Source organism: Microbacterium sp. AK009 (genome assembly GCF_013410955.1).
Classification (GTDB): Bacteria; Actinomycetota; Actinomycetes; order Actinomycetales; family Microbacteriaceae; genus Microbacterium.
This window is the reverse complement of the sequence record NZ_JACCCG010000002.1, coordinates 397,102-509,679: the sequence shown is the minus strand read 5'-3', so window position 1 is coordinate 509,679 and position 112,578 is coordinate 397,102. Positions and strand designations below refer to the sequence as shown.

The window sequence follows — 112,578 nt, the reverse complement described above, 5'->3', positions numbered from 1 at the left end:
CCGTAGAGGTGCACAGGGCGCGGCGCCGCGCCCGGCTCGCCGAACGACCGCTTCCACACCAGTGAGACCGGCACCTCGGTGCCGTCGTCGGCGCGGGCCCAGACGCGCGCCTGTCCGTACTCCGCGGGATCATAGCCGCCGAGGATCGGCTGGCGCTTCCGCACGATCAGCTCGCCCGTCGCGATCTCGTAGTCCAACACCGTGCGGGGCGTGACGAACGAGCCGTACGACAGCCGCAGCATCGGCGGGGCCCACTCGGGGTTCCCGCCGGTGCCCACCGAGTACAGCGGCTCGTCGAACTCGATCTCCGACACCGCAGACGTGGCGTAGTCGAGCATGCCGAGTCGCGCGAGTCCCTCGCGGCGGTAGCCGATCACGCCCCAGTCGCGGAAGGTCGACAGACCGAGCAGGCGGATGCCGGGGCGATGCGGGATGACGCTGCGGCGAGGCCCCTGCGGGTCGGCCGCCGATACGCGCACGAGTTCGAAGTCGAGCGCGTCGTCGTTGTGGAGGATGTAGAGCTCGTCTTCACCGTCGACGACGGCGTGCGAGACGTCGTACTCCACGCCCTCGCGGCGCGGCCAGATGACCCGCGGCTCGGATCTCAGATCGGTGGCGTCGACGAGCCACTCCTCGGAGGTGATCGATGAGCCCAGGCTGATGACGAGGTAGCGCTCGCTGCGCGTGAACCCGGCGCCCACCCAGTACCGCTCGTCGGGCTCGTGGAAGAGCGTGGCGTCATCGGCGACCGGTGTGCCGATCTCGTGGAGCCAGACGGTGTCGGGGCGCCAGGCGTCATCGACCGTGGTGTAGACGATGAACCGGCCGTCGGGCGAGAAGCTCGCCCCCGCGAAGGTGCCGGGGATCTCGTCGGGGAGCTGACGGCCGGTCACGAGGTCTCGGACACGGATCGTGTACCGCTCGTCGCCGGCGACGTCGACGCCGAACAGCATGCGCGAACCGTCGGTGGAGACATCGAAGCTGCCCAGGGAGAAGAACTCCTGGCCCTCCGCCTCGACGTTGCCGTCGAGGAGGACCTGCTCGCCGGGTACCTCGGCATCCGGCGAGAGCGCCGGTGGGGTCCAGTCGTCCGCAGATGCGAGGGGAGCGCGGCACTGGATGCCGTACTGCTTCCCCGCGACGGTCCGGCCGTAGTACCACCACTCGCCGTCGCGGCTGGGGACGGAGAGGTCGGTCTCGAGGGTGCGGGACTTGATCTCCTCGAACACCCGCTCCTGAAGGCCCGCGAGGTGTGCGGTGCGCGCCGCGGTGTAGGCGTTCTCTGCCTCCAGGTGTGCGATCACCGCGGGATCGTCCTTCGCCCGGAGCCACTCGTAGGGGTCTTCCACGTCGTCACCGTGGTGGCTGCGAACGAGGGGCGAGCGTGCGGCAACGGGAGGCGGGGGGGGTACGGCGTCGCTGGTCACCGTTCCACGCTAGTCGACTCCTCCTGCCCTCAGCGGGGCTCGCTAGGAGCTCGCGTCGAGTGCGGTGACGCGCTTCTGCCGCGGTGGGGGAACCTCGTCCGGGATGCCGCGCGAGAGGAGCAGCGACGCCAGTGCCAGCAGGATGAGGAAGAACAGAGCGGTGCGCAGCGACGTGAGCTGTGACTGGACGTACACCGTCTGCAGCTCGGTCGCATCCTGGTCGCTGAGGCCCGCGTCGGTCGCGATCTGCGGCACGCCGGCGGCCGGCACGATCTGGACGCCGTCCGCCGTGCGCTCGTTGACGATCGCCTGTGTCTGGGGCGGCAGCGAGCTCTGCGCGACGCCGCTGGCGAAGGACGTGGCCAGGGTGCTGATGAGGATCGACCCGATCAGGGCGGTGCCGAGGGAGGAGCCGAGGTTCTGAAGAACGCCCTGCAGGCCACCGACCTCGCTCGTCTCCTGCTCCGTCACCGACGACATGTTCACATTGCCCAGCTGCGAGGCGAGGAGCCCGAGGCCCGCGCCCGCACAGAACATCCCGAGCCCGAATGCGGGGCTGGACAGCTCGGGGTCGACGGCGGTGAGCAGCACGAGGCAGCTCGCTGCCAGGGCCCACTGGCCGACGCGCACGATGCGCTTAGGCGACCAGCGCGTGGACAGGCGGGTGCCGAAGATCGAGAACAGGATCAGCGACACCGACAGGGGGAAGATCCGCACGCCCGTCTCGAGGGCATCGAAGCCGAGCGTCATCTGGAGATAGACCGGCACCATGAAGAACAGCCCCGCCGTGATCGCGTACTGACCGCCCAGGACGCTCAGGCCGCTGCGCAGCCGACGGATGGACAGCAGTTCTGCGTGCAGCAACGGGTCGCGTCCGCGGGCGACCAGGCGGCGCTGGCGCGCGAAGAAGAGGGTCAGGAGCATGCTGCCGCCGACGATGAGCCATGCGGTGAGGGAGATCCCCAGCGGTGCGATCTGCACGTCGCCGATCTCCGGGGAGTGCAACGGGATGATCCATCCCCAGACCTTGCTCTGCAGCATCCCGTACACGACAGCGACGAGGCCCGACGCCGACAGCAGTACGCTCAGCGCATCGATCCCGACGCGTTGGCGCGCCGCCTTCTCGCCGATGCGCCCGGCTAGGAGCACGACCACCACCATGATGACGACCTCGCCGGCGAAGACGTACCGCCAGCTGAGATAGGTGGTCAGGAAGCCGCCGATGAGGGGGCCGGCGGCGACGGCGGCGCCGGAGATGGCGCCGATGGCCGCGAACGCCGACACCCGATCGCTTCCGTCGTAGTTGTCGGCGATCAGCGCGGCGATCGCGGGGATGACGAGCACCGCCCCGAGGCCCTCGATGACCGACCAGCCGAGGAACAGCGTCAGCATGTTCGGGCTGAGGGCGGTCAGCAGCGAGCCCGCCGCGTACACGACCGACCCGATGACCAGGGCGCGGCGCCGGCCCCAGAGGTCGCCGAGCTTCGCGCCCAGCAGCATCGTGGCGGCCATCGTCAGCGTGTAGAACGTGATCGCCGTCTGCATCGCCGTCACGCTGCTGTCGAGGTCTGCCACCACGGTCGAGATCGAGACGTTCATGACGGTGCTGTCGAGCACCATGACGAACTGCGCCGCGCCCAGGATCAGCACGACAGACCACTTCTTCACCCGGTCACCTGCCTTCGCCCCGGGAGGCGGATCCGAGGCTCGCGGCATCATCCAACACCCTTCGGCCCCGTTTCGCATCACCCGATGTGCCGCGCGCCGGGCGCGCCGGACATCACCCGGGCCAGCGGCTCCCGAGTTGACCGGGACGGGGCCCGGTGAAAGGATTCTGTCTGGCCGGTTGCCGGTTCCTTAACTCCCGGTGAACTCTTCGTTCGCACACGCCGATCCCGTCGGCACCCTCCCTATGTCGACACTCCCGGAAAGCGAACGGTGGAGACCGCAGCCCTCATCATCGTGCTCGTCATCGTGCTGGCACTGTTCTTCGATTTCACGAATGGGTTCCACGACACGGCCAACGCCATGGCCACCCCCATCGCGACCGGTGCGCTCAAACCCAAGGTCGCCGTCCTGCTCGCGGCCGTACTGAACCTCGTCGGAGCATTCCTGTCCACCGAGGTCGCCAAGACGATCTCGGGGGGCATGATCCGCGAAGACGAGCTCTCGGCGGCGATCTTCCCCGCGATCATCTTCGCGGGCCTGATCGGCGCCATCTCGTGGAACATGCTCACCTGGCTCCTGGGCCTTCCCTCCAGCTCGTCGCATGCGCTGTTCGGCGGTCTGATCGGGGCCACGATCGTGGGAGCGGGCTTCGCGGCGATCGACCTCGGCGTCGTGATGTCGAAGGTCATCCTGCCCGCGCTGATCGCGCCGCTGACCGCGGGGGTGATCGCGTTCGCGACCACCAAGATCGCCTACGCCGTCACGCGGCGACACGACGGCAAGCCCGACGGCCGCGACGGGTTCCGGTGGGGACAGATCTTCACGTCGTCCCTCGTCGCCCTCGCGCACGGCACGAACGACGCGCAGAAGACGATGGGCGTCATCACGCTGGCGCTCATCACGGTGGGATGGCAGTCCAGCGCGAATCCCGACCCGCAGCTCTGGGTGATCGTCGCCTGCGCCGTGACCATCGCGCTCGGGACCTACATGGGCGGCTGGCGGATCATCCGGACCCTCGGCAAGGGGCTCACCGACGTCAAGCCCGCCCAAGGATTCGCCGCGGAGTCGTCGACGGCCTCCACCATCCTGGCCTCCAGCGCCCTCGGCTTCGCGCTGTCGACGACCCAGGTCGCGTCGGGTTCGGTGATCGGCTCGGGTCTCGGCCGCCGAGGCTCCATCGTGCGCTGGCGCACGGTGGGCCGCATCATGGTCGGCTGGCTCCTCACCCTCCCGGCCGCCGGCGCCGTGGGCGCCGTCGCGGCGTACGTGGTCGTCCTGCTGGGCACCTGGGGGATCCTGATCGACGCGGTCGCCGCCGGTGTCGTGGTGCTGGCGATCTATCTGCGTTCGCGTCGCAACGCGGTCAACGCGGCCAACGCGATGAGCGAGGTCGCCGACTCGGGTGCGGCGGTCAAAGTCCCGCGCAACCCGCCGCCCACGCGTCGTCAACGGCGCCGCCTCGAACAGGCCGAGCAGGCGTCGGAAGAGGTCCCGCGCGAGCGTACCGGCACCAAGGGAGAGCGGTCATGATCGCGATCGACTGGTTCGCCTTCGTCCAGGTCTTCCTCGCCGCCCTGATCGGGGCGGCGGCGGTCGTCCTCTTCTATGCCCTCGGGCTGCGACTCCTCGTCCGCAGCGGGCGCGCCCCCGTCGTGACTCCGGCGGAGTTCACCGACGCGATCACCGTGATCTCCGAGAAAGAGGCGCGCCGCGCGGCGAAGGCCGCAGCCAAGGCCGCCCGGAAGAGTCCGCTCACAGATCGTCAGAAGCAGGTGGCGTACATCGGTGCATATGGATGCTTCGCGGTCTGCGCGGCTGCGGTGATCGGCGGCATCCTGCTCATCGTGGTCAATCACTGACGCGCGTCGCCTGGGCGCGCACCCGCGGGGGTGGTGCTCGTTAGGCTCGAGCCATGGATGCCGCATCCCTTCGATTCGGTCAGTACCCGCCCCCGCTGAAGACGGTGCTGCATCTCAGTGACACGCATCTTCTCGCCGGCAACCCGCCCCTGGGTGGGCGCTACGACACCGAGGCCAACCTCGAGCGCACCCTCGAGGCTGTCGAGCGGCTGCAGGTGCGCCCCGACGCGCTGGTGTTCACCGGTGACCTGACCGATCTCGGCGAACCCGAGGCGTACCGGGCGCTGCGGGAGGCGGTGGAGCCGGTCGCCGACCGCCTGGGTGCGCCGCTCATCTGGGTCGCCGGCAACCACGACGAGCGCCCCGCCCTGCGCGCGGCGCTGCTCGACGCGGCGCCGACGGAGGACCCCGTAATCGCCGTGCACGACCTGGGAGGGCTCCGCCTGGTGGCACTGGACACGTCGGTGCCCGGCTGGCACCACGGTGATCTGGATCAGGGCCAGCTCGAGTGGCTCGCCGAGGTCCTCGCCGAACCGGCGGAGCTCGGCACCATCCTGGCCCTGCACCATCCGCCGCTGCCCTCGCACCTGCCGCTGTTCGACATCCTCGAGCTGCGGGAGCAGGACCGGCTCGCGCGGGCCATCGCGGGGACGGACGTGCGGCTCATCCTCGCCGGCCACCTGCACTACTCGACCTCCGGCTCCTTCGCCGGTGTCCCGGTCAGTGTCGCCGCAGCGACCTGTTACACGATGAATCTCGCCCAGCCCGCCGTCGAGGTCAACGGCATGGATGCCGGCCAGTCGTTCCATCTCGTGCACGTCTACGAGCACACGATCACCAGCGCGGTGGTGCCGGTCGTCGATGCGCCCCGGGGCGGGTACTTCGATGCGGAATGGGCCGCGCGGATGGCGGGGCTGAGCCCCGAAGACAGACTCGAGGCCTTCTCGCGCAAGCGGCGGTGACTCGACGGAAGCGACGCTGCGGACACTGCGCCCGCCGCACCTGTACACAGGGGCCACCGAAGAGGCGGCGACTCGTGACTAGGCTCGGGGGATCACCGACCGCCGCGACCCAAAAGGACTATCGATGGCTCCGGACGCAACGACGCGCACCCGCACCGAATCCGATTCGCTGGGATCCCTGGAGATCCCCGCCGACGCCTACTGGGGCATCCACACCGCCCGGGCGCTGGAGAACTTCCCCGTCAGCAAGCGCCCCATCTCGGTCTACCGAGACCTGGTGCGCGCGCTGGCGATGGTCAAGCAGGCCTCCGCACGGGCGAACCGCGATATCGGCGTGCTCGACCCGGTGAAGGCCGACCTCATCGATCGCGCCGCGCAGCTCGTCATCGACGGTGAGTACCACGACCAGTTCGTCGTCGGGGTGGTCCAGGGCGGTGCCGGCACCTCGACGAATATGAATGCCAACGAGGTCATCACCAACATCGCCCTCGAGCTCGCCGGGCGGCAGAAGGGCGACTACGCCTTCCTGTCGCCGATCGACGATGTCAACCGCAGCCAGTCCACGAACGACGTCTACCCGACGGCGGTCAAGGTGGGTCTGAGCCTGGATCTGAGGACGCTCCTGGACGAGCTCGACCTGCTGCGTCACTCCTTCCTGGCCAAGGCGCGGGAGTTCCACGACGTCCTCAAGGTCGGTCGCACGCAGCTGCAGGACGCCGTGCCGATGACGCTCGGGCAGGAGTTCCACGGCTTCGCGACCACTCTCGGCGAGGACTACAACCGGCTCACCGAGAACGCCTACCTCCTGTACGAGATCAACATGGGTGCCACGGCCATCGGCACGGGCATCACCGCCTCGCCCGGATACAGCACCGCGGTGCTCGCCCACCTGAGGTCGATCACGGGTCTGGACCTGGAACTTGCCACCGACCTGGTCGAGTCCACCAGCGACACCGGCGCGTTCATGTCGTTCTCCGCCTCGCTGAAGCGCAACGCGATCAAGCTGTCGAAGATCTGCAACGACCTGCGCCTCCTCTCCTCCGGACCGCAGGCGGGATTCGGTGAGATCAACCTCCCGCCCCGCCAGGCGGGCTCGAGCATCATGCCGGGGAAAGTGAACCCCGTCATCCCCGAGGTGGTCAACCAGGTCGCCTTCGCCGTGGCGGGAGCCGACCTCACCGTGACGATGGCGGTCGAAGGCGGTCAGCTGCAGCTGAACGCCTTCGAGCCGATCATCGCCCACTCGATCTTCCAGTCCATCACCTGGATGCGTCGCGGAATGCACACGCTGCGCGTCAACTGCATCGACGGCATCACCGCCAACCGCGAGCGACTGGGGGCCATGGTCGGCACGTCCGTCGGCGTCGTGACGGCGCTCACGCCGTACATCGGCTACGCCGCCGCCGCCGCGCTGGCGAAGACCGCCCTCCTGACCGGCCACAACATCGCCGACCTCGTCGTCGAGGCCGGGCTGATGTCGCGCGAGGAGGTCGCCAAGCAGCTCTCGCCTGCGCGGCTGTCGGGGCTGGAGGCGACCACCGCCGCGATCCCGCTCGTCCTGCCGGCCGAGAACCTCGTCTCGGAGTCGGCGGACTGACCCCTCCGCGGCGCGGCGCGTCAGGCTGGCGCTCCCGGGCACGGACCGATAGCGTTCGTTCGCAACCCTGAGCCGCTTTCCGTTCACCAAGGAGCCATCGTGACCGACCCGCAGAACCCGAGCGCCGTTCCGCCGAACGCTCCGGAGAACCCGCCCGCCTACAGCGCCGCACCCCCTCCCGCCTACAGCTCGGCGCCCCCGCCCGCTTACAACGCCCAGCCCGCTCCCGGCGCGCCTGTCCCCGGCAAGACGCTCGGCATCGTGGCGTTCGTGCTGTCGTTCTTCGCACAGCTGATCGCCCTGATCCTCGGCATCGTGGCGCTCGTCCAGAGCCGCAAGGCCGGGGTGAAGAACGGCTGGGCGCTGGCAGCCATCATCATCAGCGCTGTGCTGATGGTCATCGGCATCATCGTCATCATCCTCGTGGCGGTCGCCATCGGCGGCAGCCTCGCCGCCGCGTGTGCCGAGCTCGGCCCAGGGGTCCACCCTCTCGAGGGTGGCGGCACCATCACCTGCAGCTGATCGCGGAGGTCGAGCATCTCGAGATCGAAGCGCCGGTCCCCTGGGGGCCGGCGCTTCGGCGTTGATGCGGAGCCTGTGTCAGTCCAGGATCCGGCAGTGCGTGGTCAGCTCGCCGATCCCGTCGATTCCGACGGTGACCGTCGAGCGGTCGCGGAGGAACACCTGCGGGTCGCGGGAGTAGCCCGCACCGCCCGGGCTGCCGGTGGAGATCAGTGTGCCGGGAAGGAGGGTGGCCGACTGCGACAGGGCGGTGATGAGGGTGGCGACCGACCGCACCATCTGCCCGGTCGAGGCGTCCTGCAGGGTGCGACCGTCGAGCACCGTCCAGATGTGGAGGTCCTGCGGGTCAGGGACCTCATCGGCGGTGACGACGAAGGGACCGGTCGGGGTGAAGCCGTCGAACGACTTGCAGCGTGACCATTGGGCTTCGGAGAACTGGATGTCGCGGGCGGTGATGTCGTTGACGACGGTGTAGCCCCAGACGTGGTCGAGGGCATCGTCGACGGCGACATCCTTCGCGGGCCGCCCGATGATCACTCCGAGCTCCGCTTCGTAGTCGACCGATTCGCTCAGCGAGCGGGGCCACGAGGTCGTGGCGTCGTGACCGGTCAGCGAGTTCGGCCACAGCACGAAAACGGTCGGCGTCGCATCGGTCTTCAGCCCCAACTCGCCCGAGTGCGCGGCGTAGTTCAGGCCCACCGCGAGGATGGCCGGCGGGCCCAGGACGGCCGAGGCGAACCGGAAGGGCGAGAGAGGATGCCGCGGCGCATCGGCAGCGGCATCCGCGACCATTGCCAGCAGATCGTCCCCGCCCTCGACCAGCGCCTGCAGGGTGGCGGGCGCTCCGGGATAGAGCTCGTCGACGAAGACGGCCTCATCGTCGCCGGGGACGAGCACGAGGCGGGGCCGCGCGTGGTCCGACGAGGTCACGTGGGCGAAGCGCATCCTTCCACGGTATACGCAAAGCGACGCGCCCCCCGCGGTGCGGCGTGCGCCCGCATAGGCTGTTCGCCATGACGAACTCGGCCGGTCTCGGGGGCGGGCGCCCCACGCTCGTTCCCCCGGCATTCCCCACGGTCTTCGCTCAGCCGCAGGTCGCCCACGGAGCCTCCATCCCCCAGGCGCGGGTCTCACCCGAGCCGGTGCCGATTCCCACCGGCGGCGCGGCGCTGCCCCGCCGGGGGCGTACGGCGCCGCTGTGGATCGCCGGGCTGCTCGTGCTGATCCTCGTCGCGCTCGTCGGCTACTTCCTCAACGCCCTGGGGCCGGCAGCATCCATCATCGGCGGAATCGCGGCGCTGGTCCCCCTCGTCGGGGTTCTCTTCGCCATCCACCTGGTCGATCGGTGGGAGCCCGAACCACGCGGCCTGATGGTGCTCGCAGTGGCATGGGGCGCGATCGCGTCGGTCGGGATCGCGCTGGGCGTCGACCTGTTGCTCGGCTTCGTCTTCGGGTTCGGCTCCACACCGCTCGGCGACGTGCTGTCGACGGTCGTTCAGGCCCCTGTCGTGGAAGAGATCGCCAAGGGCCTCGGCGTCCTGTTGATCTTCCTCACCGCCCGCCGGGCCTTCGACGGCCCTGTCGACGGCATCGTCTACGGCGCGCTCGTCGGTGCCGGTTTCGCCTTCACCGAGAACATCCAGTACTTCGGCATCGGATTCATCGAAGGCGGGGTCGCCGACGTCTCGCAGATCTTCTTCCTCCGCGGCATCCTCTCCCCGTTCGCGCACGTGATGTTCACCAGTGTCATCGGCTTCGCCCTGGGGCTCGCCGCGCGGCGCAGCGGCCGGGTGCGCGACGCGATGGGACCCTTCCTCATGGGGCTCGCCGGAGCGATCCTCCTCCACGCGTTCTGGAACGGCTCGGCGGTGTTCGGTGACTTCTTCGGCCTCTACCTCACCCTCCAGGTGCCGCTGTTCATCCTGTTCATCCTGGGGATCCTGGGTCTCCGCCGGGAGGAGGCCCGCCTCACCCGGGAGCGGCTGACGGACTACGCCACGGCGGGGTGGTTCACTTCGCAGGAAGTCGACATGCTCGCCACCGGGTCGGGTCGTCGCGCGGCACTGGCATGGGCGGCGGGGCTCCGCGGCGACCGCACGGCGACGATGAAGGGCTTCATCCACGACGCCACCGCGCTCGCAGCCGCCCGGCAGCGTTCGATCACCGGCCGTGATCCGCGTGCCGCCGAGGATGAGCACGTCCTCCTGGCGCGGGTCGCCGCCGCCCGGGCCGCGCTGTTCGCCCCCTGACCCCCGGGGGAGGAGCACCCGGCCGGACAGAACTCAGCGCCCGGTGCCGCGGCGATGCCTGCGTGTCTACCGGGCGCTGAGTCGGCCTGACATCAGGATGCCGAGCCGCGCCTGCGGCTGTCAAGACCCCGTTCGCCGCGCCGGTCGCGTTGACCGGGATCGGCGCCTGGGCTTGGATGGACCCATGACGGATGACCGCACCAAGCCCGAGATCGACGCCCCCGCCGGCCCTGCTCCCCGCGAGCTGGAGATCCGCGACCTCATCGTGGGGGAGGGGGCGGAGGCCCGCCCGGGCGACCAGGTGACCGTCCACTACGTCGGTGTGGAGTTCGACTCCGGCGAGGAGTTCGACTCGTCGTGGAATCGCGGCGAGAGCATCCAGTTCCCGCTTCGCGGTCTCATCCAGGGATGGCAGGACGGCATCCCGGGCATGCGGGTCGGCGGGCGCCGCGAGCTGGTCATCCCCCCGCGCCTGGCCTACGGCGAGGGCGGCGGCCACTTCCTGGGCGGCAAGACGCTGATCTTCGTGATCGACCTCATCGCCGTCGGCTGAACGGACCCCGCGCGCGGTTCAGGCGCATGCGCCCCTGCGCGAGGAGGATGCCGGCGAAGACGACGAGCGCACCCACCGGCTCGTTCCAGCTCAGTCGCTCGCCCAGAATGAGGATGCCGAGGGCGACGCCGATGACGGGTGTGATGTAGGTCACCGTCGACGCGCGCGTCGGGCCCCAGGCCCGGACGACGTTCTGGTTCCAGATGTACGCCAGGCCCGTCCCCAGGGCGCCGAGGAGGATCAGGCTGAGCACGATCGCCGGGGTGAGCTGCACGGGAGCCCATGCGACCACCGGAGTCAGCAGGACCATGATCGCCGCGGCGATGCCGATGTTGAGGAACGAGAACGTCAGCGCCGACATCCCGGTGTGTGCGACGAAACGCCGCATGTAGGCCAGGCTGAACCCGTAGCACGCGGTGGCCCCGAGGATCGCCAGCTGCGCGACGACTCCCTGCGTGAGGTCCAGGCCCTGCCACGGGCCGATGATGACGACCACGCCCGCGATGCCCACGGCGATCCCGGTGACCTGCTCGCGGCTGAGCCGCTCGACCCGCAGGAGCAGCCCCGCCATGATCGCCGTCATGATGGGGGTCGTGGCGTTGTAGATGCTGGCCAGCCCCGACGTGACGTGCTGCTGCGCCCACGAGAACAGCAGGAATGGGATGACGCAGAACGTCACCGCCAGCACGGTCATGTGTCCCCAGACGCGGAGCGCGCGCGGCAGCCGCTCGCGCCGGACCGCGACGAGCACCCCGAGCGCGAGCGCGCCGAGCACCAGACGTGCCCACGCGACCTGCCCGGGGCCGACACCGTCGAGTGCGACCTTCATGAACAGGAAGCTCGAGCCCCACACGATCCCGGCGAGGGTGAACTGCAGCACGATCATCCCCGCCGGTCGCGAGGTCTTCGCAGGTTCGGTCACGAGCTCATCCGTGGTCATGCCGCGACCCTACGGCGACGGCGGGCGCCGGATCGGTCCGGTCCAGCGCATCGTCCGTTTTCCGCCGGTGGCCGACCGTCCGGCTACGCGTCGTCACACCAGGGGAGGACTGGTAGACTCGTCCAGTTGCCGTTCGATCGGCCGCGGATAAAGAGAGCTCACGCATCAGGCGTCGGGCACCGCGCAATGAGGAGAAAGGGGATCCCATCTATGGCACTCGAAGCAGACGTCAAGAAGGCGATCATCGAAGAGTACGCGACGCACCCCGGTGACACCGGATCCCCCGAGGTGCAGGTCGCGATGCTGACGCAGCGCATCAAGGACCTCACCGAGCACCTCAAGGAGCACAAGCACGACCACCACTCGCGTCGTGGGCTGTTCCTGCTCGTCGGTCAGCGCCGCCGTCTGCTCGGCTACCTCCAGGACATCGACATCGCGCGCTACCGCTCGCTGATCGAGCGCCTGGGACTGCGCCGCTAATCGCGACCAGCGTTCAATCGCGCAAAACGTTCTTGTGAGAGCCGCCCGAGGTGTCGGGCGGCTCTCTTTTTCGTGCGCTGCGGCTCGCCGCACGAAGCGTCATCGAGTCGTTCGCTCTCGGAAACGTCCCCGACATCCGCCCGAATAGGCTGTGAAGCACCGGACACCCCCTCCGGCACGGCTCCACCCTCATCGCTCCTGCGTCTCCCACGCCGTCCCGGATGCGCCTTCCCGGGCTGGGCGTGAGCCTGCCCTCCGACGTCGTGGCGTTGTCGTCGTGGTGCCGTCGGGCACTCTGGAAGGAACGCTTCGTTGACCACCCTCGCCTCACCCGCCGCATCCCGCTGGCGGCGCACCCTCGCCCTCGTCGTGGCGGGTGTGCTCGCCGCCTCTGGAGCCGTCATCGCGATCGCCTCACCCACCCCTGCCCGCGCCGCGACGGCCGGCGACAAGCCCAAGGTCGTCGTGGTGGCGACGGGGGGAACGATCGCAGGTCGTGCCGATGGGCGCGACACATACACCGATTACCGGGCCGGTACCTATCCGATGGTCGACCTCCTCGGCGTCATCCAGCCGGAGGTCTCGGCATTCGCCGATGTGGAGGTCGTGCAGTTCGGCAATTCCGGGTCCGGTGGCTACACCATCCCGCAGTACCGCGAGCTGAGCCTGACGGTGCAGAGCGCACTCGCCGACGCCGACGCGGTGGTCGTGACGACGGGGACGGACACGATGGAGGAGTTCGCGTACTGGCTCGATCTGACCGTGCAGAACAAGAAGCCCGTCGTGATCACCGGTGCGATGCGGCCGTGGGCCGCAGGGGCGACGGCGAGTGAGTCGATGGTCCTCGGGGCCGATGGCCCCGCCAACCTCCTGCAGGCGATCCGACTCGCGGCCAGCCAGGCCACATTCTGCTTCGGCACCGTCCTGATGCTCAACGACGAGATTCACGCCGCCCGGGACGTCACCAAGGGGAACTCCACGCGCAACGACACCTTCGTCACACGGATGTCGGGGGTGCTGGGGTGGATCGACGGCTCGTCCGTGATCGTCAACCGCGCCCCCGCCCGGGTGCTGGACTGCGCGAGTGAGGAGTGGTTCACGCCGTTCGACCTCGAGACCGTCGCGGCGGAGGACCTTCCCCGTGTCGAGATCTTCTACAACTACCAGCAGGCCGGGGGAGAGGCGATCAGCGCCTTCGCCGCCGCCGGTGTGAAGGGCATCGTCACCGCGGGAACGGGGGCGGGCGGCATCGCGTCGGCTGCAGGGCAGGCGCGCACCGCCGCCGTCAACAACCAGGGCGTGTGGTTCGTCAGCACCACGCGCACCGGCAGCGGCACCGTGGACAGCGGCTCGGGCAACATCATCCCCGGCGGCGACCTGCTGCCGCAGAAGGCACGTCTGCTCCTGCTGCTCAGTCGCACGTTCACCGAAGACGTCTCCGTCGCTCGCGAATGGTTCGCGACCCTCGGTGCGCCCTCGTTCGACTCCTCGGCCCTCGCTGCCTCGGTCGCTCCGACCCCGGGTGGTGCTGAGCCCGAGCCGACCGAGGAACCCTCACCGGAGCCGACCGCAGAACCCACGGGCGAGCCGACCGGGGAACCGTCGGAGGAGCCGAGTGGCGAGCCCACGGCGGAGCCGACGCCGGATGCCACCGAGACGCCTGCCGCGGGTGCCGTCGCCGGGGCCGGGGGCGGCGACGGCCTGGCCAGCACGGGCCTCGCGGGCATCGGCGGCCTGTCCCTCGCGGCGCTCCTGCTCATCGCGGTCGGTGCAATCACCTACCTGCGGCGTCGCCGCCGTGTGGCGGAGCACATGCTGACCCACTGACCCTTTCATCGAGAGTGCGACTGCGCGCCGAGGATGCGGGGTGACCCCGGGTTCTCGGCGCGCAGATGCACTCTCGCCGAGGTGGCCCCGGTCGCCCGCGGGCGACCGGGTGCGTCGAGCCCGGGTCAGGAGGAGGAGGCGCGGGCGGCCAGCAGGTCGGCGTGCCACCGCTCGGCGACGTCGGGATGCGCGCGCAGTCGCGACTTCAGCGCATTCTCGCCGAACAGCGAATGGATCGGGTTCGACGGGTCCTCGGTGACGCCTCGGGCCTCGGCGGCCAGCTCCGACGGCAGCTCGACGAGCGGCAGCGCAGCGTCGAGGGCAGGGTTGAAGAAGAAGGGCACCGAGATGCGATCGTCGGGGAAGCGCGGCGAGACCACCCGGTGATTGGTGGCGACGAGGTAACCCTGCGTGGCGTACTCCATCATCTCGCCGATGTTCACCACGAATGCGCCCGGCACAGCCGGGGCGTCCACCCATTCTCCCTCGCGCTCGACCTGCAGGCCGCCCTTTCCCGGCTCGACCCACAGCAGCGTCAGGACCCCCGAGTCCTTATGCGCGCCCACGCCCTGCTGCGGTTCGGGCGCGGTCGTGCCCGGGTAGCGCACGATCTTGATCAGGCTCGCCGGTTCGCCGAAGTGGCGTTCGAAGTGGTCGGCCTCGGCGCCGAGGGCCAGCGCCCACTGCCGGAGCAGGACCCGGGAGATGTCGGTGAGCTTGTCGTGCCACTCGGTGACGACCTCGCGGAGCTCCGGCTGCGCCGCCGGCCACAGGTTGGGTCCGGTCAGGCGGTGGAAGTCAGCCGCATCCGGATCTGTGACGGGTTCGCGCTCGGGACCGATGTCGATCTGCTCACGCCAGTCGACTTCTCCCTGCGTGCGCTCGCCGCCGATGCGGGTGTAGCCGCGGAAATGCGGGCTGTTGAGGTTCTCGATCGCCAGCTTGTCGGCCTCGGGGAGGTCGAAGAACGCCCGCGCCGCGGTGTGCAGGCAGTTCTCGAGTTCCGGGCTGACCCCTGTTCCGGTGAGGTAGAAGAAGCCGACGCGGTGCGTGGCCTCGCGGAGCTCGTCGCGGAAGGCGGCGGCTTCGTCAGGGCCGGCGTCGAGGCGGGAGAGGTCGAGGATCGGCAGTGACAGGTCGGTCATGGCGACAGGCTACGTCGAAGAGAGGGGCGCCTCGGGCCGTGTTACGGGGGCCTCGGGCCGTGTTACGCCGGTACCGCCACGTGTGACGCCGGCACCGCCGCGAGGGGCTCAGAGGGGCCCGCGGGCGTCGTGCGGTCCGGCGACGGGTCGCGCCCGCGGCGGCTCGGGCGGTCGGCGCGATCCGGTGGGGTCGGATCGTCGTCCTTCCGACGCGGCCAGCGAGGGATCGGCGAAGAGCCAGCCCGGACGCGGTTCGATGAGGGGCCGGAAGACGCGCCGCACGGGTTTCGTGGCAAGGCCCAGCGCGATGCCGATCGACAGCAGGCACACCACCGGCAGCCACAGCCACGTCGGTTCGAGGCCGCGGAGCACTCCCGACTCGCGGAACGGGTAGAGCACGAACGAGTGCAGCAGGTAGATGTACATCGTGTACTGGCCGAAGTGGGTCCACCACTTCTGTCCCCGCGGAACGAGGATGAAGAGGGCTGTGGAGAGGATGAGGGCGATCAGCATGAGGGCGATGCGGACGCCCCCCGCCCACCACGCCGTTCCGCCCAGGTCGGCGTAGGAGTCGTCGTAGAAGAACCAGGTCGCGAGGTTCATCTGCTTCCACTCGTCGACGAAGAACCATGCGGCCCACCCGGCGAGGGCGAAGGTCGCGACGGCGGCCGGGAAGCCCCACCACGGTCGACGGTCCAGCAGCTGCAGACGTTCGATGACCCGGCGCTCTCGGAGCCACCATCCGAGGGTGAAGAACGGCAGCAGTCCGAGGGTGCGCGACAGCGAGAAGGTCGAGTCGATGTTCGGCAGATAACCCGCGCCGATGGAGATCGCGACGGTCCACACCAGCGGCCATCTCAGCAGGGCGAGGTAGGGGAGCACGAGACGGAAGATGCCGAGTGCGAGGAGGAACCACAGCGTCCACGACGGGCGGGTGAGGTTCGGATCGGCCTGTCCCTCCACGATCCACTTCGTGAGTACCCAGAGGCCTTCGAAGATGACGTAGGGCACGACGATGTCGGTGAGGATCCGCGCCATCTGACGCTTGCCGGGAACGTCGGACTTGGAGAAGTACCCCGAGATGAGGGCGAACGCCGGCATGTGGAAGGCGTAGATGAGCAGGTACAGCGACAGGGCGATGTCGGAGTCGTAGGTGAGGCGCTGGATCGCGTGGCCGAGGACGACCAGGACGATGCAGACGAACCGGGCGTTGTCGAAGAACGGCGTGCGCCGCTTCGTGCGCATCGTGCCGGTCGTCGGGGTGGCTGCCGTCGGTGGCGTGCGGTTGCCGGACATGGGTCACCTCCCCGGGACGAGTTCAGACTAGCCGTCAGCGGCGCTCGCACGGCCCCGGGAACCCGCGCAACTTCCGCGCGGCGCGGTCGTCCCCCGCGCGGCGGGAATAGCCTGAGGCGGCGGGCGTTGGATCGGATGTATTCACTTGCATGAAATTCTACGAGGCGGATGAACCCGCGCGGCGAGAGAGCGGAGAAGAGACGTGAACACCCCCACCTGGCCCGGAATGCAGTTCGGCATCTTCACGGTGAGCGACATCACCGAAGATCCCATCACGGGCCGCACGCCCAGCGAGTCGGAGCGCATCCGGGCGAGCATCACGATCGCGCGCCACGCCGAAGAGGTCGGGCTGGATGTCTTCGCCCTGGGCGAGCACCACAATCCGCCGTTCTGGTCGTCGTCGCCGACGACGACGCTCGCCTTCATCGCCGCCCAGACCGAGCGCCTCATCCTCTCCACGGCGACCACGCTGATCACCACCAACGACCCGGTGAAGATCGCGGAGGACTATGCGATGCTGCAGCACCTCGCGCAGGGGCGGGTGGACCTGACCCTGGGACGCGGGAACACCGGTCCGGTCTACCCGTGGTTCGGCAAGGACATCCGTCAGGGCCTGCCCCTGGCGATCGAGAACTACGCCCTCCTTCACAAGCTCTGGCATGAGGACGTCGTGGACTGGGAGGGCCGGTTCCGGACGCCTCTGCAGGGCTTCACCTCGACCCCGCGGCCGCTGGACGGTGTGGCCCCGTTCGTCTGGCACGGTTCGATCCGCACCCCCGAGATCGCCGAGCAGGCGGCCTACTACGGCGATGGGTTCTTCGCCAACAACATCTTCTGGCCGAAAGAGCACTACCAGCGCCTCATCTCGCTGTACCGTCAGCGTTTCGCGCACTACGGCCACGGAGCGCCGGAGCAGGCGATCGTGGGTCTGGGTGGCCAGGTGTTCATGGCGAAGAACTCCCAGGACGCCGTGAAGGAGTTCCGCCCGTACTTCGACAATGCTCCGGTCTACGGTCACGGACCGAGCCTGGAGGATTTCAGCGAGATGACGCCGCTCACCGTCGGCTCGCCGCAGCAGATCATCGACCGCTACGCGGGCATGCGCGAGCACTACGGGGACTACCAGCGTCAGCTCTTCCTCATCGACCACGCAGGGCTGCCGCTGAAGACGGTGCTCGAGCAGCTCGACATCCTCGGCGGCGAGGTCGTTCCGGCGCTCCGGCGCGAGCTGGCCGCGGGTCGTCCCGCGGACGTCCCCGACGCGCCCACGCATGCCGCACGCGTCGCGGCGGCCTACGCCGGAGCGCCGGCGCCGCAGGCGGTTCCCCACGCGAACCGCGGCGACAACCTCGCCACGGGCCCGAATCCGTACCGCCGGCCCACCGCCGCCGGAGCGTCTTTCCGAAAGGGGGAGTGAGATGGCCACGCGACGCATCGCCGTGGTCTCGGCCGGCCTGTCCAGCCCCTCCTCAACCCGCCTCCTGGCCGATCGCCTCGGCGCCGCCGTCGTGCGCGAACTCGGTTCCCGGGGCGAGGAGGCGGTGACCGACGTGGTCGAGCTGCGTGACCACGCCCGCGCCATCACCGACAACCTCCTCACCGGCTTCGCTCCGCCGAGCCTCGAGACCGCGATCAACGCGGTGGTGTCGGCCGACGGGCTGATCGTGGTGACACCGATCTTCTCCGCGAGCTACTCGGGTCTGTTCAAGTCCTTCATCGACGTGCTCGACCCCGACGCGCTGACCGGGATGCCGGTCCTTCTCGGCGCCAACGCCGGCACCGCGCGCCACTCGCTCGCGATCGACTACGCCCTGCGTCCCCTCTTCGCCTACCTGCATGCCGCGCCGGTCTCCACCGGTGTGTTCGCGGCATCCAGCGACTGGGGCGGTGCGGGCGATCAGGCCTCGCCGCTCGCCGAGCGCATCGACCGGGCCGCCGGCGAGTTCGCCGCCGCGGTCGCCGGGCGGCCCGCGGCATCCGCTCCGGATCCCTTCGATCCGGCGAGCTTCCTCGGGGAGGGTCGCTCCTTCGAGCATCTGCTCGGCGGGCACTCGGGCGAGTGAGCCCTCGAGCCGAGGGCAGGATCTTCCGCAAGGAGCGCCCGGGGGCGCCCGAGGGGTTCTTCGCCGCGGAGGCGGCGGGTCTGTCGTGGCTCGCCGAGGCGGGCGGGGCGCGCGCCGCGCGCGTCGTGCAGGTGGAGGCCGAGGCCATCGAGCTCGAGCGTCTCGCGACCGTCGCCCCCGACGGCGCTGCGGCACGGGCCTTCGGCGCGGCCCTCGCTGTCACTCACGATGCCGGCGCACCCGCATTCGGAAGCCCGCCGCCGGGCGTCACCGCGCTCTTCATCGGGGCGCGATCCCAACCTGCGGCGGCGGAGGAGACGTGGGGGCCGTTCTACGCGCGGGACCGGGTGCTCCCCTTCCTCCCGCCCGCGCTGGACGCGGGATTCCTCACCTCCGAGGAGGCGGCCGTCGTCCGTGACGCGTGCGCGACGATCGCTGCCGGGGCGTTCGACGACGGGGAGGCGCCGGCGCGCCTGCACGGCGACCTCTGGCACGGGAACGTGCTGTGGACACCCGCGGGCGTCGTCCTCATCGATCCCGCAGCCCACGGCGGGCACCGCGAAACCGACCTGGCGATGCTCGATCTCTTCGGCTGCCCGTTCCTCGACGACATCGTCGCCGGTTATGAGGAGCGCCATCCACTCACCAGCGGGTGGCGGAGCCGCCTCCCGCTTCATCAGCTCCATCCGCTGGCCGTCCACGCCGCCGGGCACGGTCGCCACTACGGCAGGGCATTGGCGGATGCTGCCCGGCAGACGCTCGCGCTCGGGTGACGGCGTGGATCACTCGGCCGGGGGGAGGGTGCGACGGGCGAGCAGCCGATCGATGAGAAGACCGAGGAGCAGGGCGACCGCCACCGAGACCACGACCGCCACGACCGGCCCCCCGGGAACGACGGCCGCCACGATCGCTCCCACGAGAGACTGATACACCGCCCAGCCGAGCGCGGCCAGGCCCGCCACGAGCAGGTAGCGTGGCGCCGGCACCCGCGACGCCCCGGCGGTGAGGTTCACCGCCAGGCGCGCGAAGGGGACGAAGCGCGCGCTGAAGAGGACGACCGCCGTGCGTCGCCGCAGCCGATCGCCGACGAGCCCGAGGGCCGCGCGGACCCGCCGTCCGCGCATCCACCGCCACCGCTCCAGGCCGATCGTGCGCCCGATGAGGTAGCAGAGCGTGTCGCCGGCGAGGGCGGCGATCGTCGCCACGGCGACGACCGCGAGGAGCGGGGGAGCGCCGTGCGTGACGGCGAGGGCGCCCAGGGCGGTGACGGCGACCTCGCCGGGGACGACGACGAGGAAGGCGTCGCCCAGCACGAGCGCCGCCATCACCACGAGCGCCCAGGGGCTCTCCGAGACACCGGCCAGCAGATCGTCGATCACACCTCCGTGGGTACCAGCGGCCGGTGAACGGCGACCGAACGGGGGACGACCGGTGACGGGCGGCGGTGCGGACGGTGAATTCTCGGCGACGGGGTGCGCCGCGGCATCCGTTCGGGCACCGGCGCGCGCGATGGTGGATGCGTGAGAGTCGCGGTCATCGCCGAGTCCTTCCTTCCCCATATGAACGGGGTCACCGGATCCGTGCTGCAGATCCTCCGCCATCTGTCGGCGGCAGGGCACGAGACGCTCGTCATCGCCCCGAGCGCCGGGGACGCCTCCGATGAGACGGTCGTCGCGAGCCTGCGCGGTGCGGATGCGCGGCTGCTGCGCTCGGTGCCGCTGCCGTCCTACCCCGAGGTGCGCGTCGTCTTCGCCCGTGCTGCGCGTCTCGCGGGCATCCTGCGCACCTTCCGGCCCGACGTCGTCCACCTGGCGTCCCCCTTCGTGCTCGGCTGGCAGGGGGTGATCGCCGCCGAGGCGGTGGGGGCCCCGACCCTGGCGATCTACCAGACCGATGTGGTCGCCTACGCCGAGAAGTACGGGATGCCGCGGGCCACCGCCCTGGTCCGCTCCCACGTCACGCGGCTGCACCGGAGGGCTACCCTGACCCTCGCCCCCTCCACCGCCTCGATGACGCAGCTGGCCGAGCTGGGCGTGGACCGGGTGCGCCGATGGGGCCGTGGGGTGGACACCGACCTCTTCCACCCGTCGCGGCGGAGCGAAAGCTGGCGGGCGGAGGTCGCTCCGGGACGGACCATCGTCGGGTACGTCGGTCGCCTCGCTCCCGAGAAGCAGGTGGCCGACCTCCGCGTCCTCCACGACGTCCCGGGAACCACCGTGGTGATCGTCGGCGACGGGCCGTCGCGTGAGGCGCTGGAGAAGTCGCTGCCCGAAGCGGTCTTCACCGGACATCTGCGTGGCACCGAGCTCGCGCGGGCGCTGGCGAGCTTCGACGTGTTCGTCCACCCGGGGGAGAGTGAGACGTTCGGTCAGACGATCCAGGAGGCCCTCGCCAGTGGCGTCCCGGTCGTCGCCACGGGCACCGGCGGGCCGGTGGATCTCGTGCGTTCGAGCGTCGATGGCTGGCTCTATCGCCCCGGCGATCTCGACGACCTCCGCGCCCGCGTGGCGGACCTCGTCGGCGACGGCGCGAAGCGCGCGGCGTTCGCAGCCGCCGCCGGAGAGGCCGTCCGCACCCGCAGCTGGGAGGCGCTCTGCGCGCAGCTGCTGGAGCACTACGGCGAGGCGCGACGGCTCCGCCCGATCGATGCCGCGCAGGTCGTCCGCGGCCTCGGGCGCCCCGACGCCTCGCCGGCGCCGCTCGTGGCCACCCCGCGCTGGCGCCGCTTCGTCGCCCTCGGCGACTCTCTCACCGAGGGGCTGTGCGACGCCTCGCGCATGCCGTCGGGACAGTTCCGAGGGTGGGCGGATCGCCTGGCGGAGCTGCTGGCCCGCTCACAGGGTGCGGGCGCGACCGAGCCTCTGCATTACGCCAACCTCGCCGTTCGCAGCCGCCGCGTCCGCGACATCGCGGCGGTGCAGGTGCCTCAGGCGCTGGCGCTGAGACCCGACCTCGTCTCGATCCTCATCGGCGCGAACGATCTCGTCGGGACCCGCCGCGACCCCGCCGACCTCGCCGACGACGTCGCGGTCTCGGTGCGGCTCCTGCGGGATGCGGGAATCGACGTGCTGCTCGTGACACCGTTCCTCCCGCGCCGGCCGGGCGCGCGCGTGTTCTCGCGTCGGTTCGCCCGGTACGCCGGGGAGATGCGGCGGGTGGCAGGGGAGACGGGAGCGATGCTCCTGGACCTCGACGCGCACCCCGCGATCGGCGACGTCGCCTTCTGGGCGGTCGACAGGGTGCACCTGCGCTCGAGCGGGCACCGGTTCCTGGCCTATCGGGCCGCCGAGACGCTCGGGGTGCCCGACGCCGAAGCCCTCGGCAGACTCGATGCCGCGCTCCACGCCGACGACGACCCACCCGCCGTCGGGAGTTGGCTGCGTCGCGATGCGCTGCCGTGGATCTGGCGGCGCCTGCGGGGGAGGACCGCCGGCGACGGTCTCAGCGCCAAGCACGCCGATTACGTGCTCGTCGGGGGTGGCGGCACCGCTCCGGCGCGTCTGATCGACTCGCCCTAGTCAGCTGCGCCACCGGTACTCCGACTCGGGCCGTCCTCGCCCGTGGTAGCGGGGGATCCGGTCGACGCGTCCGGCGTCGACGAGGTGCTCGAGATACCGACGCGCCGACACTCGCGACAGACCCGTCTGCACGGCGGCCTCCACGGCCGAGAGCGGACCGCCGACACGCACGGCATGCGCGATCCGTTCGAGGCTTTCCGCCGACAGGCCCTTGGGAAGCACGGTCCCCGCCGGGGGACGGAGGGCCCCAAGGAGCGCGTCGATCTCCTCCTGGGTCGCCGGGCCCGCGGCATCCGATGCCCTGCGCCGGAAGTCGACGTACTGCCGGAGCCGGTCGGAGAACACCGCGAACGTGAACGGCTTCACGAGATACTGCGTCACGCCCAGGGCCACCATCTGCCGCACGATGTCGGCGTCGCGGACGCCGGTGACCGCGATCACATCGACCGCGTCGCCGCGCGCGCGGACATGCCGCAGGACGTCGACCCCGGTGCCGTCGGGCATCGTGACGTCCAGGAGCACCAGGTCGATCGCGCCCGGGGCCGCCTCGAGGATCGCGCTCACCGCCGATCTGGCGTCATGACACTCCCCGACGACGTCGAATCCGTCGATGCGCTCCAGGTGGCGACGATGCACCTCGATGGTGAGGGGGTCATCGTCCACCAGCAGCACGCCGATCATCGCGTCCGCCCCGGCAGGACGACCTCGAACGTGGTCGGGTGATCGGTGATCCGGATGCTGCCGCCCGCACCGTCGACGATGGCGCGCACCAGGGCGAGGCCCACCCCACGGCCCTCGGCGCCGGCGGGCTTCGTGGAGAAGCCGTGTGCGAAGATCCGCTCGCGATCGGCGGGATCGATCCCGGTGCCGCTGTCGGCGACGCGGATCCGCAACGCGCCGTCGGGAAGAGGGTCGAACTCCACGCGCACCCAGCGGGGCGTCGGCCCGGTGGCCGCGGCGTCGACGGCGTTGTCGATGAGGTTTCCCACCACCGAGACGGCGTCGATCGGGGTCAGGGTGCTCCGCGGTGCGTCGGGGGAGATCCGGGCGTCCCAGGCGACGGTGCGCTCGCGAGCCTGGGCGGCCTTGCCCAGCAGCAGGGCACCGACGGTGGGGTCGCCGTCCCGACGTGCGGCGACCTGGTCGACGAGCGACTGGCTCTGGCGCGAGGTCTCGGTGAGGATCTCCACCGCTTCCTCGGTGCGGCCGAGTTCGAGCAGCGACACGGCGGTGTGCATCCGGTTCCCGTGCTCGTGGGTCTGGGCCCGCAGCGCCTCGCCGAGGGTGCGCACCGACTCGTACGACGCCACCGCGTCGCGGATCGTCCCCGCGGGGAGGTCGCCGGCCATCCGGCGCAGCTGTCGCCGGGCCACGACGGCACCCACGAGACCGGCCGCCAGCAGCAGCAGCGCGATGCCGAGCACGAACGGCAGGCGGGAGAGGATCTCAGCCCAGATGCTGCCGAGCGTGACCCCCACGGCCACCCACCCCACCAGGCGCCCCTCGGAGATGATGGGCGAGATCGTCCGCACCGAGGGTCCGAGGGTGCCCACGAACTCCTCGGTCAGAGTCGCGGGCTCCGCAGGCATGGTGCCGAGGTAGGCACGACCGATCTCCCCCGGATCGGGGTGCGTGAGGCGGGTCCCCTCTGCTGTCATGATGACGACGAAATCGAGATCCGATTCCCGCATGATCCGCTCCGCGATCGGCTGGAGCACAGTGCTGGCCTCGGGCTCCCCGACAGCGGCCTCCACCTCGGGGAGGGCGGAGAGGGTCGTCGCCACGGTGCGGGTCACCTCCTCGGCCTCCGACCTCTCCGAGCCCTGCGCATCGAGCACCAGGACGCCGGCGAGGATCACGACGATCGCCACGACGGATGCCGCGACCGCCGCGAACACGCGCGACGCCGCGCTCGCCGGGGCTGGCCGTCGTGGCATGGCACTCCTCATCGATCGCCGCGTGCCTCCATCCTGCCGTCGATCGTGTCGCTCGCGCGGCGACCAATACGACCACAAATCGACCCCGGGCCTCGGTCGCGACGAGTCTGACCACTGACGCGGACGATCCGCGTCGATGTGGACAACGACCGTTCCCTGGAGGCGATGATGGCTCTCTCACCACGCACGACCACTTTCACTCTTCCCCGGTTCTCCGCCCGTCGGGGCAAGCAGGCCTGGGACAAGCACACGTGGCTGTACGTCTCCGTCATCGCCGCCGTCGTCCTGGGGGCGATCGTCGGGCTCGTCTGGCCCGAGTTCGGCATGGCTCTCAAGCCCCTGGGGGCGGCGTTCGTGTCGCTCATCAAGATGATGATCGCCCCCATCATCTTCTGCACCATCGTCGTGGGAGTCGGCTCGATCGCGAAGGCCGCGACGGTCGGCAAGATCGGCGGTTTGGCGCTGGCGTACTTCATGGTGATGTCCACCTTCGCGCTCGCGATCGGCCTGGTGGTCGGCAACCTCATCCACCCCGGTACAGGACTGGACATGGCAGGAGCCAGCTACGAGTCCACCGCCGAGGCGAAGACCACCGAGGAGTTCATCCTCGGCATCATCCCGACGACCTTCTTCTCGGCCTTCACCGGTGAGAACGTGCTCCAGGTGCTGTTCATCGCACTGCTGGTCGGTTTCGCCCTGCAGCAGATGGGCGAGAAGGCGGCGCCGATCATGAACGCGGTGAAGAGCCTCCAGGCGCTGGTGTTCCGCATTCTCGGCATGATCCTGTGGCTCGCTCCGCTCGGTGCGTTCGGCGCGATCGCCGCGGTGGTGGGAGCCACCGGGGTGGGGGCCATCATCGCCCTGGGCACGCTCATGATCGCCTTCTACATCACCTGCGCGATCTTCATCGTCGTCATCCTCGGAACGCTTCTGTGGGCGGTGACGCGGGTCAATCTGTTCAGCCTCATGAAGTACCTGGGCCGCGAGTACCTGCTGATCGTCGGCACGTCGTCCTCGGAGTCGGCGCTGCCGCGACTGATCGCCAAGATGGAGCACCTCGGGGTCTCCAAGCCCGTCGTCGGCATCACCGTGCCCACCGGCTACTCCTTCAACCTCGACGGCACCGCGATCTACCTGACGATGGCCTCGCTGTTCATCGCGACGGGGATGGGCGCGCCGATGTCGATCGGCGAGCAGATCGGGCTTCTGGTCTTCATGATCATCGCGTCCAAGGGCGCCGCCGGAGTGACCGGTGCGGGGCTCGCGACACTCGCCGCCGGGCTCCAGGCGTACCGTCCCGACCTCGTCAACGGCGTCGGTGTCATCGTGGGAATCGACCGGTTCATGTCCGAAGGCCGTGCGGTGACGAACTTCACGGGCAATGCCGTGGCCACCCTGCTGATCGGGGCGTGGACCAAGGAGTTCGACGCCTCCCGCGCGCGCCGCGTGCTCGCGGGCAAGGTGCCCTTCGACGAGGCCAGCCTCGCCGGTCACGACCACGACGGACTCTCCGACGCCCCCGACGCGGTCGGCGTGGCGGAGCTGGAGGACGCCGCCATCGATCGGGCAGCCGCCCGGGAGAACGAGCGACGCGCCCTCATCGGCCGCTGAACGCCCTGCACCAGGCGACGCCCCACCGCGCTCGGCGGTGGGGCGTCGCGCGTATCGGATGATCAGGGCTCGAGGTGACCGCTCTCGATCGCGGCGTCGCGCTCCTCGGCGACGAGATCGTCGGTGTCATCCTCGACGCGCTCGAATGGATCGATCGTGGGGGGCGGAAGCTCGAGTTCGGCGTCGTCGTCGACGGGGACGGGGCGCTCGTCGTCGGAGTGGATCTCGCGGAAGTCGCCGATGCCGTGGGTCTCCATGTCGGCATCGTAGGCACGACCGGTCAGATCACGCCAGGGGTGCGCGGCGCCCGACGCTGATAGGATCGGGAAGGTTGCCCCCGGGCATCCGCTCAATTCCATACGAGCACCGTGCTGCACAGCACACCGGAGCAGGCCGGCAGGAAGCTGGTCCCCTGAGGTGGAATCCCCGTCGCGGCGATGATGATCATCGCGCCGGGTGCTCTTCTTCTGGTGACCAGCGCTGGCGAGTATCGCGGCCACGCCGCGCGCTGAGATCTGCCTGTTCCTGCTCCTTCGCACATCCTCGCGCGCGATACGCGTGCGCGAGCATAAACAAAGAAGGAGAGACCTCTTGGAAGGTCCTGAAATCACCGCCGCTGAAGCCGTTCTCGACAACGGCCGCTTCGGCACCCGTACCGTCCGGTTCGAGACCGGCCGACTCGCGCAGCAGGCGCAGGGCGCCGTGGCCGCGTACCTCGATGAGGAGACGATGCTCCTCTCGGCCACCAGCGCCGGCAAACACCCCCGGGAAGGGTTCGACTTCTTCCCGCTGACCGTCGACGTCGAGGAGCGCTCCTACGCCGCGGGCAAGATCCCCGGCTCGTTCTTCCGCCGCGAAGGTCGCCCCTCCACCGAGGCGATCCTCGTGTGCCGCCTGATCGACCGGCCCCTGCGTCCCTCGTTCGTCGAGGGGCTGCGCAACGAGGTCCAGATCGTCGTCACCGTGCTCTCCATCGCGCCCGGCGAGTTCTACGACGCCCTCGCGATCAACGCCGCGTCGGCGTCGACGCAGATCTCGGGTCTGCCGTTCTCCGGCCCGATCGCCGGTGTGCGCCTCGCGCTCGTCCCCGGCCAGGGGGAGCACCCCGACCAGTGGGTGGCGTTCCCGAACACCAGCGTCCTGGAGCAGGCCGTCTTCGACCTCGTCGTCGCCGGTCGCGTGCTCGATGACGGCGACGTCGCGATCATGATGGTCGAGGCCGAGGCCACCGAGCACTCCTGGAACCTGATCCGGGGCGGCGCCACCAAGCCCAGCGAGGAGATCGTCGCGCAGGGTCTCGAGGCCGCCAAGCCCTTCATCAAGGAGCTCGTCGCTGCGCAGACGGCGCTGGCCAGCACCGCGGCCAAGGAGATCCAGTCCTACCCGGTGTTCCTGCCCTACTCGCAGGAGACCTACGACTTCGTCGCCGCCCGCGCGTACGACGAGCTCAAGGGCATCTACCAGGTCGCCGACAAGCAGGAGCGTCAGAGCGCCGACGATGCACTCAAGGAGCGTGTGCGGGGCGAGCTCATCGCGGCCGTCGAGGCGGGCGAGCTTCCGGCCGTCGCGACGATCGAGTTCTCGGCTGCCTACAAGTCGGTGACGAAGCTCATCGTCCGCAGCCGCATCCTCACCGACGGTGTGCGCATCGACGGTCGCGGCCTCGCCGACATCCGTCCGCTGGACGCCGAGGTGCAGGTCATCCCGCGTGTGCACGGCTCCGCGGTGTTCCAGCGCGGTGAGACCCAGATCCTGGGTGTCACGACGCTGAACATGCTGAAGATGGAGCAGCAGATCGACTCGCTGTCGCCCGTCACCCACAAGCGGTACATGCACCACTACAACTTCCCGCCCTACTCGACCGGCGAGACCGGTCGCGTCGGATCGCCCAAGCGCCGCGAGATCGGGCACGGCTTCCTCGCCGAGCGCGCACTCGTCCCGGTGCTGCCGGCCCGCGAGGAGTTCCCGTACGCCATCCGCCAGGTCTCCGAGGCGCTGAGCTCCAACGGCTCGACCTCCATGGGGTCGGTCTGCGCGTCCACCCTGTCGCTGCTCAACGCCGGTGTGCCGCTGCGCGCGCCCGTCGCGGGCATCGCCATGGGCCTCGTCTCCGACGTCGTCGACGGTCAGACCCGCTACGCGGCCTTGACCGACATCCTGGGCGCCGAAGACGCGCTGGGCGACATGGACTTCAAGGTCGCCGGCACCCGTGAGTTCGTCACCGCGATCCAGCTCGACACCAAGCTCGACGGCATTCCGTCGTCGGTGCTGTCGGCCGCGCTCCAGCAGGCGCGCGACGCCCGTCTGACGATCCTCGACGTGCTCAACCAGGCCATCGACGCGCCCGACGAGATGGCGCCCACCGCGCCTCGCGTCATCAGCGTGCAGATCCCCGTCGACAAGATCGGTGAGCTGATCGGCCCCAAGGGCAAGACGATCAACGCCATCCAGGACGAGACGGGCGCCGACATCTCCATCGAGGAGGACGGCACGGTCTACATCGGTGCCGTCGACGGTCCCTCGGCCGAGGCTGCGCGTGCCCAGGTGAATGCGATCGCCAACCCGACCAACCCCGAGATCGGCGACCAGTTCCTGGGCACCGTGGTGAAGATCGCGACCTTCGGTGCGTTCATCTCCCTGCTGCCGGGCAAGGACGGCCTGCTCCACGTCAGCGAGGTGCGCAAGCTCGCCGGTGGCAAGCGGGTCGAGAACGTCGAGGACGTGCTCGGTGTGGGCCAGAAGCTCCTGGTGCGCATCACCAAGGTCGACGACCGCGGGAAGCTCTCGCTCGAGCCGGTGCTGGAGGAGACCGAGGCGGCCGAGGCTGCGCCGGTCGCCGCCGACGCCTGAGCGACACCCTCGACGGATGCCCGTCCCTCCTCGTGAGGGGCGGGCATCCGCGTCCTGCGAGGTTTCGTGATGAAACCGTTATGGGAAGTTCACCGACAGGGCACCGCAATGGCAGGTGGCGTCGGAGGCACCCCCTACCCTCGAAGTACGCGTCGGGGGGCGCGTCACGCGACAGGATGTCGTGAGGGGGTGCGTATGTCGGACCGAGGCACCGAGCTTGTCTCGTCGTCGCGACGACAGCGCCGCAAAGACACGCCCGCATCCGCGCTGCACCCGTCCGCGCCGATCCCCGTGCAGGGTCCCGGAGTCGGCGCTGGAGTCCGCGTCCCGCTGGGCGACGCCGGCGCGCAGATCTTCCCCCTCATCCTGGGTGCCGCCGAATTCGGCTGGAACGTCGATCTCGAATCCAGTCACGCCATCCTCGACACCTATGCCGAGCTCGGTGGAAACGCCGTGCACACCGCCGACACCTACTCCAGCGGTCGCAGTGAACACATCGTCGGCCAGTGGGTGCATTCCCGGGGTCTGCGCGACGAGGTCGTGCTCATGGTGCGGGTCGGCGGGCACCCCGACAATCCCGGCCTCGGCCCCGTCGACCTCGTCCGCAGCGTCGAGGCCTCGCTCAGTCGGCTGCGCACCGACCGGGTGGACGTGCTCACGCTCGACGCCGCGGCCGACAGCGTGACCGCTCTGGAAGACACGCTGGCCACGGCCGAGTGGCTCGTCGAGGCCGGCAAGATCCGCGCTCTCGGCGGTGTGGGCTACACGGCGGCGCAGCTGGTCGAGGCTCGCATCCTCTCGTCCGCCGGCTACCCGCGCCTCACGGTGCTCGACGTCCCCTTCAACATCCTGCGCCGGCACGAGTTCGACGCCGACCTCCGCCTGGTCGCCAGCGCGCAGGGGATGTCGGTGACCGCGTCGCACGCACTCGAGCACGGCTTCCTCGCCGGTCGATACCGCAGTCGGTCCCGCGGCGGGCTGTCGGCTCGGGGTGCGCAGCTGGCGGCGAGCCTCAATCGGCGCGGTACGCGGGTGCTTCGCGCGCTCGACGAGGTGGGCGCCGACCACGGTCTCCCCGATGCCGCGGTCGCGGTCGCGTGGCTCCTCGCGCAGCGGCTGGTGACTGCGCCCATCGTCAACGCTTACGCGCCCGAGCACGTCGAGGAGCTGGTGCAGGGCGTCGGCGTCCACCTCAGTCGCGCCCAGCTCGCCGAGATCGCCCGCGCGGCGGAGTGATCGCGGGACGCGCGGCCGGGTTCGACCCGAGCGGGATCCGCTGACGTAGGCTGGGAGAGCGCCGTCCGGCGCCCAGCCCCGACGAAGTGAGCGAGCGTGACGCACTACCTCTACCTCGTGCGCCACGGCGAGCATCTGGACGCGGAGCACGGGCTCGTCGACGGGCCGCTCTCGCCCCGCGGGCGGCGCCAGGCCGCTCTCCTGGCCGACCGGCTCTCGGGTGTTCCGTTCGACGCGGTCTGGCATTCGCCGCTGGAGCGTGCCGCCCAGACGGCGCGCGCGGTCTCGGAGCGGATGCCGTCGCTGTCACCCGAACCGTCGGCGCTGCTGTTCGACTGCGTCCCGACGGGCCTGTGCGAGGACACTCCGGCGGTGTACGAGCCCTTCTTCGGGGGAGTGACCGAAGCGGAGGTCGACGCGGGGCGCGCCCAGATGGCCGACGCCGTGAGCGAGTTCCTCGCCCGCAAGAGCGGTGAGGTGCACGAGCTCCTCATCACCCACAACGCCGTCATCGCCTGGTTCGTCCGCGAGGTGCTCCAGACCCCCGAATGGCGCTGGATGACGCTCAATCAGGCGCACTGCGGACTGACGGTGCTGGCCCAGAAGCAGGGCAGACCGTGGACGGTGCTGTCCCACAACGACATGGCGCACCTGCCCTTCGAACTGCGCACCGGCCTTCCCGAGGTCTATCCGGTCTGACCGGGCACAGGTGGCGGGACCGATCGGTCGCCGGTGTGCCCGGGCGGTCGCCGGCGTGTCCGGTGCGGGCGGGGCGGGCGGTGTGACCGGTCGGTCGCCGGTGAGCCCGGTCGGTCGCCGGTGAGCCCGGTCGGTCGCCGGTATCTCCGGTCGTCGCCGGTGTCCCAGGAGCTGCGACCTCATTCCGCACCATCCCGCATCTTCTGCGACATCCCGCCGCGCGCGGCGCACAACATGCGGCTTCGGGCCGAAGGTGATCGCGCTTTGTGCGACATCCGAGCGAGCGAGCGGGCGAGTGGGCGCGCGGGCATCCGAGCGGGCGGGCGGGCATCCGAGCGGGCGGGCGAGCGGCCCCGGCAGGCGGGCGAGCGGGCGGGCGTCGGGCATCCGAGCGGGCGGGCGAGCGGCCCGGCAGGCGGGCGAGCGGCCCAGCAGGCGGGCGAGCAGGACGGCGAGCGGGCGGCCGCCGCGCGGGGCCTCAGCCGAGCGCTTTGCCGAGCCACACCGTCGCATTCGGGTTGTCGTTGTAGGCCTCGATCGGGGTGAACCCCGCAGCGGCGTAGAGACGCGCGGCCGGTGCGAGGGTGTGATGGGTGTCGAGGACGACTTCGGCCGCGCCCAAGACCGCTGCGCGGTGCTCGAGGTCGGCCAGCAGCATCCGCCCCCATCCCCGTCCGCGGGTGGCGGGCGCGAGGTACAGGTGCTTGACCTCGAAGCGGGGGCCGAGCGCGCCGGCGGCGATCTCGCGGACGCCGCCGCAGCCGATGGGAGTGCCGGCGTCGTCGGTGACCACCACGAACACGCCGCGGGGCGGCTCGAACACCTCCGGCGCCGGAAACACCGTGGTGTAGGTGTGACCGGGGAAGGTGTCGGCGCGGGTGCGGAAATAGTCGGTCAGGAGGGACCGTGCGGCGGGGTCGTCGACGGATGTCGCGGTGAGGTCGACCATCCTCCGAGCCTACGACCGGCGCGCCTAGGCTTGAGTCATGACAACGCGCGTGGCCATCGTGGGGCACACCGGCAAGCTCGGCTCGATCATCGAGGCGGTCGTCGGGGCCGAACCCGACGTCGAGATCGTCGGCCGCCTGACCTCCCGCTCCGATCTCGCAGAGCTCGCCGGTGCCGACCTGGTGGTCGACGCCTCGACCCCGGCGGTGTCGATCGACGTGGTGCGGGCTGCCATCGAGCGTGGGATGAACCTGCTCGTCGGGACGTCGGGATGGTCGGCGGAGCGCATCGCGCCCATCCGTCCGCTCGTCGACCAGGCGGGCACCGGCGCGGTGTTCATCCCGAACTTCTCGCTCGGGTCGGTCCTCGGCTCGGCCCTGGCGGCCGCCGCGTCGCCGTTCTTCCCCTCCATCGAGATCGTCGAGTCGCACCGCGAGACGAAGGTGGATTCGCCCAGCGGCACGGCCGTGCGCACCGCCGAGCTGATCGCGGCGGCACGCAGCGACGTGGGACCGGTGGAATCGCCGCATGTCGACCAGCGCGCCCGTGGGCAGCAGGTCGCGAGCGTCCCCATCCATTCCCTGCGCCGCCCGGGGGTGATCGCACGGCAGGAAGTCATCCTCTCCGGCCCGGGCGAGTCGGTGACCCTCATCCACGACACCGTCGACCCGGCCGCGGCCTACGCCCCCGGCATCCGCTTGGCTCTTCGGGCTGCTCGCGACGCGCGGGGCGTTCTCGTCGGGCTCGACAGCTTCGTCGACATCGGCATCCGAGTGCCGCGGCCGCACGCGGCGCACGACATCCAGGAGCGCGGCGTGCCGGGTCAGGTCGCGCGGGTCACCGGCGCATGACGACGAGGATCGGCGTCGCCGTGATGGCGGTGCTCCTGGCGCTCTACATCGCGCTGGTCGCCCAGCGCGCGTGGCTGCTGCTGGTGAGCGCTGACCCCGTGGCTGTCGCGCTCGGAGTGGGACTCGTCCTGCTGCCGGTGCTCGCGGCCTGGGCGCTCTGGCGAGAGCTCGCCTTCGGCATAGGCGCGGAGCGGTTGGCTCGGCGCCTGGAGGCAGAGGGAGGGCTCCCGGTCGAGTCCGTGACGGTCAGGCCCAGCGGACGACCCCTCCGGGAGGATGGCGAGGCGGTCTTCCCGGCCTATCGGGACGCCGCTGAGCAGAACCCCGCCGACTGGCAGGCGTGGTACCGGCTGGGGCTGGCGTACGACGCGGCGGGGGATCGGCGCCGCGCGCGTCAGGCGGTGCGTGAGGCGATCCGCCGCGAGCGCCAGGGGCGCGCGGGGGGCTGACTCGCCGGTCCATCCGTCGCCGCCGTGTGCGGCGGGGTCACTCCACGTCGGAAACGGCGGCGTCGATCGCCTCTTCCGCGGTCGGATGACGGAAAGCGAAGCCCGCCCGCTGAAGGACCTCGGGGACGATGTCCTGATCGTTGGTGAGAAGAGCCTCCGTGGCGTCCTTCCCGAGGAGCAGCGTGAGACCCCACTCCGGTGCACGGAGGACGAAGGGCCGCTGGAGACGCCGGGCGAGGGCGAATCCGATGTCGTTGGCCGTGGCGCGCGTGGGCCCGGCGAGGTTCACGGGGCCCTCGATGTCGGCGGTGAGGAGGAAGCGGATCGCCTCGATCTCGTCCGCCAGCGAGATCCAGGGCCACACCTGGGTGCCCCGTCCGATGGGACCGCTCAGCCCGAGCTTGGTCAGGGGGATGAGGGGCTTCAGGAAGGCTCCGCGGTCGACGATGGCGGTGGTGCGCAGCAGCACCAGGCGCGTGCGGTCGCCGGCCGACCGGGCCGCACCCTCCCACTCGCCGCAGATGTCCGCCAGGAAGCCCTCCCCGCGGCCGGTGGCCTCGGTGATGCGATCGCCGGGACGGCTGCCGTAATAGCCCGACGCCGATGCGGACAGGAATGCCGGTGCGCCGTCACCGAGCTCGCGCAGGGCACGGGCCAGCGCGCGGGTGGGGGTGACCCGAGACCACAGCAGCGTGCTGCGGTACGACGAGGTCCACGGGAAGCGCGCGATGCTCGCGCCGTTCAGTCCCACCACCGCGTCGGCGCCCTCGAGCACGCCGGGGTCCAGGGCCGCGGGGGAGGTGAGCCACTCGACCTCGTCAGGGCCCGCGGGCGCGCGTCGGACGAGGTGGGTCACGCGGACGCCTTCCGCGCGCAGTCGCTCGGTCAGGGCCCGGCCGATGAGGCCCGAGGCGCCGGAGATGACGACATGGCGCAGGGCGGCGGTGCTTTCCCCGCCGCCCGCACCGGCGTCAGCGGTCTCAGGCAAGCGTGGCCTCGAGGGTGATCTCGATCCCCGCGAGCGCCTGCGAGACGGGGCAGCCGACCTTGGCCTCCTGGGCGATGCGCTCGAAGTCCTCGGCCGACAGGCCCGGTACGACGGCGTTGACATTCAGGTGGCTGCCGGTGATGCCCGTGCCGGGCTTGAAGGTCACCGAAGCGGTCGTGTCGATCGACTCGGGCGGGGTGCCGTTCTCGCCCAGCGCGTGGGAGAGGGCCATGCTGAAGCACGACGAGTGCGCGGCGGCGATGAGCTCCTCGGGCGTCGTGGTCGACGTGGAGCCCTCGCTGCGGGCGCGCCAGTTGACGTCGAATGTGCCGGTGTTCGACGACACCAGGGTCACCGCCCCGGACCCGTCGGCGAGTCCGCCCTTCCAGGCGGTGCTGGCTTCGCTCGTGATGGTCATGGGAACCTCCTCGGTCGACGATCGGGACCCGTGGTCCCGCGGTCAGCCTAACGGCGGGGCGCAGGGTGAGCGACCGCTTGCGCGAGGTTTCTCGACGTGCGCGCGGACGGGCTCGGCCGCCCGGTCAGGCCGCGCGACGGTGCCCGATCACACCGCCGCGCTGCAGCAGCAGGTACAGCTGGCAGCCCAGGCACAGCCCGAAGGCGGCGTTGAGGAACGCGGCGACGAACGCCATGGCAACGGCGATCGGCAGGGCCCATGGCACGCCGGCCAGATGCAGCAGGACGCCCGCGCCCGTGACGAGGAGGCCGACACCCTGGGCGAACCGAGGCGGCCGCGGGTCTTCCCGCTCCCGTACGGGAGAGATGCGGGGAGCGACCAGTCGACGGAACACGACGCCCCACGGTGCGGTCGCGGGGGAGACGACCCCCCACAGGAACAGCAGCGAGATGACCGCCGTGAGGAGGAAGCCCGAGTCCGCGAACCGCGCGGGGGTGCCCACGGCGTCGGCGTTCACGAGGGCCAGGAGGAAGGCGACGGCCAGCAGCGCAGCGGTGATCCCTGCGGCGAACCGCGGGGCGCGGACGTCGATCCCGCGGGACTCGCCGGTCTCAGGCATCCGCCTTCTCCTCGGTGCGTGAGCGGCCCGCGGCATCCTCTGCCAGACGGACCAGCTCGAGATCCAGCACATCCCGGGTGGGGACACCGCCGATGCGGGACTGGATGGCCCCGTTCCGATCGAGGATCAGGGTGGTCGGGGTCTGCAGCACGTGGAAGTGCTGCGCGATGTCGGGGCGGTGTGTCAGGTCGACGTCCAGGTGCCGGACGCCGTCGTGACGATCGGCGATCTCGGCCAGCATCCGGTGCACGTGGGGACACCGAGCGCACATCTCGGTGCTGAACTGCAGCAGTGTCGCCTGTTCGCCCAGGCCGTCCGCGCCCAGGCGCGAAGGGTCGACGACCTCGTGGGCCACGTGGTGCCGAGGACGGCCCTCTCGCCAGCGCAGCAGCAGGCCGACACCGACGGTCAGTGCGAGCAGCGCCGTGAGGGTGAGCACCGCCGGAAGAAGATCCACAGCAGACCAGGCTAATCGACCTCGGGACGGTGGGCGTTTCCGCGCCGACATATGACGCGGCGATAGGGTTTCCCCGTGACCGAAGCCGAAGCCAGCCCTGAGATCGAGTTCCGCAGCGACGTGACGGTCGAGCTCGTCCGATCCAGCGCCTCCGACGCCGATGTGCTCTTCGCGGCGCGCGTGTCGACGCAGGGGGAGCAGACCCTGGAGGACGCCGCCGCCGGCACCGAAGCGACCGCGAGAGACCGGGGCCTCATCAACTACCTGATGCGCGATCGTCACGGGTCGCCCTTCGAGCACAACTCGATGACTTTCTACGTCCAGGCGCCGATCTTCGTCTTCCGCGAGTTCATGCGGCATCGCATCGCCTCCTACAACGAGGAATCGGGTCGCTACCGGGAGCTGCGTCCGGTGTTCTACGTCCCGGCCGAGGACCGCAACCTCGTGCAGGTCGGGAAGCCCGGCGCCTACGAGTTCCTCCCCGGCACGCCCGAGCAGCACGCGATCGTCGATGAGGGGGTCCGCCGGGTCGCGGTCGATGCGTTCGAGACCTATCAGCGGATGCTGGCGGCCGGCGTCGCACGGGAGGTCGCCCGTATCGTGCTTCCCCTGAACATCTACTCCTCGATGTACGTCACGATGAACGCCCGGTCGCTGATGAACTTCCTGTCGCTTCGGACTAAGGCCGAGGGGAGCCACTTCCCCTCCTTCCCGCAGCGTGAGATCGAGATGTGCGCCGAGAAGATGGAGGCCTTCTGGGCCGAGCTGATGCCGCTCACCCACGCGGCCTTCACCGCCGGTGGTCGGGTGGCCCCCTGAGATGGCGCGGACCCCTCTGATCACGGGTGCGAGCTCGGGGCTCGGCGCCGAGTACGCCCGGCAGCTCGCCGCCCGGGGGATGGATCTGGTCCTCGTGGCGCGCGATCCCGCGGCGCTGGAGCGTGTGGCGGATCAGGCCCGGGCCTCGGGCGCCGACGTCGAAGTATTCCCTGCGGATCTGCTCGTGGCCGCCGACCGGGAGCGTGTCGAGGTGCGGGCGGCCGATCCGCGGCATCCGATCGATCTCCTCGTCAACAACGCGGGCTTCGGGCTTCCCCTCGCCTTCGAGCGCAACGACGCCGACGACGAAGCGCGCCACCTCACCCTCCACGTCGAGGTGGCGATGCGACTGATGCGCGCCGTGCTTCCCGGAATGCTCGAGCGGGGGAGCGGCCGCATCGTCAACATCGCCTCGGTGGCGGGCTTCGTGCCGCGCGGCACCTACGGTGCGGCGAAGGGCTGGCTGATCAGCTTCAGCCGATGGGCGAATGTGGCCTACCGTGACCGCGGCGTCACCGTCACTGCCGTGTGCCCCGGATTCGTGCACACCAACTTCCACGAGCGGATGGGCATGCCACCGGGCAAGGAGGGCGTGCCCGCCGGGCTGTGGCTGCACGCGACCGACGTCGTCCGGGAATCGCTGCGCGACGTCGCGCGGGGACGGGCGGTCTCGATCCCGTCGCTGCGGTACAAGGCGCTCGTCGCGCTGTCGCGGGTGGTCCCCGACGGACTGGTCGCCGCGGCGGCGTCCCGCGGCCGCTGATCCGCGGCGCGTCTCACGGCGACGGGTATCGCGCCCGCGGCGCGACGGATGCAGGGCGCGGTGACGTCGCGACGTCTCACCGTGCACACGGGTCGCGTTCCACCCCACCGGCCTTGCATCCGTCACCGATCACCTCTCCTGCACATCAGGCGGCGCCCGATCCTTCTCCACGATTCGGGTTGACGGGCCCCGCGCCGGGGATGCGCCTCTCCACCCTGGGCTCATGAACGCACATGCCATCGCAGGGGTGATCCGTTCGCACGGAGGTGTCACACGCGGGCGGCAGCTTCAAGCATACGGTGCCACCCGGTCGTCGCTCGCACGTGCCGCTGACCGCGGAGTCATCACGCGCGTTCGGCCCGGGGTGTTCGCCGTGACCGACGCAGAGCCTCTCGTGCTCGCCGCGGCCGCCCACGGCGGAGAGCTGTGCTGCGCATCCGCGCTCCGCCATCTCGGAATCTGGGCGCTCGATGACCGCGTCCTCCTGCACGTCTGGCTGGGTCCGGGCGGTCGGCGACATCCCCACTCGTCGTGCCGCTGCATCGATCATCGCGATGCCGGCGGCTCGGCCTTCGGCGTCGTCTCGCTCGTGCAGGCGCTCGTCCAGGTCGCGCCCTGCCTGGGCGGCGAGGCCCTCTTCTGTGCTCTGGAGTCCGCGCTGCGGCAGGGGCTGCTCACGCGCGCGGATCGCGCAGAGGTGCGGTCGCGGGTGTCGGCCAGGTTCCGGTGGCTGGTCGACTTCGTGCGTGCCGACGCCGACAGCGGACTGGAGTCCCTGGTCCGTCTGCGGCTGCACCGCCTGGGGATCGCCGTGCGTTCGCAGGTCTTCGTGCATACGGTCGGTGTCGTCGATTTCTTCATCGACGACCGTGTGATCCTCGAGATCGACGGACGGCAGAACCACGAGGGACCGTCCCTCCGGCACAAGGACCTCGTTCGCGACGCTCAGGCGGCGGCCCTGGGCTACGAGACGCTGCGCTTCGACTACGCACTGGTGATCTACGACTGGCCGCGCGTGCAGCGGGCGATCCTCGCTCGCCTCGCCGGGTGAGCTGCGACGGTTGCATGGTCGACCCGCCCCGGCGAGCCCCTCAGGCCCCCTGGGTCGCCACGTGCACCACGCATCATGCGTCCGTCGCAGCTCCGACGGCCGCCGGCCGCTGATCGCGCGCATCCGCGGGCGATAGCCTGGGGGCATGACGCACACGGGCAATCCTTTCGGACAGGTGCTCGTCGCGCTGGTCACTCCGATGACCGCCGACGGCGAGGTCGACTGGCCGGCCGTGGAGAAGCACATCGACTCGTGCATCACCGCCGGCGCCGACGGCATCGTCGTCACCGGCACGACGGGGGAGACCAGCACCCTCACCGACGCCGAGAAGATCCGGCTGGTCGAAGTGGGGAAGGATGTCGCGGCGGGCCGCGCCCGCATCATCACCGGCGGCGGCTCCAACGAGACCGCTCACGCGATCGAGCTCTACAAGGCCAGCGAGCGCGCCGGCGCGGACGGCATCATGATCGTCACGCCCTACTACAACAAGCCCACGCAGGCGGGGATCCTCACGCACTTCCGTCTCGTCGCCGATGCCACCGACCTCCCCGTCATCCTCTACGACATCCCCGGCCGAACCGGTGTGCCGATCCGCTACGAGACGATCCTGCGACTGGCCAAGCACCCGAACATCCTGGCGATCAAGGACGCCAAGGGCGACTTCAGCGAGGTCAGCCGCGTGCTGAACCAGACCGACCTGATGTACTTCTCCGGCGATGACGCCAATGTGCTGCCGCACCTGTCGATCGGTGCCACCGGGCTCATCGGGGTCACCGCGAACATCGCCGCTCAGCCCTACCGGGTGATCGTCGACGCGGTGAACAGCGGTGACCTCGGCGCGGCGACGGCGGCGCACAAGAAGCTCGAGCCCCTCGTCCGTGCGGTGATGACCCACGTGCCGGGCACGGTCGCGGCGAAGTACATCCTCCACGGGCTCGGACGCATCGGAAGCCCCCGCGTCCGTCTGCCGCTCGTCGGCCCCGAAGAATGGGAGGCCGCGCGCATCGAAGACGAACTGGCGCTGGTCTCCGAGGTTCCCGGCGCCGACTTCTCCAACTTCCGACCCGACCGCAACGCCGCCGCCGGCGGCGCACTGCCGAAGGTGTCGGGTACCACGCGATAACCCCCCGCGGCTCTCGACGAGCCCGCGACCGCCGCGCTACGCGCGGCAGGAAGGCGAGAGATGCCCACCACCCCCTTCGATCCCCCCGCCCTGTCCGCAGGCACCCTCCGCGTCACGCCCCTGGGCGGTCTCGGCGAGGTCGGCAGGAACATGACCGTCTTCGAGTTCGACGGCAAGCTCCTCGTCGTCGACTGCGGCGTGCTCTTCCCCGAGGAGCACCAGCCGGGCGTCGACCTGATCCTCCCCGACTTCGAGCCGATCCGTCACCGCCTCGACGACATCGTCGGCGTCGTCCTCACCCACGGCCACGAGGACCACATCGGCGCCGTGCCCTACCTGCTGCGGCTGAAGAGCGACATCCCCCTGATCGGATCGTCGCTGACTCTCGCCCTCGTCGAGGCGAAGCTCAAAGAGCACCGCATCAAGCCTTACAGCCTCACGGTGGCCGAGGGACAGAAGGAGAAGGCCGGCCCCTTCGATCTCGAGTTCGTCGCGGTCAACCACTCGATCCCCGACGCGCTCGCCGTGGCCATCCGCACCCCGGCCGGAACGGTCCTCGCCACCGGCGACTTCAAGATGGACCAGCTGCCGCTGGACGGACGCCTCACCGACCTGCGCGCCTTCGCCCGCCTGGGCGAGGAGGGCGTGGACCTCTTCCTGGTCGACTCCACCAACGCGGATGTCCCGGGCTTCACGCCGCTGGAGCGCTCGATCGGTCCCGTGCTCGACCAGGTCATCGCCCGGGCGCCGCGCCGGGTGATCGTGGCGAGCTTCTCCAGTCACGTCCACCGCGTGCAGCAGGTCCTCGACGCCGCCGCGGCGCACGGTCGGCGGGTGGCCCTCCTCGGGCGCAGCATGCTGCGCAACATGACGATCGCGTCCGACCTCGGCTACCTCCACGTGCCCGAGGGAGTGCTGATCGATTACAAGAAGGCCCGTGACCTCCCCGACGACAAGATCGTCTACATGTCGACGGGTTCGCAGGGCGAGCCCATGGCGGTCCTCAGCCGGATGGCGAACCTCGACCACGAGATCGAGCCGGGGGAGGGCGACACCGTCATCCTCGCCTCGAGCCTCATCCCGGGCAATGAGAACGCCGTCTACCGCGTGATCGACGGGCTGACCAAGCTCGGTGCGAACGTGGTGCACAAGGGCAACGCCCAGGTGCACGTCTCCGGTCATGCCGCGGCGGGCGAACTGCTGTACTGCTACAACATCCTGAAGCCCCGCAACGTCCTGCCCGTGCACGGCGAGTACCGCCACCTGATGGCCAACGCCCGGCTCGCTCAGGACACCGGCATCGCGCCGGAACGGACCATCATCGGTGAGAACGGCACCGTCGTCGACCTCCGCGACGGCGTCGCCGACGTCGTCGGGCAGCTGGACCTCGGTTTCGTCTACGTCGACGGCTCGACCGTCGGCGAGATCACCGAGGCCGACCTCAAGGATCGCCGCATCCTCGGCGAAGAGGGATTCATCTCGGTCATCATCGTCGTCGACGCCGCGACCGGGAAGATCATCAGCGGGCCCGAGATCCACGCGCGCGGATTCGCTGAGGACGACAAGGTCTTCGAAGGGGTGAAGCCCAAGATCGCCGCGGCCCTGACCGAGGCGGCGCAGTCGGGTGTGCGCGACAGCCACGCGCTCTCCCAGGTCGTGCGGCGCACGATCGGACGCTGGGTCAACCAGTCGCTGCGTCGGCGGCCGATGATCGTGCCGCTGGTCATCGAGGCCTGATCGAGAGCGCGCCGCCGCGCCGACGTCCTACAATCACCGCATGCCCGCCGCCTACCGCCTCCGTCCGGCCGTGCAGGCCGACGGCGGGTTCCTGGCCGACATGGTCGTGGAGGCGGCGAACTGGCGGCAGGGAGGCGCGCGTCCTCGGCACGCGATCCTGGCCAGCGAGGAGTTCAGCAGGTACGTGGCCGGATGGATGCGTCCGGGCGACGAGGGCTTCGTGGCGCTCGCCGATCACGACGAGGCCGTCGGCGCCGCCTGGTATCGCGTGTTCCCGCGCAGCGATCCGGGTTTCGGCTACGTCGGCACCGGGGTGCCCGAGCTGATCATCGGTGTGAAGCCGATGTGGCGGGCGCAGGGCGTGGGACGGGAGCTGCTGCGCCAGCTCGCCGACCAGGCGCGCAGCAGGGGCTCGTCGAGACTCAGTCTGAGCGTCGAACGCGGCAACTACGCCGCGACGCTCTACCGCTCCGAGGGATTCGCCGTCACCCAGTCGGGCATGGGGCGCGACACGATGGTCAAGCGCCTGCGCTGAGCTGCGGCCGCCCCCGAACGTCCCCCTTCGGGGGGTCGCTCCGGGGGAAGGCGGGTGATGGCGCCTACGCTCGAACCATGGCCAGGAGTTCGAGCCCGACCAAGAGCGGTCGAGCGCCCGCGAAGGGCGCCCCGACGCGCGCCCGCAAAGCCGCGCCCGCACCCAAGGCCTACGTCGACGACGCCGAACGTGCCCCCGTGGTCGTGCGTGCCTGGCTGGGTCTCGCCCACGGCGTCGGCGGTCTCTTCCGCGCCTTCGGGCTGGAGTCGCTCGAGAAGGACCAGCGCCGCGACGGCTTCCCGTTCCTGCTGGTGCTGCTCGCGGTCGCCGGTGCGGTGGTGGAGTGGTTCTTCATCGGGTCCGATGTCGCCCGTACGATCAGCGCCTACACGGCCGGCGGACTGATCGGACGGGAAGCGTTCATCCTGCCGGTCTTCCTCATCCTGCTGGCCGGGTGGCTGTTCCGTCATCCCCCGTCCGTGCATGACAACGGGCGCATCGGGATCGGCTTCGCCCTGTTCGTCCTGACCGTCGCGGGGTTCTGTCACGTCCTGGGCGGCCGCCCCGAACCGCGGCAGGGGCTTCCCGCCCTCAGCGAGGCCGGCGGCGTGCTCGGCTGGATGGTGGGCGAGCCGCTCGCGCTGCTGTTGACCGACGTCGGGGGATGCATCGCCCTCGGCCTGCTGGTGATCCTGAGCATCCTCATCCTCACCAAGACTCCGCCGAACCGGATCGGACGACGGCTGGGAGAGCTCTACGCCTGGATGTTCGGCGCCGACCCTGCGCCGGAGCGCGCACCGGGGACACCCGGTGATGAGGCCGACGGCGACGGCGACGGCGACGACGAGCGCACCGACGCACTGCCGTGGTGGCGTCGCAACCGTACCGGCCGGGAAAAGGACGTCGAAAGCGACCTGTCCTCGGACGATCTGACCGCGCTCCTGACGCCCGGGGCGGCCGAAGGCGGTTTCGAGCAGGCGATCACACCCGTCGCGCCCCCCGCAGACGCCGTCACCGAGATCATCCCCGCTCGTCCGCCCCTCCCCGCCGCGCCCCGCAGCGGCGAGCCGACGGCTCTGCGCGACGATGCCGCTCCCGACGACGCCGAGAACGAGCTCCCCGGACTCTCCGGCCTCGGGACGGAGGGCGGGCTCACCTCGTCGGACGCCCCCTACCGCCTGCCCTCGGTCGCGGCGCTCGCCGCCGGGACGCCGCACCGTGAACGCTCGGCCGCCAATGACGCCGTCGTGGCGGCGATCACCGGTGTCCTCGATCAGTTCCAGGTCGACGCGCGGGTCACCGGCTTCTCGCGTGGACCGACGGTCACGCAGTACGAGATCTCGCTAGGCCCCGGGGTCAAGGTCGAGCGCATCACCGCCCTGACCAACAACATCGCCTACGCCGTGGCATCGAACGAGGTGCGCATCCTCGCCCCGATCCCGGGGAAGAGCGCGATCGGCGTGGAGATCCCCAACACCGACCGCGAGATCGTCACGCTCGGCGATGTCCTGCGCTCGGGAGCGGCCACCCAGTCGACCCATCCGATGACCATCGGCGTCGGCAAGGACGTCGGTGGCGGGTACGTCGTGGCGAACCTCGCGAAGATGCCCCATCTGCTCGTGGCCGGTTCCACCGGGTCGGGCAAGTCGAGCTTCGTGAACTCGATGATCACGAGCCTCCTCATGCGCGCGAAGCCCGCCGATGTCCGGATGGTCCTCATCGACCCGAAGCGCGTGGAGCTGACCTCCTACGCGGGCGTCCCGCATCTGATCACGCCCATCATCACCAACCCCAAGAAAGCGGCGGAGGCGCTGCAGTGGGTGGTGAAGGAGATGGACATGCGGTACGACGACCTGGCGTCGTTCGGTTTCCGTCACATCGATGACTTCAACCGCGCCGTCCGCGCCGGGGAGGTGCAGCTGCCGGCCGGCAGCGAGCGGGTGCTCAAGCCCTACCCCTACCTGCTCGTCGTCGTGGACGAGCTCGCGGACCTCATGATGGTCGCGCCCCGCGACGTCGAGGATTCGATCGTGCGCATCACCCAGCTGGCGCGCGCGAGCGGCATCCACCTGGTGCTGGCGACCCAGAGGCCGTCGGTGGACGTCGTGACGGGTCTGATCAAGGCCAACGTTCCTTCGCGGCTCGCCTTCGCGGTGACGAGCGTCACCGACTCCCGGGTCATCCTCGATCAGCCCGGCGCCGACCGGCTGATCGGTCAGGGCGATGGACTGTTCCTGCCGATGGGCACCTCGAAGGCGCTCCGTGTGCAGGGTGCCTGGGTGAGCGAATCCGAGATCGAGAAGGTCGTCAAGCACGTCACCCAGCAGGCGCGCCCGGAGTATCGGCCGGATGTCGCTGTGGCGGCGGAGAAGAAGGAGATCGACGCCGACATCGGCGACGACCTCGAGCTTCTCCTGGCCGCGGCGGAGCTCGTTGTCTCCACCCAGTTCGGCTCGACCTCGATGCTCCAGCGCAAGCTGCGCGTCGGCTTCGCCAAGGCCGGTCGGCTGATGGACCTGCTCGAGTCGCGGGAGATCGTGGGTCCGTCGGAGGGTTCGAAGGCCCGGGATGTCCTCGTCACCGCCGAGCAGCTGCCGGGCGTCCTCGCGAGGCTGCGCGGGGAGGATGTGCCTGAGGATGAGGTCGATCCTGTCGACGCCCAGTTCGCGGGCCTTCCCGTGGTCGACGCCGACGCCGGCGAAGACGCGTGGGATCTGACGGGGCGCGACTGATGGCCGTGCCGCGGCAGCTGCCGAACATCATCACCGTGGTGCGGATCCTCGTCGCACCCGTGTTCCTCGCGATGCTCCTCATCGACGACGGCGCGGACGGAGCGCTGCGGTGGTGGGCGGCGGCGCTGTTCATCGTCGCGATCGCCACGGACGGCGTCGACGGGTGGATCGCCCGACGCCACGACATCGTCACCGACCTCGGCAAGCTCCTCGACCCGATCGCGGACAAGGTGCTCACCGGGTTCGCCTTCATCGGCCTGTCGATCCTCGGCGAGCTGCCGTGGTGGATCACCATCGTCGTGCTGGTGCGCGAGATCGGGATCACGGTCTACCGGTTCATGGTCGTCAGCGATCACGTGCTCGCCGCAGCCTGGATGGGCAAGCTCAAGACCGTCGCGCAGTCGGTCGCCCTGTCGCTGGCCCTGCTGCCGCTGGCCGCGCTCGTCGGCGAGTGGATCTGGTGGGTGAACGGCGTGACGATGGCGATCGCCGTGATCCTCACCATCGCCAGCGGCATCGACTACGTCATCAGCGAGGTGCGCGGCGCGCGCCGCGCCCGGGGCGGCTCGTGACGAGCCGGGACCCCGACCTTCCGGACGGTCGATCCGGAGGGGAGGGGGATGCCGCGGCATCCGCTCTCCTGCATGCTCTCGCGCACCGCGGCTGGACCATCGCCGTCGCGGAGTCCCTCACCGGTGGACTGCTCGTCGCAGCCCTGGTCTCGGTACCGGGAGCGTCTTCTCTCGTGCGCGGGGGAGTGACCGCGTACGCCACGGATCTGAAGCATCACCTCCTCGGCGTCGACGACACCCTGCTCCACGCCCGCGGGGCGGTGGATCCCGAAGTGGCGCTCCAGATGGCGGGTGGCGTGCGGGACCGCCTCGGCGCGGACGTCGGCGTCTCCACGACCGGCGTCGCGGGGCCCGACCCGCAGGACGGCCAGCCGGTGGGTACCGTCTTCGTCGGAATCCGCACCCCCGACACCTCGGTCGTGGTGCCCCTCGATCTTCACGGGACGCGGGCGGAGATACGCGCGGAGACGGTCCGCCGGGCCCTCGACGAGGTGCGGGCACGGACGTGATCGACGGATCGGGAACATGTCGTGTTTCCGCTCGGTTACATTCGGTGATTCCCACCCATCACCCAGCGCACGGGATTAGTGTGACTGCATCGGTGTTGTACCGTTGTCCTCCCGGACAGCGGCGGAATCAACGGTAAGGAGGGGACCCACATGATCCTGGTACGTCACGAGATCGGCGAAGTCCTGCGTGACCTCCGCCAGCAGAAGGGGCGCACCCTCCGCCAGGTCGCCAGTCGTGCAAGCGTCGCCCTCGGATACCTGAGCGAGGTCGAGCGCGGGCAGAAGGAGGCGTCGAGCGAGATCCTCGCGTCGGTCGCCGAAGCGCTGGATGTCCCGATCTCCACCATCATGCGCGAAGTGGGTGATCGCATCGCCGTCCTCGAGGGCCTGCAGGCCTTCCCCGACGTCGTGCCCGACGACCTGGTCGCGTCCGTGGACGCCGAGCTCTCACTGCGCTGACGCGCGGGCACTCATGCGGCGCAGCGAGTTCCAGCGCGCGGTCGAAGCGGAGTTCGGACCTCGAGGTTCCTCGCTGACGGCCGACCTGGTGCTGTCGGAGCTCGGTGACCGCACGGCCGCCGAGGCCCTGGCAGCAGGAACGCCGCCGCGCGAGGTGTGGCGTGCTCTGTGCTCCGCGGCCGATGTGCCGCCCGAGCGCTGGTACGGCGTGGGACGGCTGGAGCCGCGGCGCGGCTGATCGACGCGGCGTGTCGTCGAAGATGCGTTCGAGATCGGCGTAGGCTCCTGCACAGCAGGGGTCGCACGGTGGTTATCCACGGAACGGTCCGGGCCGACGGCCGATGTCGGAGGCCCCTCGTACCGTGAAACGTGTCGAACGACCCCTCCGCCTTGCCGCAGCATCCGCGCCATCCGGTGCAGAGCGCGGCAGCCTACAGGCGACGGAACGCGAGCAGAAGGAGCACGCCATGCCATCACCCGCCGACCGCGAGAAAGCCCTCGAGACGGCTCTCGCCCAGATCGACCGGCAGTTCGGGAAGGGCTCGGTGATGCGCCTCGGCGGTGACGAGCGCGCTCCGGTCGAGGTCATCTCCACCGGCTCCATCGCGTTGGACGTCGCCCTCGGCGTCGGCGGCCTTCCCCGCGGCCGCATCATCGAGATCTACGGTCCGGAGTCCTCCGGTAAGACCACGCTCACCCTGCACGCGATCGCGAACGTGCAGCGCTCCGGCGGGATCGCCGCGTTCATCGACGCCGAGCACGCCCTCGACCCCGACTATGCCAAGAAGCTCGGAGTCGACATCGATTCGCTGCTGGTGTCCCAGCCCGACACCGGCGAGCAGGCGCTCGAGATCGCCGACATGCTCGTCCGGTCGGGAGCGATCGACCTCGTTGTGATCGACTCCGTCGCGGCACTCGTGCCCAAGGCGGAGATCGAGGGTGAGATGGGCGATTCCCACGTCGGTCTGCAAGCGCGACTCATGTCGCAGGCGCTTCGCAAGCTGACCGGTGGGCTCAACCAGACCAACACCACGATGATCTTCATCAACCAGCTGCGCGAGAAGATCGGTGTGTTCTTCGGATCGCCCGAGACCACCGCCGGTGGAAAGGCGCTGAAGTTCTACGCGTCGGTGCGCCTGGACATCCGTCGCATCGAGACGCTCAAGGACGGGACCGAGGCCGTCGGCAACCGCACGCGCGTCAAGGTGGTCAAGAACAAGATGGCGCCGCCGTTCAAGCAGGCCGAGTTCGACATCCTCTACGGCGTCGGCATCTCGCGAGAGGGAAGCCTCATCGACTTCGGTGTCGAGCACGGGATCGTGAAGAAGTCGGGCGCCTGGTACACCTACGACGGGGAGCAGCTCGGCCAGGGCAAGGAGAACGCCCGGAACTTCCTCCTCAAGAACGACGACGTCGCCGCCGACATCGAGACCAAGATCAAGGACAAGCTCGGCATCGGCCAGCCCCGCGGTGGCGCCGTCGCCGATGAGCTCGCGGCGCGTCGCCCGGCCTGATGGTCCGCTTCGTCGAGAGCGGGGGCGAGGGAGACCTCGCCCCCGTCATCCCGCTCTTCACCGGATCGACGCCTGACACCTCGCCTGCGGACCCGTCGAGCCGCTACACCTACACCTACACCGACACCGACACCGACACCGACACCGAGGACTCCGTCGACCCGGCGGCGGTGGAGCGGGCCCTCCTGCGGCGGCTCGGCGCCCGGGGGCTCTCGATCCGTGAGGCGGAGGCCTTCGTCGTCTCACGCGGGCTGAGTCGCGAGGCGGCCGCCGAGCTGGTCGCGACCTTCTGTGAGCGCGGCTACCTCGACGATGACCGCCTCGCCGAGCAGGTCGTGTGGAGCGGTGTGGCCCGCAAGAGCGAGGGCCGCCGGGCCATCGCCCGGCGTCTCGCGCAGCGCGGGGTCGACCGCGCTGTCGCCGATGCGGCGCTGGCGGAGCTGCCCGACGACGATGACGAGCGGGCTCTGGAATTCGCCCGGGGGAAGGCGCGGAGCCTCGTCCGGCTCGATCCCGACGTGGCTCTGCGACGGCTCGCGGGCCAGCTCGCCCGTCGTGGATTCGGGGGCTCCTCGGCGCTCACGGCGGCGCGGACGGCCCTCCAGGAGGCACGCGAGCGCGGGTGACGGCCGGCGAGGAGGGTGGCGGTCCGGGGGATTTCGGCTCGGATAATCCGGGCTCCTAGAATTGCAGGCACGATGTCTACTCCCTCCTCCGCGCCCACGCTGGTCGCCCCCTCGCCCGCTGCCGTGGCTCAGGACGGCAGCGCTCGCACCTACGAGGTGCGGACCTTCGGCTGCCAGATGAACGTGCACGACTCCGAACGCCTGTCGGGCTCGCTCGAGAGTGCGGGATACCTCCGCGCGCAGCCCGGCGAGGAAGCCGACGTGGTGGTGATCAACACGTGTGCCGTGCGCGACAACGCCGCAGGAAAGCTCTACGGCACGCTCGGGCACCTCAAGTCGCGGAAGGACATCCGCGAGGGGATGCAGATCGCCGTCGGCGGATGCTTGGCGCAGATGGACAAGCAGACGGTGCTCGACAAGGCTCCGTGGGTGGACGTCGTCTTCGGCACCCACAACATGGGCTCGCTCCCGCGCCTGCTCGAGCGTGCGCGCCACAACGAGGAGGCTGAGCTCGAGATCCTCGAGGCCCTCGAGGTGTTCCCGTCGACGCTTCCCACCAAGCGCGACCACATCCACAGCGGCTGGGTCTCGATCTCCGTCGGGTGCAACAACACCTGCACGTTCTGCATCGTCCCCCACCTGCGCGGCAAGGAGAAGGATCGCCGTCCCGGTGACATCCTGAGCGAGATCCGGATGCTGGTCGAGGACGGCGCGATCGAGGTCACCCTCCTCGGCCAGAACGTCAACAGCTACGGCGTCGAATTCGGTGACCGGCAGGCCTTCGGCAAGCTCCTGCGCGCCGCCGGCGGCGTCGACGGTCTCGAGCGGATCCGCTTCACCAGCCCGCATCCCGCAGCTTTCACCGACGATGTCATCGATGCGATGGCGGAGACCCCCGCGGTCATGCCGCAGCTGCACATGCCGCTGCAGTCGGGCAGCGACCGCATCCTCAAGGCGATGCGACGGTCCTACCGCAGCGAGCGGTTCCTCGGCATCCTCGACCGGGTGCGCGCCCGCATCCCGCACGCGGCCATCACCACCGACATCATCGTGGGCTTCCCCGGCGAGACCGACGAGGATTTCGAAGACACCCTCCGCGTCGTCGAGCAGTCGCGCTTCGCCAGTGCCTTCACCTTCCAGTACTCCATCCGCGAGGGCACCCCGGCGGCGACGATGCCGGACCAGGTGCCGAAGTCCGTGGTGCAGGAGCGGTACGAGCGTCTTATCGCCCTCCAGGAGCGGATCAGTCTCGACGAGAACCGACGGCAGCTCGGTCGCGAGGTCGAGGTGCTGGTCTCCAGCGGCGAGGGCAAGAAGGATGCGGCCACCCACCGCTTGACCGGACGCGCCGAGGACAACCGACTGGTCCACTTCGAGGTGCCGGCAGATTCTGCCCTCCCTCGTCCCGGTGACGTGGTGACGGCGACCATCACCCACGCGGCCCCCTTCCATCTGCTCGCCGACGCACCCGCCGGCGATCGGCTCCGCATCCGACGCACCCGTGCGGGCGACGCGTGGGACAGGGCTCAGGCGGAGTCGTGCGGGGTGCCGGCCCCGGGTGTCGACGCGGGAGCACCGCGACCCGTCTCGCTGGGTCTTCCCACCCTCCGCGTCGGCGAGTGAACACCACGCCCGACGCCTCCCCGTCCGACCGGGCGCCTGCCGAAGGACCCCGCCTCTGGGCTGTCATCGGTGCGACGGGCACCGGCAAGTCGGCGTTCGCGCTCGACCTCGTCGAGGCGCTGCGTGCCGCGGGTCGCGATGCGGAGATCGTCGGAGCGGACGCGATGCAGCTGTACCGCGGGATGGACATCGGAACCGCCAAGATCCCCGAGGGGGAGCGCCGCGGCATCCCCCATCACCTCCTCGACGTGCTCGAGGTCACCGACGACGCAGCCGTGGCCTGGTACCAGTCCGCCGCACGCGAGGTCATCCATTCCCTCCACGCGCGAGGCGCGGACGCGGTCCTCGTCGGCGGATCGGGCCTCTACGTCTCGGCGGTCCTGTTCGACTTCCGGTTCCCGGCGCGCGACGAGGCGCTGAGAGACGACCTCGAGGCCGAGCTCGACCGGCACGGACCCGCCGCGCTGCACGACCGGCTGCGCAGCGCAGACCCGGCAGCCGCCGCCCGGATCGACCCCCGCAACACGCGACGGGTCCTTCGAGCCCTCGAGGTGATCGCGCAGGGGGCCAGCACCCACGGCGGCACGCTCCCCGCGGCGCAGACGCTCTGGTACCCCCGCACCCGGCTCCTTGGCCTCGAGCGAGACCGTGGCGAACTGGTCGACATCCTCGATCGGCGGGTCGACCGGATGTGGGACGAGGGGCTGCTCGACGAGGTGAGGGCTCTCCGACGCGCGGGCCTCGAGCAGGGCACCACGGCGCCGCGGGCCATCGGCTACGCGCAGGCATTGGCCCAGGTGCGCGGCGAGCTCGATCGTGAGGCGGCGATCTCGCAGACGCAGGCGCTCACGCGTCGCTACGCCCGGCGCCAGGTGTCGTGGTTCCGCCGGTACGAGGACGTCTCGTGGATGGACGGCGCGACGGCGGGCGAGAGTCTGGCAGGCTCGATGGCATGAGCCTGCAGATCCGGTCCTTCGCTCCGGGCGACACCGACGCGGTCGTCCTCCTCTGGCAGTCCACCGGTCTCACCCGGCCCTGGAACAACCCGTACCAGGACATCAGCCGCAAACTCCGGGTCCAGCCTGAGCTCTTCCTCGTCGCGGCGGACGACGATCACATCATCGGCACGGTCATGGCCGGCTATGACGGTCATCGCGGCTGGCTGTACTACCTCGCGAGCGACCCGCACCGACGCGGAGAGGGCATCGCCCGAAGCCTGGTCGAGCGGGCCGAGGAGCTTCTCCTGGAGATGGGATGCCCCAAGCTGCAGCTGATGGTGAGGCCGGAGAACGGAGTCGCCCAGGGCTTCTACGAGGCCCTCGGCTTCGAGCACTTCGATACCTGGGCGACGGGCAAGCGTCTGATCGAGGACTGAGTCCCCGGGCGGAGTCTCCCGCGGCGGGCGCTTAGGCTGGGGTCATGCCTCACGCGGTGCCGTTCACGAAGGGCCACGGCACGGGAAACGACTTCGTCATCGTCGAAGACCCCGACGGCCGGCTCGAGCTCTCAGATGACCAGGTCGCGGTCCTGTGCGACCGCCGCTTCGGCATCGGCGCCGACGGCATCCTGCGCGTGGTCCGGAGCGCATCACTTGCCGAGGGCGCGGCGACCGCCGCTGCGGAGTGGTTCATGGACTATCGCAATGCCGACGGCTCTGCGGCGGAGATGTGCGGCAACGGCATCCGCGTTTTCGCGCGTTATCTCGAAGACGCCGGTCTCGCCCACTTCGACGGACCCGTGACCATCGGCACGCGAGCGGGAGCGAAGACGCTCACCCGCAGCGAGCTCGGCTACGAGGTCGATCTCGGTGAGTGGTCGGTGCAGCCCGAGGAGACCCTCGTGCGCGCGCGGGGACTGGACATCCCACGGCCAGGGCTCGGCATCGACGTCGGCAATCCGCACGTCGTGGTGGCGCTGCAGTCCGAGGGCGAGCTCGAGCGGCTCGATCTCGCCGCCCGCCCGATGCTCCACCCCGAACCGCCGGCCGGCGCGAACATCGAGTTCGTCGTCCCTGCCGACCCTCTCGTGCGCGAGGGGATGGGGATCATCCGGATGCGGGTGTTCGAGCGCGGAGTGGGAGAGACCCTCAGCTGCGGCACCGGGGTCGCCGCGACCGCTCTCGCCGTTCGGCACTGGGCCGGGCGGGGAGCACCTGATCGGTGGAGCGTCCAGGTGCCTGGCGGGACTCTCGCGGTGCGCATGGTGGAAGGGCGGGTCCTGCTGTCGGGCCCGGCCGCGCTGGTCTTCACCGGCGAGATCACCCTCGCCTGATCGCGACGGCCCTGATCGCGACGACTCAGGGGAGTGTGATCGCCCCGGTCGGCGGCGTGCCGTGGCGGCGCACCCGGATGACGCGGAATCCCCGCCCCGTGGCAGCCCGGTGCACAGAGAATCCCGGCTCGAGTGTCGCCGCCAGCCATCGCTGCAGCGAATCCGACCCGAGATTGCGCTGGACGACGAGCCACGCGTCGGACCGCTCATCCAGTCGGGGGATCCACCGCTCCAGCAGACCGTGGAGCTCGGACTTGCCGACCCGGATCGGAGGGTTGGAGCGGATGGTGCGAAAGGCGATGTCATCGGGAACATCATCGGGCGTCACGGCGTTGACATTATCGAGCCCGAGGGACTGGGCGTTTCGGCGTACCAGGTCCAGGGCCCGTTCGTTGACGTCGACCGCCCAGACGGTCGCATGCGGCGAGGTCATCGCGAGAGACAACGCGATCGGCCCCCACCCGCACCCGAGATCGAGCAGATTGCCGCCCGGCGGTGAGGGCGGCGTGTTGGCGAGCAGTACCGCGGTTCCGCCGTCCAGCCGGTCGGGGCTGAACACCCCTCCCGCGGTGGTGAGCTCCACCTCCCGGCCGGCGAGCACCACGCGTACGCGACGCAGATTCTCGGGGCTGGCGGGCGACGCGCTGAAATAGTGGTCGCTCCCCATGGCTCATGAGCGTAGCGGAGGTGGTCTCCGACGCGGGAGGCTAGAGTCGACGAATCCCTTTCCGCAGACGGATGTCCCGCCAGGCGCCTGCACCACATTCGCGGATCATCCGGAAGGACCCCATGACAGAACAGACCCCCACCGACGACGCCGTCGACCCGGTCGAGCGCGTGCTCGCGCGCGCGGAGCCGCGCACCGGCGTGCGGACCACCACCTTCCCCGACGCCGCATCGCGCACTTTGGCTCCCGCCCAGGCGCTCCAGGACGCCTCGACGGTCGTCTCCGACGATTCGGACGGCGACCAGTGGGATCGTGAGGAGCGGGCGGCGCTGCGTCGCGTACCCGGGCTCTCGACCGAGCTCGAAGACGTCACGGAGGTCGAGTACCGACAGCTGCGACTGGAGAACGTCGTGCTGGTGGGCGTTCACCCCCAGGGTGAGCAGGAGGAAGCGGAGAACTCGCTGCGCGAGCTGGCCGCCCTCGCCGAGACGGCGGGCGCCGTCGTCCTCGACGGTGTGCTGCAGCGTCGCCCGAACCCCGATCCGGCGACCTATGTCGGACGCGGCAAGGCCGAGGAACTCCGCGACATCGTCGCCGCCGCCGGTGCGGACACCGTCGTCGCCGACGCCGAGCTGGCCCCGAGTCAGCGGCGCGCGCTCGAAGACGTCGTGAAGGTGAAGGTGATCGACCGCACCGCCGTCATCCTCGACATCTTCAGTCAGCACGCCAAGAGTCGCGAGGGCAAGGCTCAGGTCGAGCTCGCCCAACTCGAGTACCTCCTCCCGCGACTGCGCGGGTGGGGTGAGTCGATGAGCCGTCAGGCGGGTGGCCAGGTGGGCGCCGCGGGTGCCGGCATGGGCTCACGCGGCCCGGGTGAGACGAAGATCGAACTCGACCGGCGCCGCATCCGTACGCGGATGGCGCACCTGCGACGTCAGATCCGTCAGTTCGCCCCTGCGCGCGATGCCAAGCGGGCCGAGCGCAAACGCAACACGATCCCCTCGGTGGCGATCGCGGGGTACACCAACGCCGGGAAGTCCAGTCTGCTCAACAGGCTGACCCGCGCGGGCGTGCTCGTCGAGAACGCCCTGTTCGCGACGTTGGATGCGACGGTGCGCCGCTCCGAGACATCCGACGGCCGGGTCTATACGATCTCCGACACCGTCGGCTTCGTCCGAAACCTCCCGCACCAGCTCGTGGAGGCCTTCCGCTCCACCCTCGAGGAGGTCGGAGGCGCTGATGTGATCGTGCATGTCGTCGATGGCGCGCACCCCGACCCGGGTGCGCAGCTGCAGACCGTGCGGGACGTGATCGGCGATGTCGGTGCGCGCGATACGCGCGAGATCGTGGTGTTCAACAAGGCCGATCTCATCGACGATGACACCCGGCTGGTGCTGCGGGGCCTCGCGCCCGACGCGCACTTCGTCTCCTCTCGCACAGGGGAGGGGATCGAAGAACTCCGCACCGCGATCGAAGAGGCACTGCCGCTGCCCGCGGTCGAGGTGCAGGCGGTCGTTCCGTACGACCGGGGCGACCTGGTCTCGTCCGTGCACGACTCCGGTCTCATTCTCACCGAGGAGCACCGTGCGGAGGGAACATACCTCCACGCGCACGTCGGTGAACGACTCGCAGCCGAACTCGCACCGTTCCGGATCTGACAGGCCGGGCGTTCGGGTCCCCGCGGTCAGGCGCCTGACTCGAGGTCGAGCGGTGCGACGTCGTGAGGGGTGAATCCGAAGGCGGCGCCCAGGAAGGCGAGCTCCGTGCGGACCATGTCGACGACGGTCTCGCTCCGCCGGAATCCATGTCCTTCGCCCGGGTAGAGGACGTAGGCGTGCGGCACGCCTCCGGCGCGCAGCGCGTCGCGGATGGCCTCCGACTGCGAGGGCGGGACGACCTCGTCATCGGCCCCCTGCAGCAGCAGCACGGGAGCCTGGATGCGGTCGGCGTGGGTCAGCGGTGACCGCTCGAGGTAGACCGCTTCGCTGTCGGGCAGCGGCCCGATCAGGCCGTCGAGGTAGCGCGCTTCGAAATCGTGGGTCTCGGCCGCGAGCAGCCGGGCATCGGCGACGCCGTAACGCGAGATGCCGGCGCTGAACGCATCGGAGGCGACGAGTGCCCCGAGCACCGTCCAGCCGCCCGCCGATCCGCCGGCGATCGCGATGCGGGCGGGGTCGGCGGTGCCGTCGGCGGCGAGGGCGCGGGCGACATCGACGACGTCATCGACATCGACGACGCCCCACTGTCCGCGCAGTCGTTCGCGGTAATCGCGGCCGAAACCGCTGGAGCCGCCGTAGTTGACCTCGACGACGCCGATTCCCCGCGAGGTCAGGAAGACCGTCTTCGGACTCACCACCCCGGCGGCGTGGGCGGTCGGACCGCCGTGAACGAGCACGACGTATGGCGGGAGGGTGTCGTGCGTCCCCTTCACCTGAGGGTGGGTCGGCGGGAAGTCGACCGCATGCACCACCCCGTGGCGACCGTCGACGGTGAACTGTCGAGGACGGGGCACCCAGGCCGAGACGTCCGCGTCGTTCCAGCGTCCGCCGGTGAGGAGGTGCACGCCCGGGCGGGACGGCTCGCGCAGATCGATCCGCCACAGTCCGGCGGGAGCGTCCTCGGGGCTCCCCGACACCAGGACGTCGGTGCCGGCGGCATCCTCCACGAGGAGGCTGCCGACCGCGGGGAGCGGGATGACGGTGACGACGCCGTCCGACGAGATGTGGACGAGCTCGTCCCGGCCGCGCGTGCGCACGGCCACGACCCCGTCGGCGAGGGAAGCGAACCACCGCGATCCGAGCACCCACAGCGGACCGCCGGTGTCGCGTTCATCGGGGGCGATCACCGTCGGTCGCGCGCCCGAGAGAGCGAGGCGGTGGAGGTTCCAGAACCCGCTCGCGTCGTCGGCGTACAGCAGGTCGCCGTCGGCGGTCCATTCGGGCTGGAGGGCGGCGGACGTGCCTCCGGCGACGCGACGCCCCGCAGGTTCTGCGTCGTCGACCCGTCGTACCCGTACCTCGGCCCGGTCCCAGGGCATGTGCGGGTGATCCCACGCGAGCCAGGCGAGGGTGGATCCGTCCGGGGAGAGGGTGGGCTGCGCGACGAAGTCGCTCCCCGCCGTCAACGAGGCCATACGGTCGATGTCGTCGGCGGCCGACCCGTCGAGAGGGATCTGGACGATGTCGTGGCTGACGGACGCGCCGTGCACCTCTCGGACGGCGAGCAGCCGTCCCTGGGACATACGGAGTCCCCCGAGCGCCTGCCCCGACACGGCCGGGGTCAGCGGGACGGGCGCCGATCCGGGAGTGAGGAGCCACACCCGCTGATCCGACTTCTCCACGAACACCAGTCCGCCCTCCGGCGTGGCGCTCCACGCTCCACCGCCGTACTCGTGAACGTGCGAGCGGGCGCTCCAGGGAGCGGGAAGCAGCGTGTCGATCCGTCCGTCCGCGCCGGATGCCCGGGGTGAGCGCCGGATGGCCGTCCGCCCCTGCTCTTCGGGGACCGTCTCGGCCCACCAGATCTCATCGCCGACGAAGAGGGCGCCGTCCAGCCGGGGCGAAGCAGCCGCTACCGCCTCCGACGTGATGCGGGAGGGCCATGTGCCGAACGGGAGCGTGCGGGCTGCGGTGGACGCGGAGTCGCGGGGGAGAGGCTCGACCATGACCTCCACGCTACGCGCCGGCGGGCGATCGGCCTCCATGCCCCGGGGAGGCGAAGAGGTCAGACTGCGCGGAGGACCGCCACGACCTTACCCAGAATGATCGCCTCGTCGCCCAGGATGGGCTCGAAGGCGGTGTTGCGGGGGAGCAGCCAGGTGTGGCCGTCACGCTGCCGGAAGGTCTTCACGGTTGCCTCGCCGTCGAGCATGGCCGCGACGATCTCACCGTTCTCGGCCGTTCCCTGCGCACGCACGACGACCCAGTCGCCGTCGCAGATGGCCGCGTCGATCATCGAATCGCCGGCGACCTTCAGCATGAACAGCTCGCCCTTGCCGACCAGCTGGCGGGGAAGGGGGAAGACCTCCTCGACATGCTGATCGGCCGTGATCGGGACGCCGGCGGCGATCCGTCCCACGAGGGGGACGAGTGCGGCGTCGCCGACGGCCGGGGCGCGATCGTCGGGGTTCTCCGCGGCGGTGCCCGGGAGGTCGATGAGCACCTCCATGGCCCGGGTCTTGCCCGGGTCGCGCCGCAGGTATCCGCTCAACTCCAGCTGGTTCAGCTGATGGGTGACGCTCGACAGCGACTTCAGGCCCACGGCGTCGCCGATCTCGCGCATGCTCGGCGGATAGCCGTGGCGGGCGATCGAGCGCTGGATGACCTCGAGGATGGCCATCTGCTTGTCGCTCAGGCTCTTGCGCCGCCGCGTCTGCGGCTTGGTGTTCGGCTCGCTCATGTCTGCTCCTGTCTCCCCGGAATCCTCCCGGGCCCCCGCGGCGCGATCGTCGCGTCTTCGAATGTCGGAGGTCGGTGGTGAGGTGTCCTCGTCGAAACCGTATCCGGTTCCGATGGGTGTCCACCGGACGTCGCTCGCGTGTCGCGTTCGATCGTTCGACGGATTCCGACCTCCTTGACAGCATTTCACATCGAAGATAGATTCGGAAGAGAGGTTCGCATCCGCCGGTCCCGGCCGACGGGCGGATGCGAACCCAGACCCGAAACGACACCGGCTCAGCCGGGAACGGGAGCACACGATGAGCGCGATCACGATTTCGACGGACACCATGTCCGGCGCGATGACGGGCACGATGGCCAGCGTCGGCGGCGGCGCGACGAGGCTGCGGCTGACCGCGCGCGGGCGTCGTGTTCTCGCCTTCCTCGCTGCGCTCCCCGCCGTCGTCGCGCTGAGCGTGGCGATGATCAGCGGCGGGTCGGCCCTCGCCACTCGCGCCGATGGTGCGACGGTGGGCTCCTTCGACACCGTCACGGTGCAGGCGGGTGACTCGCTCTGGGCGATCGCCGAGCGAGTGGCTCCGGCGGCCGACCCCCGAGACGTGGTGGCGGCCTTCAGTCGTCTGAACGGCCTCGATGCGGGTCTGGTGTCGGCCGGGCAGGAACTGGCGATCCCCGCGGAGTACGCCGACTGACCCGGGGGACCGACGCGCGAGGCGCCGTACGATGGGAAGGGTGAGTGCGACGCTCGATGACCTCCCGATCCGCGACGACCTCCGGGGGCAGATTCCCTACGGGGCCCCGCAGGCTCAGCTGCCGGTGGCGCTGAACGTCAACGAGAACACCCACCCCGTTCCCGCGGAAGTGGCCGACGACATCCTCGACGCCGTGGCGATCGCGCTGCGCGACGTGAACCGCTACCCCGATCGAGAGTTCACGGGCCTGAGAGAGCACCTGGCCGACTATCTCGGCCACGGTCTCGTCCGCGAGCAGATCTGGGCGGCCAACGGGTCGAACGAGGTCCTCCAGCATCTCCTGCAGGCGTTCGCCGGCCCGGGGCGCACCGCATTCGGGTTCGCCCCGACGTATTCGATGTATCCCCTCCTGACGCGGGGGACCGGTGCCGCCTGGCAGACGGGAAGCCGCGCGCACGACTTCACGGTGTCAGCCGAGTCCGCCGCCGCACAGGTGGCCGAGGCCGAACCCGATGTGGTCTTTCTGTGCGCACCGAACAATCCGACCGGAACACCCCTGCCGCTCGACGTCATCGACGCGGTCTACGACGCCGCCCGCGGTATCGTCATCGTCGACGAGGCCTACGTGGAATTCGCACCCCACGACGCCCCGTCCGCGGTGACACTCCTGCCCGACCGCCCGCGACTGGTCGTCTCGCGCACGATGAGCAAGGCCTTCGCCTTCGCCGGCGCGCGGGTGGGCTACCTCGCTGCCGATCCGGCCGTCATCGACGCTCTTCGCCTGGTGCGCTTGCCGTACCACCTGAGCGCGCTGACCCAGGCTGCGGCAACTGCCGCCCTGCAGCACGCCCCCACGATGCTGCGGATGGTGGATGAGATCGTCGCGCAGCGCGACCGGATCTCGGCGACGGTGTCCGCTCTCGGCTTCGAACCCTACGAGTCCTGGACCAACTTCGTCCTCTTCGGGGGCGTGGCAGACCCCGCGGCGACGTGGCAGGCGCTCTACGACCGGGGCGTGCTCATCCGCGACGTCGGCATCCCGAACCACCTGCGTGTGACGGCCGGCACCGACCAGGAGACGACCGCCTTCTTGGACGCCCTGGCGTCGATAGACTCGGGCGCATGACCCGTCCTGCGCGTACCGCGTCGCTTCGTCGCGCGACGAGCGAGTCCACCGTCGAGGTGGAGCTCGATCTCGACGGCACCGGTCGGAGCAGCATCCAGACCACGGTTCCGTTCTTCGACCACATGCTGACGGCCTTCGCGAAGCACTCCCTGACCGACCTCACCGTCCGCGCCCACGGCGACACCGACATCGACGCGCACCACACGGTGGAGGACACCGCGATCGTCCTCGGCCAGGCCATCCGACAGGCGCTCGGCGACAAGGCGGGGATCTCCCGGTACGGCGACGCGATGGTGCCGTTGGACGAGGCGCTCGCGCGCGCGGTCGTCGACATCAGCGGGCGGCCGTACCTCGTGCACGGGGGCGAGCCGGCGGGATTCGAGCTCCACCTGATCGGCGGCCACTTCACCGGCTCGCTGGTCCGGCACACCTTCGAAGCCCTCGCCGTCCACGGTGGACTCACCCTCCACGTCGAGGTGCTGAGCGGACGTGATCCCCACCACATCGCCGAGGCGGAGTACAAGGCGTTCGCCCGCGCGTTCCGGGCTGCCAAGGCGTGGGACGCCCTGGTCGAGGGCATTCCCAGCACCAAGGGAGCCCTGTGAGCGACCGTCCGCTCGTCGCCGTCCTCGATTACGGGTCGGGCAACGTCCACAGCGCCGTCAAGGCGCTCGTCGAAGCCGGCGCCGACGCCCGTCTGACCGCCGACCCCGGACTGGTGCGCGATGCCGATGGCCTCGTGGTGCCGGGTGTCGGAGCGTACCGGGCCGTGATGGAAGCGCTCCGCGCGCGGCGAGGCGATGAGCTCATCGAGCGTCGACTGGCCGGCGGGCTTCCCGTCCTCGGCATCTGCGTGGGCATGCAGGTCCTCTTCGAATGGGGGCGCGAGCGCGGCGTCGACACGGCCGGGCTCGGCGAGTGGCCGGGCGAGGTGACGCAGCTCGAGGCGCCGGTGCTCCCGCACATCGGGTGGAACACCGTCACACCCGATCCGCAGAGTCGGCTGTTCGCCGGGCTCGCCGACGAGCGCTTCTACTTCGTGCACTCGTTCGCGGCCAAGAGCTGGGAGCTCGAGGTTCACGACCCCTTCCCCCAGCCGGCGCTGACCTGGACGACCTACGGGGAGCCGTTCCTGGCCGCCGTCGAGAACGGGCCGCTCTCGGCCACGCAGTTCCACCCGGAGAAGTCGGGGGCGGCCGGCATCCGGCTGCTGGCCAATTGGATCACGGGCCTTCGCAGGGCTACCCTCTGAAACCGTGCCTTCGCGCGGTGACCCTCCGCGCCCCACGACCCGTCAGGGAGCCATGAACGATTTCGCGTCCACGCCCGCTTTGACCCTCCTCCCCGCCGTCGATGTGGCGGGGGGCAAAGCGGTACGACTGACACAGGGTGAGGCCGGCAGCGAGACGAACTACGGCGACCCCGTCGATGCGGCGCTGGACTGGGCGCGCCAGGGAGCCCAGTGGATCCACCTCGTCGACCTCGACGCCGCCTTCGGGCGAGGAAGCAACGCCGGGGTCCTGCGCAAGGTCATCAAGCAGGTCCGCGGCGTCCAGGTCGAGGTCTCCGGTGGCATCCGTGATGACGCCTCGCTCGACGCCGCGCTCGAATCCGGTGCCGCCCGGGTGAACCTCGGCACGGCAGCGCTGGAGAACCCCGAGTGGGCGGCGGATGTGATCGGGCGCTACGGCGAGCTCGTCGCCGTCGGCCTCGACGTCCGCGGCACAACCCTGGCCGCGCGCGGCTGGACGCGCGACGGCGGCGACCTGTGGACGGTGCTGACGCGCCTCGAGAGCGCGGGCTGCAGCCGCTACGTCGTCACCGACGTCACCAAGGACGGAACCCTCCGCGGCCCGAACCTCGAGCTCCTGCGCGAGATGACGGCGCGCACCCCGAAGCCGGTCGTGGCGTCGGGCGGCGTGTCGAGCCTCGATGACATCGCCGCCCTCCGCGAGCTGGTTCCCCTCGGCGTGGAAGGTGCGATCGTCGGCAAGGCGCTGTATGCCGGGGCCTTCACCCTGCGTGAGGCGCTGGATGTCGCCGGACACTGACCCGCCCCACGATCACGCCGCTGCCGCCGACTCGGCCGGGGTGCCCTGGGAGGGGCGCGCCTTCCAGCCCAACCCACATGCCGGCGACGACGGCCGTGCCGACCCGCGGCTTCTCGCAGCCCTCGAGGCGTTCGGGCGGGGCGAGGGTGACGAGCGCGCGGTGGTGGACGCCTACCGGTCCGCGCGGCTCCTCATCCCGCTCATCGCCGAGAAGGGCGACGAGGGCGTGGGTGCGCACGGCCTGGCTGTGGACAAGACGCAGGAGCTGTCCATCGTGTCGGTGGCGGCCCCCGACGGTCGACGCGTCCTCCCCGTCTTCACCTCCGTCGAGGCCATGACGCGATGGGACGCCGCCGCCCGCCCGGTTCCGGCTGACGGGGTGCGGACCGCTCTCGCCGTCGCCGCCGAGGACACCGAGCTCATCGTGATCGACCCGGGTTCACCGACGGAGTTCGTGCTGCGCCGGCCGGCCGTGTGGGCGATCGCGCAGGGTCAGGGCTGGGAACCGAGCTACACCTCGCCCGAGGTGTACGCGGGCCTCCGCGAGAGCGTGGCGAGCGAACTGGCGGTCATCGATTTCTCGCTCGCGCCGGGGGACCCCACGGCGCGTTTGCGGGGCCCGGAGCTCGTCGTCGAGCTCGAGCTGGTCCAGGGTCTGGACCGGGGGGAGCTCGACGCCGTCCTGGCGCGACTCGCCAAACGGTGGGCAGCCGATGATCGCGTCGCCGTGCTCGTCGACTCCCTGACGATCAAGCTGCGTCGCAGCGCCTGATCTCCGGCCGGCCGGATCAGGTCACCGGACCCGTCCACTTCTCGCCGGGTCCCTTGCCGATGGGATCGGGAATGACGGACGCCTCGCGGAACGCCAGCTGCAGTGAGCGCAGGCCGTCGCGCAGCGACCGGGCGTGCATGTCGCTGATCTCGGGGGCCCCGGCGGTGATGAGTCCCGCAAGGGCATTGATGAGCTTGCGCGCCTCGTCGAGGTCGACCTGCCGGGCGGGGTCGTCGGCGAGGCCCACCTTCACGGCCGCCGCGCTCATCAGGTGCACCGCCGTCGTGGTGATCACCTCCACCGCGGGAACGTCGGCGATGTCTCGCGTGGCCGCCGACGCCGCGGCATCCTGCTCCTCCCACTGCGCGGGTCGGGAATCGCCCGCGGGCACGGAATCGTCTCGGGTATCCATGTCGATGCTGGCTGCTCGCACTCTCTGGTAGACTTCAGCGGGCTCGGAGCGTTCTGCTCCGTTCCGAAAGAGGATCACATCCCACCCGCGCTTGCCGCTCCAGGCTACCGGGTCAAGCACTCCGCCTCGGCCGCGCTGCGGTCGGGGTCGCCGGAAACGGACCGGGTGCGGAAAGCCGGCGTTCGCGCGCCGTCGCTGGTGGGTGGTTCTTCGATCGCCCCGCGTCGCACCGTGTCGCGGGATGCCAACCGCCACCGAAGAGGAGTTCCGCATCAGCGATCCCCGCACCAATGAGCGCATCCGCGTTCCCGAGGTCCGACTCGTCGGCCCCAACGGCGAACAGGTCGGCGTCGTCCGTATCGAGGTTGCACAGCGTCTGGCTCAGGAGGCCGATCTCGATCTGGTCGAGGTCGCCCCCAACTCCAAGCCCCCCGTGGTCAAGATCATGGACTACGGGAAGTTCAAGTACGAGAACGCGCAGAAGGCGAAAGAGGCCCGACGCAATCAGGCCAACACCGTCCTCAAAGAGGTGCGGTTCCGCCTGAAGATCGAGGCTCACGACTACCAGACCAAGCTCAAGCGCGCCGAAGGCTTCCTGAAGGCCGGCGACAAGGTCAAGGCCATGATCCTGTTCCGCGGCCGGGAGCAGTCCCGCCCCGAGCAGGGCGTGCGCCTCCTCCGCAAGTTCGCCGAGGATGTCGCCGAGTTCGGGACCGTGGAGTCCAACCCCACGATCGACGGACGCAACATGACCATGGTGGTCGCACCGCACAAGAACAAGTCCGAGGCCAAGGCCGAGCAGAACGCGCAGCGCGCCGCCAATAAGGAAGCCGCGCGCGCTCCGCGCAGCGACGCCGAGGCGCCGGCCGAATAACCCGACTTCCCGCACGCCGTGCGGGATCAGACTCCCGCTCCGGCGGGATCCCACCCCGCCCCCGGGCGAGATCAGAAGGAACGAGAAGATGCCGAAGCAGAAGACCCACTCGGGTGCCAAGAAGCGCTTCAAGATCACCGGCACCGGCAAGCTCATGAAGCAGCAGGCGAACCTCCGCCACAACTTCGAGGGGAAGCCCACCAAGCGCACCCGTCGCCTGTCGCAGGACCAGGTCCTCGCCCCGGGTGACGCCAAGGTCGCCAAGAAGCTGCTCGGTCGCTGAGCACCCGGACTCGAAGGTTAGGAACGAAACGAAATGGCCAGAGTAAAGCGGGCTGTCAACGCCCAGAAGAAGCGTCGCGTCATCCTCGAGCGCGCGTCCGGTTACCGCGGACAGCGTTCGCGGCTGTACCGCAAGGCGAAGGAGCAGGTCACCCACTCGCTCGTCTACGCCTACCGCGACCGTCGTAAGCGCAAGGGCGACTTCCGCCGCCTGTGGATCCAGCGCATCAACGCCGCTGCCCGTCAGAACGGCATCACCTACAACCGATTCATCCAGGGCCTGGGCCTTGCCGGCGTGCAGGTCGACCGCCGCATGCTCGCCGAGCTGGCCGTCAACGAGCCGGCCGTCTTCGCCTCGCTCGTCGCGACGGCGAAGCAGGCTCTCCCCGAGAACGTCAACGCTCCCAAGAGCGCCTGAGTTCCGGCATCCCTAACAGGGCACCTCTCCACAAGGAGGGGTGCCCTGTTGCATGCGCTCCGCGCCCGTATGCTGGGGCTGTGCTGGAGAATCCGCGCTCGCCGCGCGTGCGCGCCGTGGCGAAGCTCACCAAGCGCAGCGCACGTCAGGAGACGGGGCTCTTCCTGCTCGAGGGGCCGCAGGCCGCGCGGGAGGTTCTCTCGTACCGCCCGGACACGGTCGTCGATCTCTATGCCACGCCGACCGCGCTGGAGAAGCACGCCGATATCCGGGATGCCGCGCGTGACGCCGGCATCGAGGTGACCTTCGCCACCGAGGCGGTCCTGGACGCGATGGCCGACACGGTCACGCCGCAGGGGATCGTCGCCGTCGCTCGACAGACCCCCACCTCGGTGCGTGACGTCTTCGCCGCCGCGCCACGCCTGATCGCCATCTGCGAGGAGGTGCGCGACCCGGGCAATCTCGGCACGATCATCCGCGCCGCCGATGCGGTCGGCGCTGATGCGGTCATCCTGACCGGACGCACCGTCGACCCGTACAACCCGAAGGTGGTCCGGGCGAGCACCGGTTCGCTCTTCCATCTTCCCGTGGCCGTGGGCGTCGACCTCGTCTCGACCGTCGAGCGCGCGCGTGCTGCGGGCGTCCGCGTGATCGCCGCGGACGTCGGGGGAGAGGATTTCCTCGCCCACCGCCCGTCGCTGTCCGAGCCGACGGCGTGGCTGTTCGGCAACGAGGCGAGGGGGCTCGAGCCCGAAGCGCTCGCTCTCGCCCACCTGTCGCTGCGCCTGCCGATCTATGGAGCGGCGGAGTCGTTGAACCTCGCCACGGCCGCGAGCGTGTGCCTCTACGAGACCGCCTTCGCGCAGCGCGCGGTGCTCGCGCAGGGCTGAGATCTCGCATCCATCGCGTCAGCTGGTCTGAAACAGGGGCTGTTACAACTCGGTTAAGGTCTGCTCACCTGACCGGTCTGCGAGCGGCCGTCGGCCTAGGGTGGCAGGCATGGCATCTGATGCACCCACGGCGGCACCGCGGACGTCCAACATCGCGGTTCGTCGCGGAGAGCCCCTCGTGGTGATCGAGCACGTCGACAAGCACTTCGGCGACCTCCACGTGCTCAAGGACATCGACACCGTCGTGAACCGCGGCGAAGTCGTCGTCGTCATCGGGCCGTCGGGATCGGGCAAGTCGACGCTCTGCCGAGCGATCAACCGCCTGGAGACCATCGACTCCGGGCGCATCGTCATCGACGGCGAGCCTCTCCCGGAGGAGGGCAAGGCGCTGGCGCGCCTGCGGGCGGACGTCGGCATGGTCTTCCAGTCGTTCAACCTGTTCGCGCACAAGACGGTCCTGGAGAACGTCACCCTCGGCCCGATGCGGGTGCGGGGGATGAAGCGCAAGGAGGCCGATGAGCGCGCCATGCAGCTGCTCGAGCGTGTCGGGGTGGCCAATCAGGCGAAGAAGATGCCGAACCAGCTCTCCGGTGGCCAGCAGCAGCGCGTGGCGATCGCCCGCTCACTGGCGATGAACCCGAAGCTCATCCTGATGGACGAGCCCACCAGCGCACTCGATCCCGAGATGATCAACGAGGTGCTCGATGTGATGATCGGGCTGGCCGGCGACGGCATGACGATGATCGTCGTCACGCACGAAATGGGGTTCGCGCGCAAGGCCGCTGATCGTGTTCTCTTCATGGCAGACGGAGCGATCGTCGAGGAGGCGCCACCCGAACGCTTCTTCACGAATCCGACGAGCGACAGGGCGAAGGACTTCCTCTCGAAGATCCTGGAGCACTGATCCCGGCGGCCTTCGCGGCCGCGAAACAAGGGACCCCACAACGGTCCCGCACAGCAAAGGAATGGAACCGAGATGAAGCGCACACGACTGTCCTTGATCGCCGTGGCGGCCGCGGGGCTGCTGGCCTTGACGGCCTGCCAGTCCGGCAGCCCGACCGACTCCGCCGCACCGGAGGTCACGCCCGAGGCGGAGGCATCGTTCGAGGCCGGTACCACGATGGCCGAGCTGAACGAGGCCGGCACGATCCGGATCGGGACCAAGTTCGACCAGCCGCTGTTCGGCCTGCAAGGCCCCTCGGGAACCCCCGAAGGTTTCGACGTCGAGATCGGCAAGATCATCGCCGCCAACCTCGGCATCGACGAGGAGAACATCGAGTGGGTCGAGACGGTCTCGGCGAACCGCGAGCCGTTCATCCAGAACGATCAGGTCGACATCGTCATCGCGACGTACACGATCAACGACACCCGCAAAGAGGTCATCTCCTTCGCAGGGCCGTATTACATGGCCGGCCAGTCGATCCTGACGCTCGCGGACAACACCGACATCGAAAGCGAAGAGGACCTCGTGGGCCAGCCCGTGTGTTCGGTTACCGGGTCCACCCCGGCCGCGAACCTCGAGGAGTTGGGCGCCGAGGTGCTCCTGACCGACACGTACTCGAACTGCCTCGAGCCGCTGCGCAACGGCGCCGTCGTCGCGGTATCCACCGACAACGTGATCCTCGCCGGTCTGGCCGCGCAGAACGAGGGCGAGTTCAAGGTCGTGGGTGAGCCCTTCACGGAGGAGCCCTACGGCATCGGGCTGGCACTGGAGGACACCGAGTTCCGCAACTGGATCAACGACGTGCTCGAGCAGTCCTACGAGGACGGGTCGTACGAGGCGGCGTGGGATGCCACGGCGGGCACGATCCTCGAGTTCGTCGAGCCGCCGGCAGTCGACCGCTACTGATCGGACACGGATACCCCGGCCGCCCGCGCGGCCGGGGCATCTCCTGAGGCCAAGAGAGGGGGACCGGTGGAAGATCCGTTGGGCATCATCATCCCGACCTTCTGGGACGGTTTTCGCGTCACGCTGGCTCTTCTCGGACTGAGTGGCGTCCTGTCGCTCGTCGTCGGGACGGTTCTCGCGGCGATGCGCATCTCGCCGGTCGCCTCTCTTCGTGGCTTCTCCGCCGCGTGGACGGAGATAGCCCGCAACACGCCGCTGACGCTGGTGTTCGTGTTCTTCGGGATGGTGCTGCCCATGATGGGCGTCCGCGCTCCCTATTTCCTGCTCGCGATCCTGGCGTTGGTGTACTACACGTCGGCGTTCGTCAGTGAGGCGCTTCGGTCGGGAATCAACGGCGTGCCGGTGGGGCAGGCGGAGGCAGCGCGAAGCATCGGCCTTGGCTTCGGGCAGACGGTGAGTCTGGTGATTCTGCCGCAGGCCTTCCGGATGACGATCCCTCCGCTGATCAACGTCTTCATCGCGCTGACGAAGAACACGTCTGTGGCAGGCGGCTTCTTCATCGTGGAGATCTTCGCCGCGACGCGTGAACTCACAAACGCCTTCGGCAACATCGTGGTCCCGATCCTCGTCGCTGCCGCGGCGTTGTACCTCGTGATCACCATTCCGCTCGGGTTCCTGGCGTCTCAACTCGAGCGACGACTGGTGGTGAGCCGATGAGCAATATCCTCTTCGACGCCCCGGGCCCGAAGGCCCGGCGACGCTCTCGGATCATCTCCATCATCGGAATCGTGGGAATCCTGGCACTCGGCGTCTGGGTCTACACGATTCTCGCGGCGCCTCGGGTATCGGGGGGTGTGGAGACGCCTTCCTTCCTCGACCCGTCCCGGTGGGATTTTCTTCCCTATACGGAGTTCTGGGGTTCGGTGGGTCGTGGTGTGCTCGCCACACTGCAGGCCGCAGCCGTCGCCGCCGTCGGAGCGCTGATCCTCGGTGTGATCTTCGCACTCCTGCGCAGCTCGGATCACGCCGTCGTGCGCGTGCCGGTCGCGATCGTTCAGGAGTTCCTTCGGGGTATGCCGGTTCTGCTCATGATGTTGTTCATCCTGCTGCTGGCCTCCACGGGTGCCTTCTGGGCTGTGGTCATCGCGCTCGTCCTCTACAACGGAACGCTCATCGGCGAAGCCCTCCGTGCCGGACTCGTCGCTCTTCCCCGCGGTCAGCGGGAGGCGGCCCTCGCCATCGGGATGCGCTCGCTGCAGTCGCGGATGCTGGTGGAGTTCCCTCAGGCGTTCCGGCAGATGCTGCCGATCATCGTGGCGCAGCTTGTCGTCCTTCTGAAGGACACCGCGCTCGGCTACATCGTGGCGTACCCCGAGCTGATCCGGACGGTGATCTACAACCTCGGTTCGTACTACGGGAACCGTTATCTTCTTTCGCTCTTCGTCGTCACCCTCGTCATCTACCTCGCGATCAACCTCTCGATCTCGTGGTTCGCGCGGTGGCTCTCGCGGAGAACGGCAAGCGGAGGGCGGAAGGCCAAGCGCGGCGATGCTGCCGTCGATCCCGACCAGGCCATCCTCGTCGCGCAGGCGAACGCGTCCTCGCGTCAGACGGGGAACGCGCCCGGCCTTTGAGGACGCGGCGGGCCGCGGCATCCACCGTCGGTAGACTCGACTCTCGTGTCCGACGCACCCGAGATCACCCCTGAAGCAGTGGAAGCCGCGGTCGATGCTGCGATCGCCGCGATCACCGCGGCATCCAGCACCGCTGATCTGAAGGCGGCGCGTTCCGCTCACGCGGCCGAGGGGTCGCTGCTGTCGCGCCTGAACGCCCGCCTTCGCGACGTCGTACCCGAGCGCAAGGCCGAATTCGGCAAGCTCATCGGGCAGGCCCGCGGACGGGTGGCGCAGGCACTCGCGGCCCGTGAGGCCGAGGTGGCGGCGGCCGAGACCGCTGCGCGGCTGGAGGCCGAGCGCATCGATGTCACGGCCCTCCCCGCGCGTGCCCGGGTCGGGGCGCGGCATCCGATCTCGCTTCTTCAGGAGCAGGTCGCCGACATCTTCGTCGGCATGGGATGGGAGATCGCGGAGGGGCCCGAGCTCGAGCACGAGTGGTTCAACTTCGATGCCCTGAACTTCGACGCCGATCACCCGGCGCGTCAAATGCAGGACACGTTCTTCGTCGACCCGGTCGATCGGCACCTCGTGATGCGCACGCACACGAGTCCCGTGCAGGTGCGCTCGATGCTCGAGCGCGACCTGCCGGTCTACGTCCTGTGCCCCGGACGTGTGTACCGCACCGACGAGTTCGACGCGACGCACCTGCCGGTCTTCACCCAGTTCGAGGGACTCGTGATCGACCGGGGCATCACGATGGCGCACCTGAAGGGCACGCTCGACCACGCGGCCCGCGTGCTGTTCGGGCCCGAGGCGAAGACCCGGTTCCGCGCCAACTACTTCCCCTTCACCGAGCCGTCGGCGGAGCTCGACCTCTGGCACCCCACGTTCAAGGGCGGTGCGCGCTGGATCGAGTGGGGCGGATGCGGGATGGTGAACCCCAACGTGCTCCGCGCGGCCGGTATCGACCCCGAGGAGTACTCGGGCTTCGCGTTCGGGATGGGGATCGAGCGGACACTGATGTTCCGCAGCGACGTCCAGGACATGCGCGACATGGCCGAGGGCGATGTGCGCTTCAGCGAGCAGTTCGGGATGGTGGTCTGATGCGCGTCCCGCTTTCGTGGCTGCGTGAGTATGTCGATGTGCCGGCCGACGCCGCCCCCGAGGACGTGCTCGCCGCGCTCGTGCGCGTCGGCTTCGAAGAGGAGGACGTGCACCGCTTCGAGCTGCAGGGGCCGATCGTCGTCGGCGAGGTGCTCGACTTCGTCGAGGAGCCGCAGTCCAACGGCAAGACGATCCGCTGGTGCCAGGTGCAGGTCGCACCCGACGGTGAGACGGCCGCGGACGGGGGACCCGCCGTGCACGGCATCGTGTGCGGCGCGCGCAACTTCTTCGTCGGCGACAAGGTGCCGGTCACCCTTCCCGGCGCCGTGCTGCCCGGCCCGTTCCCGATCGCCGCGCGGAAGACCTACGGTCACGTGTCGGACGGGATGATCGCGTCAGCGAAGGAACTTGGTCTGGGTGACGAGCACGACGGCATCCTGCGCCTTGTCGAGCTCGGCATCGACGCCCCCGTCGGCTCGGATGCGATCTCGCTGCTCGGTCTCGACGACGCCGCCATCGACGTCAACGTCACCCCCGACCGCGGGTACGCGCTGTCGGTCCGCGGCATCGCGAGGGAGTACTCCCACGCGACCGGGGCCGCCTTCCGCGATCCGGGTGCGCGCGAGTGGGGCGAGGTCAACCTCCACGACGACACGGCGTTCACCGTCGCCGTCGACGATCGGGCCCCGATCCGCGGCCGCGTCGGAGCGTCGGAGTTCGTCGCCCGCATCGTCCGCGACGTCGATCCCACCAAGCCCACGCCGGCGTGGATGATCGCGCGACTTTCGCTGGCCGGCATCCGGTCGCTCGGCATCCTCATCGACATCACCAACTACGTCATGGTCGAGCTCGGGCAGCCGATCCACGGCTACGACCTCGACACGCTGCGCGGGGGCATCACCGTCCGCCGCGCGGCCGCGGGGGAGAAGCTCGAGACCCTCGACGGCAAGGTGCGCGAGCTCAGTCCCGAGGACCTCCTCATCACCGACGAGTCGGGGCCGATCGGCCTCGCCGGCGTCATGGGCGGCGGAACGACCGAGATGACCTCGTCGACCCGCAACGTGCTCATCGAGGCCGCGACCTTCGACCCGGTATCGATCGCCCGCACGGCCCGTCGTCACAAGCTGCCCTCCGAGGCGTCGCGCCGGTTCGAGCGCGGCGTCGACCCGGCGATCGCCTTTGTCGCCGCGGCACGCGTCGCCGACCTCATGGTGCAGTACGCCGGGGGCACCGACACGCGTGCCGGAGGCGCTCTGCACGCCACGATCGAGACACCCGGCGTCGAGCTGCCGCGCCCGTTCATCCCCGCGCTGATCGGCGTCGACTACAGCGAGGCCGAGATCGTCGGCGCCCTCGAGCTCATCGGCTGCGAGGTTCGCGAGAACGATCGCACCTGGGTCGTCTTCCCGCCGTCGTGGCGTCCCGACCTCACGGACACCTGGACCCTGGCGGAGGAGGTCGCCCGCATCGAGGGCTACGACCGCATCCCGTCGGTGCTGCCGACCCCGCCCTCCGGTCGCGGCCTCACCGCGGCGCAGCAGGGCAGGCGTCGGGTGGCGAATGCGCTCGCCGCCGCGGGGTACGTCGAGACCCCGTCCTTCCCCTTCACGGCCGAAGAGCAGAACGACCTGCACGGATCGGCCTCGGGGGCCCACCTGCCGAGCGTCAAGCTCGCCAACCCCCTCGACGGGCAGGCGCCGTTCCTCCGCCGCAGCCTCGTTCCTGGCCTGCTCCGCGTGGCGCACCGCAATGTCGCGCGCGGCCTTACCGACCTGGCGCTGTTCGAGACCGGTGTCGTGTTCCTTCCGAAGCCCGGTGTCGCCTACGGCACCGAGAGCGTTCCGCCGCTGGCGGTGCGGCCCGATGCCGCGACGCTGACAGCCCTCGACGCGTCGATCCCGCCGCAGCACCGCCACGTGGCCGTGCTCGTCACGGGCGCGATCACCCCGAAGCAGCCGGGCCTGGCCGCCGAGACCGCCGGTCTCGCCGACGCGCTCGATGCCGTCCGCACGATCGCCGCCGCGGCGGGGGTGGCGGTCGAGGTCACGCAGGGTGAGCGTGCGGCGCTGCATCCGGGACGCACCGCCGTGCTCTCCGTCGGGGCGAGCGAGGTCGGCTACGTCGGGGAGCTCCTTCCCTCGGTCGCCGAGGGCGCCGACCTTCCCGGACGCGTGATCGTCGCAGAACTCGATCTCGACCTCGTGCTCTCCCTGGCGGGCGAGAAGGTCGTGGCGGCCTCGCTGTCGGGCTACCCGGCGGCGACGCAGGACGTATCTCTCGTGGTGGATGCGACGATGCCGGCCTCCGAGGTCCGCACGGCGCTCATCGACGGAGCCGGCGATCTGCTCGAGTCGCTGCGCCTGGTCGACGACTACCGGGGTGCGGGGCTCGCCGCGGGGACGAAGAGTCTGACCTTCGCCCTCCGCTTCCGTGCGCCCGACCGCACCCTCACCGCGGCGGAGGCGACGGAGGCGAAGCTCGCCGGCGTCGCGGTCGCGGCGAAGCGGTTCGGGGCGACTCTGCGCGAGTAACCGGCGCGCTCTGCCCAGAGCGGAACGCGGTGTCATCCTGCCCGACGCTCTGATGGGATGACGGCATGACGAATGTCCTCATCCTGGGCGGGACCGGTTGGCTGAGCGGTCGGGTCGCGGGTGCCTGGGTGGATGCCGGCGCGCGGGTCACGTGCCTCGCGCGCGGCGGTCGGCCCGCACCGGACGGAGCGGAGCTCGTCGTCGCCGACCGGGGAGAGCCGGGCGCCTACGTCGCGGTGGCCGGGCGCGAGTGGGACGAGGTGGTCGAGATCTCCTCGACGCCCGACCATGTCGCGTCAGCCGTCGCCGCGCTCGCGCCGGTCGCCGGTCACCTGACGTACGTGTCGTCGCTGTCGGTGTATGCGGCGAACGATGTCGTCGGTGCGGCGGAGGGCGCGGCGCTCAGCGAACCGCTCCGCCCGGGGGAGGAGTACGACTACGCGCGCGCGAAGGCCGCCGCCGAGGCATCCGTCCTCGACCACTTCCGCGACCGGGCCGCCATCGTGCGCCCGGGACTCATCGTCGGTCCGGACGACCCCACGGACCGTTTCGGGTACTGGGTGGCGCGCTTCGCCCTCGCCGGCGACCGGCCGGTCCTCACCCCGACGCTCGACGACCGGATGACCCAGGTGATCGACGTCGATGATCTCACCGCGTTCCTCGCGGCATGCGGGGCGGGCGGACGATCCATCGTCGCGAACGCGATCGGCGATCCCGTGCCGTTCCGGACGTTCATCGACGCCGCCCGGGTGACGGCGGCCCATAGCGGCGACCTCGTGGAGGCTGACGACGACTGGCTGGTCGCACACGACGTGCAGTACTGGATGGGGCCGCGGTCGCTCCCGCTGTGGCTGCCGCGCGACATGCCGGGGTTCGCGACGCGGTCCAATGCCGCCTACCGTGCGGCGGGCGGCCCGCTCCGCGACCTTGAAGACACCCTGCGGCGTACGCTCGCCGACGAACGCGCCCGGGGCCTCGCCCGTGAGCGGCGCTGCGGGCTCACCCGGGCCGAGGAGGAGCGGCTCGTCGCCGCTCGTCTCGGCGCGGACTGAGCACGCGGCGCCCTTCCCACGGATGGCTCAGCGGTACCGACGCCCCTCGTCGCGGCGATAGGCGGTGACCGCGAGAAGGGCGAGGGCCACTGTCCAGGCCACGATGCCGATGACGGCCCAGAGGGGGACGGCAGTGCCCAGGGCGACGTTCACCACGATCTCGCGCGCCTGGCGGACGGGGAGGAATGCCGAGGCGACGTCGAGCCACCCCGGGAACAGCTGTGGGGGGAGGAACAGTCCCCCGCCGAAGGCGAGGAGGAACATCGCCACCTGCGTCACCGCGATCGCGGCCTTCGGGCCGGTCAGCGTGCCGATGAGGATGCCGATCAGCCCGGACGGGGCCGCCGTCACGACCGCCAGAGCGATCGCTCCGAGCGCATCGAGAGGTTCGGGGCGGGCCTGCGTGAAGAGGCCGCCGATCACCAGAAGCGGCACCATCGCCATCACCGAGATCACCAGGGTCGCCGCCAGCAACCCCAGGATGCGGGCGCTCGCCGCGCCGGGGAGGGTTCGCAGATACGGGACCCACGGTTTCGCGCGCTGCTCGGCGAGCTCGATGCCGAGAGAGAACAGCCCCGCCGACATGAAGGCGAAGACGACCATCGAGCTCAGGGCGGCGGTGGCGAACTCCGCCGATCCGCCCACCGCGGGCTGGGGGAGCACGAACAGGCAGAAAGCGAGACTCGGGAAGACGAGCGACCCGAGGACGGCGATGGGTACCCGGGACGTCTCCACGAGGTTGTAGCGGGCTTGGGTCGCGGCCAGGGCGAGTGTGGACATCGGTCTCCGATCGTCAGCGGGCGGAAGGGGAGGTGAGGGAGAGGAAGGCCTCTTCGAGCGTGGCGCCGCGCACCTGCAGATCGATGAAGGGGAGGTCGTGCGCGACGAGCTTGCGTACGAAGGCGTCGGCGTCGGAGACGACCGCGCTGACCAGAGAGGTGGGGGCCGGGGATGCACCGTCGACGACGGTGACGGCGGCGTCGGGATCGAGCGCGCGAAGATACGCCGGCTCGACCCCGCGCAGGGTGACCCGTCGCCGGCCGACGCCGGCCATGATCGCCGACAGCGTGTCATCCGCTCGGATGCGCCCTTCATCGATGACGACGACGCGCTCGGCGAGCTGCTCGATCTCCTCCAGATGGTGGCTGGTCACGATGACCGTGCACCCCGCCTCATGGCGGGCACGCACCGCTTGCCACACCGCCCGCCGTCCTTCGACATCGAGCCCGGTGGTCGGCTCGTCCAGGAGCACGAGGCGGGGGTCGCCGACGAAGGCCATCGCGACGGCGACCCGACGCTGCTGACCGCCCGACAATCTGCCGCACAGCGCGTCGACGAGGTCGTCGAGCCCGAACTCCGACACGATCTCTTCGCGCGGGGCCGGGGCGGGATAGTGCGCTGCGACGAGCTCGAGCACCTCTCTGACCCGCAGCGACTCGGGGAGTGCCGTCGCCTGCGGCGTACTGCCCAGCGATCGGCGGGCCGCGGGATCGCGCGGATCGGCACCGAAGAGGCGGACGGTTCCGGATGTCGGCTGCCGGACGCCGGTGAGGAGGGAGAGCGCCGTGGTCTTGCCGGCGCCGTTCGGCCCGAGGAGACCGACGCACTCCCCGGCATCGACGTCGAGTGAGACGTCGTCGAGAGCGGTCAGGTCTCCGAACCGCTTGGTGACGCCGAAGAGATGGACGGGGCGGGTCATGATGATCCTCCGAGAAGATCGAGCAGGTGAGCGCGGTAGGTGCGGAACGCGGTGCGTCCGACAGGAGTGAGGGTGATGAACGTCGTGGGCTTACGGCCCGTGAAGGCCTTGGCGATGCCGACGTAACCGGCCGCCTCGAGCTTGGACAGATGAGTGGTCAGATTCCCCGCGGTCATGTCGAGAAGCTTCTGGAGGGCGGGGAACGTGATGTCGTCGCCATCGGCGAGCGCCTCGGTGAGCGCCGTCATGATGCGAAGCCTCGCCGGCGCATGGATGACGGGATCGAGATCGTTCACGCGGTGTCCCGGCGGGGCTCGAGAGGCAGGACGCCCCGACCGAGCAGCAGCGCGACCACCAGCATCGAGATCGGACCTGCGACGGCATAGACGAGATAGTGCACAGGTGTGCCGAGGAACGTCGCGATCCCGGCGACGACGATGAAGACGACACCGAGGACGTACTGCGGGAGGGAGCGCCAGAGCGCTCCGCCGCCGAGGTAGAGGATGCCGACGACGAGGGCGAACATCCCGGGGTAGAGCACGGCGGCGGTGTCGGGCGGGAGGCCGGTGCGCTGGACGCCTGCGAGGAGGATCGATGCGCCGATCATGGCCACCGTCCACGACCAGCCGTACAGCATCCCCTGGATGCGGGAGGCGCCGCGGATTCCGGAGGAGGCGCTGCGCACCCCGGTCGTGATGGACCAGACGATCGCGAGCACGATGCAGGCGGCGAAGATCGGCCATGCCGCGGTGGCCGGAACAAGGGGGTCCGAGATGGCCGAGAGGTACAGGACGCCGAATCCGAGCGCCCACGCCGCTGCCCACACCACCAGGAGCACGACGTAGCTGCGCACGAGGCGGCTCTGGGTCATCCGCTGCTGAGACTGCATCACTCGCAGCATCCGCTCTGCCTGATCTCTGTCCGGGCTCATTGCGTCACTCACACAAACAGGTTTGCATCGCAAACTTAAACTGTCAAGTCCACAGAGCTCGCCGGTTTGCATCGCACGAGCGCGCGACGCTAGGGTCGGCGCATGCCTTCGGCCGCGCTCGGTTCCGCCACGCTCCTCGTGAGCGTCGCTCCGGCGCGCCGACGTCTGGACGGACGCCGACTCTAGGCGACCCCGCGCACCCTCCTGGAGGGGAGTCACGGGCGTCGCCGTCGGCAGCCCACGACCCCAGACTCTAAGGTGGAATCCATGACATATTCGGTCGCCGTCTCCGGCGCATCCGGCTATGCGGGCGGTGAGATCCTCCGGATTCTCGCCGCACATCCCGACGTCGAGATCCGCACGGTCACCGCGCACTCCAACGCCGGTCAGATGCTCATCGAGCATCAGCCGCACCTGCGCTCGCTGGCGCACGTGACGCTTCGAGAGACCACCCCTGAGGTGCTCTCCGGTCACGACATCGTCTTCCTCGCTCTTCCGCACGGACAGTCGGGGCAGTACACCGACGCGCTGGCGGACACGCCGCTCGTCATCGACGCCGGCGCCGATCACCGGCTCGAGTCGATGGACGAATGGGCGACGTTCTACGGGGGCGACTTCCACGATCCGTGGACGTATGGGGTTCCCGAACTGCCGGTCGGCCGGGGCACGCAGCGAGACCTGCTGCGGGGCGCGACCCGCATCGCAGCCCCTGGATGCAACGCCTCCACCGTGAGCCTCAGCCTCGCGCCCGGGGTCGCGGCCGGGGTCATCGATCCGGGGGACATCGTCACGGTGCTCGCGGTCGGGCCCTCCGGCGCCGGGAAGAGTCTGAAGCCGCACCTCCTCGGCAGCGAAATCCTCGGCACCGCGAACCCCTACGCCGTCGGCGGAAGCCATCGCCACATCCCCGAGATCCGGCAGGCGCTCGCCGCCGCGATGCCGGAGATTCCCGCGGATGACGGCGCGGGCAACCAGCCGGCGATCCGGGTGTCGTTCACGCCGGTGATCGTGCCGATGGCGCGCGGGATCCTCGCCACCTCGACCGCGCCCATCGCGCCCGGCGCCACCGACGACGACATCCGTGCGGCGTGGGAGCGGGCGTACGGCGGCGAGACCTTCGTGCAGCTGCTTCCCGCAGGACACTTCCCCCGCACGGCCGACGTGCTCGGCGCCAACACCGCGCTGATGGGTCTCGCGATCGACCGAGACGCGAACCGGGTCGTCGTCGTCACCGCGGTCGACAACCTCGTCAAGGGCACCGCGGGCGCCGCGGTGCAGTCCATGAACATCGCGCTCGGCCTCCCCGAGGGGCGGGCGCTCACCGTGAACGGAGTCGCCCCGTGAACATCGACGACGATCGGCCGCACGGTTTCTCCGCCACGGGCGTCACCGCGCCCAGGGGCTTCGAGGCGGCCGGGGTCGCCGCGGGCCTGAAGTCCACCGGCAAGCCCGATGTCGCCGTCGTCGTGAATCGCGGGCCGCTGAAGGTCGGTGCCGCGGTCTTCACGAGCAACCGCGCCAAGGCCAACCCCATCCTCTGGTCTGAGCAGGTGGTCCGCGACGGCGTCGTCGAGGCGATCGTGCTGAACTCCGGCGGGGCCAACTGCTTCACCGGATCGTTCGGCTTCCAGACCACGCACCAGACCGCCGAGAAGGCCGCAGCCCTCCTCGGCGTCGGCGCCGGCGACATCCTGGTCTGCTCCACCGGCCTCATCGGGACCGGCGACGAGGTGTTCCGGCAGAAGGTGCTCGACGGGACCGAGCGGGCGATCGCGTCGCTCGCTGCGGACGGCGGCGATGCGGCATCCGAAGCCATCATGACGACCGACTCGCGGCCGAAGCGGGCCGTCCAAGCCAGTCACGGATGGACGGTCGGTGGCATGGCGAAGGGCGCGGGGATGCTGGCGCCTGGCCTTGCCACGATGCTCGTCGTCCTCACCACCGACGCCGTCCTCACCGCCGAGGGGGCCGATGCTCATCTGCGTGCAGCAACCCGCACGACCTTCGACCGCCTGGACTCGGACGGATGCATGTCGACGAACGACCAGGTGACCCTCATGGTCAGCGGCGCGTCGGGCGTGACGCCTGATCCGGAGGAATTCCGGCGGCGGCTGACCGCCGTGTGCGACGACCTCGCCGGGCAGCTCCAGGCCGACGCGGAAGGCGCGAGTCACGACATCAGCATCCAGGTCACGAACGCTGCATCCGAGGACGACGCCGTGACCGTCGGACGCTCGGTCGCCCGCAACAACCTCTTCAAAGCCGCGATCTTCGGCAACGATCCCAACTGGGGGCGCGTGCTCGCGGCGATCGGAACCACCGACGCCGCCTTCGATCCCTATGACGTCGACGTGTGGATGAACGGCGTCCGCGTGTGCACCCAGGGCGGCCCCGACCGCCCCCGCGAGGAGGTCGACCTGACGCCCCGCGCGACGGTGGTCCGCATCGACCTCAAGTCCGGCGATGCTCACGCGCTCATCCGCACCAACGACCTCACCCACGACTACGTCCACGAGAACAGCGCGTACTCCTCATGACCGACATCCAGACGACCGACCCGGGTGAGGCCAGCGCGAGAGCCGCGGTCCTCATCGACTCGCTGCCCTGGTTGCGGCGCTTCCGCGATCAGGTCATCGTGATCAAGTACGGCGGCAACGCCATGGTCAGCGAAGAGCTGCAGGACGCCTTCGCCGCCGACATGGCCTACCTCCGCTACGCGGGCGTGAAGCCCGTCGTCGTGCACGGCGGCGGGCCGCAGATCTCCTCGATGCTCGACCGGCTGGAGATCCCGAGCGAGTTCAAGGGCGGCTACCGGGTCACCTCCACCGAGGCGATCTCGGTGGTGCGGATGGTGCTCACCGGCCAGATCAACCCGCAGCTCGTGGGGAAGATCAATACCCACGGTCCGCTGGCGACGGGCCTGAGCGGCGAGGACGCAGGCCTCTTCGGCGGCCGCCGGCGCGGCGTCACCATCGACGGCATCGAGCACGACCTGGGACGGGTGGGTGATGTCGTCGAGGTCGACCCGCAGCCGGTCCTGGACCATCTCGCTGCCGGCCGCATCCCGGTGGTGTCCAGCATCGCGCCCGACCTCGATCGCCCCGGCGCCTCACTGAATGTCAACGCCGACGCCGCGGCATCGGCGCTCGCGGTCGCGCTGAAGGCGGTCAAGCTCGTGGTCCTCACCGACGTGCCGGGCCTGTACGCCGACTGGCCGAACCGCGACTCCCTCGTCTCGCACCTGACATCCTCTGCTCTGCGGGAGATGCTCCCGACGCTGGAGTCGGGAATGATCCCGAAGATGCAGGCGTGCCTCGAGGCGGTCGAGGGAGGTGTCGAGACGGCGGCGATCATCGATGGGCGGGTGCCGCACTCGGTGCTCGTGGAGATCTTCACCAGCAACGGAATCGGAACAGAGGTGGTGCGAGGATGACCTGGCAGGATGACGCGGGGCGCGACCTCGTCCGCAGCTTCGGCGACCGGATGGCGATGTTCGTCCGCGGGGAGGGCGCGTACGTCTGGGACGACGCGGGAACCCGATATCTCGACTTCCTCGGCGGCATCGCGGTGAACTCCCTCGGGCACGCCCACCCGGTGTTCGTCGATGCGGTGTCGCGACAGGCCGCGACTCTGGCACATGTGTCGAACTACTTCGCCACGCCGCCCCAGCTCGAACTCGCCGCACGGTTGAAGCGGCTCGCCGGAGCCGGTGACGCCGGCCGGGTGTACTTCGGCAACTCCGGCGCCGAGGCCAACGAGGCCGCCTTCAAGCTGGCCCGGCTGCACGGCGGCGCCGAACGTCCTCGCATCCTGGCCCTGCGGGACGCCTTCCACGGGCGCACGATGGGAACCCTCGCACTGACCGGCAAGTCCTGGATGCAGGAGCCGTTCCTCCCGATGGTGCCGGGTGTGGAGTTCATCGACTCGACAGTCGAGGCGCTCGAGGCCGCGATGGACGCAGGCGTGGCAGCGCTGTTCGTCGAGCCGATCAAGGGCGAAGCCGGCGTGGTGGAGCTTCCCGCCGGATACCTCGCGGCGGCACGCGAGCTCACGGAGCGTCACGGCGCCCTGCTCATCGTCGATGAGATCCAGACCGGGGCCGGCCGGACGGGGGAGTGGTTCGCCTTCCAGCACGCCGGCATCACCCCCGACGCCATCACCGTGGCCAAGGGCATCGGCGGCGGGTTCCCCATCGGGGCGCTCATCACCTTCGGAGCGGCCAGTGACCTCTTCTACCCCGGCACGCACGGCTCCACCTTCGGCGGCAACGCCCTCGGCACCGCGGTCGCCTCCGCCGTCCTCGGAGAGATCGAGCGGGCCGACCTCCTCCTCAACGCCCGCGACCGGGGCCGGCAGCTGCGCGATGCGATCACCGCGATCGACACCGACCTGATCGGGGGATGCCGCGGGCAAGGCCTCCTCATCGGTATCGCGCTGCGTCATCCGCTGGCAAAGGCCCTCGTCGCGGCCGCCCAGCAGCACGGTCTCATCATCAACGCCCCCAACGACACCACCATCCGGCTCGCGCCGGCGCTGACGATCGGCGACGTCGAGGTGGACGAGTTCATCGCTCTATTCACCGCGGCGGTCCGCACGGTCGAGGACGCGCTCGTGCTCGACGGCGCGGGCGCGGCATCCGGCGAAGGGACGGGATCGGAATGACGCGTCATCTTCTTCGCGACGATGACCTTTCCGCCGCCGAGCAGCGGGAGATCCTCGACCTCGCTGTCGACCTCAAGAGCGACCGGTGGAAGCTGCGACCTCTCGAGGGTCCGCAGACCGTGGCGGTGATCTTCGACAAGTCCTCCACGCGTACCCGCGTGTCTTTCGCCGTGGGCATCGCCGACCTCGGCGGCTCGCCGCTGATCATCTCCACCGCCAACAGTCAGCTGGGCGGCAAGGAGACCCCGTCGGACACGGCGCGGGTGCTCGAGCGTCAGGTCGCCGCGATCGTGTGGCGCACCTACGCGCAGGCGGGACTGGAGGAGATGGCCGAAGGAACCCGGGTTCCCGTCGTCAACGCCCTCTCCGACGACTTCCACCCGTGCCAGTTGCTGGCCGACCTCCTCACCATCCGCGAGCACAAGGGCGAGCTCGCAGGGCTCACGCTCTCGTTCTTCGGAGACGGGCGCTCGAACATGGCGCACTCCTACCTCCTCGCGGGGGTGACGGCGGGCATGCACGTCCGCGTCGCTTCGCCGGAGGACTACGCGCCGCGTGACGATGTCGTCGAGGCGGCGGACCGCCGTGCTGCCGAGACCGGCGGCAGCGTGGTCCTCTTCACCGACCCGAACGAGGCGGCTGCCGGCGCCGACGTCATCGTCACCGACACCTGGGTGTCGATGGGCAAGGAGGAGGAGAAGCTCGCGCGGCTCCGCGACCTCGGGTCGTACAAGGTCACCACCGAGCTGATGTCGCTCGCCGCCGACGACGCCATCTTCATCCACTGCCTCCCCGCCGATCGGGGGTACGAGGTGGACGCCGAGGTCATCGACGGCCCGCAGAGCGTGGTGTGGGACGAGGCGGAGAACCGCCTCCACGCACAGAAAGCGCTGTTGGTGTGGCTGCTGCGTCAGCAGTGACCGCTCGCGCAACCGGTGCCCTGGCGCGCAACTGGGGCCGGTTGAACGGGGAGGGACGGCTCGCCGGGATCGATCTGGCCCGGGGTCTGGCTGTCCTCGGGATGTTCGCCGCGCACCTGCTGGTGACCCCCGACCTGCTGTGGACGACCCCCGCCACCTGGCTGGGAATCGTCGACGGCCGATCCTCGATCCTGTTCGCCACCCTCGCCGGGGTCTCGATCGGACTGGTGACCGGAGGACCGCGCCCGCTCGGACGCGAGGAGATGGCGGTCGCGAGGATGCGTCTGGGGGTACGCGCAGGCCTTCTCTGGGCGCTCGGCGTGCTGCTCATCGTCACCGGGGTGCCGGTCTACGTCATCCTCCCCGCCTACGCGATCATGTTCGTCCTGGCCCTGCCGTTCACGAGGCTCACGGCCTCCACGCTGCTCGTGATCGCGGCAGGACTGGCGGTGGTCATGCCGTGGATCCAGGTGCTCCTCGACGAAGCCCCGCTGTGGTGGACTCCGCTCGGCGATGAACTGTCGGCTGCGATCGGCTGGCACTACCCGTTCCCGGTGTGGATGGCCTTCGTCCTCGGCGGGCTCGGGCTCGCGCGCGCGGACCTCACGAGGCTCCGTGTCCAGCTGATCGCGCTCTCGGCGGGGGTCGTCCTGGCTGCTCTGGGGTACGGGCTCGATAGGGCGGCGCGCGGGAGCGGCGATCCGGTGATGCCCACCCTGTGGAGCGAGGTCTGGACGGCGGAACCGCACTCGAGCGGACTGCTCGAGGTCATCGGATCGGGCGGGTTCGCCATCGCGGCCATCGCCGCCTCGCTCCTGGTGTGCCGCACGGTCGTCGTGTGGCTCGTCCTGCCGCTGCGTGCCGTCGGTGCCATGCCCCTCACCGCCTACACCGCGCAGATCGTCGTCTGGGCGATGATCGCCCTGGTGGTCTTCGGCAACACGAGTCTTCTCACCCCGTTCCGCGAACTCGAACCCTTCTGGCCCCTGACGCTCGGAATCGTGGCGGGATGCACCGCCTGGGCGCTGCTGATCGGGCGAGGTCCGTTGGAATGGGCGTTCGACCGGTTGTCGAAGCTGATCGTTCCGAGCACGTTGACGAAGAGGAGCACTCCGTGACCAAGGACGAACAGACCAACGAGGGCGCTCTGTGGGGTGCGCGATTCGCCTCCGGCCCGTCGCCGGAGCTCGCGGCGCTGAGTGTGTCGACGCATTTCGACTGGGCGCTGGCGCCCTACGACATCGCCGGATCGCACGCGCACGCGAAGGCCCTGGCAGCAGCGGGTTACCTCTCCGCGGACGAGGAACAGCGCATGCACGAAGGTCTGGACCGGATCCTCGATGCGGTGCGCGAGGGGACCCTGCGTCCCCGGCCGTCGGACGAGGACGTGCACGGTGCGCTGGAGGCGGCGCTCATCGCCGCGGTCGGACCGCAGCTCGGCGGCAAGCTGCGCGCCGGTCGAAGCCGCAACGACCAGATCGCGACGCTCGTGCGGATGTATCTGGCCGATCACGCCACGGTGATCGCGCGCGACGTTCTGCGCCTCATCGATGCGATCGTCGCTCAGGCGGAGGCGCACGCGGACGCGATCATGCCGGGCCGCACCCATCTCCAGCATGCGCAGCCCGTGCTTCTCGCCCACCATCTCCAGGCGCACGCCTGGCCGCTCGTGCGCGACCTCGAGCGCCTCCGTGACTGGCGGGCACGAGCCGACGCGTCGCCGTACGGGGCGGGCGCACTCGCCGGATCGACACTGGGACTGGACCCGGCGCTGGTCGCGCGCGAGGTCGGCCTCGGGCGGCCCACCGAGAACTCGATGGACGGTACCGCCGCCCGTGACGTCGTGGCCGAGTTCGCCTACATCGCGGCGCAGATCGGTGTCGACCTCAGCCGCTTCGCGGAAGACATCATCGTCTGGAACACGCGCGAATTCTCCTTCGTGATCCTCGACGACGGCTTCTCCACGGGCTCGAGCATCATGCCGCAGAAGAAGAACCCCGACATCGCGGAGCTCGCCCGCGGCAAGACCGGCAGACTCATCGGCAATCTGACCGGATTGCTCACGATGCTCAAAGGTCTTCCGCTCGCCTACAACCGCGACCTCCAGGAGGACAAGGAGCCGGTCTTCGACAGCGTGCAGACGCTCGAGGTCGTCCTTCCCGCCTTCGCGGGTATGGTCGCCACCCTCCGATTCGACGTCGATCGCATGCGCGAGCTCGCTCCCGCGGGATTCTCTTTGGCGACGGACGTCGCCGAGTGGCTCGTCAAGCGCGGCGTACCGTTCCGGGATGCGCATGAGATCTCCGGTGCGCTGGTCAGAGCGTGCGAAGAGCGGGGGATCGGTCTGGAGGACGTCGACGATGAGCTGCTGGCCGCGGTGTCGCCGCTCCTGGCGCCGGACGTCCGGACGGTGCTGACGGTCGAAGGCTCGGTCGCCAGTCGCTCCGGAGTCGGCGGCACGGCGCCTCACCGCGTCGCCGAGCAGCGTGTCGAGCTCGTGGCCCGCGCTCAGACAGCGGCGGCACCCTTCCTTCGCTATCAGTAAAAGACCGATATCTGTAGGAATATCAGTGATGGGTTGATACTTCCGGACTTATCAGCGATATGCTGATCCCATGCCGACCGTCGTGATCGCAGACATCGTCTCGTCTCGCGAGCTTGCGAACAGGAGGGCGGCGCAACGCGACCTGGAGGCGGCGCTCGCCCGGGTCGCCGCGGAGGGACCGCCCGCCGAACGCGCCCTCCTCCCCATCGTCGGCGATGAGATGCAGGGGACGTATCCCGATCTCTCGGCGGCGCTCGCAGCGACCCTCCTGCTTCAGCTCACCCTCCCCGAAGGCGTCGAGCTCCGGTTCGGGGTCGGCCTCGGCGACATCGAAGAGATCCCATCGATCGGCGGTGCCTTGTCGGAGGGGGAAGCCTGGTGGGCGGCGCGCGCGGCGATCGAGAATGTCGAGCGACTCGCCCACCGAGTCGCGCCGTCGGCGCGGACCTGGGTGGCGGCGACGGGGACGGCTTCCGCGGAAGTCAGCGAGACGGTCCGCGTAGCCAACAGCGGCCTGCTCGCACGCGACCGCGCGATCTCACAGCTGAGCGCTCGCACTCGGCGACTGATCTACGGTCGGTGGCTCGGCCGCACGCAGAGCGATCTGGCGAAGACGGAAGGGATCGTGCAGTCTGCGGTGTCCCAAGCGCTGGCATCCGCCGAAGCCGGCGCACTCATCGAGGGGCTCGAGGTGCTGATCGGCGACCGGGACTGACCCTCACCAGATCGCCAGCCACACGGCCGCTGCCACCGCGGAGGCCCAGAGGAGACTGGCCAACGTGCCGACGATGAATCGCTCGCGGGCAGCGGGTGTCGCCAGCTCCGAGAAGCGACCGACGCCCTTCAGTGCGACGACCACGGCGATGACGGCGGGAAACCCCGCGAGGATGCCGAGCGCCACCGACGCTCGCTCGAGGAAACCGATCGTGGTCCCGCCTCGAAGGATCTCCTCCTGCCGGGACTCGGAGTGCTCGGCGGCGAGCTCGACGAGGATCCCCCCGCGTGGGCCTTCCGTGGTGCGGCCATCCGCGGCGATGAGGACCCACCGCGTGAACGGGTTGCCGCCGAGCACGGCAAGGGCGACACCCAGGAATGCCAGGATGGCGCCGAGCAGGACCGGAACGTTGTACGGGAGTACCGCGAAGACGACGAGGGCGAGCAGGACGAGGCCCGCCGCGACCGCCAGCAGGGATGACTGTGGGCGACGCTGGGCGACGGTGACGAGGACGAGCGCGGCGCACAGGGAGAGGAACAGGAAGATCACGACGATCGCGACCGCCAGCGGGTCGGTGGCGTCGAGGGCATCCGTCATGCCGCAAGTGTCCCACGGGCGTCGGACAGGACTGCTGAGGATCGTCGCATGGGGGCCCGAGGGCGGATGGCCGCGCTGATAACCTGGCAGGCGTGTCATCCGCTGCCGTCGTGAACGCGACCGCCCCCGCGAACGATCCGTCCTTCGACAACGTCTGGGATGAATTGGTGTGGCGCGGACTCATCCACGTCTCCACGGATGCCGACGAGCTGCGCGCGCTCCTCGGCGGTGGACCGATCACCTTCTACTGCGGGTTCGACCCCACGGCGCCGAGTCTGCACCTGGGCAACCTCGTGCAGCTGCTGACGATGCGCCGACTCCAGCTCGCCGGACACCGTCCGCTCGGCTTGGTCGGCGGGTCCACGGGCCTCATCGGCGATCCACGCCCGTCGAGCGAGCGGACCTTGAACACCAAGGAGACCGTCGCGGAGTGGGTCGGGTACCTCCGCGCGCAAGTGGAGCGCTTCCTCAGTTTCGACGGTGACAACGCGGCGCGCATCGTGAACAACCTCGACTGGACGGCGCCGCTGTCGGCGATCGACTTCCTCCGCGAGATCGGCAAGCACTATCGCGTCGGCAAGATGCTGAGCAAAGACGCGGTCAGCGCACGCCTGAATTCCGAAGCCGGTATCAGCTACACGGAATTCAGCTACCAGATCCTCCAGGGGCTGGACTACCTCGAGCTGTACCGCACCTACGAGTGCGTGCTGCAGACCGGCGGGTCTGATCAGTGGGGGAATCTCACCAGCGGGGTCGACCTGATCCACTACGTCGAGCACACCTCGGTTCATGCCATCGGCACGCCGCTGATCACCAACAGCGATGGAACGAAGTTCGGCAAGAGCGAGGGCAACGCCGTCTGGCTCGACCCCGCGATGTGCAGTCCGTACCGGATGTACCAGTTCTGGCTCAACACCGACGACGCCGACGTCATCGCGCGCCTGAAGATCTTCACCTTCCTCCCGCGTGAGGAGATCGAGCACTTCGAGCGACTGGTGGCGGACGAGCCGTTCCGCCGCGCCGCGCAGAAGCGCTTGGCCGCGGAGGTGACTGCGCTGGTGCACGGGGAGGATGCCGCGCGCTCGGTCATCGCCGCCTCCGATGCGCTCTTCGGGCAGGGTGACCTCCACGCGCTCGATGCGGAGACGCTGGTCGAGGCGCTGCGCGAACTTCCTCACGCCGACATGGAGCGAGGTGCCTCCGTCGTCCACGCGCTTGTGGAGACCGGGCTGGTCGCCAGCCTTTCCGAGGCGCGACGTGCCATCGCGCAGGGCGGTGTCAGCATCGACGGCGTGCGCGTCAGCGATGACGCCGCCACCGTCGAAGGCTCGCTGCCCGGCGGGGTATCGGTGCTGCGCCGCGGCAAGAAGACGCTGGCGGGCGTCTTCGTCCACTGATCTTCGGTCAGGGCCATCCCGCGGGGAGCGGGGTGGACGCTCACGACGCACCGACGAGCTTGCTGCGAGCGGGCGCGGATGTCCGAGGGGAGTTCACGCCGTGTGCGTCGGCAGTGTCGATGCCGGCTGTGTCGGTCCGACGCTCGCACGCCTCAACCGGTCACACCACGACGCATTCCGCGGGATTCCGCGGCTCCGGGGTGCGACACGCCCGGGATGCGGGCACGATTTGCCAGTCCCGCACAGCCCGCGTAACTTATTACTTGTTCGCCCCAAAGGGAAGCGAGAGAGGCCGAGAGCCTCACCCCCCTCAAGCGGAGAACATCCCCCCTCAACATGAGCTGAAGCTCAGACTTGAGACTCGTCGGCCGGAAGGTCTACGATGGGGAGCCCCCCCGACGATCGAACAGATCGAGCGTCATCCGCGACCTTCGGGTTGCGAATGACACGATTTGACGGAGTCGAACACGGGGGCTAAACTAGAGAAGTTGCCCTGCGGAGATGGTCGAGAGGCCAGAAAGCAGGAGCATCCGATCCTTGAGAACTCAACAGCGTGCACTTGTCAAATGCCAAACAACCTCGTTCCGGCGTAAGCCGGATAGAGATTCCTTTGGATCAAAGACCGACCTTCGGGTCGGCAACGGATAGTCAGCAATGACATCCCTTTGGTCAGATCAAACTCGCTGCTGTCGGTCTATTCCGACCGGCTCGCAGCAACATTTCTTTACGGAGAGTTTGATCCTGGCTCAGGATGAACGCTGGCGGCGTGCTTAACACATGCAAGTCGAACGGTGAAAGAGAGCTTGCTCTCTGGATCAGTGGCGAACGGGTGAGTAACACGTGAGCAACCTGCCCCGGACTCTGGGATAACAGCTGGAAACAGCTGCTAATACCGGATACGAGCTGCGAAGGCATCTTTAGCAGCTGGAAAGAATTTCGGTCCGGGATGGGCTCGCGGCCTATCAGCTAGTTGGTGAGGTAATGGCTCACCAAGGCGTCGACGGGTAGCCGGCCTGAGAGGGTGACCGGCCACACTGGGACTGAGACACGGCCCAGACTCCTACGGGAGGCAGCAGTGGGGAATATTGCACAATGGGCGAAAGCCTGATGCAGCAACGCCGCGTGAGGGATGACGGCCTTCGGGTTGTAAACCTCTTTTAGCAGGGAAGAAGCGAAAGTGACGGTACCTGCAGAAAAAGCGCCGGCTAACTACGTGCCAGCAGCCGCGGTAATACGTAGGGCGCAAGCGTTATCCGGAATTATTGGGCGTAAAGAGCTCGTAGGCGGTTTGTCGCGTCTGCTGTGAAAACCCGAGGCTCAACCTCGGGCCTGCAGTGGGTACGGGCAGACTAGAGTGCGGTAGGGGAGATTGGAATTCCTGGTGTAGCGGTGGAATGCGCAGATATCAGGAGGAACACCGATGGCGAAGGCAGATCTCTGGGCCGTAACTGACGCTGAGGAGCGAAAGGGTGGGGAGCAAACAGGCTTAGATACCCTGGTAGTCCACCCCGTAAACGTTGGGAACTAGTTGTGGGGTCCATTCCACGGATTCCGTGACGCAGCTAACGCATTAAGTTCCCCGCCTGGGGAGTACGGCCGCAAGGCTAAAACTCAAAGGAATTGACGGGGACCCGCACAAGCGGCGGAGCATGCGGATTAATTCGATGCAACGCGAAGAACCTTACCAAGGCTTGACATATACGAGAACGGGCCAGAAATGGTCAACTCTTTGGACACTCGTAAACAGGTGGTGCATGGTTGTCGTCAGCTCGTGTCGTGAGATGTTGGGTTAAGTCCCGCAACGAGCGCAACCCTCGTTCTATGTTGCCAGCACGTAATGGTGGGAACTCATGGGATACTGCCGGGGTCAACTCGGAGGAAGGTGGGGATGACGTCAAATCATCATGCCCCTTATGTCTTGGGCTTCACGCATGCTACAATGGCCGGTACAAAGGGCTGCAATACCGCAAGGTGGAGCGAATCCCAAAAAGCCGGTCCCAGTTCGGATTGAGGTCTGCAACTCGACCTCATGAAGTCGGAGTCGCTAGTAATCGCAGATCAGCAACGCTGCGGTGAATACGTTCCCGGGTCTTGTACACACCGCCCGTCAAGTCATGAAAGTCGGTAACACCTGAAGCCGGTGGCCCAACCCTTGTGGAGGGAGCCGTCGAAGGTGGGATCGGTAATTAGGACTAAGTCGTAACAAGGTAGCCGTACCGGAAGGTGCGGCTGGATCACCTCCTTTCTAAGGAGCATCTGGATGCTTCGGCATCCCAGAGCCCGCTTCGAGCGAATGTCTCGAAGGGGTCAGCTCATGGGTGGAACATTTGACGAGGTGCCTCACGGATCGTGTCGATCTCAGTACGCTGCTTGCAGCTGGAACGGAACGGTACGCCTCGAGAGGCACATGCACGCTGTTGGGTCCTGAGGGACCGGATGCGGGTGGCGTGACGCTGATGCGTCTCGCCGGCCAGTCTGAACCTCAGGGCCCTTCTTCGGTGCCGCAAAGCGGCATGCGGGAAGGGTACCGCCCGTACTTTGAGAACTACACAGTGGACGCGAGCATCTTAGAGACGCGTCGTTTACGACGCGCCTCACAAACGAATGATCGATAGATCAGCTCATGTGATTTCAAGTCTTTAAGAGCAAACGGTGGATGCCTTGGCATCTGGAGCCGAAGAAGGACGTAGCAATCTGCGATAAGCCTCGGGGAGTGGATAAGCACACTTTGATCCGAGGATCTCCGAATGGGGAAACCCCGCTGGGCGGCGTGCCGACCCAGTGACTCCCGCCTGAATATATAGGGCGGGTAGAGGGAACGTGGGGAAGTGAAACATCTCAGTACCCACAGGAAGAGAAAGCAACCGCGATTCCGTTAGTAGTGGCGAGCGAAACCGGAACAGGCTAAACCGAGTACGTGTGATATCCGGCAGGAGTTGCGTATTCGGGGTTGTGGGACTTTTCGGACTGTTCTGCCGAGCAGTCAGCGTTACAAGAAGGTATAGACGAACGGCATTGAAGGGCCGGTCATAGAGGGTGCCAACCCCGTAGTCGAAATGCCTCCCTTGGCGCGAGAAGTATCCCAAGTAGCACGGGGCCCGAGAAATCCCGTGTGAATCTGTCAGGACCACCTGATAAGCCTAAATACTCCCAGATGACCGATAGCGGACAAGTACCGTGAGGGAAAGGTGAAAAGTACCCCGGGAGGGGAGTGAAATAGTACCTGAAACCGTTTGCTTACAAACCGTTGGAGCAGCCATAGCAGCTGTGACAGCGTGCCTTTTGAAGAATGAGCCTGCGAGTTAGCGATACGTGGCGAGGTTAACCCGAGTGGGGTAGCCGTAGCGAAAGCGAGTCTGAATAGGGCGATTCAGTCGCGTGTCCTAGACCCGAAGCGAAGTGATCTATCCATGGCCAGGCTGAAGCGACGGTAAGACGTCGTGGAGGGCCGAACCCACTTAGGTTGAAAACTGAGGGGATGAGCTGTGGATAGGGGTGAAAGGCCAATCAAACTTCGTGATAGCTGGTTCTCTCCGAAATGCATTTAGGTGCAGCGTTGCGTGTTTCTTGCCGGAGGTAGAGCTACTGGATGGCCGATGGGCCCCACAAGGTTACTGACGTCAGCCAAACTCCGAATGCCGGTAAGTGAGAACGCAGCAGTGAGACTGTGGGGGATAAGCTTCATAGTCGAGAGGGAAACAACCCAGACCACCAACTAAGGTCCCTAAGCGCGTGCTAAGTGGGAAAGGATGTGGAGTTGCTCAGACAACCAGGAGGTTGGCTTAGAAGCAGCCACCCTTGAAAGAGTGCGTAATAGCTCACTGGTCAAGTGATTCCGCGCCGACAATGTAACGGGGCTCAAGCACGCCACCGAAGTTGTGGCATTGACATTATTGGTAGGCCTTCGTGGTCCAGCCGTGTTGATGGGTAGGAGAGCGTCGTGTGGCCAGCGAAGCGGCGGTGTGAACCAGCCGTGGAGGCTACACGAGTGAGAATGCAGGCATGAGTAGCGAAAGACGTGTGAGAAACACGTCCCCCGAATGACCAAGGGTTCCAGGGTCAAGCTAATCTTCCCTGGGTAAGTCGGGACCTAAGGCGAGGCCGACAGGCGTAGTCGATGGACAACGGGTTGATATTCCCGTACCGGCGAAGAACCGCCCAAGCTAATCCAGTGGTGCTAAGAGTCCTAGCCAGGAATGTACGGATCCCTTCGGGGTGAAGACGTCTTGGTGAACGCTCGACCCCATGCTGGTGCGGCTAGCGTATTAACAGGTGTGACGCAGGAAGGTAGCCCAAGCCAGGCGATGGTTGTCCTGGTGCAAGTGCGTAGGCCGAGTGATAGGCAAATCCGTCACTCACATAGGCTGAGACACGATGCGGATAAAAAGTGGGTGATCCTATGCTGCCGAGAAAAGCATCGACGCGAGGTTCAAGCCGCCCGTACCCCAAACCGACTCAGGTGGTCAGGTAGAGAATACCAAGGGGATCGAGAGAATCGTGGTTAAGGAACTCGGCAAAATACCCCCGTAACTTCGGGAGAAGGGGGGCCTTCGACGTATTAGGACTTGCTCCGAAAGCGTTTGGAGGCCGCAGAGACTAGTGGGTAGCGACTGTTTACTAAAAACACAGGTCCGTGCCAAGTCGCAAGACGATGTATACGGACTGACGCCTGCCCGGTGCTGGAAGGTTAAGAGGACGGGTTAGCCGCAAGGCGAAGCTCAGAATTTAAGCCCCAGTAAACGGCGGTGGTAACTATAACCATCCTAAGGTAGCGAAATTCCTTGTCGGGTAAGTTCCGACCTGCACGAATGGCGTAACGACTTCCCAACTGTCTCAACCACGAACTCGGCGAAATTGCATTACGAGTAAAGATGCTCGTTACGCGCAGCAGGACGGAAAGACCCCGTGACCTTTACTACAGCTTGGTATTGGTGTTCGGTGTGGCTTGTGTAGGATAGGTGGGAGACTTTGAAGCATGGACGCCAGTTCATGTGGAGTCATTGTTGAAATACCACTCTGGTCACTCTGGATATCTAACTTAGAACCGTAATCCGGTTCAGGGACAGTGCCTGGTGGGTAGTTTAACTGGGGCGGTTGCCTCCCAAAAAGTAACGGAGGCGCCCAAAGGTTCCCTCAACCTGGTTGGCAATCAGGTGGCGAGTGTAAGTGCACAAGGGAGCTTGACTGTGAGACTGACAGGTCGAGCAGGGACGAAAGTCGGGACTAGTGATCCGGCAGTGGCTTGTGGAAGCGCTGTCGCTCAACGGATAAAAGGTACCTCGGGGATAACAGGCTGATCTTGCCCAAGAGTCCATATCGACGGCATGGTTTGGCACCTCGATGTCGGCTCGTCGCATCCTGGGGCTGGAGTAGGTCCCAAGGGTTGGGCTGTTCGCCCATTAAAGCGGTACGCGAGCTGGGTTTAGAACGTCGTGAGACAGTTCGGTCCCTATCCGCTGCGCGCGTAGGAAGTTTGAGAGGATCTGACCCTAGTACGAGAGGACCGGGTTGGACGAACCTCTGGTGTGTCAGTTGTTCCGCCAGGAGCACCGCTGATTAGCTACGTTCGGGATGGATAACCGCTGAAAGCATCTAAGCGGGAAGCCGGCCTCAAGATGAGACTTCCATGCCTTCGGGCGAGAGGCTCCCAGCCAGACTACTGGGTTGATAGGCCAGATGTGGAAGTGCAGTAATGCATGCAGCTGACTGGTACTAATAAGCCGATGACTTGATAACACTTCGTTTGTGTTGCCCGCGTCCACTGAGTGGTTCTCGATGTACGGTCGAGAACCGCATGACAATGACTTTTGTTGTGCAGACTGAAACATCAATAGTGTTTCGGCGGCCATAGCGAGAGGGCAACGCCCGGTCCCATTCCGAACCCGGAAGCTAAGCCTCTCAGCGCCGATGGTACTGCAGGGGGGACCCTGTGGGAGAGTAGGACACCGCCGGACTTCTTTCGAGAAATGGCCACCCAGTGCTGGGTGGCCATTTCGCGTTAACGGCTCGTGCTGAGTCGGAGAGGAGAGCGTCATGACCGACGATCGACGTGAGGGATCGGACGACCGCGAGGGTCGGTCGTCACGCGACGCCCGAGGCAAGGGCGCTCCTCGCTCCACACCGCGTCGTGACGGCGAACGGCGCGACGCTCCCCGCCGCGATGGCGTGCGACGTGACGGCGACGGGCGGTCGCAGCCTCGCGGTTCCCGTCGGGAAGGTGAGCGTTCGGGTGGTCCCCGTCGGGACGGCGAGCGTTCGGGTGGTCCCCGTCGGGACGGCGAGCGTTCGGGCGGTCCCCGTCGGGACGGTGAGCGTTCGGGTGGTCCCCGTCGGGACGGTGAGCGTTCGGGTGGTCCGCGTCGGGACGGCGAGCGTTCGGGTGGTCCCCGTCGGGACGGTGTGCGCCGTTCGGCCTCCTCCGGTGGCGCTCGTGACGGCGCGCCACGCCGGGACGGCGGACGCCCCAGCGGACCGCGACGAGACGGCGACCACCGTGATGGTGCAGACCGCCGCTCGCGTCCGCCGCAATCGGAGCGCGTGCCCGAGCCGGAGATCCCCGAAGACATCACGGCGCGGTCGCTCGATGCGTCGGCGCGCAACCAGCTGAAGACTCTGAGCAAGGAGAATGCCGAGGCGGTCGCGAAGCACCTCGCGATGGCTGCTCTCCTCATCGACGAAGACCCGGCTCGGGCGCACGAGCATGCTCTTGCCGCGACTCGGCGCGCGGGTCGGGTGGCGGTCGTGCGCGAGACGGCGGCGATCACCGCATACGCGGTCGGGGATTTCGCGCTCGCACTGCGGGAGTTGCGCACGTACCGACGGATCTCGGGCCGCGACGACCAGATCGCCCTCATGGTCGACAGTGAACGCGGTGTCGGGCGACCCGACCGTGCTCTCGAGGTCGGCAGAGCGGTCGATCGCACAGTCCTTCCCACGGACGTGCGTGTCCATCTGGCGATCGCCATGTCGGGCGCGCGGCTGGATCTCGGTGAAGCAGAGCGTGCACTGCAGGAGCTGGACATCCCCGAACTCGATCCTGACCGAGCGTTCGCCTGGAGCCCCGATCTTTTCAACGCGCGAGCGACCGTCCTCGAGGAGCTCGGCCGTCATGACGAGGCCGCGTCCTGGCGCGCGCGCGCCGAGGTGGCCGCTGACGTGATCGCCGGCGCGAACGGTGACGACCAGTGGGAGACGGTCGAGATCGACGAGGTGGTCGAGGAGTCCGTCGAGGGGGAATCCGCCTCGACGTCTGTGATCGCCGACCACGACATCGCCGACACTGCCGTCGACGATGCGGGCGAGCGCGGCTGATGGCCTTGTTCGGCAAGCGGGCCGCGGGCCCCACGCCGCTCGACGGCGTCGACGTCGTCCTCGCCGACCTGGACGGTGTCGTGTACGCGGGGTCGGGGGCGCTGCCGCATGCGGTGGCCTCGCTCACGCATGCGCGCGAGGGCCGGCGCCTCGCGTACATCACCAACAACGCCTCGCGTCCGGATACGGCGGTCGCCGAACACCTGACGTCTCTGGGACTCCCCACCGCGGCGGACGAGGTGGTGACCAGCCCGCAGGCCGCCATGCGGCTGCTCGCGACGCGTGTGCCTGCGGGGTCGAAGATTCTCGTCGTGGGCGGTGAAGGGCTGACGCGAGAAGTCGAGAGGGCCGGCTTCGTCGTGACCCGCAGCGCGGATGACGAACCCGCAGCTGTCGTACAGGGGTTCGCGCCGGAAGTCGGGTGGACGCAGCTCGCCGAGGCCGCGTACGCGCTGAAGATCCCCGAGGAGGACGGGGGGATCCCGTGGATCGCGACCAACACCGACTGGACGATTCCGCAGGCGCGCGGTGTCGCGCCTGGAAACGGCACGCTCGTCTCCGCTGTCCATACCGCGGTCGGGCGTCTGGCGACGGTGGCCGGGAAGCCGGAGACGCCGATCTTCGACGAGGCGGTGTCGCGGTTCGGCGCGCACCGTCCGCTCTTCATCGGTGACCGGCTCGACACCGACATCCTCGGTGCGCAGAGAGCGGGCATCGACTCCGCGCTCGTGCTGACCGGTATCGACCGGCCGAAGCAGGTGCTCGCCGCACCGCCCGGATCGCGGCCCACCTACCTCCTCGGCGATCTGCGGGAGCTGCACGAGCCGTATCCGACGATCCGCGTGGCGGGCGACACCGTGACGGTCGGCCGCGCGCGCGTCCGGATCGACGGGGGCGATGTGCTCATCGACAGCGACGGAGACCGACCGATCGACCTCCTCCGGGCCGGCGCGACGGCGATCTGGAACACCGGGCGGGCGATCTTCGGGTTCCGCGTCCCCGAGCGGCTGTACGCCGACCCGTTCCACCGGCCGTGAATCGGCGCCCGCGGGCGTTGATCGGATTGGACGTATTCTGTGTCCATGGGCGAGGACGAACGGATGACCGATGCCGGGGCTCCGTCGGAGCTGCTGTCGGCGCTGGAGATCATCGAATCCCAGCCGCTGGCCGAGCGCGCCGAGGGCTTCGCCGCGATCCACGATGATCTTGCCCGGCGCCTGGATCAGACTCTCGGCGCCGGCGATCCGGCGCATCGATGACCGATCGCCTTGACGCGGCACTGGCCGCCCGGGGCCTGGCACGTTCCCGCACCCACGCCGCCTCGCTGATCTCCGCCGGTGCGGTGCGCGTCGACGGCATCGAGATCCGGAAAGCCTCCCATCGTGTCGCCGACGACGCCGTCATCGACGTCGCCGCGGCCGATCACTACGTCAGTCGCGGCGCGGTCAAGCTCCTCGCCGCCCTCGATGCCTTCGGCGTCGAGCCGCGGGGGCGCGTCGCGCTCGATCTCGGAGCCTCTACGGGTGGCTTCACCCAAGTGCTCCGCGAGCGTGGCGCTGCCACGGTCGTCGCCGTCGACGTAGGGCACGGACAGCTCGATGCGCGCATCCGCGGCGACGCCGCGGTCGTCGTGGTGGAAGGGTTCAATGCGCGGGACATGACCGATGGGGACTGGCGGTCCTGGTCCGCGCGTGCCGCCGGGCCGGAGCTCGTCGTCGGAGACCTGTCCTTCATCTCGCTGCGTCACATCCTCCCTGCCATCGCCCGTGTCGTGCCGGCGTCGGCCGATGTCGTGCTGCTGGTGAAGCCGCAGTTCGAAGTCGGCAGGACCGGGGTGCGGGAGGGACTGGTCACAGACCCCGCCGCGCGTGCTGATGCGGTCGCCGGTGTGCTGTGGAGCGCATGGGACAGCGGTTTTGGAACAGCGGGCGTGATGGCCTCACCCCTCCTCGGCGCGCGCGGAAACAGGGAGTTCCTCATCCACCTCCGACCGGGGGCAGGTCAAAACCCGACAGAATGGCTCGGGACCGTGAATGACGTGGCAGGGGAGCGATGACCGATCCGGAGCGCAATATCCTCGTCGTCGCGCACGCCCACCGGCCTGCGACGATCGACGCGGCCACCCGTGTGATCACGGCGCTCAACGCCGCAGGTGCCCGTCCCGTCCTTCCCGCCGACGACACGGCCGAGATGCGACTGCTGACCGAGCGCCTCTTCCGCGCCGAGGAACCCGGGGCATCGCGTGCCCGCATCGGCCGGCTCGGCGACGACGTCGCGATCGACGACATCGAGCTGGCGATCGTCCTCGGCGGCGACGGTACGATCCTCCGCGCGGCCGAACTCGTCCGCGACGGCCGCGCACCTGTCCTCGGGATCAACATGGGCCATGTCGGCTTCCTCGCGGAGATCGAGCCGGATGACATGGACGACGCCGTCCGCATGGTCATCGCGCGCGACTACGAGGTCGAGGAGCGCCTCACCCTGTCCGTCCGGGTGAAGGATGCTTCGGGAGCCGTGGTCTTCGACACGTGGGCGCTGAACGAGGCGACCGTGGAGAAGGCGAGCCGCCAGCGGATGCTCGAGGTCGTGATCGAAGTCGACGGGCGCCCGCTGTCGAGTTTCGGATGCGACGGGGTCGTCGTGTCGACTCCGACGGGGTCGACGGCGTACAACTTCTCGGCAGGCGGCCCGATCATCTGGCCGACGGTGCAGGCCATCTCGGTGGTGCCGCTCTCGGCGCACGCGCTGTTCGCGCGGCCCCTCGTGGTCGGACCCGAGCACGCGGTGGCCATCGAAGTGCTCGATCGCACCGACGACACCGGCATCCTGTGGTGCGACGGACGCCGCTCGCACGACCTGCCCCCGGGGGCCCGCGTCGTCGTGCGTCGCGCCTCGCATCCTGTGCGCCTCGCCCGCCTGCATCCCGCGGCATTCACCGACCGGCTGGTGCGCAAGTTCCGCCTGCCGGTCGAGGGGTGGCGGGGCCCGACCACCGCGTCCGGGCGAGAGCGGCCGTCATGATCGAGGAGATGCGTCTGCGTGGCCTCGGTGTCATCGCCGAGGCCACCCTGCCGCTCGGTCCCGGATTCACGGCGATCACCGGCGAGACGGGAGCCGGCAAGACGATGGTCGTGACCGGACTGGGTCTGCTGCTCGGTCAGCGCGCCGATTCGTCGGTGGTCCGCGCCGGAAGCGGTCAGGCGGCGGTCGACGGAGTCTGGACGGTACCCGCGCACGGTCCGGTCGCCGCCCGCGTCGAGGAGGCCGGGGGAGAGGTCGAACCCCTGGAGGACGATCGGGCCGAGTTGTTCCTCGGCCGCACCGTCACCAGCGAGGGGCGAAGCCGCGCGAGTGTCGGCGGCCGGTCGGCGCCCGCCGGGGTGCTCGCCGACGTCGCCGACCATCTCGTCGTCGTGCACGGTCAGTCCGATCAGCTGCGCCTGCGCTCGAGCGCGGCCCAGCGGGATGCGCTCGACCGCTTCGGCGGCGAGCCGGTGCGCTCGGCTCTCGCCGCGTACCGCGAGGTCTTCCACCGCCACCGGGCACTCGACGACGAGCTCCGCGCCCTCATCGAGGGGCGCGAGTCCCGCGCCCGCGAGGCCGACGACCTGAGGGCCGCCGTCGCGGAGATCGAGCAGGCCGATCCGCAACCGGGCGAGGACAGCGAGCTCGCTGCGCGTGCGGAGCGCCTGGCCAACGCCGAGGAGCTGCGGCTCGCGGCCGCCGCCGCTCACGACGCCCTCTCGAGCGATCTCGACGTGCCCGATGCGGCGACGCTGGTCGCGGAGGCCCGGCAGGCGCTGGAGCGGGTGGAGGACCCGGCGCTGCGCCCCCACGCTGATGAGCTGGCCGACATCGGCTACCGCATCGTCGACGCCGCGACGGCACTCTCGGCCTATCTCGCCGATCTCGATGAGTCCGGGCCTCGCGAGCTCGAGCAGGTGGAGGAGCGCCGAGCGGTCCTCGGGGCACTCGTGCGTCGACACGGCACCCTCGACGAGGCGATCGCGTTCCTGGCCAAGGGATCCGCACGCCTCATGGAGCTCGACGACGACGGCGACCGGGTCGCGCGCCTGTCCGAGGACCGCGATCGGGCGGCCGCGGAGCTCGACGCCGCAGCTGCGGCGCTGTCGGCTGCCCGCGGGGAGGCCGCCGAACGGCTGGGGCAGGCGGTGACGGCCGAGGTCCGCGCCCTGGCGATGCCCGACGCGCTGGTGCGGGTCGACGTCGCCGACGCCTCGGCGACCGCATCCGGCCGTGATGAGGTGACCTTCCTCCTGGCCGCCCACCCCGGGGCCGAACCCCGGCCGGTGGCTCGCGGTGCGTCGGGCGGCGAGCTCAGCCGGGTGATGCTCGCGATCGAGGTGGTCATCGCAGGAACGGACCCCGTGCCCACCTTCGTCTTCGACGAGGTCGACGCCGGAATCGGCGGGGCAGCGGCCATCGAGGTCGGCCGTCGCCTGGCGGTTCTGGCCCGGTCGGCGCAGGTGATCGCCGTCACCCACCTCGCTCAGGTGGCGGCTTTCGCAGGGAACCATCTGACGGTGGAGAAGGCCAGCGACGGGTCGGTCACCGCTTCCAGCGTCCGGCGGCTGTCCGGCGCGGACCGGGAGGCCGAGATGGCGCGTCTGCTCTCAGGCATGCCCGACTCCGACGCAGCGTTGACCCACGCCAGAGAACTCCTCGAACTCGGCGCTGCGACCGCAGCGTCACCGCAACCGGCTGATAGGATCGAAGCCCGTGATGCAGACTCCTGAGGCGGGACCGAACGACGACACCACCAGACACATCTTCGTGACGGGCGGTGTCGTCTCTTCATTGGGCAAGGGGCTGACCGCGGCCAGTCTGGGGAATCTCCTCACCGCCCGGGGTCTGCGCGTGGTGATGCAGAAGCTGGATCCGTACCTGAACGTCGATCCGGGCACGATGAACCCCTTCCAGCACGGCGAGGTCTTCGTCACGGACGACGGTGCCGAGACGGACCTGGACATCGGGCACTACGAGCGCTTCCTCGACATCGATCTCAGTCAGGCGGCCAACGTCACGACCGGGCAGATCTACTCCCAGGTCATCGCCCGCGAGCGCCGAGGGGAGTACCTCGGCGACACCGTTCAGGTGATCCCGCACATCACTGACGAGATCAAGCGCCGGATGCGTCTGCAGGCGAGCGAGGAGCCCCGCCCCGACGTCATCATCACCGAGATCGGCGGAACCGTCGGTGACATCGAATCGCAGCCGTTCATCGAGTCCGCTCGGCAGATCCGGCACGAGCTGGGGCGAGGCAACGTCTTTTTCGTCCACGTGTCGCTGGTGCCGTTCATGGGCGCCTCGGGCGAGCAGAAGACCAAACCCACCCAGCATTCGGTGGCGACGCTGCGCTCCATCGGCATCCAGCCCGATGCGCTGGTCCTGCGAAGCGACCGCCCCGTCACCGAGGGCAACAAGCGCAAGATCGCGCTGATGTGCGACGTCGATGAGGACGCGGTCGTCAACGCCGTCGATGTGCCGAGCATCTACGACATCCCCACCATGCTGCACGAGCAGGGCCTGGACGCCTACATCGTCCGCGCCCTGGGCCTCGATGCGGCTGCCGACGTGGACTGGTCCCGGTGGGACAAGGTGCTGCAGGCGGTGCACAACCCCAAGCACGAGGTGACGATCGGGCTGGTCGGGAAGTACATCGACCTTCCCGACGCCTACCTCAGCGTCACCGAGGCGCTCAAGGCCGGCGGCTTCGCGCACGAGACCCATGTCACCATCCGCTGGATCCCCTCCGACGACTGCCAGACACCCGAGGGAGCGGCCAAGGCGCTCGGCGACCTCGACGGCATCATCGTCCCGGGCGGCTTCGGCATCCGGGGGATCGAGGGCAAGCTCGGCGCCCTGCGCTTCGCCCGCGAGCAGGGCATCCCGACGCTCGGACTGTGCCTCGGTCTGCAGTGCATGGTGATCGAGTACGCGCGCAACATCGCCGGTCTCGATGACGCGTCCTCGAGCGAGTTCGACCCCGACACGCCCCACCCCGTGATCGCGACGATGGCCGAGCAGGTCGACATCCTCGATCGCGGAGATCTGGGCGGAACCATGCGTCTGGGCCTTTACCCCGCACAGCTGGCCGAGGGCTCCGTGGCGGCCGAGGTGTACCAGTCCGACCGGGTGCTCGAGCGGCATCGTCACCGCTACGAGGTCAACAACGCCTACCGGGAGCAGCTGTCCGAGGCGGGTCTGGTGTTCTCCGGGCTCTCCCCCGATCGCAACCTCGTCGAGTACGTCGAGCTGCCTCGAGAGGTCCACCCGTACTACATCGCCACCCAGGCGCATCCCGAGCTGCGCTCCCGGCCCACCGAGCCGCATCCGCTCTTCCGCGGACTCGTCGGAGCGGCTCTGGACCGCCACCGCGCCAGCGAGCTGTTCGATGTCGACAATGACTGAGCGGGCGATCTCCGACCGCCTCGCCGACGACCCCGTCACCCCCCACGTCGCCTCCGCGGAGCGGGTGTACACCGGCCGGGTGTGGAACGTCCAGCGCGATGTCGTCCGCTACGCAGGCGACGAGCTGGTCCGCGAGTACGTCGCGCACCCGGGCGCGGCCGCCGTGGTCGCTCTCGACGCCGAGGACCGAGTGATCCTCATCCAGCAGTACCGCCATCCCATCCGTCATCGCGACTGGGAGATCCCGGCGGGGCTCCTGGATGTCGAGGGGGAGCCGCCGCTCGCGACGGCGAAGCGGGAGCTCGCCGAGGAGGTCGACCTCGTCGCCGAGCAGTGGGATCCGCTGGTGAGCATCTTCACCACCCCCGGGGGGAACGACGAGGTGGTCCACCTCTTCCTCGCCCGTGGGCTCTCCGCCGCCCCCGAGGTGCATGCCCGCGGTGAGGAAGAGGCCGACATCCGCGTGGAGTGGATGGCGCTCGCCGACGTCGTCGACGCCGTTGTCGCCGGGAGGTTCCGCAACGGCATCCTCGCGACCGGCGCCCTCGCCACCGCGGAGATCCTTCGACGCGAGCGCACGGCGGGCTGAGCGGCCCGATGCATCGCCCCGGCTGGCTGAGACGATGACGCCGGATCGGGCGGTGAACGCCTACCTCCGTCACATCACCGTCGAGCGGGGGCTCTCCGACCACACCGTCGCGGCGTACCGCCGTGATCTCGACGTCTACCGGGAATGGCTCGGTGGGCGCGGCATCGGCGATCTCGCCGAGGTCACCCCCCACCTCCTCGAGGAATTCGCGGCCGAACGCGCGCGCGAGAACCCCCCGCCGGCGGCATCCAGTCTCGCCCGTCTGCAGTCCTCGGTACGGGGTCTGCACCGCTTCCTCGTTCAGGAGGGTCTGCAGGAGGTCGATCCTGCCGGAGCGCTGCGACCACCGAAAGCCCCCCAGCGCTTGCCGAAGGCGCTGACGATCGCGCAGGTGGAGCAGCTGCTGGATGCTGCGGGGCCGGCGCCCGGCGCCGCGCAGCCCGGCGACGAGGTGGCCCTCAGGGACCGCGCGCTGCTCGAGCTCCTGTACGCAACGGGAGCGCGGGTGTCGGAGGCCGTGCAGCTCGACCTCGACGATGTGGCCCACCCCGCGGTGCTGCGCCTGCGAGGCAAGGGCTCCAAGGAGCGCATCGTTCCGGTGGGTTCGTACGCCCAGGCGGCGCTCGGCGCCTACCTCACCCGCGCCCGCCCCGAGCTCTCGCGGCGCGGCCGGGCGACGCCGCGGCTCTTCCTCGGCGCGCGCGGCGCGCCACTGTCGCGCCAGAGTGCGTGGGCGGTGATCCAGCAGGCGGCGGAACGGGCGAAGCTCACCGCCCACGTGTCGCCGCATACTCTCCGGCACTCCTTCGCCACTCACCTGCTGCAGGGCGGCGCCGACGTGCGCGTCGTGCAGGAGCTTCTGGGGCACGCGTCGGTCACGACGACGCAGATCTACACCCACGTGAGCGTCGACGCCCTGCGCGACGTCTACGCGACCAGTCATCCACGCGCCCGGTGAGCGGTGATGGGTGAGCCTCCCGGGCAGGGCGGCGCGCGTCGTTAGAATCGATCAGACATGTCGGAAGTCAGGAGAGTCGTGGCCGGTAGCACGCGGAGCGCGAAGAAGGCCGCTGTCAGCGACGTCCCGATCGGTCCCACCGGTCGGCCGTACCGCGGATTCCCGACCCCGCCCAAGCTCGAGGGCCACGGACCCGCGCGCATCATCTCGCTGTGCAACCAGAAGGGCGGGGTGGGTAAGACCACCACGACCATCAACCTCGCCGCGGCGCTCGCCGGGTACGGTCGCCGGGTCCTGGCCGTGGACTTCGATCCGCAGGGCGCGCTGTCGGCCGGCCTGGGCATACAGACCCACGAGATCCCCACGATCTACGACCTGCTGCTGGACACCAAGCGCGATCCGGGCGAGGTCATCGTCTCCACGCGGGTCGAGAACCTCGACGTCCTCCCCGCCAACATCGACCTCTCGGCAGCCGAAGTCCACCTCGTCAACGAGGTCGCACGCGAGACGACGCTGGCCCGGGTGCTGCGCAAGGTCTCGGCCGACTACGACGTCATCCTCGTGGACTGCCAGCCCTCGCTCGGACTCCTGACGGTCAATGCGCTCACCGCGAGCCACGGCGTCCTCATCCCACTCGAGTGCGAATTCTTCGCCCTTCGAGGTGTGGCGCTCCTCATCGAGACCATCGACAAGGTGCGCGATCGGCTGAACCCGACGATCACGCTCGACGGAGTGCTCGCCACGATGTACGACGCCCGCACCCTCCACTCCCGCGAAGTGCTCGAGCGCGTCGTCGAGGCCTTCGGCGACGAGGTGCTGGAGACGGTCATCGGACGCACCGTGAAGTTCCCCGACGCCTCCGTGTCGGGAATGCCCATCACCGAGTTCGCGCCCGAGCACGCCGCGGCGCAGGCCTACCTGCGACTCGCGCGGGAGCTGGTCGCGCGTGGCGCCGTCGCCTGACAACCCCGACGGGCCGCCGGCGGCGGCCGACGCGCCCGGCGATCACGGGTTCCGTGTCTCGCTCAGCGTCTTCGACGGACCCTTCGATCTCCTGCTTACTCTCATCTCCCAGCGGGAGCTCGACATCACCGAGGTCTCGCTCAGCGCCGTCACGGACGAGTTCATCGCCTACCTGCGAGGGCTCGGCCCGGAGGACGAGCTCGAGGAGGCGTCGGAGTTCCTCGTCGTCGCCGCGACCCTGCTGGACATGAAGGTCGCCGGGCTCCTTCCGCAGGGAGAACTCGTCGACGCCGAGTCGGTGGCGCTGCTCGAGGCCCGTGACCTCCTCTTCGCCCGACTGCTGCAGTACCGCGCGTTCAAGCAGGTCTCGGGCTGGTTCGCCGAACGCCTCCACGCCGAGGATCACCGCCACGCCCGGTCGGTGCGGTTGGACGAACGCCATCGCGCGTCGACTCCGGAACTCGTCTGGACGCTGAGCGCCGCCGACTTCGCCGCGCTCGCCGTTCTGGCGCTCACCCCGAGGGAGATCCCCCAGGTGCGCCTGGATCACCTGCACGCGCCGCTGGTCAGCATCCGCGAGCAGGCGGCCGTCGTTGTGGCCCTCCTTCGTGGAGCGGGATCGCTGTCGTTTCGCGAACTCATCGCCGGCGTCGATCAGCCCGGCGTGGTGGTCGCCCGATTCCTCTCCGTCCTCGAGCTGTTCCGCCACGCCGCCCTTTCGTTCGAGCAGCTCGAGCCGCTCGGCGAACTGACCCTGCGGTGGACCGCAGACCGCTTGAGCGACGAGAGTCTCGCCAGCTTGGGAGCCGACTATGACCGATGAGCAGACCCTGACCGATCCCGTTTCGCCGGCCGAGACCCCGGCGGCTCCGACGCCGGCGTCCGTGGCGCGGCGACTGGAAGCCATCCTGCTGGTGGTGGAGGAGCCGCAGAGCCTGGTGAGCCTCGCGACGGCCGTGGGTGCGCCCGTCGCCGCCGTCCGCCAGGCCATCGAGTCGCTCGTCGCCGATTACAACGGCGAGAACGGAGGCCCTCGCCGCGGCTTCGAGCTCCGCGAGGTCGGCGGCGGGTGGCGCCTGTACGTGCGAGCAGAGCACGATGATCTCGTGAGCGAGTTCGTCGGCGGTCAGGCGCCCGCGCGCCTGTCGCAGGCGGCGCTGGAGACCCTGGCGGTCATCGCGTACAAACAGCCCGTCACCCGCGGCCAGGTCGCCGCGATCCGCGCCGTGAACGTCGACTCGGTCGTGCGCACCCTTCTCGCCCGCGGCCTCATCACCGAGGCTTTCACCGACCCTGACACCGGGGCGATCCACTACGAGACGACCGACGCGCTGCTGGTGAACCTGGGTATCAACTCCCTCGACGACCTGCCGCCGATCTCTCCTCTCCTCGACGACGGCGCGGACGGTTTCGAGGACATCCGATGAGTGAGACCACTGAACCGGGCACCGAGGGTGTCCGCCTGCAGAAGGCGCTCGCGAACGCCGGCGTCGCATCGCGCCGCGTCGCCGAGCAGATGATCGTCGACGGGCGGGTGCGGGTCAACGGGCAGCCCGTGACCGAGCTCGGCTCCCGGGTCGACGTCGACACCGACCTCATCGACGTGGACGGTGTCGCGGTGCAGCTGGATCAGTCCAAGCGCTATGTGATGCTCAACAAACCGCGCGGGGTGGTGAGCTCGCTGAAGGACGACCGCGGGAGGCCCGACCTGCGGACATTCACCGCGGCGTGGCCGGAGCGGCTCTACAACGTCGGCCGGCTGGACGCCGACACCAGCGGTCTGCTCGTGCTGACCAATGACGGCGCGCTCGCCCACGTTCTCGCGCACCCCTCGTTCGGGGTGACCAAGGTCTACGTCGCCAAGGTCGCCGGGCGCGTCACCGCGCAGACCCTCGCCCGTCTCACCCGCGGGGTCGAACTCGAGGACGGCCCCATCGCCGCAGACAAGGCCCGGCTCCTGTCATCCTCTCCCGCCGAAGACGAATCCCTGGTCGAGCTCACCCTCCACTCGGGGCGCAACCGCATCGTCCGGCGCATGATGGCCGAGGTGGGGCATCCTGTCGTCGAGCTGGTCCGGCGGCAGTTCGGGCCCCTGCACCTGGGAACCCTCGCGGTGGGACAGGCACGGGAGTTGACTACAGTGGAACGCGGTGCGCTTCTGACCCTGTCGCGCCAGGAGAACCCGTGACCCTCGAGAACAGCTCTGCCGCGCGCCCGGCCCCGCCGCTCGCGCCGCGGGTTCAGGGGACGGTCCGCATCGTCGGCTCGGGCCTGCTCGGGGCGAGCATCGGGCACGCGCTGAGCGCGCTCGGCGTCGACGTCGCCCTCGACGACACCTCACCCTCGCAGCTGCGCCTGGCGATCGACTACGGCGCGGGGCGCGCCACCCGCGACGATGACGAACCGGTGCTCATCGTCGTGGCCGTGCCGCCCGATGTCACCGCTGACGTCATCGAGCGGGAACTGCGTCGTCACCCGCAGGCGGTGGTGACGGATGTCGCGAGCGTCAAGCTCGAGCCGCTCCGCACACTTCGGGAGCGCGGCGTGGATCTGACCCACTACATCGGGTCGCACCCGCTGGCCGGACGTGAACGCGGTGGTGCGATCGCCGCTCGCGCCGACATCTTCGTGGGGAGGCCCTGGGTGGTCTGCCGGGACGAGGAGACCCCCTCCCGCGACCTCGCCGTCGTCGAGGCCCTCGCCCTCGATCTCGGTGCCACACCGCTGGAGATGACCCCCGAAGAGCACGACGCCGCCGTCGCGCTCATGTCGCACGTGCCGCAGCTGGTCGCGAGCCTCCTGGCCGCGCGCTTCGTCGACGCCCCCGACGGCTTCCTGCGCCTGGCAGGTCAGGGCGTCCGCGACACGACCCGGATCGCGGCCTCGGCCCCGGAGCTGTGGGTGCAGATCCTCGGCGCGAACGCCGCGCCCGTGGCATCCGTCCTCGACGCCGTCGCCGCCGATCTCGCCGACGTCGCCGGCGCCCTCCGCGCCCCCGAAGCGCCTGGCGCCCGCCGCTCGATCGCCGACACGATCCGACGTGGCAACGAGGGCGTGGAGCGCCTGCCCGGGAAGCACGGGCAGAACCGGCGGTTCGAGACCGTCGTCGTCATGGTCGATGACCGTCCGGGACAGCTCGGCCGACTCTTCGGCGACCTCGGGGAACTGGAAGTGAACGTCGAAGATCTGCGGCTGGAGCACTCGCCGGGAGCGCTGTTCGGCCTCGCCGAGATCAGCGTCGTACCCAGCGCCGTCCGCCCTGCGATCGCGGGGCTGGAGTCCCGCGGCTGGAAGATTGCGAGCACCACCAATGACTGACCCCCTCGTCGTCGCCATCGACGGCCCCGCGGGAAGCGGGAAATCCAGCGTGTCCAAAGAGGTGGCACGTCGCCTCGGCTTCGGCTACCTCGACACCGGGGCCGCCTACCGGGCGCTGGCCTGGCACGCGCTCGAGCACGGCGCCGACACCTCCGACGCCACGGCGGTGCTCGAGCTCGCCGGTGACTTCGCGTACGACATCTCCCTCGACCCCGACGACTACTGGGTCCGTGTCGGAACGGTCGACGTCACTGCCGCCATCCGCGAGCAGCGCGTCACCGACGCCGTGAGCGGCGTCGCCCGGGTGGCGCCGGTCAGGCGATCCATCAATGCCCTCTTCCGCGCGCTGATCGCCGGTTCGCACAGATCGGGGGTGGTCGTCGAAGGCCGCGACATCACCACGGTGCTCGCACCCGACGCCCCCGTCCGCATCCTTCTCACGGCCGCTCCGGGAGTGCGCGCGGCGCGCCGGTCCGCCGAGCTCGACACCGACGACACCGCGGCCGTCGCGGCGGCGCTCGAGCGGCGCGACACCTCCGACAGCGCGGTGGTCGACTTCCTGACCGCCGCTCCCGGAGTGACGGTGGTCGATTCGACCGACCTCGATTTCGCACAGACCGTCGACGCCGTCCTCGGCGTCGTGCATTCGCTCGTGCAGACGGGAGTTTCCGATGTCCGATGACACGCGTCCCGCCGACGCCCTTCCCGACGACGGCGAGTACGCCGCGGGAGAAGATCACCTCGCCGAGGCCCTCGCCGACATCGACGACGACCTCGCCGAGCAGCGCGCGGCGACCCTCCGAGCGAGCCTGTCGGACTACGACCTCGAGGAAGAGGATGCGGCGCTCCTGGCCGGTCTTCTCGACGACGGCGAGGGGGTGGAATTCCTCCCGGCCCTGCCGGTCGTCGCCATCGTCGGACGACCGAATGTCGGTAAATCGGCGCTCGTGAACCGGATCCTCGGACGCCGCGAGGCGGTCGTCGAGGACACACCGGGGGTGACCCGCGACCGGGTGACCTACAAGGCCGAATGGATGGACCGACGGTTCTCCATCGTCGACACTGGCGGGTGGGAGCCCGATGCCCGCGGCATCGACGCCTCCGTCGCCGCCCAGGCGGAGATCGCCATCGATCTCTGCGACGTCGTGATGTTCGTCGTCGACGCGATGGTGGGGGCGACGTCGACGGACGAGCACGTCGTGAAGCTGCTGCGCAAGAGCGGCAAGCCCGTCTTCCTCGTCGCCAACAAGATCGATGACGCCCGTCAGGAGCCCGAGGCTGCAGCCCTGTGGAATCTCGGTCTCGGAGAACCGCACCCCGTCTCGGCCATCCACGGCCGGGGGGTCGCCGACCTCCTCGACGAGATGATGAAGGTGCTGCCGGAGGTCTCCGCGGTCGCGAAGCAGGAGATCGGCGGGCCCCGCCGCGTGGCGATCCTCGGGCGGCCGAACGTCGGCAAGTCGTCGCTGCTGAACAAGGCCGCCGGTGAGGAGCGGGTCGTCGTCAACGAACTCGCGGGCACCACCCGTGACCCCGTCGACGAGGTCGTCGAGCTCGGCGGCAAGCTGTGGCGCTTCGTCGACACGGCCGGCATCCGACGCCGCGTGCACCTCCAGCAGGGGGCGGACTTCTACGCGTCGCTGCGGACGTCGGCGGCGCTGGAGAAGGCCGAGGTCGCCGTCGTCGTGCTCGACGTCTCGGAGTCGCTCAGCGAGCAGGACGTCCGCATCATCGACCTCGTGCTGGAGTCGGGGCGGGCCCTCGTGCTCGCCTTCAACAAGTGGGATCGCCTGAACGACGCCGACCTCGAGAACGCCGACCGCCGCCGCTACCTCGAGCGCGAGATCGAGCAGGACCTCGCGCACGTCGCCTGGGCGCCGCGCGTGAACATCTCCGCCCGCACCGGTCGCCACCTGGACAAGCTCGTCCCGGCGCTGGAGACCGCGCTGAGGTCGTGGGATCAGCGTATCTCCACCGGAAAGTTCAACGCGTTCCTCTCCGAGCTCGTCGCCGAGCACCCGCATCCGGTTCGCGGGGGCAAGCAGCCTCGCATCCTGTTCGGCACGCAGGCGTCGACGCGTCCGCCGACCTTCGTGCTGTTCACCACGGGGTTCCTCGATCCCGGGTATCGCCGGTTCATCCAGCGCCGCCTCCGGGAGCTCTACGGCTTCGAAGGCACGCCGATCGTGCTGAATATGCGGGTGCGGGAGCGACGCCAGCGCTGAGGCGCTGTGACATCCGATGACGCAGCCGAAGGCCCGGGACCGCGGGGCTGTGACAGGCTGAGTGGGTGAGCATCCAACCCCCGGCTCCGGGCGAGCCCCGTCGTCCGAGCGGGCCGCGCGATCCGGGTGACGCGTGGGTCGTCGCGGAGACCGGGGAGCGGTACTGGGGCCGTTTCGGTGCGGCCGGGCTGCTCGCGGTCGACCCGACGCGCGGCGTGCTCCTGCAGCACCGTGTCGGATGGAGTCACTTCGGCGGCACATGGGGGCTGCCGGGCGGGGCGCGGCACCAGGGCGAGGGTGCCACCGACGCCGCATTGCGCGAGGCGCGAGAGGAAGCCGGCGTGCCGGCGGGCGCGGTCCGTCCACGCTTCGTGAGCGTGTTCGACGTGGGGATCTGGACCTACACGACCGTCGTCGCCGAGGTGGTGGTGCCCTTCGAGCCGGTGATCGCCGACCCGGAGAGCTTGGAGCTGGCATGGGTCGGGCTGGACGAGGTCGAGGACTATCCGCTGCACCCCGGGTTTGGTGCGGCCTGGCCATCGTTGCAGGAGAACCTGCGGACACGACCTACCCTGATCGTCGATGTGGCCAACGTCGTCGGTGCGGTTCCCGACGGCTGGTGGCGCGATCGCGCGGGGGCGGCGGACCGGATGCTCCGCCGCCTGCGGCATCTCGTCGACGCGGGCGTCGACGCAGAAGCGCTCGGGCTCTGGGGCGAGCTGTGGTTTCCCCGCATCATCGCCGTCGTGGAAGGCGAGGCCCGGCGCGCACCGATGCCGGAGGGGCTCGAGGTCGTCCGCGCCTCTCAGGCGGGGGACGATGAGATCGTCGAGGCGGCGGCGGCCGCCGCGGCCCGCGGCGAAGCGGTGACCGTGATCACGAGCGATCGGGAGCTCGCGGCACGCGTGGGCGCCGTCGGTGCGGTGAGCCGCGGCGCCCGATGGCTGCTCGACAGCCTGCCGGGCGAGGTGAGCTCGTAGCGGAACGGCGGGTCAGCCGGTCGCGTCGGAGACGGTGAGCGCGACGATCGCGCTGTCGGGCCGGGGGCGGGCGACCACCGCGAACCCGGCGCCCTCGAAGACCGAGACGGTGCCGTGATAGAGATCGTTCGCGCCGCGCCTCTTCACCTTCGGGTCGAGGGGATAGCCCTCGATGACCCGCGCGCCCTGTGCCCGGGCGTGTGCGACGGCGGCGCCGAGGAGATCTCGCATGAGACCCTCGCCGCGATGCTCGCGCCGGATCGCGAAGCAGGTGACGGCCCAGACCGACGAGTCTTCGAGGGGCTCGCGGGAGTGGGCGATGATCGCCCGGGTGCGCGCGATCCGCGTCTGGGCGGGGCGGGGACCGACTCTGACCCAGCCGGCTGCCTCGCCATCGCGGTAGGCGATGAGGCCCGGCGCCACCGGGGCCGACAGGTCGTCGCGCAGCATCCGCTCCTTGTCCTCCTTCGTCAACGCGGCGAAGTCGGAGGGGCGGACCATCCACCACTGGCACAGGCAGCTCGGCCCGTCGCCGTGCGCGATGGCGTGCACGGCGTCGTCGTGGCGGTCGGAGGTGGCAGGCAGGATCTCGACGCTCATGGGGTGACGCTAGCGGCAGCCGTCGACATCCGCATCGGGGTCAGCGGCCGCGCAGTCGGTCGAGGTCGCGTCGTTCGCGCTTCGTCGGTCTCCCGGCGCCGCGGTCGCGCACCGGGACGGAGCCGGCGAGCTCCCGCGGGGGCGGGGGCGGTGTGCGATCTTCGAAGGCGGATGCGGCGACCGCGGCTCCGACGCGCTTGGAGATCGTCTGGCGCACCACCAGGATCCGGTCGAACCCCTGGATGCGAACGCGCAGCTCGTCGCCGGGCCGCACCTGCACCGCTGCCTTGGCCCGTTCTCCGTTGACGCGGACGTGCCCCGCTCGGCAGGCCGTCGTCGCAGCGGAACGGGTCTTGTAGATGCGGATCGCCCAGAGCCACGCATCCACGCGGGTGGTGCCCTCGGTCATCTTGGGCCTCCTCGGGCGGCGGAGGAGAGCGCCCGCACCACGCCGAGCGCGATGAGCCCCTGTCCGAGGGTGTACGTGAGCATCACCAGCGGGCCGGTCAGGGCCGTCGGCGCGTCGGGCCAGAACAGGTCGAAGGCGAGGATCGAGTCGGACGTGAGGAAGAACGCCCCACCCACGGCGATCGTCGCCCCTGCGCGGGACGCGGCGACCGCGGTGCCCCCGAGAACCAGGCCGTAGACCGCCACGGGAAGCAGGAGCGCTCCGAGGTGCGGCCACAGCGCGGCGAGGAGCGCACCCCACCAGACGGCATACACGAGGGCCCACGGGGGCACCGGGTCACGCGCGAGGAAGCGCCAGAACAGCACGATGTAGGCCACGTGCGCCAGGCCGAAGCAGAGCAGCATCATCGGGACGGTCGGGGCGAAGGGGAAGAACGTGCCTGCGCCATCTCCGAGCCACGACAGGCCGAGCGCGATGAGGAGCAGGATGCCGGGGGTGCGCGCGATCGCGCCGCGGAGGGCCCAGACGACGCCGACCGCCAGAAGCGGCATGAGCAGGAGTTTGGTCGGCGCGGCGACGCCGGACGCGCCTGCCGCCAGCGAGATGACGTGGACGGCGGCGACCAGACCGTACGGAGTGAACGGGAGCAGGGTGTGGCCGAGCGCCGTGGGCGGGGGAGTCCGCGTCGAGGCCATGGAGGGAGAGTACCGGGCGCACCGCGCTCCCGCGCGTTCGCGAGCGCTCCGACGAGCCGGTAGGATGGGGGAGTTGTCCGCGTTTCGGCGGGGGCATCGGGATGTGGCGCAGCTTGGTAGCGCACTTGACTGGGGGTCAAGGGGTCGCAGGTTCAAATCCTGTCATCCCGACCGGAATGCGAAAGGGTCGGCCGAAGGGCCGGCCCTTTCGCGTTCCTCGGCGTGGTGTCTGGCGGGGTCCCCGCCGCCGGAGGCTCTGCGCGGTGCGGAGCGCCGCGGGGAGGGGCGGTGGGGCGCATCCCGACCGGAATGCGAAAGGGTCGGCCGAAGGGCCGGCCCTTTCGCGTGCCTCGGCGTGGTGTCTGATGTGGTCTGGCGACCGGTCGGCGACGCGGGCCGCCCGGCGCGGTCATGCCGCGCGATCGGCCGCCAGGGTCGGGTAGTCGGTGTAGCCGCGCTCGTCGGGACCGTAGACGGTGGCCTGGTCGACGGGGTTCTCCGCGGCGCCCTGTTCCCAGCGCTTCACGAGGTCGGGGTTCGCGATCGCCGGGCGCCCGACGGCCACGAGGTCGGCGACGTCCTCCCCGACGGTGCGGATGGCCTCGTCGCGAGTGGTGACGCGTCCGAAACCGGTGTTGGCGATGAAGGTGCCGCCGAACACCCGACGAAGCTCCTGGGGGAGATCGTCGGCGGGGTTCTCGTGGAGGATGCTGAGGTACGCCATCCCCAGGGGTGCCAGGCCCTCGACCAGAGCGAGGTAGGTGGCGCGGGTCTCTCCGGCGTCACGCTCCCAGACATCCTGGATGTTGTGCGCGGGCGAGATCCGGATGCCGACGCGCTCCCCACCCACTTCAGCCACGACGGCCTGCGCGACCTCGACGACGAAGCGTGCGCGTGCCTCAGGCGAGCCGCCGTATTCGTCTTCGCGCCGGTTGGACGCGGGGGAGAGGAACTCATGGAGGAGGTACCCGTTCGCGGCGTGCAATTCGACGCCGTCGAAGCCGGCATCCACGGCATTCCGCGCGGACGCGACGAACTCGTCGCGCACGGTTCCGAGTTCGGCGGTGTCGAGGGCGTGCGGCACCGGGAAGTCCGCCTTCGACCCGTCGGCGAGGCGCGTCTGCCCCTTGATGGCGATCGCCGACGGCGCGACGATGCGCGGGGTTCCGGTGATCCCGGGGTGCGAGACCCGTCCGCCGTGCATCAGCTGCATGAAGACGGTTCCGCCGGCGGCGTGCACGGCCGATGCGACCCGAGCCCAGCCCCGGGTCTGGGTCGCGGTGGCGATGCCAGGCTGCCCCGGGTAGGCCTTGGACTCGGCGCTGGGGAACACTCCCTCGGTCACCAGCAGACCGATGCCGGCACGCTGGGCGTAGTACTCGGCGATCAAATCACCGGGCACGCCGGTCTCGTCGGCCCTCAGGCGCGTCATCGGAGCGAGCGCGAGGCGGTTCCGCACGGTGAACGAACCGACGGTGGTCGGGGAGAAGAGAGTCACGGGGGATCGTCCTTTCGCAGGCGGTGCTCCCGGCGAGCACCGCTCCGGGCCTCGTCAACGAGCTCCGTGCCGTGGCTATTCCCGGGCGGCGCCGGTATCGAGTCCGCTGTCAAGCCCGCGGCATCCGTCACGTCCCCCTCCTACCGTGGGTCCATGGACGACTCGATCGACGATCAGGCCCAGCGCGCGAAGGACCGGCACGACCAGCTGACCCGTGCGCCGGAGGCGACCGAAGAGGATGCCGCACCGCGCATCCGCGTTTCCGAGCACGACGGCATCCGGCGGATCGACATCGATCCCGACGCCCCCGTCCGCCCGGGCCTCGGCCACACCGGACTCGAGGACGGCCCGGCCGCGGGCTGAGAGGGATCGGCGCTCAGTCCTGTCGTGCCGCAGATCTTGACACGCAAGCAAAAGCTTGCATATTGTGACGTGGGTGGCCGACGTCTACCGGGCGATCGCAGATCCGACCCGCCGTCAGATCCTCGACCTCCTCGCCGGGGGCGCAGAGATGACGCTGTTCGAGATCTGCACCCGCCTGGTGGCTTCCGGCACAACGTCGTCGCGGCAGGCGGTCTCGCAGCACCTCGCGGTCCTGGAGGAGAGCGATCTGGTGCGGACGGCCCGCGTGGGCAGGACCAAGATCCACCGGATGAACACCGAGCCGCTCCGCGAGATCGCCGAGCGCTGGCCACTCGAATGACAGGAGACGGAAATGGTGAAAGCCCGGCTGCATGTGATGAGCGTGTTCGTCGACGATCAGGAGAAGGCGCGGCGGTTCTACACCGACCGGCTCGGCTTCGTGGTCAAGAACGACATCCCGCTCGGGGATTACCGCTGGCTGACCGTCGTGGCCAGCGATGCCCCGGATGGCGTCGAACTGCTCCTCGAGCCCGAC

The 112,578-nt window shown here is 69.4% G+C and carries 111 protein-coding genes, 1 tRNA gene and 3 rRNA genes (2 of these 115 cut by a window edge); 87 read left to right on the top strand and 28 right to left on the bottom strand.

The genetic code is table 11. The features are described from left to right. Both HDC37_RS06415 and HDC37_RS06410 read right to left on the bottom strand, forming a co-directional pair. A protein-coding gene (locus tag HDC37_RS06415) for a S9 family peptidase (protein ID WP_179559536.1) crosses the window boundary here: on the bottom strand, positions 1–1,427 show its 5' portion. It extends 688 nt beyond the left edge of the window; only the first 1,427 of its 2,115 coding nucleotides appear in the window; its start codon is at positions 1,425–1,427; its stop codon lies off the left edge, out of view. A 42-nt stretch (positions 1,428–1,469) separates the two neighbouring features. Next, positions 1,470–3,095, bottom strand: coding sequence for an MFS transporter (locus tag HDC37_RS06410; protein ID WP_179559535.1), 1,626 nt, complete (start codon positions 3,093–3,095; stop codon positions 1,470–1,472). A gap of 270 nt (positions 3,096–3,365) precedes the next feature. Between HDC37_RS06410 and HDC37_RS06405 the strand changes: the two genes are divergently transcribed. The 5 genes from HDC37_RS06405 to HDC37_RS06385 all read left to right on the top strand — a co-directional run bounded on the left by HDC37_RS06405 (position 3,366) and on the right by HDC37_RS06385 (position 8,035). Further along, on the top strand, positions 3,366–4,625 hold the full coding sequence (locus HDC37_RS06405) for an inorganic phosphate transporter (RefSeq protein WP_179559534.1): 1,260 nt from the start codon (positions 3,366–3,368) through the stop codon (positions 4,623–4,625). Further along, positions 4,622–4,954, top strand: a complete 333-nt coding sequence (locus HDC37_RS06400) for a peptidase (RefSeq protein WP_179559533.1) — start codon at positions 4,622–4,624, stop codon at positions 4,952–4,954. The genes HDC37_RS06405 and HDC37_RS06400 overlap by 4 nt, the downstream gene beginning before the upstream one ends. 53 nt (positions 4,955–5,007) lie before the next feature. Further along, the gene (locus tag HDC37_RS06395; RefSeq protein ID WP_179559532.1) at positions 5,008–5,916 is read left to right on the top strand and encodes a phosphodiesterase; all 909 of its coding nucleotides are present in this window, start codon (positions 5,008–5,010) and stop codon (positions 5,914–5,916) included. Positions 5,917–6,040: 124 nt separating this feature from the next. After that, positions 6,041–7,513, top strand: a complete 1,473-nt coding sequence (locus HDC37_RS06390) for an aspartate ammonia-lyase (RefSeq protein WP_179559531.1) — start codon at positions 6,041–6,043, stop codon at positions 7,511–7,513. Positions 7,514–7,612: 99 nt separating this feature from the next. Beyond that, on the top strand, positions 7,613–8,035 hold the full coding sequence (locus tag HDC37_RS06385; RefSeq protein ID WP_179559530.1) for a DUF4190 domain-containing protein: 423 nt from the start codon (positions 7,613–7,615) through the stop codon (positions 8,033–8,035). Between the two features lie 78 nt (positions 8,036–8,113). On the opposite strand, the gene HDC37_RS06380 is transcribed toward HDC37_RS06385, so the two are convergent. Further along, entirely contained in the window at positions 8,114–8,980 is an 867-nt protein-coding gene (locus HDC37_RS06380; RefSeq protein WP_179559529.1) for a fumarylacetoacetate hydrolase family protein, read from the bottom strand. Positions 8,981–9,048: 68 nt separating this feature from the next. Between HDC37_RS06380 and HDC37_RS06375 the strand changes: the two genes are divergently transcribed. Both HDC37_RS06375 and HDC37_RS06370 read left to right on the top strand, forming a co-directional pair. Continuing rightward, on the top strand, positions 9,049–10,284 hold the full coding sequence (locus HDC37_RS06375; protein ID WP_179559528.1) for a PrsW family intramembrane metalloprotease: 1,236 nt from the start codon (positions 9,049–9,051) through the stop codon (positions 10,282–10,284). 184 nt (positions 10,285–10,468) lie between these two features. Further along, positions 10,469–10,837: an FKBP-type peptidyl-prolyl cis-trans isomerase gene (locus HDC37_RS06370; RefSeq protein WP_124292889.1), complete on the top strand. Its 369-nt coding sequence runs from the start codon at positions 10,469–10,471 to the stop codon at positions 10,835–10,837. On the opposite strand, the gene HDC37_RS06365 is transcribed toward HDC37_RS06370, so the two are convergent. Beyond that, positions 10,821–11,777: a DMT family transporter gene (locus tag HDC37_RS06365; RefSeq protein ID WP_257021325.1), complete on the bottom strand. Its 957-nt coding sequence runs from the start codon at positions 11,775–11,777 to the stop codon at positions 10,821–10,823. The genes HDC37_RS06370 and HDC37_RS06365 overlap by 17 nt on opposite strands. A 210-nt stretch (positions 11,778–11,987) precedes the next feature. On the opposite strand from HDC37_RS06365, the gene rpsO reads away from it, so the two are divergent. Next, complete coding sequence (rpsO, locus tag HDC37_RS06360) at positions 11,988–12,257, top strand: 30S ribosomal protein S15 (RefSeq protein WP_017830938.1); 270 nt, start codon at positions 11,988–11,990, stop codon at positions 12,255–12,257. Positions 12,258–12,569: 312 nt separating this feature from the next. After that, positions 12,570–14,084 (top strand): asparaginase domain-containing protein, encoded by a 1,515-nt coding sequence (locus HDC37_RS06355; RefSeq protein ID WP_257021324.1) that lies wholly within the window; start codon positions 12,570–12,572, stop codon positions 14,082–14,084. Positions 14,085–14,209: 125 nt separating this feature from the next. Here the strand turns inward: HDC37_RS06355 and HDC37_RS06350 are convergent, their stop codons facing one another. Together HDC37_RS06350 and HDC37_RS06345 are read right to left on the bottom strand one after the other, a co-directional pair. Next, entirely contained in the window at positions 14,210–15,229 is a 1,020-nt protein-coding gene (locus HDC37_RS06350; protein WP_179559527.1) for an isopenicillin N synthase family oxygenase, read from the bottom strand. 108 nt (positions 15,230–15,337) lie between these two features. Then, entirely contained in the window at positions 15,338–16,525 is a 1,188-nt protein-coding gene (locus HDC37_RS06345; RefSeq protein ID WP_179559526.1) for an acyltransferase family protein, read from the bottom strand. A gap of 226 nt (positions 16,526–16,751) precedes the next feature. On the opposite strand from HDC37_RS06345, the gene HDC37_RS06340 reads away from it, so the two are divergent. The 3 genes from HDC37_RS06340 to HDC37_RS06330 are packed head-to-tail and all read left to right on the top strand — an operon-like array spanning position 16,752 to position 19,361. Next, positions 16,752–17,942 (top strand): LLM class flavin-dependent oxidoreductase, encoded by a 1,191-nt coding sequence (locus HDC37_RS06340; RefSeq protein ID WP_179559610.1) that lies wholly within the window; start codon positions 16,752–16,754, stop codon positions 17,940–17,942. Between the two features lies 1 nt (position 17,943). Further along, a complete protein-coding gene (locus tag HDC37_RS06335; protein ID WP_179559525.1) occupies positions 17,944–18,588 on the top strand; it encodes an FMN reductase in 645 nt (214 codons plus the stop codon). Then, positions 18,585–19,361, top strand: coding sequence for a fructosamine kinase family protein (locus tag HDC37_RS06330; RefSeq protein ID WP_308472119.1), 777 nt, complete (start codon positions 18,585–18,587; stop codon positions 19,359–19,361). The genes HDC37_RS06335 and HDC37_RS06330 overlap by 4 nt, the downstream gene beginning before the upstream one ends. A 9-nt stretch (positions 19,362–19,370) precedes the next feature. Here the strand turns inward: HDC37_RS06330 and HDC37_RS06325 are convergent, their stop codons facing one another. Beyond that, a complete protein-coding gene (locus HDC37_RS06325) occupies positions 19,371–19,967 on the bottom strand; it encodes a VTT domain-containing protein (RefSeq protein WP_308472118.1) in 597 nt (198 codons plus the stop codon). A gap of 141 nt (positions 19,968–20,108) precedes the next feature. Between HDC37_RS06325 and HDC37_RS06320 the strand changes: the two genes are divergently transcribed. Beyond that, positions 20,109–22,106, top strand: a complete 1,998-nt coding sequence (locus HDC37_RS06320; RefSeq protein ID WP_179559524.1) for a glycosyltransferase — start codon at positions 20,109–20,111, stop codon at positions 22,104–22,106. Here HDC37_RS06320 and HDC37_RS06315 read toward each other — a convergent pair whose 3' ends face one another. Next, a complete protein-coding gene (locus HDC37_RS06315; protein WP_179559523.1) occupies positions 22,107–22,787 on the bottom strand; it encodes a response regulator in 681 nt (226 codons plus the stop codon). Continuing rightward, positions 22,784–24,043 (bottom strand): sensor histidine kinase, encoded by a 1,260-nt coding sequence (locus HDC37_RS06310; protein WP_179559522.1) that lies wholly within the window; start codon positions 24,041–24,043, stop codon positions 22,784–22,786. The genes HDC37_RS06315 and HDC37_RS06310 overlap by 4 nt, the downstream gene beginning before the upstream one ends. 168 nt (positions 24,044–24,211) lie before the next feature. Between HDC37_RS06310 and HDC37_RS06305 the strand changes: the two genes are divergently transcribed. Then, complete coding sequence (locus tag HDC37_RS06305; RefSeq protein ID WP_179559521.1) at positions 24,212–25,654, top strand: cation:dicarboxylate symporter family transporter; 1,443 nt, start codon at positions 24,212–24,214, stop codon at positions 25,652–25,654. Between the two features lie 62 nt (positions 25,655–25,716). Here the strand turns inward: HDC37_RS06305 and HDC37_RS06300 are convergent, their stop codons facing one another. Then, positions 25,717–25,911 (bottom strand): hypothetical protein, encoded by a 195-nt coding sequence (locus HDC37_RS06300; protein WP_218869383.1) that lies wholly within the window; start codon positions 25,909–25,911, stop codon positions 25,717–25,719. 334 nt (positions 25,912–26,245) lie between these two features. Between HDC37_RS06300 and HDC37_RS06295 the strand changes: the two genes are divergently transcribed. From HDC37_RS06295 to HDC37_RS06285, 3 genes are all read left to right on the top strand, one after another. Further along, positions 26,246–28,504: a polyribonucleotide nucleotidyltransferase gene (locus HDC37_RS06295; RefSeq protein WP_179559520.1), complete on the top strand. Its 2,259-nt coding sequence runs from the start codon at positions 26,246–26,248 to the stop codon at positions 28,502–28,504. A 195-nt stretch (positions 28,505–28,699) separates the two neighbouring features. After that, positions 28,700–29,740 (top strand): aldo/keto reductase, encoded by a 1,041-nt coding sequence (locus HDC37_RS06290; protein ID WP_179559519.1) that lies wholly within the window; start codon positions 28,700–28,702, stop codon positions 29,738–29,740. A gap of 96 nt (positions 29,741–29,836) precedes the next feature. After that, entirely contained in the window at positions 29,837–30,439 is a 603-nt protein-coding gene (locus HDC37_RS06285; RefSeq protein WP_179559518.1) for a histidine phosphatase family protein, read from the top strand. Positions 30,440–30,917: 478 nt separating this feature from the next. Here HDC37_RS06285 and HDC37_RS06280 read toward each other — a convergent pair whose 3' ends face one another. Then, the gene (locus HDC37_RS06280; RefSeq protein WP_179559517.1) at positions 30,918–31,388 is read right to left on the bottom strand and encodes a GNAT family N-acetyltransferase; all 471 of its coding nucleotides are present in this window, start codon (positions 31,386–31,388) and stop codon (positions 30,918–30,920) included. Between the two features lie 37 nt (positions 31,389–31,425). Here HDC37_RS06280 and dapB point away from each other — a divergent pair, with 37 nt between their 5' ends. Together dapB and HDC37_RS06270 are read left to right on the top strand one after the other, a co-directional pair. Next, on the top strand, positions 31,426–32,238 hold the full coding sequence (gene dapB / locus HDC37_RS06275) for a 4-hydroxy-tetrahydrodipicolinate reductase (protein ID WP_179559516.1): 813 nt from the start codon (positions 31,426–31,428) through the stop codon (positions 32,236–32,238). Continuing rightward, entirely contained in the window at positions 32,235–32,687 is a 453-nt protein-coding gene (locus HDC37_RS06270) for a tetratricopeptide repeat protein (protein WP_179559515.1), read from the top strand. Before dapB ends, HDC37_RS06270 begins: the two co-directional genes overlap by 4 nt. A 37-nt stretch (positions 32,688–32,724) precedes the next feature. Here HDC37_RS06270 and HDC37_RS06265 read toward each other — a convergent pair whose 3' ends face one another. The 4 genes from HDC37_RS06265 to HDC37_RS06250 form a co-directional block, all read right to left on the bottom strand. Further along, a complete protein-coding gene (locus HDC37_RS06265) occupies positions 32,725–33,675 on the bottom strand; it encodes a TIGR01777 family oxidoreductase (RefSeq protein WP_257021323.1) in 951 nt (316 codons plus the stop codon). After that, positions 33,668–34,093, bottom strand: coding sequence for an OsmC family peroxiredoxin (locus HDC37_RS06260; protein ID WP_124292906.1), 426 nt, complete (start codon positions 34,091–34,093; stop codon positions 33,668–33,670). The genes HDC37_RS06265 and HDC37_RS06260 overlap by 8 nt, the downstream gene beginning before the upstream one ends. 124 nt (positions 34,094–34,217) lie before the next feature. After that, positions 34,218–34,712, bottom strand: a complete 495-nt coding sequence (locus HDC37_RS06255; protein ID WP_179559514.1) for a DUF4395 domain-containing protein — start codon at positions 34,710–34,712, stop codon at positions 34,218–34,220. Next, positions 34,705–35,169: a thioredoxin family protein gene (locus tag HDC37_RS06250; RefSeq protein ID WP_179559513.1), complete on the bottom strand. Its 465-nt coding sequence runs from the start codon at positions 35,167–35,169 to the stop codon at positions 34,705–34,707. Before HDC37_RS06250 ends, HDC37_RS06255 begins: the two co-directional genes overlap by 8 nt. A 75-nt stretch (positions 35,170–35,244) precedes the next feature. Here HDC37_RS06250 and thyX point away from each other — a divergent pair, with 75 nt between their 5' ends. The 17 genes from thyX to dapF all read left to right on the top strand — a co-directional run bounded on the left by thyX (position 35,245) and on the right by dapF (position 51,503). After that, entirely contained in the window at positions 35,245–35,988 is a 744-nt protein-coding gene (gene thyX, locus HDC37_RS06245) for an FAD-dependent thymidylate synthase (RefSeq protein WP_179559512.1), read from the top strand. Position 35,989: 1 nt separating this feature from the next. After that, positions 35,990–36,751 carry an SDR family oxidoreductase gene (locus HDC37_RS06240; RefSeq protein ID WP_179559511.1) on the top strand — a complete coding sequence of 254 codons (762 nt, stop codon included), beginning with the start codon at positions 35,990–35,992 and terminating at the stop codon, positions 36,749–36,751. 223 nt (positions 36,752–36,974) lie between these two features. After that, positions 36,975–37,802, top strand: coding sequence for a type IV toxin-antitoxin system AbiEi family antitoxin domain-containing protein (locus HDC37_RS06235; protein WP_179559510.1), 828 nt, complete (start codon positions 36,975–36,977; stop codon positions 37,800–37,802). Positions 37,803–37,947: 145 nt separating this feature from the next. Continuing rightward, positions 37,948–38,925 (top strand): 4-hydroxy-tetrahydrodipicolinate synthase, encoded by a 978-nt coding sequence (gene dapA / locus HDC37_RS06230; RefSeq protein ID WP_179559509.1) that lies wholly within the window; start codon positions 37,948–37,950, stop codon positions 38,923–38,925. A 60-nt stretch (positions 38,926–38,985) separates the two neighbouring features. Next, positions 38,986–40,662: a ribonuclease J gene (locus HDC37_RS06225; RefSeq protein WP_179559508.1), complete on the top strand. Its 1,677-nt coding sequence runs from the start codon at positions 38,986–38,988 to the stop codon at positions 40,660–40,662. 40 nt (positions 40,663–40,702) lie between these two features. Then, entirely contained in the window at positions 40,703–41,197 is a 495-nt protein-coding gene (locus tag HDC37_RS06220) for a GNAT family N-acetyltransferase (RefSeq protein ID WP_179559507.1), read from the top strand. Positions 41,198–41,274: 77 nt separating this feature from the next. Further along, a complete protein-coding gene (locus tag HDC37_RS06215) occupies positions 41,275–43,929 on the top strand; it encodes a DNA translocase FtsK (protein WP_179559506.1) in 2,655 nt (884 codons plus the stop codon). Then, on the top strand, positions 43,929–44,501 hold the full coding sequence (gene pgsA, locus HDC37_RS06210) for a CDP-diacylglycerol--glycerol-3-phosphate 3-phosphatidyltransferase (RefSeq protein ID WP_179559505.1): 573 nt from the start codon (positions 43,929–43,931) through the stop codon (positions 44,499–44,501). The genes HDC37_RS06215 and pgsA overlap by 1 nt, the downstream gene beginning before the upstream one ends. After that, positions 44,498–45,010, top strand: a complete 513-nt coding sequence (locus HDC37_RS06205) for a CinA family protein (RefSeq protein ID WP_179559504.1) — start codon at positions 44,498–44,500, stop codon at positions 45,008–45,010. Before pgsA ends, HDC37_RS06205 begins: the two co-directional genes overlap by 4 nt. A gap of 150 nt (positions 45,011–45,160) precedes the next feature. Next, on the top strand, positions 45,161–45,469 hold the full coding sequence (locus HDC37_RS06200; protein WP_179559503.1) for a helix-turn-helix domain-containing protein: 309 nt from the start codon (positions 45,161–45,163) through the stop codon (positions 45,467–45,469). A 13-nt stretch (positions 45,470–45,482) separates the two neighbouring features. Beyond that, entirely contained in the window at positions 45,483–45,707 is a 225-nt protein-coding gene (locus tag HDC37_RS06195) for a DUF3046 domain-containing protein (protein WP_179559502.1), read from the top strand. A gap of 229 nt (positions 45,708–45,936) precedes the next feature. Beyond that, a complete protein-coding gene (gene recA, locus HDC37_RS06190) occupies positions 45,937–46,983 on the top strand; it encodes a recombinase RecA (RefSeq protein WP_179559501.1) in 1,047 nt (348 codons plus the stop codon). After that, on the top strand, positions 46,983–47,609 hold the full coding sequence (locus HDC37_RS06185; RefSeq protein WP_179559500.1) for a regulatory protein RecX: 627 nt from the start codon (positions 46,983–46,985) through the stop codon (positions 47,607–47,609). The genes recA and HDC37_RS06185 overlap by 1 nt, the downstream gene beginning before the upstream one ends. 72 nt (positions 47,610–47,681) lie before the next feature. Next, entirely contained in the window at positions 47,682–49,232 is a 1,551-nt protein-coding gene (gene miaB, locus HDC37_RS06180) for a tRNA (N6-isopentenyl adenosine(37)-C2)-methylthiotransferase MiaB (protein WP_179559499.1), read from the top strand. Next, positions 49,229–50,188, top strand: coding sequence for a tRNA (adenosine(37)-N6)-dimethylallyltransferase MiaA (gene miaA / locus HDC37_RS06175; RefSeq protein WP_179559498.1), 960 nt, complete (start codon positions 49,229–49,231; stop codon positions 50,186–50,188). Before miaB ends, miaA begins: the two co-directional genes overlap by 4 nt. Beyond that, a complete protein-coding gene (locus HDC37_RS06170; protein ID WP_179559497.1) occupies positions 50,185–50,607 on the top strand; it encodes a GNAT family acetyltransferase in 423 nt (140 codons plus the stop codon). The genes miaA and HDC37_RS06170 overlap by 4 nt, the downstream gene beginning before the upstream one ends. Before the next feature lie 44 nt (positions 50,608–50,651). Continuing rightward, entirely contained in the window at positions 50,652–51,503 is an 852-nt protein-coding gene (gene dapF / locus HDC37_RS06165; protein WP_179559496.1) for a diaminopimelate epimerase, read from the top strand. Positions 51,504–51,528: 25 nt separating this feature from the next. Here the strand turns inward: dapF and HDC37_RS06160 are convergent, their stop codons facing one another. Further along, positions 51,529–52,170 carry a class I SAM-dependent methyltransferase gene (locus HDC37_RS06160; RefSeq protein ID WP_179559495.1) on the bottom strand — a complete coding sequence of 214 codons (642 nt, stop codon included), beginning with the start codon at positions 52,168–52,170 and terminating at the stop codon, positions 51,529–51,531. Between the two features lie 122 nt (positions 52,171–52,292). Between HDC37_RS06160 and hflX the strand changes: the two genes are divergently transcribed. Next, positions 52,293–53,828, top strand: coding sequence for a GTPase HflX (gene hflX / locus HDC37_RS06155; RefSeq protein ID WP_179559494.1), 1,536 nt, complete (start codon positions 52,293–52,295; stop codon positions 53,826–53,828). A 26-nt stretch (positions 53,829–53,854) separates the two neighbouring features. Here hflX and HDC37_RS06150 read toward each other — a convergent pair whose 3' ends face one another. Next, positions 53,855–55,834 (bottom strand): prolyl oligopeptidase family serine peptidase, encoded by a 1,980-nt coding sequence (locus tag HDC37_RS06150; RefSeq protein ID WP_179559493.1) that lies wholly within the window; start codon positions 55,832–55,834, stop codon positions 53,855–53,857. 59 nt (positions 55,835–55,893) lie between these two features. Next, complete coding sequence (lexA, locus tag HDC37_RS06145; RefSeq protein ID WP_179559492.1) at positions 55,894–56,568, bottom strand: transcriptional repressor LexA; 675 nt, start codon at positions 56,566–56,568, stop codon at positions 55,894–55,896. Between the two features lie 328 nt (positions 56,569–56,896). Between lexA and HDC37_RS06140 the strand changes: the two genes are divergently transcribed. Genes HDC37_RS06140 through HDC37_RS06115 form a run of 6 tightly spaced genes read left to right on the top strand, consistent with a single transcriptional unit; the run spans position 56,897 to position 61,208 of the window. Further along, positions 56,897–57,259 carry a LysM peptidoglycan-binding domain-containing protein gene (locus HDC37_RS06140; RefSeq protein WP_179559605.1) on the top strand — a complete coding sequence of 121 codons (363 nt, stop codon included), beginning with the start codon at positions 56,897–56,899 and terminating at the stop codon, positions 57,257–57,259. A 31-nt stretch (positions 57,260–57,290) separates the two neighbouring features. Further along, entirely contained in the window at positions 57,291–58,385 is a 1,095-nt protein-coding gene (locus HDC37_RS06135; RefSeq protein WP_179559491.1) for a histidinol-phosphate transaminase, read from the top strand. Then, the gene (gene hisB, locus HDC37_RS06130; RefSeq protein ID WP_179559490.1) at positions 58,382–58,990 is read left to right on the top strand and encodes an imidazoleglycerol-phosphate dehydratase HisB; all 609 of its coding nucleotides are present in this window, start codon (positions 58,382–58,384) and stop codon (positions 58,988–58,990) included. The genes HDC37_RS06135 and hisB overlap by 4 nt, the downstream gene beginning before the upstream one ends. After that, positions 58,987–59,637, top strand: coding sequence for an imidazole glycerol phosphate synthase subunit HisH (hisH, locus tag HDC37_RS06125; RefSeq protein ID WP_179559489.1), 651 nt, complete (start codon positions 58,987–58,989; stop codon positions 59,635–59,637). The genes hisB and hisH overlap by 4 nt, the downstream gene beginning before the upstream one ends. 52 nt (positions 59,638–59,689) lie before the next feature. Then, positions 59,690–60,436 (top strand): bifunctional 1-(5-phosphoribosyl)-5-((5-phosphoribosylamino)methylideneamino)imidazole-4-carboxamide isomerase/phosphoribosylanthranilate isomerase PriA, encoded by a 747-nt coding sequence (gene priA, locus HDC37_RS06120; protein WP_179559488.1) that lies wholly within the window; start codon positions 59,690–59,692, stop codon positions 60,434–60,436. Continuing rightward, the gene (locus HDC37_RS06115) at positions 60,420–61,208 is read left to right on the top strand and encodes an SseB family protein (protein WP_179559487.1); all 789 of its coding nucleotides are present in this window, start codon (positions 60,420–60,422) and stop codon (positions 61,206–61,208) included. Before priA ends, HDC37_RS06115 begins: the two co-directional genes overlap by 17 nt. A 16-nt stretch (positions 61,209–61,224) precedes the next feature. On the opposite strand, the gene HDC37_RS06110 is transcribed toward HDC37_RS06115, so the two are convergent. Then, on the bottom strand, positions 61,225–61,620 hold the full coding sequence (locus HDC37_RS06110) for a DUF1844 domain-containing protein (RefSeq protein ID WP_179559486.1): 396 nt from the start codon (positions 61,618–61,620) through the stop codon (positions 61,225–61,227). A gap of 241 nt (positions 61,621–61,861) precedes the next feature. Between HDC37_RS06110 and infC the strand changes: the two genes are divergently transcribed. The 11 genes from infC to HDC37_RS06055 all read left to right on the top strand — a co-directional run bounded on the left by infC (position 61,862) and on the right by HDC37_RS06055 (position 72,236). Then, positions 61,862–62,494 (top strand): translation initiation factor IF-3, encoded by a 633-nt coding sequence (gene infC, locus HDC37_RS06105; protein WP_124292936.1) that lies wholly within the window; start codon positions 61,862–61,864, stop codon positions 62,492–62,494. An 88-nt stretch (positions 62,495–62,582) separates the two neighbouring features. Continuing rightward, a complete protein-coding gene (gene rpmI, locus HDC37_RS06100; protein WP_124292937.1) occupies positions 62,583–62,777 on the top strand; it encodes a 50S ribosomal protein L35 in 195 nt (64 codons plus the stop codon). A gap of 33 nt (positions 62,778–62,810) precedes the next feature. After that, on the top strand, positions 62,811–63,194 hold the full coding sequence (gene rplT / locus HDC37_RS06095) for a 50S ribosomal protein L20 (protein WP_124292938.1): 384 nt from the start codon (positions 62,811–62,813) through the stop codon (positions 63,192–63,194). Positions 63,195–63,274: 80 nt separating this feature from the next. Then, complete coding sequence (locus tag HDC37_RS06090) at positions 63,275–64,084, top strand: RNA methyltransferase (RefSeq protein WP_179559485.1); 810 nt, start codon at positions 63,275–63,277, stop codon at positions 64,082–64,084. Between the two features lie 109 nt (positions 64,085–64,193). After that, complete coding sequence (locus HDC37_RS06085) at positions 64,194–64,988, top strand: amino acid ABC transporter ATP-binding protein (protein WP_179559484.1); 795 nt, start codon at positions 64,194–64,196, stop codon at positions 64,986–64,988. A 72-nt stretch (positions 64,989–65,060) separates the two neighbouring features. Next, complete coding sequence (locus HDC37_RS06080; protein ID WP_179559483.1) at positions 65,061–65,933, top strand: glutamate ABC transporter substrate-binding protein; 873 nt, start codon at positions 65,061–65,063, stop codon at positions 65,931–65,933. 66 nt (positions 65,934–65,999) lie between these two features. Beyond that, positions 66,000–66,650, top strand: coding sequence for an amino acid ABC transporter permease (locus tag HDC37_RS06075; protein WP_308472116.1), 651 nt, complete (start codon positions 66,000–66,002; stop codon positions 66,648–66,650). Further along, positions 66,647–67,567 (top strand): amino acid ABC transporter permease, encoded by a 921-nt coding sequence (locus HDC37_RS06070; RefSeq protein WP_179559482.1) that lies wholly within the window; start codon positions 66,647–66,649, stop codon positions 67,565–67,567. The genes HDC37_RS06075 and HDC37_RS06070 overlap by 4 nt, the downstream gene beginning before the upstream one ends. A gap of 45 nt (positions 67,568–67,612) precedes the next feature. Beyond that, entirely contained in the window at positions 67,613–68,653 is a 1,041-nt protein-coding gene (pheS, locus tag HDC37_RS06065; protein WP_179559481.1) for a phenylalanine--tRNA ligase subunit alpha, read from the top strand. Beyond that, a complete protein-coding gene (gene pheT, locus HDC37_RS06060) occupies positions 68,653–71,184 on the top strand; it encodes a phenylalanine--tRNA ligase subunit beta (RefSeq protein ID WP_179559480.1) in 2,532 nt (843 codons plus the stop codon). Before pheS ends, pheT begins: the two co-directional genes overlap by 1 nt. Positions 71,185–71,249: 65 nt before the next feature. Beyond that, entirely contained in the window at positions 71,250–72,236 is a 987-nt protein-coding gene (locus HDC37_RS06055) for an NAD-dependent epimerase/dehydratase family protein (RefSeq protein ID WP_179559479.1), read from the top strand. A 27-nt stretch (positions 72,237–72,263) separates the two neighbouring features. Here HDC37_RS06055 and HDC37_RS06050 read toward each other — a convergent pair whose 3' ends face one another. The 4 genes from HDC37_RS06050 to HDC37_RS17095 are packed head-to-tail and all read right to left on the bottom strand — an operon-like array spanning position 72,264 to position 74,866. Further along, entirely contained in the window at positions 72,264–73,016 is a 753-nt protein-coding gene (locus HDC37_RS06050) for an ABC transporter permease (protein WP_179559478.1), read from the bottom strand. A gap of 13 nt (positions 73,017–73,029) precedes the next feature. Further along, entirely contained in the window at positions 73,030–73,935 is a 906-nt protein-coding gene (locus HDC37_RS06045; RefSeq protein WP_179559477.1) for an ABC transporter ATP-binding protein, read from the bottom strand. Continuing rightward, positions 73,932–74,183 carry a transcriptional regulator gene (locus HDC37_RS17100; protein WP_374939143.1) on the bottom strand — a complete coding sequence of 84 codons (252 nt, stop codon included), beginning with the start codon at positions 74,181–74,183 and terminating at the stop codon, positions 73,932–73,934. The genes HDC37_RS06045 and HDC37_RS17100 overlap by 4 nt, the downstream gene beginning before the upstream one ends. 44 nt (positions 74,184–74,227) lie before the next feature. Next, entirely contained in the window at positions 74,228–74,866 is a 639-nt protein-coding gene (locus HDC37_RS17095) for a hypothetical protein (RefSeq protein ID WP_257021322.1), read from the bottom strand. Positions 74,867–75,133: 267 nt separating this feature from the next. Between HDC37_RS17095 and argC the strand changes: the two genes are divergently transcribed. The 8 genes from argC (at position 75,134) to HDC37_RS06000 (ending at position 83,708) form a co-directional block, all read left to right on the top strand. After that, the gene (gene argC / locus HDC37_RS06035) at positions 75,134–76,210 is read left to right on the top strand and encodes an N-acetyl-gamma-glutamyl-phosphate reductase (protein ID WP_179559476.1); all 1,077 of its coding nucleotides are present in this window, start codon (positions 75,134–75,136) and stop codon (positions 76,208–76,210) included. Continuing rightward, positions 76,207–77,403, top strand: coding sequence for a bifunctional glutamate N-acetyltransferase/amino-acid acetyltransferase ArgJ (gene argJ, locus HDC37_RS06030; RefSeq protein WP_308472114.1), 1,197 nt, complete (start codon positions 76,207–76,209; stop codon positions 77,401–77,403). The genes argC and argJ overlap by 4 nt, the downstream gene beginning before the upstream one ends. Beyond that, entirely contained in the window at positions 77,400–78,299 is a 900-nt protein-coding gene (gene argB, locus HDC37_RS06025; protein WP_179559475.1) for an acetylglutamate kinase, read from the top strand. Before argJ ends, argB begins: the two co-directional genes overlap by 4 nt. Next, on the top strand, positions 78,296–79,528 hold the full coding sequence (locus tag HDC37_RS06020) for an acetylornithine transaminase (RefSeq protein WP_179559474.1): 1,233 nt from the start codon (positions 78,296–78,298) through the stop codon (positions 79,526–79,528). The genes argB and HDC37_RS06020 overlap by 4 nt, the downstream gene beginning before the upstream one ends. After that, on the top strand, positions 79,525–80,448 hold the full coding sequence (gene argF, locus HDC37_RS06015) for an ornithine carbamoyltransferase (RefSeq protein ID WP_179559473.1): 924 nt from the start codon (positions 79,525–79,527) through the stop codon (positions 80,446–80,448). Before HDC37_RS06020 ends, argF begins: the two co-directional genes overlap by 4 nt. After that, complete coding sequence (locus tag HDC37_RS06010) at positions 80,445–81,566, top strand: heparan-alpha-glucosaminide N-acetyltransferase domain-containing protein (RefSeq protein WP_308472113.1); 1,122 nt, start codon at positions 80,445–80,447, stop codon at positions 81,564–81,566. Before argF ends, HDC37_RS06010 begins: the two co-directional genes overlap by 4 nt. Continuing rightward, a complete protein-coding gene (gene argH / locus HDC37_RS06005; protein WP_179559471.1) occupies positions 81,500–82,993 on the top strand; it encodes an argininosuccinate lyase in 1,494 nt (497 codons plus the stop codon). Before HDC37_RS06010 ends, argH begins: the two co-directional genes overlap by 67 nt. A 70-nt stretch (positions 82,994–83,063) precedes the next feature. Beyond that, positions 83,064–83,708: a SatD family protein gene (locus tag HDC37_RS06000; protein WP_179559470.1), complete on the top strand. Its 645-nt coding sequence runs from the start codon at positions 83,064–83,066 to the stop codon at positions 83,706–83,708. A 3-nt stretch (positions 83,709–83,711) separates the two neighbouring features. Here HDC37_RS06000 and HDC37_RS05995 read toward each other — a convergent pair whose 3' ends face one another. Beyond that, positions 83,712–84,305, bottom strand: coding sequence for a hypothetical protein (locus HDC37_RS05995; protein WP_179559469.1), 594 nt, complete (start codon positions 84,303–84,305; stop codon positions 83,712–83,714). 92 nt (positions 84,306–84,397) lie between these two features. Here HDC37_RS05995 and tyrS point away from each other — a divergent pair, with 92 nt between their 5' ends. The 21 genes from tyrS to HDC37_RS05890 all read left to right on the top strand — a co-directional run bounded on the left by tyrS (position 84,398) and on the right by HDC37_RS05890 (position 108,478). Further along, entirely contained in the window at positions 84,398–85,702 is a 1,305-nt protein-coding gene (gene tyrS / locus HDC37_RS05990) for a tyrosine--tRNA ligase (RefSeq protein ID WP_374939142.1), read from the top strand. Positions 85,703–86,425: 723 nt separating this feature from the next. Beyond that, positions 86,426–87,947 (top strand): 16S ribosomal RNA (locus HDC37_RS05985). A 384-nt stretch (positions 87,948–88,331) separates the two neighbouring features. Further along, positions 88,332–91,438 (top strand): 23S ribosomal RNA (locus HDC37_RS05980). Between the two features lie 101 nt (positions 91,439–91,539). Continuing rightward, positions 91,540–91,656 (top strand): 5S ribosomal RNA (rrf, locus tag HDC37_RS05975). Together the 16S, 23S and 5S rRNA genes form the textbook arrangement of a ribosomal RNA operon. A 583-nt stretch (positions 91,657–92,239) precedes the next feature. Beyond that, positions 92,240–93,013, top strand: coding sequence for a hypothetical protein (locus HDC37_RS05970; RefSeq protein ID WP_308472112.1), 774 nt, complete (start codon positions 92,240–92,242; stop codon positions 93,011–93,013). Beyond that, positions 93,013–94,050, top strand: a complete 1,038-nt coding sequence (locus HDC37_RS05965) for an HAD-IIA family hydrolase (RefSeq protein WP_179559468.1) — start codon at positions 93,013–93,015, stop codon at positions 94,048–94,050. Before HDC37_RS05970 ends, HDC37_RS05965 begins: the two co-directional genes overlap by 1 nt. A gap of 45 nt (positions 94,051–94,095) precedes the next feature. After that, positions 94,096–94,272, top strand: a complete 177-nt coding sequence (locus HDC37_RS05960; RefSeq protein WP_179559126.1) for a hypothetical protein — start codon at positions 94,096–94,098, stop codon at positions 94,270–94,272. Then, positions 94,269–95,069 (top strand): TlyA family RNA methyltransferase, encoded by an 801-nt coding sequence (locus tag HDC37_RS05955; RefSeq protein ID WP_179559467.1) that lies wholly within the window; start codon positions 94,269–94,271, stop codon positions 95,067–95,069. The genes HDC37_RS05960 and HDC37_RS05955 overlap by 4 nt, the downstream gene beginning before the upstream one ends. Further along, positions 95,066–96,034, top strand: coding sequence for an NAD kinase (locus HDC37_RS05950; protein WP_179559466.1), 969 nt, complete (start codon positions 95,066–95,068; stop codon positions 96,032–96,034). Before HDC37_RS05955 ends, HDC37_RS05950 begins: the two co-directional genes overlap by 4 nt. After that, positions 96,031–97,770: a DNA repair protein RecN gene (gene recN, locus HDC37_RS05945; protein ID WP_179559465.1), complete on the top strand. Its 1,740-nt coding sequence runs from the start codon at positions 96,031–96,033 to the stop codon at positions 97,768–97,770. The genes HDC37_RS05950 and recN overlap by 4 nt, the downstream gene beginning before the upstream one ends. Then, complete coding sequence (locus HDC37_RS05940; protein WP_179559598.1) at positions 97,757–99,445, top strand: CTP synthase; 1,689 nt, start codon at positions 97,757–97,759, stop codon at positions 99,443–99,445. Before recN ends, HDC37_RS05940 begins: the two co-directional genes overlap by 14 nt. Next, positions 99,438–100,034, top strand: a complete 597-nt coding sequence (locus tag HDC37_RS05935; protein WP_179559599.1) for an NUDIX hydrolase — start codon at positions 99,438–99,440, stop codon at positions 100,032–100,034. The genes HDC37_RS05940 and HDC37_RS05935 overlap by 8 nt, the downstream gene beginning before the upstream one ends. A 34-nt stretch (positions 100,035–100,068) precedes the next feature. Beyond that, the gene (gene xerD / locus HDC37_RS05930) at positions 100,069–100,992 is read left to right on the top strand and encodes a site-specific tyrosine recombinase XerD (protein WP_179559464.1); all 924 of its coding nucleotides are present in this window, start codon (positions 100,069–100,071) and stop codon (positions 100,990–100,992) included. 57 nt (positions 100,993–101,049) lie between these two features. Next, entirely contained in the window at positions 101,050–101,955 is a 906-nt protein-coding gene (locus HDC37_RS05925) for a ParA family protein (RefSeq protein ID WP_179559463.1), read from the top strand. Further along, complete coding sequence (locus HDC37_RS05920) at positions 101,939–102,778, top strand: ScpA family protein (protein WP_179559462.1); 840 nt, start codon at positions 101,939–101,941, stop codon at positions 102,776–102,778. The genes HDC37_RS05925 and HDC37_RS05920 overlap by 17 nt, the downstream gene beginning before the upstream one ends. Further along, positions 102,768–103,382: an SMC-Scp complex subunit ScpB gene (gene scpB, locus HDC37_RS05915; protein WP_179559461.1), complete on the top strand. Its 615-nt coding sequence runs from the start codon at positions 102,768–102,770 to the stop codon at positions 103,380–103,382. Before HDC37_RS05920 ends, scpB begins: the two co-directional genes overlap by 11 nt. Continuing rightward, entirely contained in the window at positions 103,379–104,143 is a 765-nt protein-coding gene (locus HDC37_RS05910; protein WP_179559460.1) for a pseudouridine synthase, read from the top strand. The genes scpB and HDC37_RS05910 overlap by 4 nt, the downstream gene beginning before the upstream one ends. Further along, positions 104,140–105,273 (top strand): prephenate dehydrogenase, encoded by a 1,134-nt coding sequence (locus tag HDC37_RS05905; protein ID WP_179559459.1) that lies wholly within the window; start codon positions 104,140–104,142, stop codon positions 105,271–105,273. Before HDC37_RS05910 ends, HDC37_RS05905 begins: the two co-directional genes overlap by 4 nt. Beyond that, positions 105,266–105,955: a (d)CMP kinase gene (gene cmk, locus HDC37_RS05900; RefSeq protein ID WP_179559458.1), complete on the top strand. Its 690-nt coding sequence runs from the start codon at positions 105,266–105,268 to the stop codon at positions 105,953–105,955. The genes HDC37_RS05905 and cmk overlap by 8 nt, the downstream gene beginning before the upstream one ends. After that, positions 105,945–107,498, top strand: coding sequence for a ribosome biogenesis GTPase Der (gene der, locus HDC37_RS05895; protein WP_179559457.1), 1,554 nt, complete (start codon positions 105,945–105,947; stop codon positions 107,496–107,498). The genes cmk and der overlap by 11 nt, the downstream gene beginning before the upstream one ends. Positions 107,499–107,563: 65 nt before the next feature. After that, positions 107,564–108,478, top strand: a complete 915-nt coding sequence (locus HDC37_RS05890) for an NUDIX domain-containing protein (RefSeq protein WP_179559456.1) — start codon at positions 107,564–107,566, stop codon at positions 108,476–108,478. A 12-nt stretch (positions 108,479–108,490) separates the two neighbouring features. Here the strand turns inward: HDC37_RS05890 and HDC37_RS05885 are convergent, their stop codons facing one another. From HDC37_RS05885 to HDC37_RS05875, 3 genes are read right to left on the bottom strand one after another with little or no spacing between them, the layout of a single operon-like run. Continuing rightward, complete coding sequence (locus HDC37_RS05885; protein WP_179559455.1) at positions 108,491–109,078, bottom strand: GNAT family N-acetyltransferase; 588 nt, start codon at positions 109,076–109,078, stop codon at positions 108,491–108,493. Positions 109,079–109,118: 40 nt separating this feature from the next. Continuing rightward, on the bottom strand, positions 109,119–109,487 hold the full coding sequence (locus HDC37_RS05880; RefSeq protein ID WP_179559454.1) for an RNA-binding S4 domain-containing protein: 369 nt from the start codon (positions 109,485–109,487) through the stop codon (positions 109,119–109,121). After that, positions 109,484–110,182: a lysoplasmalogenase gene (locus HDC37_RS05875; RefSeq protein WP_179559453.1), complete on the bottom strand. Its 699-nt coding sequence runs from the start codon at positions 110,180–110,182 to the stop codon at positions 109,484–109,486. Before HDC37_RS05875 ends, HDC37_RS05880 begins: the two co-directional genes overlap by 4 nt. Before the next feature lie 97 nt (positions 110,183–110,279). Between HDC37_RS05875 and HDC37_RS05870 the strand changes: the two genes are divergently transcribed. Next, positions 110,280–110,353 (top strand) — tRNA-Pro (locus HDC37_RS05870). Positions 110,354–110,591: 238 nt separating this feature from the next. On the opposite strand, the gene HDC37_RS05865 is transcribed toward HDC37_RS05870, so the two are convergent. Continuing rightward, complete coding sequence (locus tag HDC37_RS05865; RefSeq protein WP_179559452.1) at positions 110,592–111,680, bottom strand: alkene reductase; 1,089 nt, start codon at positions 111,678–111,680, stop codon at positions 110,592–110,594. A gap of 153 nt (positions 111,681–111,833) precedes the next feature. On the opposite strand from HDC37_RS05865, the gene HDC37_RS05860 reads away from it, so the two are divergent. The 3 genes from HDC37_RS05860 to HDC37_RS05850 form a co-directional block, all read left to right on the top strand. Further along, the gene (locus HDC37_RS05860) at positions 111,834–112,043 is read left to right on the top strand and encodes a multidrug transporter (protein ID WP_179559451.1); all 210 of its coding nucleotides are present in this window, start codon (positions 111,834–111,836) and stop codon (positions 112,041–112,043) included. 73 nt (positions 112,044–112,116) lie between these two features. After that, a complete protein-coding gene (locus HDC37_RS05855; RefSeq protein WP_179559450.1) occupies positions 112,117–112,383 on the top strand; it encodes a helix-turn-helix transcriptional regulator in 267 nt (88 codons plus the stop codon). A 12-nt stretch (positions 112,384–112,395) separates the two neighbouring features. Next, positions 112,396–112,578 carry the beginning of a VOC family protein gene (locus tag HDC37_RS05850; RefSeq protein WP_257021321.1) on the top strand. It continues 213 nt past the right edge of the window, so the window shows 183 of its 396 coding nt (coding positions 1–183); the start codon lies at positions 112,396–112,398; its stop codon lies off the right edge, out of view.

Bases quoted from the DNA above. Each gene is read 5' to 3' on its own strand.
- HDC37_RS06400 (WP_179559533.1), top strand. From the start codon at position 4,622: ATGATCGCGATCGACTGGTTCGCCTTCGTCCAGGTCTTCCTCGCCGCC.
- HDC37_RS06395 (WP_179559532.1), top strand. From the start codon at position 5,008: ATGGATGCCGCATCCCTTCGATTCGGTCAGTACCCGCCCCCGCTGAAG.
- HDC37_RS06390 (WP_179559531.1), top strand. From the start codon at position 6,041: ATGGCTCCGGACGCAACGACGCGCACCCGCACCGAATCCGATTCGCTG.
- HDC37_RS06380 (WP_179559529.1), bottom strand. From the start codon at position 8,980: ATGCGCTTCGCCCACGTGACCTCGTCGGACCACGCGCGGCCCCGCCTC.
- HDC37_RS06375 (WP_179559528.1), top strand. From the start codon at position 9,049: ATGACGAACTCGGCCGGTCTCGGGGGCGGGCGCCCCACGCTCGTTCCC.
- HDC37_RS06370 (WP_124292889.1), top strand. From the start codon at position 10,469: ATGACGGATGACCGCACCAAGCCCGAGATCGACGCCCCCGCCGGCCCT.
- HDC37_RS06365 (WP_257021325.1), bottom strand. From the start codon at position 11,777: ATGACCACGGATGAGCTCGTGACCGAACCTGCGAAGACCTCGCGACCG.
- rpsO (WP_017830938.1), top strand. From the start codon at position 11,988: ATGGCACTCGAAGCAGACGTCAAGAAGGCGATCATCGAAGAGTACGCG.
- HDC37_RS06350 (WP_179559527.1), bottom strand. From the start codon at position 15,229: ATGACCGACCTGTCACTGCCGATCCTCGACCTCTCCCGCCTCGACGCC.
- HDC37_RS06345 (WP_179559526.1), bottom strand. From the start codon at position 16,525: ATGTCCGGCAACCGCACGCCACCGACGGCAGCCACCCCGACGACCGGC.
- HDC37_RS06340 (WP_179559610.1), top strand. From the start codon at position 16,752: ATGCAGTTCGGCATCTTCACGGTGAGCGACATCACCGAAGATCCCATC.
- HDC37_RS06335 (WP_179559525.1), top strand. From the start codon at position 17,944: ATGGCCACGCGACGCATCGCCGTGGTCTCGGCCGGCCTGTCCAGCCCC.
- HDC37_RS06315 (WP_179559523.1), bottom strand. From the start codon at position 22,787: ATGATCGGCGTGCTGCTGGTGGACGATGACCCCCTCACCATCGAGGTG.
- HDC37_RS06310 (WP_179559522.1), bottom strand. From the start codon at position 24,043: ATGCCACGACGGCCAGCCCCGGCGAGCGCGGCGTCGCGCGTGTTCGCG.
- HDC37_RS06305 (WP_179559521.1), top strand. From the start codon at position 24,212: ATGGCTCTCTCACCACGCACGACCACTTTCACTCTTCCCCGGTTCTCC.
- HDC37_RS06300 (WP_218869383.1), bottom strand. From the start codon at position 25,911: ATGGAGACCCACGGCATCGGCGACTTCCGCGAGATCCACTCCGACGAC.
- HDC37_RS06290 (WP_179559519.1), top strand. From the start codon at position 28,700: ATGTCGGACCGAGGCACCGAGCTTGTCTCGTCGTCGCGACGACAGCGC.
- HDC37_RS06280 (WP_179559517.1), bottom strand. From the start codon at position 31,388: ATGGTCGACCTCACCGCGACATCCGTCGACGACCCCGCCGCACGGTCC.
- dapB (WP_179559516.1), top strand. From the start codon at position 31,426: ATGACAACGCGCGTGGCCATCGTGGGGCACACCGGCAAGCTCGGCTCG.
- HDC37_RS06270 (WP_179559515.1), top strand. From the start codon at position 32,235: ATGACGACGAGGATCGGCGTCGCCGTGATGGCGGTGCTCCTGGCGCTC.
- HDC37_RS06260 (WP_124292906.1), bottom strand. From the start codon at position 34,093: ATGACCATCACGAGCGAAGCCAGCACCGCCTGGAAGGGCGGACTCGCC.
- HDC37_RS06255 (WP_179559514.1), bottom strand. From the start codon at position 34,712: ATGCCTGAGACCGGCGAGTCCCGCGGGATCGACGTCCGCGCCCCGCGG.
- HDC37_RS06240 (WP_179559511.1), top strand. From the start codon at position 35,990: ATGGCGCGGACCCCTCTGATCACGGGTGCGAGCTCGGGGCTCGGCGCC.
- HDC37_RS06235 (WP_179559510.1), top strand. From the start codon at position 36,975: ATGAACGCACATGCCATCGCAGGGGTGATCCGTTCGCACGGAGGTGTC.
- dapA (WP_179559509.1), top strand. From the start codon at position 37,948: ATGACGCACACGGGCAATCCTTTCGGACAGGTGCTCGTCGCGCTGGTC.
- HDC37_RS06225 (WP_179559508.1), top strand. From the start codon at position 38,986: ATGCCCACCACCCCCTTCGATCCCCCCGCCCTGTCCGCAGGCACCCTC.
- HDC37_RS06220 (WP_179559507.1), top strand. From the start codon at position 40,703: ATGCCCGCCGCCTACCGCCTCCGTCCGGCCGTGCAGGCCGACGGCGGG.
- HDC37_RS06215 (WP_179559506.1), top strand. From the start codon at position 41,275: ATGGCCAGGAGTTCGAGCCCGACCAAGAGCGGTCGAGCGCCCGCGAAG.
- pgsA (WP_179559505.1), top strand. From the start codon at position 43,929: ATGGCCGTGCCGCGGCAGCTGCCGAACATCATCACCGTGGTGCGGATC.
- HDC37_RS06200 (WP_179559503.1), top strand. From the start codon at position 45,161: ATGATCCTGGTACGTCACGAGATCGGCGAAGTCCTGCGTGACCTCCGC.
- HDC37_RS06195 (WP_179559502.1), top strand. From the start codon at position 45,483: ATGCGGCGCAGCGAGTTCCAGCGCGCGGTCGAAGCGGAGTTCGGACCT.
- recA (WP_179559501.1), top strand. From the start codon at position 45,937: ATGCCATCACCCGCCGACCGCGAGAAAGCCCTCGAGACGGCTCTCGCC.
- HDC37_RS06185 (WP_179559500.1), top strand. From the start codon at position 46,983: ATGGTCCGCTTCGTCGAGAGCGGGGGCGAGGGAGACCTCGCCCCCGTC.
- miaB (WP_179559499.1), top strand. From the start codon at position 47,682: ATGTCTACTCCCTCCTCCGCGCCCACGCTGGTCGCCCCCTCGCCCGCT.
- HDC37_RS06170 (WP_179559497.1), top strand. From the start codon at position 50,185: ATGAGCCTGCAGATCCGGTCCTTCGCTCCGGGCGACACCGACGCGGTC.
- dapF (WP_179559496.1), top strand. From the start codon at position 50,652: ATGCCTCACGCGGTGCCGTTCACGAAGGGCCACGGCACGGGAAACGAC.
- HDC37_RS06160 (WP_179559495.1), bottom strand. From the start codon at position 52,170: ATGGGGAGCGACCACTATTTCAGCGCGTCGCCCGCCAGCCCCGAGAAT.
- hflX (WP_179559494.1), top strand. From the start codon at position 52,293: ATGACAGAACAGACCCCCACCGACGACGCCGTCGACCCGGTCGAGCGC.
- HDC37_RS06150 (WP_179559493.1), bottom strand. From the start codon at position 55,834: ATGGTCGAGCCTCTCCCCCGCGACTCCGCGTCCACCGCAGCCCGCACG.
- lexA (WP_179559492.1), bottom strand. From the start codon at position 56,568: ATGAGCGAGCCGAACACCAAGCCGCAGACGCGGCGGCGCAAGAGCCTG.
- HDC37_RS06140 (WP_179559605.1), top strand. From the start codon at position 56,897: ATGTCCGGCGCGATGACGGGCACGATGGCCAGCGTCGGCGGCGGCGCG.
- HDC37_RS06135 (WP_179559491.1), top strand. From the start codon at position 57,291: ATGGGAAGGGTGAGTGCGACGCTCGATGACCTCCCGATCCGCGACGAC.
- hisB (WP_179559490.1), top strand. From the start codon at position 58,382: ATGACCCGTCCTGCGCGTACCGCGTCGCTTCGTCGCGCGACGAGCGAG.
- priA (WP_179559488.1), top strand. From the start codon at position 59,690: ATGAACGATTTCGCGTCCACGCCCGCTTTGACCCTCCTCCCCGCCGTC.
- HDC37_RS06115 (WP_179559487.1), top strand. From the start codon at position 60,420: ATGTCGCCGGACACTGACCCGCCCCACGATCACGCCGCTGCCGCCGAC.
- HDC37_RS06110 (WP_179559486.1), bottom strand. From the start codon at position 61,620: ATGGATACCCGAGACGATTCCGTGCCCGCGGGCGATTCCCGACCCGCG.
- infC (WP_124292936.1), top strand. From the start codon at position 61,862: ATGCCAACCGCCACCGAAGAGGAGTTCCGCATCAGCGATCCCCGCACC.
- rpmI (WP_124292937.1), top strand. From the start codon at position 62,583: ATGCCGAAGCAGAAGACCCACTCGGGTGCCAAGAAGCGCTTCAAGATC.
- rplT (WP_124292938.1), top strand. From the start codon at position 62,811: ATGGCCAGAGTAAAGCGGGCTGTCAACGCCCAGAAGAAGCGTCGCGTC.
- HDC37_RS06085 (WP_179559484.1), top strand. From the start codon at position 64,194: ATGGCATCTGATGCACCCACGGCGGCACCGCGGACGTCCAACATCGCG.
- HDC37_RS06080 (WP_179559483.1), top strand. From the start codon at position 65,061: ATGAAGCGCACACGACTGTCCTTGATCGCCGTGGCGGCCGCGGGGCTG.
- HDC37_RS06070 (WP_179559482.1), top strand. From the start codon at position 66,647: ATGAGCAATATCCTCTTCGACGCCCCGGGCCCGAAGGCCCGGCGACGC.
- pheT (WP_179559480.1), top strand. From the start codon at position 68,653: ATGCGCGTCCCGCTTTCGTGGCTGCGTGAGTATGTCGATGTGCCGGCC.
- HDC37_RS06055 (WP_179559479.1), top strand. From the start codon at position 71,250: ATGACGAATGTCCTCATCCTGGGCGGGACCGGTTGGCTGAGCGGTCGG.
- HDC37_RS06050 (WP_179559478.1), bottom strand. From the start codon at position 73,016: ATGTCCACACTCGCCCTGGCCGCGACCCAAGCCCGCTACAACCTCGTG.
- HDC37_RS06045 (WP_179559477.1), bottom strand. From the start codon at position 73,935: ATGACCCGCCCCGTCCATCTCTTCGGCGTCACCAAGCGGTTCGGAGAC.
- HDC37_RS17100 (WP_374939143.1), bottom strand. From the start codon at position 74,183: ATGACGGCGCTCACCGAGGCGCTCGCCGATGGCGACGACATCACGTTC.
- HDC37_RS17095 (WP_257021322.1), bottom strand. From the start codon at position 74,866: ATGAGCCCGGACAGAGATCAGGCAGAGCGGATGCTGCGAGTGATGCAG.
- argC (WP_179559476.1), top strand. From the start codon at position 75,134: ATGACATATTCGGTCGCCGTCTCCGGCGCATCCGGCTATGCGGGCGGT.
- argB (WP_179559475.1), top strand. From the start codon at position 77,400: ATGACCGACATCCAGACGACCGACCCGGGTGAGGCCAGCGCGAGAGCC.
- HDC37_RS06020 (WP_179559474.1), top strand. From the start codon at position 78,296: ATGACCTGGCAGGATGACGCGGGGCGCGACCTCGTCCGCAGCTTCGGC.
- argF (WP_179559473.1), top strand. From the start codon at position 79,525: ATGACGCGTCATCTTCTTCGCGACGATGACCTTTCCGCCGCCGAGCAG.
- argH (WP_179559471.1), top strand. From the start codon at position 81,500: ATGGGCGTTCGACCGGTTGTCGAAGCTGATCGTTCCGAGCACGTTGAC.
- HDC37_RS06000 (WP_179559470.1), top strand. From the start codon at position 83,064: ATGCCGACCGTCGTGATCGCAGACATCGTCTCGTCTCGCGAGCTTGCG.
- HDC37_RS05995 (WP_179559469.1), bottom strand. From the start codon at position 84,305: ATGACGGATGCCCTCGACGCCACCGACCCGCTGGCGGTCGCGATCGTC.
- HDC37_RS05965 (WP_179559468.1), top strand. From the start codon at position 93,013: ATGGCCTTGTTCGGCAAGCGGGCCGCGGGCCCCACGCCGCTCGACGGC.
- HDC37_RS05960 (WP_179559126.1), top strand. From the start codon at position 94,096: ATGGGCGAGGACGAACGGATGACCGATGCCGGGGCTCCGTCGGAGCTG.
- HDC37_RS05955 (WP_179559467.1), top strand. From the start codon at position 94,269: ATGACCGATCGCCTTGACGCGGCACTGGCCGCCCGGGGCCTGGCACGT.
- HDC37_RS05950 (WP_179559466.1), top strand. From the start codon at position 95,066: ATGACCGATCCGGAGCGCAATATCCTCGTCGTCGCGCACGCCCACCGG.
- recN (WP_179559465.1), top strand. From the start codon at position 96,031: ATGATCGAGGAGATGCGTCTGCGTGGCCTCGGTGTCATCGCCGAGGCC.
- HDC37_RS05940 (WP_179559598.1), top strand. From the start codon at position 97,757: ATGCAGACTCCTGAGGCGGGACCGAACGACGACACCACCAGACACATC.
- HDC37_RS05935 (WP_179559599.1), top strand. From the start codon at position 99,438: ATGACTGAGCGGGCGATCTCCGACCGCCTCGCCGACGACCCCGTCACC.
- xerD (WP_179559464.1), top strand. From the start codon at position 100,069: ATGACGCCGGATCGGGCGGTGAACGCCTACCTCCGTCACATCACCGTC.
- HDC37_RS05925 (WP_179559463.1), top strand. From the start codon at position 101,050: ATGTCGGAAGTCAGGAGAGTCGTGGCCGGTAGCACGCGGAGCGCGAAG.
- scpB (WP_179559461.1), top strand. From the start codon at position 102,768: ATGACCGATGAGCAGACCCTGACCGATCCCGTTTCGCCGGCCGAGACC.
- HDC37_RS05910 (WP_179559460.1), top strand. From the start codon at position 103,379: ATGAGTGAGACCACTGAACCGGGCACCGAGGGTGTCCGCCTGCAGAAG.
- cmk (WP_179559458.1), top strand. From the start codon at position 105,266: ATGACTGACCCCCTCGTCGTCGCCATCGACGGCCCCGCGGGAAGCGGG.
- der (WP_179559457.1), top strand. From the start codon at position 105,945: ATGTCCGATGACACGCGTCCCGCCGACGCCCTTCCCGACGACGGCGAG.
- HDC37_RS05885 (WP_179559455.1), bottom strand. From the start codon at position 109,078: ATGAGCGTCGAGATCCTGCCTGCCACCTCCGACCGCCACGACGACGCC.
- HDC37_RS05880 (WP_179559454.1), bottom strand. From the start codon at position 109,487: ATGACCGAGGGCACCACCCGCGTGGATGCGTGGCTCTGGGCGATCCGC.
- HDC37_RS05875 (WP_179559453.1), bottom strand. From the start codon at position 110,182: ATGGCCTCGACGCGGACTCCCCCGCCCACGGCGCTCGGCCACACCCTG.
- HDC37_RS05860 (WP_179559451.1), top strand. From the start codon at position 111,834: ATGGACGACTCGATCGACGATCAGGCCCAGCGCGCGAAGGACCGGCAC.